The 115343-nt window shown below is 52.7% G+C and carries 92 protein-coding genes (1 of these 92 running past the window's edge); 50 read left to right on the forward strand and 42 right to left on the reverse strand.

What is annotated here, in order from left to right; genetic code table 11:
* The 5 genes from P8N76_24750 to P8N76_24770 form a co-directional block, all read left to right on the forward strand.
* Positions 1–730: hypothetical protein (locus P8N76_24750; protein ID MDG2384903.1), on the forward strand; the 730-nt coding region annotated here is incomplete at its 5' end.
* A gap of 70 nt (positions 731–800) precedes the next feature.
* Complete coding sequence (gene nadB / locus P8N76_24755) at positions 801–2423, forward strand: L-aspartate oxidase (protein MDG2384904.1); 1623 nt, start codon at positions 801–803, stop codon at positions 2421–2423.
* A gap of 286 nt (positions 2424–2709) precedes the next feature.
* Positions 2710–3453 carry an ATP-binding cassette domain-containing protein gene (locus P8N76_24760; protein MDG2384905.1) on the forward strand — a complete coding sequence of 248 codons (744 nt, stop codon included), beginning with the start codon at positions 2710–2712 and terminating at the stop codon, positions 3451–3453.
* 82 nt (positions 3454–3535) lie between these two features.
* Complete coding sequence (locus tag P8N76_24765; GenBank protein ID MDG2384906.1) at positions 3536–6424, forward strand: Gldg family protein; 2889 nt, start codon at positions 3536–3538, stop codon at positions 6422–6424.
* Between the two features lie 82 nt (positions 6425–6506).
* Complete coding sequence (locus P8N76_24770) at positions 6507–8306, forward strand: DUF4340 domain-containing protein (protein ID MDG2384907.1); 1800 nt, start codon at positions 6507–6509, stop codon at positions 8304–8306.
* 35 nt (positions 8307–8341) lie between these two features.
* Here the strand turns inward: P8N76_24770 and P8N76_24775 are convergent, their stop codons facing one another.
* Both P8N76_24775 and P8N76_24780 read right to left on the reverse strand, forming a co-directional pair.
* Complete coding sequence (locus P8N76_24775) at positions 8342–8665, reverse strand: DUF971 domain-containing protein (protein ID MDG2384908.1); 324 nt, start codon at positions 8663–8665, stop codon at positions 8342–8344.
* The gene (locus tag P8N76_24780) at positions 8662–9936 is read right to left on the reverse strand and encodes a phenylacetate--CoA ligase family protein (GenBank protein MDG2384909.1); all 1275 of its coding nucleotides are present in this window, start codon (positions 9934–9936) and stop codon (positions 8662–8664) included. The genes P8N76_24775 and P8N76_24780 overlap by 4 nt, the downstream gene beginning before the upstream one ends.
* An 85-nt stretch (positions 9937–10021) precedes the next feature.
* Here P8N76_24780 and P8N76_24785 point away from each other — a divergent pair, with 85 nt between their 5' ends.
* A complete protein-coding gene (locus P8N76_24785) occupies positions 10022–11254 on the forward strand; it encodes an MFS transporter (GenBank protein ID MDG2384910.1) in 1233 nt (410 codons plus the stop codon).
* 51 nt (positions 11255–11305) lie between these two features.
* Here the strand turns inward: P8N76_24785 and P8N76_24790 are convergent, their stop codons facing one another.
* The 4 genes from P8N76_24790 to P8N76_24805 all read right to left on the reverse strand — a co-directional run bounded on the left by P8N76_24790 (position 11306) and on the right by P8N76_24805 (position 20070).
* Positions 11306–15139 (reverse strand): hydantoinase B/oxoprolinase family protein, encoded by a 3834-nt coding sequence (locus tag P8N76_24790; GenBank protein ID MDG2384911.1) that lies wholly within the window; start codon positions 15137–15139, stop codon positions 11306–11308.
* Positions 15129–16403, reverse strand: coding sequence for a PQQ-binding-like beta-propeller repeat protein (locus tag P8N76_24795; protein MDG2384912.1), 1275 nt, complete (start codon positions 16401–16403; stop codon positions 15129–15131). Before P8N76_24795 ends, P8N76_24790 begins: the two co-directional genes overlap by 11 nt.
* A 681-nt stretch (positions 16404–17084) precedes the next feature.
* Positions 17085–18446: a sigma-54 dependent transcriptional regulator gene (locus P8N76_24800; GenBank protein ID MDG2384913.1), complete on the reverse strand. Its 1362-nt coding sequence runs from the start codon at positions 18444–18446 to the stop codon at positions 17085–17087.
* A 7-nt stretch (positions 18447–18453) separates the two neighbouring features.
* Positions 18454–20070 carry a HAMP domain-containing sensor histidine kinase gene (locus P8N76_24805; GenBank protein MDG2384914.1) on the reverse strand — a complete coding sequence of 539 codons (1617 nt, stop codon included), beginning with the start codon at positions 20068–20070 and terminating at the stop codon, positions 18454–18456.
* Positions 20071–20461: 391 nt separating this feature from the next.
* Between P8N76_24805 and P8N76_24810 the strand changes: the two genes are divergently transcribed.
* Positions 20462–22654: a carboxy terminal-processing peptidase gene (locus tag P8N76_24810; GenBank protein MDG2384915.1), complete on the forward strand. Its 2193-nt coding sequence runs from the start codon at positions 20462–20464 to the stop codon at positions 22652–22654.
* 111 nt (positions 22655–22765) lie between these two features.
* Here P8N76_24810 and P8N76_24815 read toward each other — a convergent pair whose 3' ends face one another.
* Positions 22766–23572 (reverse strand): MBL fold metallo-hydrolase, encoded by an 807-nt coding sequence (locus tag P8N76_24815; protein MDG2384916.1) that lies wholly within the window; start codon positions 23570–23572, stop codon positions 22766–22768.
* Positions 23573–23925: 353 nt separating this feature from the next.
* Here P8N76_24815 and P8N76_24820 point away from each other — a divergent pair, with 353 nt between their 5' ends.
* The 4 genes from P8N76_24820 to P8N76_24835 all read left to right on the forward strand — a co-directional run bounded on the left by P8N76_24820 (position 23926) and on the right by P8N76_24835 (position 31227).
* Positions 23926–27615, forward strand: coding sequence for an SEC-C metal-binding domain-containing protein (locus P8N76_24820; GenBank protein MDG2384917.1), 3690 nt, complete (start codon positions 23926–23928; stop codon positions 27613–27615).
* Between the two features lie 58 nt (positions 27616–27673).
* Positions 27674–29014: a 3-deoxy-D-manno-octulosonic acid transferase gene (locus P8N76_24825; protein ID MDG2384918.1), complete on the forward strand. Its 1341-nt coding sequence runs from the start codon at positions 27674–27676 to the stop codon at positions 29012–29014.
* A 130-nt stretch (positions 29015–29144) separates the two neighbouring features.
* On the forward strand, positions 29145–30362 hold the full coding sequence (gene metK / locus P8N76_24830) for a methionine adenosyltransferase (GenBank protein MDG2384919.1): 1218 nt from the start codon (positions 29145–29147) through the stop codon (positions 30360–30362).
* 94 nt (positions 30363–30456) lie between these two features.
* On the forward strand, positions 30457–31227 hold the full coding sequence (locus P8N76_24835; protein ID MDG2384920.1) for a hypothetical protein: 771 nt from the start codon (positions 30457–30459) through the stop codon (positions 31225–31227).
* Positions 31228–31236: 9 nt separating this feature from the next.
* Here the strand turns inward: P8N76_24835 and P8N76_24840 are convergent, their stop codons facing one another.
* Positions 31237–32259 (reverse strand): hypothetical protein, encoded by a 1023-nt coding sequence (locus P8N76_24840; GenBank protein MDG2384921.1) that lies wholly within the window; start codon positions 32257–32259, stop codon positions 31237–31239.
* A gap of 306 nt (positions 32260–32565) precedes the next feature.
* On the opposite strand from P8N76_24840, the gene P8N76_24845 reads away from it, so the two are divergent.
* From P8N76_24845 to ruvX, 3 genes are read left to right on the forward strand one after another with little or no spacing between them, the layout of a single operon-like run.
* A complete protein-coding gene (locus tag P8N76_24845; protein MDG2384922.1) occupies positions 32566–33960 on the forward strand; it encodes a UDPGP type 1 family protein in 1395 nt (464 codons plus the stop codon).
* A gap of 42 nt (positions 33961–34002) precedes the next feature.
* On the forward strand, positions 34003–35088 hold the full coding sequence (locus P8N76_24850) for a mannose-1-phosphate guanylyltransferase (protein ID MDG2384923.1): 1086 nt from the start codon (positions 34003–34005) through the stop codon (positions 35086–35088).
* A 40-nt stretch (positions 35089–35128) separates the two neighbouring features.
* Positions 35129–35590, forward strand: a complete 462-nt coding sequence (ruvX, locus tag P8N76_24855; protein ID MDG2384924.1) for a Holliday junction resolvase RuvX — start codon at positions 35129–35131, stop codon at positions 35588–35590.
* 40 nt (positions 35591–35630) lie between these two features.
* Here ruvX and P8N76_24860 read toward each other — a convergent pair whose 3' ends face one another.
* Both P8N76_24860 and P8N76_24865 read right to left on the reverse strand, forming a co-directional pair.
* Positions 35631–36752, reverse strand: a complete 1122-nt coding sequence (locus P8N76_24860; protein MDG2384925.1) for a PDZ domain-containing protein — start codon at positions 36750–36752, stop codon at positions 35631–35633.
* Positions 36753–36801: 49 nt separating this feature from the next.
* The gene (locus P8N76_24865; protein MDG2384926.1) at positions 36802–37818 is read right to left on the reverse strand and encodes a trypsin-like peptidase domain-containing protein; all 1017 of its coding nucleotides are present in this window, start codon (positions 37816–37818) and stop codon (positions 36802–36804) included.
* Between the two features lie 311 nt (positions 37819–38129).
* On the opposite strand from P8N76_24865, the gene P8N76_24870 reads away from it, so the two are divergent.
* The 3 genes from P8N76_24870 to P8N76_24880 all read left to right on the forward strand — a co-directional run bounded on the left by P8N76_24870 (position 38130) and on the right by P8N76_24880 (position 40553).
* The gene (locus P8N76_24870) at positions 38130–39029 is read left to right on the forward strand and encodes an SDR family oxidoreductase (protein ID MDG2384927.1); all 900 of its coding nucleotides are present in this window, start codon (positions 38130–38132) and stop codon (positions 39027–39029) included.
* Positions 39030–39188: 159 nt separating this feature from the next.
* Complete coding sequence (locus P8N76_24875; protein ID MDG2384928.1) at positions 39189–39971, forward strand: MBL fold metallo-hydrolase; 783 nt, start codon at positions 39189–39191, stop codon at positions 39969–39971.
* A gap of 258 nt (positions 39972–40229) precedes the next feature.
* On the forward strand, positions 40230–40553 hold the full coding sequence (locus P8N76_24880; GenBank protein ID MDG2384929.1) for a calmodulin-binding protein: 324 nt from the start codon (positions 40230–40232) through the stop codon (positions 40551–40553).
* 125 nt (positions 40554–40678) lie between these two features.
* Here P8N76_24880 and P8N76_24885 read toward each other — a convergent pair whose 3' ends face one another.
* Positions 40679–41872: a M20 family metallopeptidase gene (locus P8N76_24885; protein ID MDG2384930.1), complete on the reverse strand. Its 1194-nt coding sequence runs from the start codon at positions 41870–41872 to the stop codon at positions 40679–40681.
* Between the two features lie 175 nt (positions 41873–42047).
* Between P8N76_24885 and ndhC the strand changes: the two genes are divergently transcribed.
* The 17 genes from ndhC to P8N76_24970 are packed head-to-tail and all read left to right on the forward strand — an operon-like array spanning position 42048 to position 59804.
* Complete coding sequence (gene ndhC, locus P8N76_24890) at positions 42048–42440, forward strand: NADH-quinone oxidoreductase subunit A (protein ID MDG2384931.1); 393 nt, start codon at positions 42048–42050, stop codon at positions 42438–42440.
* Positions 42431–43003, forward strand: a complete 573-nt coding sequence (gene nuoB, locus P8N76_24895; GenBank protein MDG2384932.1) for an NADH-quinone oxidoreductase subunit NuoB — start codon at positions 42431–42433, stop codon at positions 43001–43003. The genes ndhC and nuoB overlap by 10 nt, the downstream gene beginning before the upstream one ends.
* Before the next feature lie 4 nt (positions 43004–43007).
* Entirely contained in the window at positions 43008–43502 is a 495-nt protein-coding gene (locus tag P8N76_24900) for an NADH-quinone oxidoreductase subunit C (GenBank protein ID MDG2384933.1), read from the forward strand.
* 27 nt (positions 43503–43529) lie between these two features.
* Positions 43530–44750 (forward strand): NADH dehydrogenase (quinone) subunit D, encoded by a 1221-nt coding sequence (gene nuoD, locus P8N76_24905; GenBank protein ID MDG2384934.1) that lies wholly within the window; start codon positions 43530–43532, stop codon positions 44748–44750.
* Positions 44747–45238: an NAD(P)H-dependent oxidoreductase subunit E gene (locus P8N76_24910; GenBank protein ID MDG2384935.1), complete on the forward strand. Its 492-nt coding sequence runs from the start codon at positions 44747–44749 to the stop codon at positions 45236–45238. Before nuoD ends, P8N76_24910 begins: the two co-directional genes overlap by 4 nt.
* 13 nt (positions 45239–45251) lie before the next feature.
* A complete protein-coding gene (nuoF, locus tag P8N76_24915; GenBank protein ID MDG2384936.1) occupies positions 45252–46604 on the forward strand; it encodes an NADH-quinone oxidoreductase subunit NuoF in 1353 nt (450 codons plus the stop codon).
* An 18-nt stretch (positions 46605–46622) separates the two neighbouring features.
* Positions 46623–48257 (forward strand): 2Fe-2S iron-sulfur cluster-binding protein, encoded by a 1635-nt coding sequence (locus tag P8N76_24920; GenBank protein MDG2384937.1) that lies wholly within the window; start codon positions 46623–46625, stop codon positions 48255–48257.
* A gap of 1 nt (position 48258) precedes the next feature.
* Positions 48259–49482 (forward strand): NADH-quinone oxidoreductase subunit NuoH, encoded by a 1224-nt coding sequence (gene nuoH, locus P8N76_24925; protein ID MDG2384938.1) that lies wholly within the window; start codon positions 48259–48261, stop codon positions 49480–49482.
* Positions 49483–49507: 25 nt separating this feature from the next.
* Positions 49508–50041, forward strand: coding sequence for an NADH-quinone oxidoreductase subunit I (locus tag P8N76_24930; GenBank protein ID MDG2384939.1), 534 nt, complete (start codon positions 49508–49510; stop codon positions 50039–50041).
* On the forward strand, positions 50038–51015 hold the full coding sequence (locus P8N76_24935; GenBank protein MDG2384940.1) for an NADH-quinone oxidoreductase subunit J: 978 nt from the start codon (positions 50038–50040) through the stop codon (positions 51013–51015). The genes P8N76_24930 and P8N76_24935 overlap by 4 nt, the downstream gene beginning before the upstream one ends.
* Positions 51012–51455: an NADH-quinone oxidoreductase subunit NuoK gene (gene nuoK, locus P8N76_24940; GenBank protein MDG2384941.1), complete on the forward strand. Its 444-nt coding sequence runs from the start codon at positions 51012–51014 to the stop codon at positions 51453–51455. The genes P8N76_24935 and nuoK overlap by 4 nt, the downstream gene beginning before the upstream one ends.
* Positions 51448–53571, forward strand: a complete 2124-nt coding sequence (gene nuoL / locus P8N76_24945; protein MDG2384942.1) for an NADH-quinone oxidoreductase subunit L — start codon at positions 51448–51450, stop codon at positions 53569–53571. The genes nuoK and nuoL overlap by 8 nt, the downstream gene beginning before the upstream one ends.
* Positions 53572–53578: 7 nt before the next feature.
* Positions 53579–55297: an NADH-quinone oxidoreductase subunit M gene (locus P8N76_24950; protein MDG2384943.1), complete on the forward strand. Its 1719-nt coding sequence runs from the start codon at positions 53579–53581 to the stop codon at positions 55295–55297.
* Positions 55287–56840, forward strand: coding sequence for an NADH-quinone oxidoreductase subunit N (locus P8N76_24955; protein MDG2384944.1), 1554 nt, complete (start codon positions 55287–55289; stop codon positions 56838–56840). Before P8N76_24950 ends, P8N76_24955 begins: the two co-directional genes overlap by 11 nt.
* An 18-nt stretch (positions 56841–56858) precedes the next feature.
* Positions 56859–58232, forward strand: a complete 1374-nt coding sequence (locus P8N76_24960; GenBank protein MDG2384945.1) for a helix-turn-helix domain-containing protein — start codon at positions 56859–56861, stop codon at positions 58230–58232.
* A gap of 13 nt (positions 58233–58245) precedes the next feature.
* On the forward strand, positions 58246–58668 hold the full coding sequence (locus P8N76_24965; GenBank protein ID MDG2384946.1) for a hypothetical protein: 423 nt from the start codon (positions 58246–58248) through the stop codon (positions 58666–58668).
* A gap of 56 nt (positions 58669–58724) precedes the next feature.
* Positions 58725–59804 (forward strand): Mrp/NBP35 family ATP-binding protein, encoded by a 1080-nt coding sequence (locus P8N76_24970; GenBank protein ID MDG2384947.1) that lies wholly within the window; start codon positions 58725–58727, stop codon positions 59802–59804.
* A 195-nt stretch (positions 59805–59999) separates the two neighbouring features.
* On the opposite strand, the gene P8N76_24975 is transcribed toward P8N76_24970, so the two are convergent.
* The 7 genes from P8N76_24975 to P8N76_25005 form a co-directional block, all read right to left on the reverse strand.
* Entirely contained in the window at positions 60000–60278 is a 279-nt protein-coding gene (locus P8N76_24975) for a hypothetical protein (GenBank protein ID MDG2384948.1), read from the reverse strand.
* Between the two features lie 494 nt (positions 60279–60772).
* Entirely contained in the window at positions 60773–61531 is a 759-nt protein-coding gene (locus tag P8N76_24980) for a peptidase (GenBank protein ID MDG2384949.1), read from the reverse strand.
* Positions 61532–61570: 39 nt separating this feature from the next.
* The gene (locus tag P8N76_24985; protein ID MDG2384950.1) at positions 61571–61786 is read right to left on the reverse strand and encodes a hypothetical protein; all 216 of its coding nucleotides are present in this window, start codon (positions 61784–61786) and stop codon (positions 61571–61573) included.
* An 86-nt stretch (positions 61787–61872) separates the two neighbouring features.
* Positions 61873–62331 carry a hypothetical protein gene (locus tag P8N76_24990; GenBank protein ID MDG2384951.1) on the reverse strand — a complete coding sequence of 153 codons (459 nt, stop codon included), beginning with the start codon at positions 62329–62331 and terminating at the stop codon, positions 61873–61875.
* Between the two features lie 182 nt (positions 62332–62513).
* Positions 62514–63086, reverse strand: coding sequence for a class IV adenylate cyclase (gene cyaB, locus P8N76_24995; protein ID MDG2384952.1), 573 nt, complete (start codon positions 63084–63086; stop codon positions 62514–62516).
* 21 nt (positions 63087–63107) lie between these two features.
* Positions 63108–64013: a hypothetical protein gene (locus tag P8N76_25000; protein MDG2384953.1), complete on the reverse strand. Its 906-nt coding sequence runs from the start codon at positions 64011–64013 to the stop codon at positions 63108–63110.
* Positions 64010–65395: a thiamine phosphate synthase gene (locus P8N76_25005; protein MDG2384954.1), complete on the reverse strand. Its 1386-nt coding sequence runs from the start codon at positions 65393–65395 to the stop codon at positions 64010–64012. The genes P8N76_25000 and P8N76_25005 overlap by 4 nt, the downstream gene beginning before the upstream one ends.
* A gap of 105 nt (positions 65396–65500) precedes the next feature.
* Between P8N76_25005 and P8N76_25010 the strand changes: the two genes are divergently transcribed.
* From P8N76_25010 to P8N76_25030, 5 genes are all read left to right on the forward strand, one after another.
* Entirely contained in the window at positions 65501–66109 is a 609-nt protein-coding gene (locus P8N76_25010; protein ID MDG2384955.1) for a tetratricopeptide repeat protein, read from the forward strand.
* 147 nt (positions 66110–66256) lie between these two features.
* Positions 66257–68806, forward strand: coding sequence for an ATP-dependent Clp protease ATP-binding subunit (locus P8N76_25015; GenBank protein ID MDG2384956.1), 2550 nt, complete (start codon positions 66257–66259; stop codon positions 68804–68806).
* Positions 68807–69069: 263 nt separating this feature from the next.
* Positions 69070–69936 carry an ABC transporter permease gene (locus P8N76_25020; protein ID MDG2384957.1) on the forward strand — a complete coding sequence of 289 codons (867 nt, stop codon included), beginning with the start codon at positions 69070–69072 and terminating at the stop codon, positions 69934–69936.
* A gap of 71 nt (positions 69937–70007) precedes the next feature.
* The gene (locus P8N76_25025; GenBank protein ID MDG2384958.1) at positions 70008–70832 is read left to right on the forward strand and encodes an ATP-binding cassette domain-containing protein; all 825 of its coding nucleotides are present in this window, start codon (positions 70008–70010) and stop codon (positions 70830–70832) included.
* Between the two features lie 46 nt (positions 70833–70878).
* Positions 70879–71973, forward strand: coding sequence for an MlaD family protein (locus P8N76_25030; protein ID MDG2384959.1), 1095 nt, complete (start codon positions 70879–70881; stop codon positions 71971–71973).
* Between the two features lie 53 nt (positions 71974–72026).
* On the opposite strand, the gene P8N76_25035 is transcribed toward P8N76_25030, so the two are convergent.
* Positions 72027–72557, reverse strand: a complete 531-nt coding sequence (locus tag P8N76_25035) for a PEGA domain-containing protein (protein ID MDG2384960.1) — start codon at positions 72555–72557, stop codon at positions 72027–72029.
* Positions 72558–72866: 309 nt separating this feature from the next.
* Between P8N76_25035 and P8N76_25040 the strand changes: the two genes are divergently transcribed.
* Positions 72867–74147: a protein phosphatase 2C domain-containing protein gene (locus P8N76_25040; protein ID MDG2384961.1), complete on the forward strand. Its 1281-nt coding sequence runs from the start codon at positions 72867–72869 to the stop codon at positions 74145–74147.
* A gap of 11 nt (positions 74148–74158) precedes the next feature.
* Here P8N76_25040 and P8N76_25045 read toward each other — a convergent pair whose 3' ends face one another.
* Positions 74159–75181 carry a class I SAM-dependent methyltransferase gene (locus tag P8N76_25045; protein MDG2384962.1) on the reverse strand — a complete coding sequence of 341 codons (1023 nt, stop codon included), beginning with the start codon at positions 75179–75181 and terminating at the stop codon, positions 74159–74161.
* A gap of 209 nt (positions 75182–75390) precedes the next feature.
* On the opposite strand from P8N76_25045, the gene P8N76_25050 reads away from it, so the two are divergent.
* Positions 75391–76581, forward strand: a complete 1191-nt coding sequence (locus tag P8N76_25050) for an LptF/LptG family permease (protein ID MDG2384963.1) — start codon at positions 75391–75393, stop codon at positions 76579–76581.
* Between the two features lie 114 nt (positions 76582–76695).
* Positions 76696–78543 carry a sigma 54-interacting transcriptional regulator gene (locus P8N76_25055; GenBank protein ID MDG2384964.1) on the forward strand — a complete coding sequence of 616 codons (1848 nt, stop codon included), beginning with the start codon at positions 76696–76698 and terminating at the stop codon, positions 78541–78543.
* Positions 78544–78588: 45 nt separating this feature from the next.
* Here the strand turns inward: P8N76_25055 and lexA are convergent, their stop codons facing one another.
* The gene (lexA, locus tag P8N76_25060; protein MDG2384965.1) at positions 78589–79191 is read right to left on the reverse strand and encodes a transcriptional repressor LexA; all 603 of its coding nucleotides are present in this window, start codon (positions 79189–79191) and stop codon (positions 78589–78591) included.
* Between the two features lie 227 nt (positions 79192–79418).
* Between lexA and sppA the strand changes: the two genes are divergently transcribed.
* Positions 79419–81245, forward strand: coding sequence for a signal peptide peptidase SppA (sppA, locus tag P8N76_25065; GenBank protein MDG2384966.1), 1827 nt, complete (start codon positions 79419–79421; stop codon positions 81243–81245).
* 7 nt (positions 81246–81252) lie between these two features.
* Here sppA and proB read toward each other — a convergent pair whose 3' ends face one another.
* Complete coding sequence (proB, locus tag P8N76_25070; protein MDG2384967.1) at positions 81253–82401, reverse strand: glutamate 5-kinase; 1149 nt, start codon at positions 82399–82401, stop codon at positions 81253–81255.
* A 385-nt stretch (positions 82402–82786) separates the two neighbouring features.
* On the opposite strand from proB, the gene P8N76_25075 reads away from it, so the two are divergent.
* Positions 82787–84382, forward strand: a complete 1596-nt coding sequence (locus tag P8N76_25075; protein ID MDG2384968.1) for an amidophosphoribosyltransferase — start codon at positions 82787–82789, stop codon at positions 84380–84382.
* Positions 84383–84400: 18 nt separating this feature from the next.
* On the opposite strand, the gene trmB is transcribed toward P8N76_25075, so the two are convergent.
* From trmB to trpD, 5 genes are all read right to left on the reverse strand, one after another.
* The gene (gene trmB / locus P8N76_25080; protein MDG2384969.1) at positions 84401–85057 is read right to left on the reverse strand and encodes a tRNA (guanosine(46)-N7)-methyltransferase TrmB; all 657 of its coding nucleotides are present in this window, start codon (positions 85055–85057) and stop codon (positions 84401–84403) included.
* Positions 85058–85121: 64 nt separating this feature from the next.
* Positions 85122–85646 (reverse strand): beta-hydroxyacyl-ACP dehydratase, encoded by a 525-nt coding sequence (locus tag P8N76_25085; protein ID MDG2384970.1) that lies wholly within the window; start codon positions 85644–85646, stop codon positions 85122–85124.
* 630 nt (positions 85647–86276) lie between these two features.
* A complete protein-coding gene (locus P8N76_25090; GenBank protein ID MDG2384971.1) occupies positions 86277–87086 on the reverse strand; it encodes a hypothetical protein in 810 nt (269 codons plus the stop codon).
* 308 nt (positions 87087–87394) lie between these two features.
* Positions 87395–88342: an MMPL family transporter gene (locus tag P8N76_25095; GenBank protein MDG2384972.1), complete on the reverse strand. Its 948-nt coding sequence runs from the start codon at positions 88340–88342 to the stop codon at positions 87395–87397.
* A gap of 131 nt (positions 88343–88473) precedes the next feature.
* The gene (gene trpD, locus P8N76_25100; GenBank protein ID MDG2384973.1) at positions 88474–89487 is read right to left on the reverse strand and encodes an anthranilate phosphoribosyltransferase; all 1014 of its coding nucleotides are present in this window, start codon (positions 89485–89487) and stop codon (positions 88474–88476) included.
* A gap of 231 nt (positions 89488–89718) precedes the next feature.
* Between trpD and P8N76_25105 the strand changes: the two genes are divergently transcribed.
* Positions 89719–90663: a nucleoside hydrolase gene (locus tag P8N76_25105; GenBank protein ID MDG2384974.1), complete on the forward strand. Its 945-nt coding sequence runs from the start codon at positions 89719–89721 to the stop codon at positions 90661–90663.
* Between the two features lie 42 nt (positions 90664–90705).
* Here P8N76_25105 and P8N76_25110 read toward each other — a convergent pair whose 3' ends face one another.
* Both P8N76_25110 and P8N76_25115 read right to left on the reverse strand, forming a co-directional pair.
* Positions 90706–91902 (reverse strand): trypsin-like peptidase domain-containing protein, encoded by a 1197-nt coding sequence (locus P8N76_25110; GenBank protein MDG2384975.1) that lies wholly within the window; start codon positions 91900–91902, stop codon positions 90706–90708.
* Between the two features lie 63 nt (positions 91903–91965).
* Complete coding sequence (locus P8N76_25115; protein MDG2384976.1) at positions 91966–92406, reverse strand: TraR/DksA family transcriptional regulator; 441 nt, start codon at positions 92404–92406, stop codon at positions 91966–91968.
* Positions 92407–93075: 669 nt separating this feature from the next.
* Here P8N76_25115 and P8N76_25120 point away from each other — a divergent pair.
* Complete coding sequence (locus P8N76_25120) at positions 93076–94137, forward strand: FHA domain-containing protein (GenBank protein MDG2384977.1); 1062 nt, start codon at positions 93076–93078, stop codon at positions 94135–94137.
* 197 nt (positions 94138–94334) lie between these two features.
* Here P8N76_25120 and P8N76_25125 read toward each other — a convergent pair whose 3' ends face one another.
* Together P8N76_25125 and queF are read right to left on the reverse strand one after the other, a co-directional pair.
* The gene (locus tag P8N76_25125) at positions 94335–95348 is read right to left on the reverse strand and encodes a sugar phosphate isomerase/epimerase (protein MDG2384978.1); all 1014 of its coding nucleotides are present in this window, start codon (positions 95346–95348) and stop codon (positions 94335–94337) included.
* Between the two features lie 187 nt (positions 95349–95535).
* Positions 95536–95895, reverse strand: a complete 360-nt coding sequence (gene queF, locus P8N76_25130) for a preQ(1) synthase (protein ID MDG2384979.1) — start codon at positions 95893–95895, stop codon at positions 95536–95538.
* A gap of 125 nt (positions 95896–96020) precedes the next feature.
* On the opposite strand from queF, the gene P8N76_25135 reads away from it, so the two are divergent.
* From P8N76_25135 to P8N76_25150, 4 genes are all read left to right on the forward strand, one after another.
* Positions 96021–96707 (forward strand): 7-carboxy-7-deazaguanine synthase QueE, encoded by a 687-nt coding sequence (locus P8N76_25135; protein ID MDG2384980.1) that lies wholly within the window; start codon positions 96021–96023, stop codon positions 96705–96707.
* 252 nt (positions 96708–96959) lie between these two features.
* A complete protein-coding gene (locus P8N76_25140) occupies positions 96960–98339 on the forward strand; it encodes a DUF1501 domain-containing protein (protein ID MDG2384981.1) in 1380 nt (459 codons plus the stop codon).
* Positions 98339–100831 (forward strand): DUF1549 and DUF1553 domain-containing protein, encoded by a 2493-nt coding sequence (locus P8N76_25145; GenBank protein MDG2384982.1) that lies wholly within the window; start codon positions 98339–98341, stop codon positions 100829–100831. The genes P8N76_25140 and P8N76_25145 overlap by 1 nt, the downstream gene beginning before the upstream one ends.
* A 61-nt stretch (positions 100832–100892) precedes the next feature.
* Positions 100893–103727: a hypothetical protein gene (locus P8N76_25150; GenBank protein ID MDG2384983.1), complete on the forward strand. Its 2835-nt coding sequence runs from the start codon at positions 100893–100895 to the stop codon at positions 103725–103727.
* On the opposite strand, the gene P8N76_25155 is transcribed toward P8N76_25150, so the two are convergent.
* The 11 genes from P8N76_25155 to P8N76_25205 form a co-directional block, all read right to left on the reverse strand.
* On the reverse strand, positions 103707–104054 hold the full coding sequence (locus P8N76_25155) for an amidohydrolase (protein ID MDG2384984.1): 348 nt from the start codon (positions 104052–104054) through the stop codon (positions 103707–103709). The genes P8N76_25150 and P8N76_25155 overlap by 21 nt on opposite strands.
* A 6-nt stretch (positions 104055–104060) precedes the next feature.
* Positions 104061–104711: a hypothetical protein gene (locus P8N76_25160; protein MDG2384985.1), complete on the reverse strand. Its 651-nt coding sequence runs from the start codon at positions 104709–104711 to the stop codon at positions 104061–104063.
* A gap of 92 nt (positions 104712–104803) precedes the next feature.
* Complete coding sequence (locus P8N76_25165) at positions 104804–108328, reverse strand: ABC transporter permease (GenBank protein MDG2384986.1); 3525 nt, start codon at positions 108326–108328, stop codon at positions 104804–104806.
* Between the two features lie 28 nt (positions 108329–108356).
* Positions 108357–109031, reverse strand: coding sequence for an ABC transporter ATP-binding protein (locus tag P8N76_25170; GenBank protein ID MDG2384987.1), 675 nt, complete (start codon positions 109029–109031; stop codon positions 108357–108359).
* Between the two features lie 96 nt (positions 109032–109127).
* Positions 109128–110060 (reverse strand): terpene cyclase/mutase family protein, encoded by a 933-nt coding sequence (locus tag P8N76_25175; protein ID MDG2384988.1) that lies wholly within the window; start codon positions 110058–110060, stop codon positions 109128–109130.
* Between the two features lie 12 nt (positions 110061–110072).
* On the reverse strand, positions 110073–110489 hold the full coding sequence (locus P8N76_25180; protein MDG2384989.1) for a thioesterase family protein: 417 nt from the start codon (positions 110487–110489) through the stop codon (positions 110073–110075).
* A 119-nt stretch (positions 110490–110608) separates the two neighbouring features.
* Positions 110609–110881 carry a 30S ribosomal protein S18 gene (gene rpsR / locus P8N76_25185; protein ID MDG2384990.1) on the reverse strand — a complete coding sequence of 91 codons (273 nt, stop codon included), beginning with the start codon at positions 110879–110881 and terminating at the stop codon, positions 110609–110611.
* 309 nt (positions 110882–111190) lie between these two features.
* Positions 111191–112771: a sodium:solute symporter family protein gene (locus tag P8N76_25190; protein ID MDG2384991.1), complete on the reverse strand. Its 1581-nt coding sequence runs from the start codon at positions 112769–112771 to the stop codon at positions 111191–111193.
* Complete coding sequence (locus tag P8N76_25195) at positions 112768–112995, reverse strand: DUF3311 domain-containing protein (protein ID MDG2384992.1); 228 nt, start codon at positions 112993–112995, stop codon at positions 112768–112770. The genes P8N76_25190 and P8N76_25195 overlap by 4 nt, the downstream gene beginning before the upstream one ends.
* A 149-nt stretch (positions 112996–113144) precedes the next feature.
* Positions 113145–113690, reverse strand: coding sequence for a hypothetical protein (locus P8N76_25200; protein MDG2384993.1), 546 nt, complete (start codon positions 113688–113690; stop codon positions 113145–113147).
* Between the two features lie 40 nt (positions 113691–113730).
* Positions 113731–115343, reverse strand: the 3' portion of a protein-coding gene (locus tag P8N76_25205; protein MDG2384994.1) for a polyprenyl synthetase family protein. The gene runs 163 nt beyond the window's last position; only the last 1613 of its 1776 coding nucleotides appear in the window; its start codon lies beyond the right edge, outside the window; it ends in the stop codon at positions 113731–113733.

The raw sequence follows: 115343 nt of genomic DNA on the forward strand, positions 1-115343 counted from the left end.
AGGTAAGCCCAGTGAAGGTAAGCCCAGTGAAGGTAAGCCCAGTGAAGGTAAGCCCAGTGAAGGTAAGCCCAGTGAAGGTAAGCCCAGTGAAGGTAAGCCCAGTGAAGGTAAGCCCAGTGAAGAGTCCGCCGATTCTTCCGAGAGCAATCCAGCGGAATCGGATGCCAGTGGCCGAAGTGATTCTCAGGATGGGGCGTCTTCGGCGGAAGCGACTGGAACGAATGAGGGCTCGAATCCGCAGGCAGAGAGTTCTCAGGACAATCCTCAATCGCGAACCGGCGGACGGCCGGGTGACGGAACAGGGACCGCGGATGGCACGGTTGAGGGCGAACCTGGCGAAGACGAGGCAAATCTGGATTACTCACGAAAAGCAACCGATCTGGCTTTGGATCATCTCAAGGATCAGCTGGATAACCGCGATTTACTGGATGAACTTGGCTGGACTTCCGATGATGCACGTCGCTTTCTTGACCGCTGGCAACAAATGAAGCGAGACGCGCGGCAGCAAGGGGCTCGAGGCCAGCAGGCCCAGCAAGCGTTGGAGGATCAGCTACGTGGCCTCGGACTGCGTCCTCAAGCGGCTCAGACGCGGTCGATCCGACGAAGCCAGGGTACGACTCAGTTGAGAGACGACGGAGCCCGTTCGGCACCCCCCTCGCAATATCGAGATCACTACCGAGCTTTCCTGCGGGGAATGAATCGGGATCGTAAGTCGGACTCGGAGCGTTAGTGGTCGGTATCTGACTTCGGTTCTAGCTGCCCGCTTGGTGATCTCTCGCCGGAAGGCTTACAATACGCGAATGTCTAGTCTACCTCGATATCTTGTGGCTTTTCACCCGAAGAGTGTGCCCCATTACTTTACCGATGTGTTGATCATTGGTGGAGGGTTGGCTGGCTTGCGGGCTTCGATCGAAATCCCATCAGATCAGTCGGTTGTGGTCGCGACCAAAGATAATCTGCATGAATCGAGTAGTAATTACGCCCAAGGCGGTATTGCCGGCGTTTGGGATCCCGATGATCGATTTGAGGATCACATTGCCGACACCCTCGATGCGGGAGGCAATCTTTGCAATCGACAAATCGTGGAAATGGTAATTCGTGAAGCGCCCGACCGAATTCAGGAACTCATTGATTGGGGTACCCAATTTGATCAGGATGCGGGTGAGTTGCTTTTGGGCCGAGAAGGTGGGCACAGTCGGCATCGGATCTTGCACGCTCTTGGCGATTCCACGGGAAAGGAAATTATGCGGGCCGTTGTGCATTGGACCCAGCGATTTCCGAATGTTCAGCTATGGAAAAACGCCTTTACCATCGATCTGCTTGTCGAGGAGGGCCGTTGTCGAGGTGCACTGATTTGGAATCCTCACCACGGAAAAATGATGGTTTGGGCGAAACAGACAATCCTGTGTACCGGTGGAGCGGGGCAGGTTTATCGAGAGTCGACCAACCCGGTCGTGGCCACTGGCGACGGAATTGCTGTCGCCTATCGCGCAGGGGCTGAAATTCGCGACATGGAATTCATGCAATTTCATCCAACGGTGCTTTACATCGCGGGCAGCAGTCGCAGTCTGATTACTGAGGCGATGCGTGGCGAGGGTGCTCACTTGGTTGATGCTACCGGTGATCGATTTATGGCGAATTATGACGCCAGGGGCGAGTTGGCTCCTCGCGATGTGGTATCGCAAGCTATTGTGTCGCAAATGGATAAGACGAAGCACCCGTGTGTCTACCTGGATGTGAGTCACCTGGAATCGGAACGAATTCGCGAGCGTTTTCCTGGCATTACGAAAAGCTGCACGAAGTTTGGTATCGACATCACGAAGGATCGCATTCCCGTGCGACCTGGAGCCCATTACATGATTGGTGGGGTCTCGGTTGACGGGTCGGGGCAGACGAGCGTCCCGGGGTTATGGGCCGCGGGTGAAGTCACATCGAGCGGACTGCATGGTGCCAATCGTCTCGCGTCCAATAGTTTACTTGAGGGGTTGGTTTATGGGGCCCATGCCGGACGGGGTGCCTCGTTGGCAGCCCGGGAGGTCGTTGACGACTTCCAAGCTCCACCCCTTTCCTCTCCCGCTGTCGTTCCTGCGGGGGAATCTTTGGATTTGGGCGACATTCGCAATTCGCTCAAGAGCATGATGTGGCGGTCCGCCGGGGTTCGAAGGGACCAAGCATCACTCGCCACTGCCGGCTCGATGATCGAAAATTGGTGCCAATATGTGCTTTCTCAGCAGTTTTTTGATCCGACTGGCTGGGAATTACAAAATATGTTGGAGGTGTCTCGGTTGATGATTCGGGCGGCTGCAAAGCGGGAAGAGTCTCGTGGTGTGCATCTTCGCACCGATTTTCCGAACGTTGACGATGATCGGTGGCGGCGACATTTGATTTGGCAACGCACCGATTGCGAGTCGAAGCCGGCTTGACGGCGACAAATGGTTAGGTATTTTTCCTTCATCGAACTTGTGCCACCGGTATCGCGTAACTTAGATTACGGCTTCGAAAGCGAAGGCACAGCGGCAGGCACCATTCGCATTTGCGATTCTGAGGTCAGTTTAGCCGGTGGGGTTGAAGCTTTTTTTTGCGGAACTTCATTCGGTCCCACCAGACTGACATTCACGGTGACGTGTTTGCCGCCAAAAACTCAGAGACGGGTCGGTCTCTGAGAAATCCATCACCTTGATCGAATTCTACCGACAATTGGGGTTATCGATGAGTGACAACAGCAACTCAGTTCCGATGATTGAGGCCCAAGGGCTCTCCAAGTTCTACGGCGATTTTGCCGCCTGTCGGGACGTAAGTTTTGAAGTGAAACAAGGAGAAATTGTTGCTTTTCTCGGGCCAAACGGCGCTGGGAAGAGCACCGCGATGAAGCTGCTGACGGGATATTTATCACCTTCGGCGGGCATTGCACGAATTGCCGGTCACGACATGGCAAATGATCGACTCGCCGGTTCGACCCGTTTAGGCTACCTGCCTGAAAATGGGCCACTGTATCCTGATATGACGCCTGCCGGCTTATTAGATTTTTTCGCCGATGCGCGGGGGCTCAGCCAGTCTGAGAAACGATCTCGGACTGAAGCGGTAGCTGATATTTGCGCTCTCTCGACCGTGTTTCACAAACCGATCAGTAAGTTATCGAAGGGCTATCGACAACGTGTTGGAATGGCTCAAGCTTTGTTGCACGAGCCAGAAGTCCTGATTATGGACGAACCGACTGCTGGGCTTGACCCCAACCAAATTCATGAAGTGCGTCGTACGATGCAGCGTTTGGGAGCCGCTCGGACCATCTTGCTCTCTACCCATATCCTCCAAGAAGTTGAGGCGATGGCCAGTCGCGTGATTGTGATCAATGAAGGTCGCATCGTGGCTGACGGGCCGATCAGCCAGTTTACGGAGGGTGGCAAGAGTTTGGGTGACGAGTTCCAGCGACTTACGGCGGGAACTGCGACCTAGCAACCTTACGTTTCCTCACTAGATCAGTTGGTTCATTCGTGAATCATAAAAACGCAGAAGAATAGACAAAGAGTAACGAGTCATGGGCATTACGCTTCCGATTTTATTGCTTTTGGTAATTGACCTGGTTTTTGTTCTGATCGGGTTCGGCTTATTAAAGTTGTTGTCGAAATACAAGCATGCGGCCCACGCCGTCATGAAACGTAATTTCGTCGGCTATTTCAGTAATCCAACGGGCTATTTGTTCATTCTGTTGTTTGTCGGATTGTGCTCGGCAAGTGCGTTTTATCCGCACGACTTTTTTAACGACAATCTGGCCACGCTACATCAATTGAATCTTTGGTTCCCCTGGATCATGCTTGTTTACATACCCACCATCACGATGGGAATCTGGTCGGAAGAACGTCGGCAAGGCACAGATGAACTTCTGTTGACGGTGCCAGCGGATGATTGGGATATCGTTCTCGGCAAATACTTGTCGGCAGCGGCAATCTTTACCGTTTCGCTGCTGTTTTCTCAGGTTGCCAATTTCATGGTGATGGCCAGCTTATCGCTTGGTGAGCTTGACCTGGGTCTATTTGTGACCACCTATTTGGGTTACTGGTTGATTGGCCTCGCGATGATTTCGATCGGGATGGTCGGGTCGTTCCTCACCAAGAATCAGACGATCGGTTTCATCCTTGGTGCTGTGTTCAACTTGCCGCTGGTCATTTCAGCTCACGCTGATGCAATTTTTTCCAGCGATTTCGCTCAACAGATTTCGCGTTTGAGTTACGCGGATCAATTCTTCGATTTTGGACGCGGCGTGGTCAGCCTACGAGCAATTGTTTTCTTTATTCTGGTCATCTCAATCGGCCTATATCTGAGCGTCGTGCTTGTCGGTCGAAGACATTGGCTGGGTGGCAAAGATGGCGATTCGATGTTGGGACATTACGTGGTGCGTGTTGTCGCTTTAATGATTTTCGCCTTCAGTCTGACTTTCTTCTTCTTCAACAACGATCGTGTACGGTTCGATGGATCGAGCCAGCAAGTCAGCTCGCTCTCATCCGACACCAAAACGCTGCTTGGCAGTCTGAATGAGAGTGGTGATCAGACGATTTTGATAGAGGCATTCATCAGTAAAAAGATTCCGGAAGACTACGCCAAAACAAAACTCGATTTGATTTCGAAGCTTAACGAGTTCAAGGCGCGAGCTGGCAACGGAGTTGTCGTGAAAATTTATGACAATTTGGAGCCCTCCAGTGATGAAGCGATTCGTGCAGAAGAACAATATGGAATTTTGCCAGCTACGGTCTTGATTCGCGAACGAGGTGCGATGCGTCAAGAGGATATTTATTTGGGGGCGGCTTTTTCACGCGGTTTGGAGAAGGTGGTTGTGCCTTTCTTTGATCAAGGTATTCCCGTCGAATATGAATTGATTCGTTCGATGGCGATTGTTGCCGATCCGGTTCGCAAGAAACTGGGAGTCGTCACCACAGGGGCACAACTGTTCGGAGGGTTTGACATGCAAAGCATGCGGCAGAATCCCAAACAGTTGATCATTGAAGAATTAGAGAAACAGTACGAAGTTGTGCAGATTGACCCCACAAATCCAATTCAAGAGAAGTTGGATGTGATGTTAGCCGTGCAACCGTCCTCGTTGAATCCGCAGCAGATGGACAATTTTGTGGCGGCGGTGGGCAGTGGAATCCCCACCGCGATTTTCGAAGATCCCATGCCGGTGATGATGTCGGCCGTCGGAACAAGCCAACCCAATCCACCCCGCGGTGGGATGATGGGAATGGGCGGGCAACCAGGTGCGCCCAAAGGAGAAATGAGCAAGTTATGGGATCTGCTGGGTATCGGAATCACCGGTAAGCCTGGTCCAGGTGGACAGTTACAAGCCGAAGTCGTTTGGCAAAAATATAATCCTTACAAGAAAACTCGGGGCATGCGGCAAATTACTGATGAATGGGTATTCGCAGCGAGTGACGCCCCCGGCGCTGAGGAGCCGCTCAACACCGAGAGTCCGGTAACTTCCGAACTGGAGCAAATCTTGATGCTTTATCCCGGAGGTATTCGGGAAACGTCGGTGGACGAGATCGAGTTTACACCGCTCGTTAAAACCGGTACCGATGTTGGTTCGATCGGTTTTCAGCAATATTCGATGATTCGTGATCCGCGACAACTGGAGTTCTTACGTTCCAGCAACCGTACGGATCAGCCCTTTGTGCTGGCAGCACAGATTCGCTCGAAGAATTTGAGCGAAGCATCAGACTCTGCGGACCAATCCGAGCAGGGTGAAACGGAAAAACCAGCGACGGTCAACGTGATTTATGTCAGTGACATTGACCTGATGCATTCTGAGTTCCTCCGAGTCCGAGCGCAGCCCAACATGGGTGACATCAGTTGGCAATTTGATAACGTGATCTTCGTCTTGAATATTGTTGATGCCTTAGCGAGTGATGAGCGTTTCATTGACATTCGTAAACGCCAGACGCGACACAGTACGCTGAAACTTGTCGAGCAAAAAACAGCTGAACGTCGACGAGAGGCGGACGATGAGATCGACAAATTCAGTGATGAATTTGAAGTGGCTGAGGAAAATGCTCGCGCCAACCAGGAACAGGCGTTGCGAGATTTGCAGTCAAAAGTTGCTGAACTGCAAAAGAAAGCTCAAACGGCCGGTGGCGAAGTGAACAGTCGTGAAATGCAGCGGGCATTGCAGGCGGCAGTTCAACGCGTTGCCATGACCGAGTCGGTCGAGCAGCGTCGATTGGAAACTCTTGTCGAACAGTTAACTCGCGATCGTGATAAAAAGTTGAGGACGATTGAGCGATCTATGGATATGGAGATACAACAGGTGCAGAATCGTTACAAGGCGATGGCGCTACTGTTGCCCATGTTGCCTCCACTGATTATCGGTCTAGTCGTTTACATGAGACGTCGGCGGCTGGAACGTGAAGGAATTACGTCGGAACGTCGGAAATAAGGTGGCTCATTCGACGTCTCTTGTAGAGAGAATACAAAAGATAAACGCCTTTGCGTTGAAATAAATAAGAGGAGTTTTCATCATGTCTCAAATGACTAAGACCTTGGTGTTCGCTGGACTGGCAATCGTTGCTGCCGGGTTGGCCTTTGCGACGCGCACTGGACCGGTTGGTATCGATCAGCCCGAGCAAATTGGGAAACCACTTTTCGACGACTTCGAAGACCCGTTGGCTGCAAACAGCATGAAGATCGTGCGCTTTGATGAAGATCTTTCCAAACTGAGCGAAATCGAAATCAAAGAAATTGATGGCATTTGGACGCTGCCCTCACACGCTGGATATCCGGCCGATGCCGAAAATAAGATTCGCGACGCAGCGACCCCCTTTGTCGATATGAAAATTATCGACGTTGTCACCGACAAAGATGGCGAGCACGCTACCTATGGTGTGCTGGAACCGGGTGCTGACAAATTGGCGGTCGGTGATCAAGGAGTGGGAACCCTGGTGAATATCAAAGACGAGTCCGGGAAAAACCTCGTTGATTTGGTGATCGGTAAAGAGTATCAGGAAGGCCAACATTACGTTCGGCCCGTGAAGCATTCGCGGGTCTATCTCGCCGCTGTTGATCCCTCGACATTACCGGTTCGGTTCGACGATTGGATCGAGAAAGATCTGCTGAATGTGAGTGCCTTTGATATCTCAGGCATGACCTTGAAAGATTACTCCTTTGACGTTGCACAAACCCTGAGAGGGCCAATCACGCAATTCGATCGAAGGTTTGAGATGCAAGTCTCTGACGAAAATGGTCAGTGGAAGCTCGATAGTCTACTCGAAGCGCGAAATGATAACTTGGTGCCAGTCGAACTGACCGAAGGACAGCAACTCAATCAAGAACGTCTCAACGCCATGAAGGATGCTCTCGATAATCTAGAAATTGTCGATGTGGCACGTAAGCCAGCTGGGTTAGGGGAAGATCTGAAAGCCGATAAGGGCTTCTTCAACAATCAGTCCGGTGTTGATTCACTCATTGAAAAAGGCGTTTACCCGGTGCAATTGGATGGTAGCGTCGAATTGTTGTCGACCGACGGTGAAGTTCTTGTCGATACGAAAGAAGGCGTCCAGTATGTTCTGCGTTTCGGCGGAGCGGCGGGAGTCGACACCGAATCAAATGATGCCGGATTAAATCGCTATTTGCTTGTGTCCGCGCGGGTTAACGAAAACCATTTTCCGGAACCCGATTTGGAAACTCTGCCGTCCGAGGTGCCAGCGCTGCCTGAAACACAGAGTGCGATTGAAGGTTCCGATGAAGTTGAGGTTGAATTGGAGATCGATGAGACCGAGGGGGATACGCCTCCGGAAACGCCCGAGGAGAACACGGTTCTCGACGATGAAGTTGAGGCGGTAACTACGAATCCCGAAGGCGAACTTGAAGCGGCTGATGACTCCGCAGTCGAATCAGAGGCGACCAACGACGAGGCGACCAACGACGAGGCGGGAGACACCTGTCAGGAGGAGCCCGATGAATCCGCTGACGCCACTTCAGAGGCAACAGCAGAAGGGGAGGAGGGTACTGCAGAAGAGCAGCTACAGGCCGAGCAGGAACGCATCGAAAAAGCGAATCAACGGATGATTGACGAGCGAAATGACCGCATCAAGGCGGCAGAGGGAAAAGTCCGTGAGCTGAATTATCGTTTTGCCGATTGGTATTACGTGATCTCTGAAGACGTTTATAAGAAGATCCATCTCAGCTTGTCGGAGATCGTTCAAGAATCTGATGCCGCAAATCAAGCTGGTGGTCCAGGCGCTGGTGGCATCGATGCGTTGCGGAGTCTACAGGGAGGCGGTTTGCAACTTCCACCTGGCTTGCAGCCTCCCGGTAACTAGATTGGTTTTCGTCTGGGATTCAACGTGTACCCAGCCTACGTCGGTTGAGTTCCGCTGCCCAACTCGCGGAGGAACTCGAGCGTAAAGATGCCCGTGTCGTGACCGTCGCTAAAGGCGATGGCATACGCATAGTTTCCGACGGGACGCATGCCTTGAATTCGTAAGGGCTGCGCCTCCTCGACGGTCAGCACCGGAAGCAATTCTGCCGGTGTGTCGATAGCTCGCTTTTCGCGACAAGACGCACAGGGGCACGCATCGCGGAGGCTTCGTACGCTAAAGATATGTTCGCAACCATCACTCCAGCTGATTTTGAGCGATTCTTGGTCAATAAGTGTTAGATCGGTTGGGTGGTAATTCATTTTCTTTGATCGAGGAAACGTTTGCCTTTCTGTTCAAAACGTGGCAGGCTGCCACAGGGTACGCAACGAACTTCTACCTTTAGCCCCAGCCTCGTATTGAGTAACTGAGCAATTCGCGTGGGCTCCTGCAGCCGATCTTCCACTTCGACCGACAAGGCATCTAGCTCGCCTTTCTTTTTTGCTGTGATCCGATATTCCGCCACTTCTGGAATCGATCGGAGTATCTGCTCGATGGCACTCGGATAGATGTTGACTCCTCGCACGATCAGCATTTGGTCCACCCGTCCCAAAACTCCACCGGCCAGACGTACAAAGTGATTCGGCGCACTTACATCTCGGTCTGGCTTGACAAGATCGCCCGTGCGATAGCGGATCAGGGGTGCGCCTTTTCGCCCCAACGTGGTCAGCACGAGTTCGGCTAATTCCCCGTCCTCAACCGGTTGTTGGCTATCGACCGAAACAAATTCTGGAATGAATTCACTTTCGATGATTCGCAACCCTTGCCCAGCATCATCATATCCCCAAGGGCCGATTTCCGTAGCGCCGGCATGGTCGACAAGCGTTGCCTGCCAGGCCGTCTCAATTCGTTCACGGATGGATGGGATCGACCCACCGGGTTCACCGGCGACGATAATCTTCCGAATCTTCGACTTGTCGATTTCGATTTGGTGCTCTGTTGCCACGCTGGCGAGGTGCAAAGCGTAGCTGGGAGTGCAGCAGAGTACGGTAGCATTGTGTTCGATAATCAATTTCAAACGGGCCAAACTACTCATTCCGCCGCACGGCAGCACCATCGTATTTCGGTGGATGAGCGCTTCATGGGCGCTCTGGAAGCCGATAAAAGGACCATAGGAAAAGGTCAAGGCCGCACGGTCCTGTTCTGTTACTTCAGCGGCATCTAAGACGTACTGCCAGGTTTCAAGCCACCATCGCCAATCCTCTTGAGTATCCAAGACGACGAGTGGATGGCCCAGAGTGCCGGAGGTACGGTGAAAGCGGACGTACTGCGAAATATCGAAGGTGCGGTTCAACGCGTAGGTTGGATTGGACTCGGGATCGAACAATTCTTGTTTGTTGGTAAAGGGGAAATCTTGCAGATTGGCCAGTGAATTCAGCGGCTGATCTAGTTTCCCCAGCTTTTCTGCGTAGAATCGGTTCGCAGGAAGTATGTCTGCGAGCAAGTGATTCAAACGTATGAGCTGATGAGCGGCGAGCGCTTTGCGATCTAGCTGTTCGTATCTGCGGCGAGATTCAAAAATTGTTCGATCCATAACAGCATGATAAGAGTTTGTGTCCCGGCGAGAAAGGACGATCCCTTGGTCGTCGCGGACCTTAAAATAAAGCGATAGATTGATTATGTCCAAGAGCCCAGGACGAGGTTCGCTCCTCGTTGTTTTTCTCACTGTTTTCATCGATTTACTTGGATTTGGCATCGTCCTGCCGCTGTTGCCAATTTACGCCGAAGAATTCACGCTGGACGAAAGTGGATTGCAGCTGGGTATGTTGATGGCCAGCTTTTCAATCATGCAATTCTTTTTCGCACCGGTTTGGGGTCGGATTTCCGACCAGATCGGCCGTCGTCCGGTGATCATGATTGGATTGGTCGGTTCGGCTGTTTTTTACGCGTTGTTCGGATACGCGACGATCCAACGGAGTCTGTTTTTGATGTTTGTTTCGCGAATTGGCGCCGGTTTGGCCGGAGCCACTATTTCGACAGCTCAAGCTTATATTGCCGACACGACTAGCTTGGAGCAACGTCCGAAAGGTATGGCGCTGATCGGCATGGCCTTCGGACTTGGATTTACCTTTGGTCCTTTATTGGGCTATCTGGCGATTCCAAGTGGAACGGGGGATCCCGGCCCCTGGCCTGGATTTGCCGCCGCCGCTCTTTCGCTGCTCGCCTTTTTCCTGGCGGTTTTTTGGCTGCCAGAATCATTGCATGACGATTCCGAATCGGCTTCTCACGGCCTGAATTTCTCCCAGCTTCGGGAGGCTCTTCGCGTGCCATCGATAGCCGCCATCTTGCTTGCGATTTTTGTTTGCGTTTTTTCCTTTGCTAATTTTGAAACAACCTTGGCGTTAATGATCAAAGGTCGTGATTCGGTCTTTCGTTTTTCGTTTCAACAGGTTTGCCTCACCTTTGCCTACATTGGTTTTGTGCTTGCGGTCGTACAAGGTGGCGTTGTTCGTCGCCTGGCTGGACGGATATCGGAAGGAGCCCTGGCGGGTGCAGGGGCGATCGCGGAGTTGTTAGGTTTCTTCTGCTTGGTCGTAGCTCTGCAGTATCGGGCGGAGTGGATGCTCTACCTGGGGCTAACCATTGTCGTACTCGGCTTTGCCTTTATCACACCGTCCCTCAATTCCCTCTTGTCACGACGCAGCGATCCGAATCGACAGGGCGGCATTCTTGGAATTGGTCAGAGCGTCAGTTCACTGGGGCGGATCGCCGGGGCTGGGTTGGGGATTCCGCTGCTGAAAATGCATCCTCAGCTGCCTGCCGGAGTTGCCATGTTATTGATGGCGTTTGGCTTTGTGATGATTGTGTGGGGAGCTCGATCTGGCAAAGACTTCGGCAAAGCCGTTGCTTGACCGATCATGGGGTAATGACTTTGTGAGTTTGCCCGCTGAAAGCTTGGGGGGTTACGAAGAAGTTTCCTGGGTGCCGAAACCTCCGCCACCCGGGGTTTCAATAATCAGCCGGTCGCCTGCTTTGACGGAGAATTGGGCGCGCCAGGGAAGCTCCTTCATCTGTTGACCGGACCGAATGATGCGATTGCGGCCAACTTGGCCAGCATCACCTCCGTCGCAACCATAAGGCGCATAAGGGCCGCGGCGTTGGGAGAGAATCGAGACCTGCAGCTTTTGGAGAAATTCGAGTTCGCGCGTTACACCGTCGCCGCCTGAGTGCTTTCCGGCACCGCCCGATGATTTGCGAATTTCAAATCGAACGACTCGAATTGGATAGTTACGTTCGATGACTTCCGGATCGGTGAGTCGCGTGTTCGTCATATGGGTATGAACCGCATCGGCCCCGTCGGACGTAGGCGTCGCACCGGCTCCCCCGCAAATCGTTTCGTAATATCCAAAGCTTTCGTTTCCGAACAGTAAGTTGTTCATCGTGCCTTGGCTGGCGGCAGCCAAACCGAAGGCACCCAATATCACATCGACAACTCGTTGAGAGGTTTCTACATTTCCTCCCGCGACAGCCGGAGAGTCCTCCGCGGTAGCTCCGACTAGCGGATTGAGGATGCCGGGTTCTACAATCAATTCAATGGGGTTCAAAACGCCTTGGTTCAGTGGAATGTCCTCATTGATCAAGCAGCGTAAACAATACATGGTTGCTGCGGAAACGATGGCGAGGTTCGCATTGAGATTGTCGCGGGTGGATGGAGCCGAGCCACGAAAGTCGATACAAGCCTGGTCGTTGTCGACGGTGATTTTTGCATGGATCAGAGCTCCATTATCCAGATGATCTTCGAATTTATACTCGCCGTCTGGAATCGTTTTGAGAGCATGCCGTAATTTGGTTTCTGCAGCGACTTGAATATGATTCATGTAGGCATTTACCACGGGCCAAGAGAAACGGTCGACCAGTTGCTGCAAGTCACGTACGCCTTGCTGGTTGGCGGCAATTTGGGCCCGAATATCGGCTAAATTGGTTTCGAGATCGCGTGTTGGATAGGTTGCGCCAGTAAGTTGTTCGGACAGCTCTTCGAGCCGCGACTGGCCAGCATCGATCAATTTGAAGCTGCGAATGCACACTCCTTCTTCCGCGAGTGAATGTGAGAACGGTGGCATCGATCCGGGCGTAATCCCACCGATCTCTGCGTGATGGGCGCGGCTGGCGACCAGAAATCGCAGCTGACCATCGGTCGGATCATGCACGGGAGTGACAACGGTCACATCGGGTAAGTGTGAGCCCCCGCGATAGGGGTCATTTGTGACGATCACATCGCCGGAAGCCAAATCGGCGTGATCTTCCAAAACGCACTTCACCGTTTCACTCATCGCCCCCAGATGCACCGGAATGTGGGGGGCGTTGACGACTAAGTCTCCGCGATCGGTGAAAATGGCACAGCTAAAATCCAGCCGTTCCTTCACGTTGACACTGCTGGATGTGTTACGGAGCGTGATGCCCATTTGCTCAGCGATCCCAGCGAAGTGACGATTGAAGATCTCTAGCAGGATGGGATCACAATCAGTCGAGTAGGAATCCGTTTCCGTTTGGGTTTGCTGGCGGATGAGTAATTCTCGCTGACTTAATACTTCTGCTTGCCAGCCGGGGTCGATGATCGTAGTTGACATTGTTTCGTGAATGACGGCAGGGCCTGTAATTTGGGCGCCCGCTTGCAGTGCTGTGCGATGGTAACAGGCGGCCGATACCAATTGACCGTGGAAGTACATTTGGCGAACTTCGGATGATCGAGTATGGGCAGGCGCGACGGAATGCGATTTGGGAAGTTTTGCCCGAATTCGACCCGTTGATTCGATTCTCGCAGCCACAATTTCGAGATTGCGTTCAGGTTGGGCGTATCCGTACCGTTTTTGATGCAGCGTGGTAAACGCTTCGAGATAGTCACCGTTAAGCGGGCGCGGAATCGTTAACGTTGAGTCGGTCCCCTCGTAACGCAAGTCCAGCGATTGAACCGTTTCAATGTTTTTTTCTGAAACACCTTGCTGCAACAACGACTGCTCGGTCTGTTGGGTCAATTCGGTCCAGGTATCGTTCAGCAGCTGACCGTTCAGCTGTTCGATGTCCAAGTAGACTCCCTTGGCCGCGTGCCGTGTGAGATCGGCGTGGCCGATTCCCAATGCACTAAGTATTCCTGCGTCAGGATGATTGATGATTTCTCGCATCCCTAGCTCTTCCGCCACCGCACAGGCATGTTGAGGTGCGGCGCCACCGAATGAGACCAACACATATTCGCGCGGATCGTATCCTTGGGCGATCGAGATCGATCGAATCGCCTGAGCCATATTGGCGTTGGCGATCCGTAGGAATCCGTCGGCCAATTCGGTCGTGGTCATCGCTTGTCCCAGTTCATCGCGGATCGTTTTCGCCAGTTCTTGCAGCCGTCTTTCAACGGCTTGAGCATCCAACGCGAAGGGAAACTGATTGGGTTGAACCTTGCCAAGATGAAGATTGACATCGGTGATCGTAAGTGGTCCGCCGCGGCCATAGCAGGCGGGCCCCGGTTCGGCTCCAGCGCTATCCGGACCGACCGCTAACTTGACTCCATCGAAATGACAAATCGAACCACCGCCTGCCGCAACGGTTTCGATGGCGAGCATCGGGGAAACAATGCGTACACCTGCTTTTTCGGTTTCATATTCGTGTTGGAATGAACCCTCGTAGCGAGCGACGTCAGTGCTGGTTCCGCCCATGTCAAAGCCGATTGCACGCGGAAATCCTGCCGCCTCTGCCACTCTCGCAAAGCCCACGACGCCGCCCGCCGGTCCGGATAGAATACTGTCTTTTCCTTCGAACTGATCGCCACGGACGAGCCCTCCGTTCGAGGTCATCATTTGCAAGGCAGTGCTCGTGTCGTCCAGATGTTTCGCAATCCCTTGAACGTAGTCTTTCAAGACTGTATTCAAGTAAGCGTTGACCACTGTTGTATCACCGCGCGAGACAAGTTTGATGAGAGGGGCCAGTTGGCTGGAGACGCTGATTTCCGAAAAGCCGAGTTTCCGAGCGATTACGGCGATTTGTTGCTCGTGGGTTGCATTGCTGTAGGCATTGAGTAGGCAGATCGCCACCGCGACTGTCCCGCGGTCTCGAAGCCGTTTGAGTTGTTGGCGAATTAGATCAGGTTGGACAGCGAGTAAAACTTCGCCCGTGCTGCTGAGACGCTCATGAACCTCCAGCACCTCTTCGTAAAGTGGAGCTGGTTTTTGAATCTCTAAATCGAATAGATTCGGCCGCGCTTGGTAGCCAATTTTGAGGATATCAGCGAAGCCTTTTGTGGTGATCAACGCCGTTCGTCCACCGCCTCGAGTCAGAAGTGCATTCGTTCCACGTGTCGTTCCTAAGCGAACGGAAACGGCGGGTAACTCTTTGCCGAGTGGAAGCTGGAGAATGTATCGAATAGCCAGCAGGGGAGCTTCGAGATGGCTACTCAATTCGTACTGATCGCCCACTTGCGGTAACAACGGAAGTTCGCGATTCAAATTAAGTTGCTGATTCGCCGCATCGAATCCCGTAACTTGGGAACTTGCCAGAGGCCGTCCGACAGAGTCGATGAGTGTGAGAGTCCAGTCGATCCAAAACTCTGCGGGATCCTTACCACGTGTGGAGTCGATGATCTGGGTTGCCGAAGAGCCAGCCCCCACCGTGCCTTTGACAACCCCTGAACTCAGCGTTTTGTGGCGAAGGAGTGTTTTGTCAGGCGAGCGGGCAAGGCAATCGGTGAACGTACCGCCCACATCGATCCAGAATTCCCAAGCGTTGTTTGGGGGTAGCTTATTTTTCACCGATGCAAACCAGATGAGAGTTTGTACGCAGGTACATTCGATGATCGGCAACGGCTGGCGTGCTGCGGCTACTTTCGCCGAGTGGATTTCGTCCCCAAACCTTAAATTCTTCGCCCGCAGCAAGGACCACTACCACCCCATCTTCATCAATACAATAAAGGCGATCTTCAACGATCACCGGCGATCCTGAATAGTTGCCGCCGACCCGCTGTTGCCAAACTTTTTTACCTGTCATCGTTCGAACGCACGACACGACGCCCTTGTCGGACCAGAGGAATAGCAGCCCATCCTTTGCCACCGGACAGGGCACGTAGGGTGCTTGCTTCTTAATCTCGTAGGCTAAGGCTGCCTCTCGACCCGGTTGAATGGCCACCACATAGTTTCCACCGCCCCCTGAACCGGTTGTCCCGAAAATCAAACCATCCGCCACGATCGGTGAGCTCACTGTTCGCATCGAAAAGGCATCGACGGACCAATTCTCTCGACCTGTTTCTGGATCCAAACTGAACACGCCATGGGCAGTGCTGAGGCCAATCAATTCCGGCGTGCCATCGTCCGGCTGGTAGATACAGGGCGCAGAATAAGAAACGACTTCACTCATTCTCGTTGTTCGCCAACGTGTCTTTCCCGTTTCCCGGTCGACAGCCAGAATGAAACTACTGGGGATGCGCGGACCATTGCGGTCGGGTTTTCGCATTTGCACGCAGAGAATAACGAGGTCGTTGTAGACGATAGGGGATGTGCCAAATCCATGTCGACTTGCGAACGGTCCCAAGTCCAGTTCCCAAACCGGATTGCCATCATGATCAAATGCTAGGAAGTTTGTCGCAGAGGGCGTGGACCAGGCAACGTAGACGTGGTCCTGGTCGACTGCCGGAGTTGTGGAAGCGAAGCTATTCCTCGTGTGGATCGAGTGGCTCTCGGAAATAAATTCTTTTCGCCAGATCTCCTTCCCCGTTCTTGCGTCCAGACAGATGACGTATCGCGTCGCATTATCGGGGTCGGCACTCAATAAAAACAGTCGTTCGCCCCAGACGACCGGTGATGAATGGCCGATGCCGGGAAGTTGCACGCGCCAGTTGAAATCGGCCGACGTCCATTCGGCTGGAATATTGCTTGTCTGACTGATACCACTTCCGTTAGGACCCCGGAAGCGAGTCCATTCCTGGGCCTGAAGAAGGTCGGTAAACAACGGACTCGGGATTCCGTGGCTAAGGGCCAATACGAAAAAGAGGGTCGTTGTGAAAGTCGAGTGGCGTTTCATTGCAGGGGCTTCCTGAAGTAAGAGACGGCAAATCGCTCCGGAGAAGTAAACGATAATGGAAGGTTGGCCGAAAGAGAAGTACCAGGAATTCGAGGGGTAAGCTGACGTTGACAGGGAGGCTGAATCCCAAAAATAGAGCCAATTTTCTTATTCCCGATAAACGGTTGGTCGTTTCATCAATTGGCCGTTGACCGGCCTCGTGCCTCAATGACCTTGTCGGTGAATTTTTTTCAGCGCAACTTTACGGCACAAGAAAACCGTTGCGTGTGGAAACGAGAATTGCTTAACTCGCCCGCTTTCCAAGTCGGCAGAGTCGTATGGCCAGATCGCCGAAGATTGCGACAGGAAGATCGAAAAACGCCGCGGCTATCGTCATGAGATGAATGCTGTTTGGGAGTTGCCTCGGATTATTCCGAGACTCGATTCGACTAACGTGAATCACAACGGGTTTCGTCACGATTTCGTATCGATAGAGGAGAACGAACCAATCCTTCCAGAATCTTTCGGAGCCATCAATCCAGTTCGCTAGCCGGTTGTCTGATCCGTTTCGCGTTGTAAAGCCGCATGTTGAGCCGTTTGCCGGCAGTTAGGGAAGGTTAGTGGCGCGAAATCTCGGCCGAAAAGTCGCTCGAATCGACGAGTTGGGATCGTGTGGATACGGCCGTGCCCATCGGCTCGGACTTAGGCTGCCCGGTTGGCCGATTCTGCTTGATTGAGTTTGTTGTAAAGCGTCTTCAAGCTCACGCCCAATTCCTCTGCGGCCTTCGGTTTGCTGCCGTCGTTTCGTTCTACGGCGGCATAAATGGCCTGCAGTTCCATTTCTCGCAGAGTCATTGGACCACTCATCTTTAACGTTGCCGTACCCCGTTGTATTTGTCCTCCATCAAATTTTCTTGGAAGATGATCGGGGGAAAGCGGGCCGCTGTCGCAGAGAATCGTCGCGTATTCGATCACGTTGGCCAGTTCGCGCACGTTGCCCGGCCAATTGTGTCCCTTCAGCAGGTCGAGCGTTTCTTCTGAAATAGCTTCCGCATGTTTCGTCATGGGGAATCGGAGGCGATGGAGCAGATGTTCGGCCAGGTCCCGGATGTCTTCGGTACGTTCACGTAACGAAGGGATGAGAATTTCAAAGGTGTTAATGCGGAACATTAAATCTTCTCGAAATCGATTTTCCCGAACCATTTCCTCGAGCGGTTGGTGCGTCGCGCAAATGACGCGAACGTCAACCGTGAATGATTCGTTGTCTCCGACACGACGCATTTCACCGCTTTCAAGTACACGGAGCAGCTTGGATTGCATCGACAGTGGCAGTTCACCGATTTCATCGAGAAACAGTGTGCCACCGTGAGCAACTTCGAAAAGTCCAACTCGCTGTTCGTCCGCACCGGTAAAGGCACCCTTGCGATGGCCGAATAATTCGCTCTCGATTAGGCTTTCCGGAAGTGCACCACAATTGATCGCAACATATGGCATGTTCGCACGCAGACTTTGGTCGTGCACTGCACGGGCTACGAGCTCTTTGCCTGTTCCGGTTTCACCGAGTACCATTACCGTGGAATTTGTTGGTGCTACTTTCGAAATCAGTTTGCGAACACGTTGAATCCCCTGACTTTCTCCGACCAGCTTCGATTTGCCTTCAATTTGCTCGAGCTGATGTTTTAAAGCCCGATATTTGTTCGTCAGCTCACGCTTCTCGGCAACGCGCTGCAACAAGTGATCTAGGTCGGCGAGCTTGCAAGGTTTTGTGATGTAATCGAAAACGCCATGCCGCAAGGCCGCAACGGCAGTGTCCAGCGACGATTTTCCCGTCATCACAATTGCATCGGTCTCGGGAGACATCTCTTTGGCTTTGCCAATGACTTCGATTCCGTTCATGCCGGGCATGTCCAAATCGACCAACAGACAATCGAAACTGTTTATTTCCATCGCTGCGACCGCGGTGGTGCCATCCGGGCATACCGTCACCTCATAGCCCAGGCGTTGCAATTCACGTCCCAGCAGTTGCTGTAACGACTTTTCATCGTCGGCAAATAGAATCTTCAACGATTTTCTATGCGGCTCGGTAGCGATGATGCTTCTCCTTGGTAGCAGCTTCGTTTAACGGTAATTTCACCGTCAGGCGCGATCCTCGTCCGAGACCATCGCTATGAACGTCAATCTGCCCGCCGTGTTCATTCACAATTCGGCAGGTGATCGACATGCCCAACCCAGTGCCATAACCCTCCTTGCCACTGGTGAAAAAAGGTTCGAACAGAAGCTTTTTGACCTCGTCTGTCATGCCACAGCCATCGTCGGTCACGATCAGCTGGGCTTCGTCACTCGTCCGAAGAAGTGAAATAGACACGACACCGCCTGCAGTAAGGCTGTCGAGTCCATTGGTGATTAAGTTCAGCGTGACTTGCTTTATTTCTTGAGGATTCACCGCTGCGATTACCGCTTGTGGTGCGTGAACTACGATTTCCTTTTCCTTGTACGTTCCGACGTGTCGAACCATATCAACTACGCCTTGCACCAGCTCACGCAAATCCACGTCTTGTCTTTCAACATCCCCGAGCCGAGAAAAATCTAAAAGTCGTTCGGTGATTTCCTTGCAGCGAAATGCTTCTTGCTGAATCATCTTGAGGTATTCTTGAATGATGGCTAGTTCATTCGATGCTGAATCCTCAGAGTCTGGTATGACTTGTTCTGTTCTGAAAACGTCTTGGAGGCGATCCATCAGAGAATCTGAGCAAAAAGCGATCGATGCAAGTGGATTGTTTATTTCATGCGCTACGCCCGCTGCCAAGAAGCCCACGCTCGCTAATTGCTCACCTCGAACTACTTCACGAGTTCGTTGTTGTACTTGTTGGTCCAAATCATCACGGACTTGTTGGAACCGTAAAGTCATGTTGTTCATCGCATGAGCGAGTTCGTCCATTTCATCACCGGAATCGAGGCGAATGCGATGATCGAAATTCCCCGCCGCGACGTGTCGTGAACCTTCGATGAGGATTCGGAGTGGGCGAAACACCCAACGATAGAACAGATGAGCCATCACGAGCAACAAGGCACCCGCCGAAATACTGGTGAACCAGGTCAACACAATCCAAGTTCGGTACTGCCCCTTTACGTCGCCTTGGAGGTCATTCATTTGTCCCTGCAAGAAGCTGGGGAGTCGGTCCGCTTGGATCTTTAAGTCGGCAACTGCATTCTGCAATTGCGTCATTTCTGCTTCATCCTGCAAAGGCCAATTCATACCGACCTTCAGGCCACGAATCGTTGCCAGATCCGCTTTCATACGCTCCACAATTTGAAGCTCTTGCTTGATTTCACCAAGATTGTTGTTGACGACTGCGTTCTGGATCAGCACCTGTTGGTAAGTTTGAAGCGTTTGAGATACGGATTCGAGATGGTTGTCAAATTCGATAGTTTGCCAGTGATCCACTGGCAAATGACCGTCCAACTCGTCCGTCGGCAAACGTGATGGATCTGTCACGCTCATGGCACTCACATGTTGTGCCAGTTGAATAGCGATTGGCAGCTCCGAAGCTCGTTGGCTTACATTTCGAGCGAGATCACGAAATGCGTAAACACCACGGAAGCCACTGAAAGACAGAATTGCGACCGCGACCAGTAGCAATCCGACGCCAATCATTAATTTTTTTCGAATCGGCCAGCTGGTCAGCACTTTGACAACCTCCTTGTTGTCGGGGGACGGAACCGGGGGTTGGAAATGCCAAGCCATGTTCAATTGCCGGATCGTCTCCGGTCCGCGAAACGAATGTTCGCAGTTAGGGCCGCGAAGTCTAGCAGCAGATTCGAAATCAACGCAAGATGCGAATATCTGTTAAAAGTCGACTGATTAACTGGCTGTTGGGAATTTGCGGAGTCCATGTACTTGCCAGCAGTTCTGGCGCAGCAATGATTACTTTCGGTGAACCTTGAAGCCGTAGAGACGTATCGAAATTGCCCAATCGGTCGGTCTTGTTCGAATTGGTATGGGTAGCTAATATGAATTAAGTCGTTTTAAATTGGTGAATTGCGCAAATAAAAGTCTATTTTGACCGCAAGGATTCGAAATGAGCACGTCTATTCGTACGATGCGGAAACCCAGTTTCTATGCTTTTGGCCTCGCATTTTTCTTGACGATTTCCGCAGTGCTTTTGCTGCGTCCTCGAGAAACGCCAGCGGAACTGGAAGGTCCCCGAGCGAGTGATCGCCAAGTGGCTCTGATTGTCACCGCGCTGTTAAACCAAGAGCATCTACTTAACCACCCCCTCGATGATGAGATTTCGGAACGTGCCCTTTCGACTTACTTAAAGGGGCTCGATCCGATGAAGGTCTACTTTTATCAATCCGACATCGATGAGTTCATGAAGGAGCGGAAATCACTCGACGACATGATCAAACGAGGCGATCTCTCGCTGGCCTATAGGATTTTCAATCGCTTTTTGGAGCGGGTGGACGAACGGGTCGAATTCGTCGACGTGTTGTTGAAGCAGCAGCACGACTTCGAAGTTGACGAAGTCTTGATTACCGATCGCGACGAAGCCAAGTACGCGACCACACCAGCCGAGGCGTTTGATCGCTGGCGGCGTCGTATCAAGTACGATCTGCTGGTTCTGAAGAGCGAGGATGCGAAGAAGAAAGAAGAGAAGAAAGAAGAGAAGAAAGAAGGAGACGCTGACAAAGAAAAGAATGACGAGGTTGATCAGGGTGAAGCCAAACAGGACAAGAGCGAAGATCCCACTGAGCGTCTGAAGCGTCGCTACCACAGCTATGCGAAGCGAATGCACCAGTTCAGCTCTGATGATTTACTCGAAATGTATTTGTCGGCGATCACAACCGCTTACGATCCTCATACAACTTACATGTCTCCCAGTTCGCTGGAAAACTTTCACATCAGTATGAAACTCAAGCTGGAGGGAATTGGTGCGGCCCTCATGATGAACGACGGTTACACTGTGGTGACCAAGGTAATTCCGGGTGGTGCCGCCGACAAGAACGGGAAATTGCAACCGGAGGATCGTATCGTCAGTGTTGGACAAGGCACCGACGGTGAGATGGTTGACGTCGTTGATATGAATCTGAACGATGTCGTGAAGATGATTCGCGGCAAAGCTGGTACAGTGGTCCGCCTCGGTGTCAAACCGGCGGGTGGCAATGAAGTTGAGATTGTTAAGATCACTCGTGCAAAGATCGAACTGAAGGACAGCGAAGCACGAAGCGAAGTCATACCGTTTGGCAAAAAGCCCGACGGCTCCAGCTACGAAATCGGCGTAATCGATCTGCCGAGCTTCTACATGGACATGAGTGCTGCTCGAAAGGGGCTGACCGATTTCAAAAGCACGACGCGAGATGTTCGGCGGATTCTGGAAGATTTCAAATCCAAGGGTGTCGATGCGGTTGTGCTTGATCTCACCCGCAACGGTGGAGGAAGCCTCACCGAAGCCATCAATTTGACTGGCTTGTTCATCGACCGAGGACCCGTTGTCCAAGTCAAGGATTCTGATGCGCGAGTGCAACACTACGATGACACTGAGTCAGGCATGGTCTGGGATGGTCCCCTGGTGGTGATGACCAGTAAGTTCAGTGCCAGCGCGAGTGAAATTTTGGCCGGAGCGATTCAAGATTACGGCCGCGGCATTATCATTGGAGACGTAGCGACACACGGAAAAGGCACGGTTCAGAGCCTGCTCGACTTGGGGAATCAAATCTTCAACGTTCCGAATCCTCCCAACCTGGGAGCTTTGAAGATCACAATGCAGCAGTTCTATCGTCCTAACGGAGACAGTACGCAGAAGCGGGGCGTTGTTGTCGACGTACCGATGCCGTCGCTGACGACACATATGGACGTTGGCGAAACGGATCTCGACTACCCCGTCAAATTCGACGAAGTCGAAGCGGCTCCATTCAAAAAGGTTGATGACGTTACGACTCCAGTCGTGAAGCAACTCAACAACCTATCGGCCAAGCGTCGGGAGGGGTCCGAAGATTTTGCGAAGCTCAATCGACGTGTTGAGCAATACAAAAAGCAAAAGGCCCGCAAATCAGTCACGCTGAATGAGAAAAAGTTTTTCGCAGAGCGTGCGGAGCTGGATGCTGACAAAGAGGAAGAAAAGAAGATCAAGGAGCAAGTTTCTGGGGAACGGCCCGTTTTTCGCCGGAACTATTACAACGACGAGGTTCTCGCCATTACGGTCGACTATTTGCAACTCTTGAAGGATCTCCAAGTTGCCGGTTCGCCGAAGAGCGCCGGAACGACTCCCTGACGAGCGGATCCGTGATGACCGAAGGGGAAAACTGATCACAAAAAACGGCGGATAAGAAATGCCCGCCGTTTTTTTATAGATAAATTTCTTGCCGATGGCATCAATTTGCCGTTAGTTCAAGTCGAGTTGCAGGCCGTCATAGGCCAGTTCCATGCCTGCGGGCAACTCGGCATTGGTCGATTCGTAGTCGAACTCATGCGAAGCGTGAGTGAAGTAGGTCCGTTTTGCTCCGATTTGTTGAGCGATTTCGACAGCCTCTTGGAGCGAGTAATGAGTCGGGTGAGGCTTGTAGCGCAAGGCATCGAGGATCAAAACATCCAGGCCTTGCAGTCGTTCGAGACTTGCGGCGGGAATTTCATTGGTGTCAGTGCAATAGGCCAGATCTCCAAAGCGAAAACCGAGCACTTGAAAGCGAGGCCCATGGTGCAGCCGAATCGGTCGTACCGTGGCTCCCAGGAGTTCGAAGGGATCCGTGGATACTCGATGAAATTCAAACTGAGGGACTGCCCCCGGGTGAGTCGGTTTCAGCTTCGAAAAGGCGTAGTCGTAAGCCATTCGGATGCGATTTTCGACAGTTTCCTCGCAATAAAGCGGAACTGGGTGTCCCAGGTAGAAAGGAAACAATCTTAGGTCATCGAGTCCGAATAGATGGTCGGCATGTTCATGCGTGAACAGGACTGCGTGGGCGACACCGATCTGTTCGCGAAGCAGTTGGGTCCGCAAATCGGGCGGGGTGTCAATTAGCAAAACGCCATCGGGCAACCCCACGATGGCCGAGCATCGCGTCCGGTTGTTACGTGGATTTTCGCTCTGGCAAACATCACACCCGCAGCCGAGCGCGGGCACTCCGACCGAGGTGCCGGTGCCGAGCAAAATAAATTTTCCTGTGATATCGGAGGTGACAAAGGATGCGGGCAATGGACCAGCCTTTTCCGGGGGGCACATTGAAGGTAATCTGCCAGCGAGCATACCTGGAGGATGCTAGGAGGGACAAGCCGCCTACTGCCGTGAAATGGGGTAGCCAGATCAAGTTAACGGGTGGCATTCTTGCTAAAACCATGCTGGCAGTCGGCTAAATGTCTCATCTCGCTTTATGTTTTAGAACCTTTGGCGTGCTGAGGCTTTGGATAAACGCAGTTGACCCTCAGTCGCAATCGATATAAATTACTTGCCGTAAATGGCTTACGCGCTTTACCAATGTCATTTTTGCCCAGCCGTGAAAGCGGTTTGTTGCTCTTTGGAGACGTCTTCCACTCTGGGGCGTTAACATCATGAATTTATTGGAACGTATTTGGGAATATCTTGGCCTCTTTTTTGGGGGGCTGATTGGCGGATTTGAACGGACGATGACTTCTGTCTTCGGTTCATCGAATGCGCGATATGTGAAACGACTCCAAGCGAAAGTCGATGCGATTGGAAGCTTGGAGAGCCAATACCAGGACATGTCGAATGATGAGCTCAAGGGGCAGACCGAGAAATTTCGGGCACGCCTCGACGCGGGTGAAATGCTTGAAGACATTTTGGTCGAAGCTTTTGCCGTCTGTCGGGAGGCCGGCAAGCGTTTTTTGAACATGCGTCATTACGATGTTCAGATGATTGGTGGCATGGTGCTGCACAGTGGTGCAATCGCGGAGATGGTGACCGGTGAGGGAAAGACGCTCGTCGCGACCCTGCCTGCCTACTTGAATGCGATTGAACGCAAGGGCGTGCATGTGGTGACCGTCAATGATTATTTGGCCCGTCGTGATATGGAATGGATGGCTCCGCTGTATCTCGGGTTGGGGCTGACCGTCGGCGCAATTCAGAGTGACATGCCCGCCGACGAGCGTCAAAAGGCCTACGAGTGTGACATTACCTACGGAACCAATAATGAATTTGGCTTTGATTACTTACGAGACAATATGCGTCCAGCGGCCAAAGGTGACGGCAATTACAAGCGGCAGATGCAGCAGTCGCAAGGACGCCTGAATTTTGCCATCGTTGATGAAGTCGACAACATTCTGATTGATGAGGCTCGTACGCCATTAATCATTTCTGGGCCCGCGCATGAAAATATCCGCAAATATGCGGAGGCCGATCGGGTTGCTCGGCAGCTGAAGAAAAATGAACACTTCGAAGTAAACGAAAAAGATCATTCGGTTAACCTGACGGATGTCGGTGTACGTGAAGCCGAACGATTGGCTGGGGTCGAAAGCTTTTACACGGCTGGCAACATGGAGTGGCCGCACCTGATTGACAACGCTTTGAAAGCTCACTTCCTTTACAAGCGGGATGTGAATTACGTCGTCAAAGAAGGTAGCGTCGTGATTGTCGACGAGTTCACCGGACGTTTAATGGAAGGACGGCAATGGAGCGATGGTTTGCATCAGGCAGCCGAAGCGAAAGAAGGCGTCAAGATCAAGGAGGAAACACAGACGTTGGCAACGATCACGTTGCAAAACTTCTTCAAACTCTATGGCAAGCTCTGTGGAATGACCGGTACGGCAATGACCGAAGCCAACGAGTTCTGGAAAATCTACGGACTCGACGTGGTCGCCATTCCTACCAATCGAGAGCTTGAGCGACTCGGGTATCCGGACGTTATTTACTGTACCGAAGAAGAAAAATACAACGCGATTGCCAAAGAGATCGAAGAACTCAATAAATGGGACGCGGTTACGGTCAACAAAGAACAGCAGGTTGGTACGCTGATTAAAGAAGCCGATGATCAGATTACGTTTCAACCCCGCGGTAGCAATCAACAGGAAGCGATTGCCCGTTCCAAGGTAACTGAGATCCGTCGTAAGGGACGGCCCGTGTTGGTCGGTACAACGTCGATCGAAAAAAGTGAATTACTGGCCGGAATGCTTGAGAGACGTGGGATCCGCCACGAAGTGCTCAACGCGAAACACCATAAACGGGAAGCCGAGATTGTTGCTCAAGCCGGAAGAATTGGTGCGGTGACGATCGCGACGAATATGGCTGGGCGTGGAACCGATATTATCCTGGGCGGAAACCCGGAGACGATGGCATGGGCCGTGTTGCAAGATAAGTATGAAACACGATTGGATGTCCCGCGGGAAGAATGGGATTCACTCATTAAGGAAATTGACGAACGCGAGTCGATGTCCGAGAGTGGTAAGGTTGTGAAATCGCTGGGGGGCTTGCATGTGATCGGAACTGAACGCCATGAAGCCCGTCGCATTGATCTTCAGCTGCGAGGACGTTGTGGACGCCAAGGCGATCCCGGAAGCAGTCGATTTTACCTCTCTCTCCGCGATGACCTCATGCGCATCTTTGCTGGCGAATGGGTTGAGAAAATTCTGAAGTCCTGGGGGGGATGGGAGGAAGGCGATGCGATCGAAAGCTCCATGGTCACTCGACGAATCGAAGCAGCTCAAAAGAAAGTTGAAGAACGTAACTTTGAGATTCGTAAGAATCTATTGGAGTATGACGAAGTCATGGACGAACAACGCAAGCGAGTCTATGGCTATCGACAAGCAATTCTGGAAGGAACCAACTGCAAAAATTTGATTGTCGAGATGGTCGAAGAGCAGGTGCAAGAGAATCTGGACACCATTTTGCAGCCCATGTATGGCGCGGAGGCTTTTTCGGCTTGGGCGAGTAACCAGCTTGCGACTCCTTTGGAGGCACGGGATTATCGCGGGCTCGATTTTCCGTCAGCCAATGAGCGAGCCAAAGAGGATGCGGAACGGGCTGCTGAAACTCAGGTACTGGATGCCATCGATGAAAATCTTCCCGATGAAGAAGGAGAAGATTCCCGGGACTGGAATTGGGCTGCCTTAGCAAAAATGGCCAATTCTCGTTGGGGACTCAATCTGCGTGATCGGGATCTTGTCAAGGTCGGGCGCGACCATGTTGGCGAGTTGCTAATTGAAAAAGCCCGTGAAGCGATTAACAAAGTCGATATGAGTGACGGAGCTGCCTTTTTGGATAGCGAATTCTCTCACCGTACCGCCTGTGCCTGGACACACCACAAATTCGGACTCGAGATTAAGCCTGAAGATATCAAGGAATTAGAACGAGCCCAGGTGATCGAACTGGTGCGGGACAGGGCGATTGAAACCTACCAAGAAAAAGAATCTGAGTACCCGGTGATGGCGGGCATGTATCGTTTCAGCACGCGCTCCTCCGGAGGCCAGCCTCGGGTCGATCGTCAAGCACTTGTCAGCTGGGTACAGCAACGTTTTGGGGTCGAGATTTCACTGGAGGATTTAAAGAGCAAGCAGCGAGAAGAGATTTATCAGTTGTTGCTCGAACTGAGTCATTCGCATCAGAAACAGGCCCAAGAGGTACTCAATGCAGCCGAAGCCCGGGTCGATGAGATCTTCGCTGGCAATCAGGATCTCAGTGATTCGGCCGGTGAAAACGGCACTCTCTCGTCGCTCTCGGATTGGTTGCAGCAAAATCTGGATGTCAAATTGACGCCCGATGAAATCTCGAAGCTGCAACGTGATGAGCTACAGGCAAAATTGTCGGCCGGGGTTGAGAGTCGTTTTCGTCCCGAAATTCGGCGCATGGAACGTCAACTCGTGCTGCAGCTCGTGGATTCCGCTTGGAAAGATCATCTGCTTGCCATGGATCATTTGCGCAGTGCGGTGGGCTTGGTGGGATATGCACAGGTCGATCCCAAGGTCGAATACAAACGCGAAGGCCGCAAGCTGTTCGATCAGATGTGGACTTCCATGGGACAGCGAGTGACGGACTTGATTTTCAAGATGGAGCAATTGGACGAGGGGTTCGTTGGTTCGACCTGGGTCGAGACCGCGGCTGTTCATGAATCCGCTCCTTCGACCAGCGAGATTGCGAAACAACAGGAAGAAGGCATTCAAAATAGCCAAGGTGACCAGCAGGTTGAAACAATTCGAAATCGTAACGATCGAGTTGGAAGGAATGATCCTTGTCCTTGTGGCAGCGGTAAAAAATATAAAAATTGCTGCCTGAAGGCACGCGCCAGTTAATCAAGCACGCGCCAGTTAATGCAGTAACTGACCTTTGACTGAGGGAAGGGAATCCCGCGTGAGTGTCCTTTTGGATCTCTGCTACCTCGCACTGCTCGGGCTTTTATCTCCCGCGCTTCTGTGGATTTCCGTCCGAACAGGAAAGTATCGCCAAGGCTTGCCGCAAAAACTGTGGGGGCAACTGCCGCTACGAATAGGGGCGGAGCCTTGCGTCTGGTTCCACGCAGTGAGTGTCGGCGAAGTGAATTTACTCGCCACGCTGATTCAGCAATTCGAACGGGAACGTCCTGATGTCCGATGTTTCATTACGACGACGACCAAAGCCGGTTTCGAACTCGCAAATCAAAAGTATCCTCTGCATGCTGTGGACTACTGCCCACTTGATTTTAGTTGGGCCGTTCGGCGCGCCATGTCACGGATTCGACCAAGTTTGCTCGTGTTGGTCGAACTAGAGATTTGGCCGAATTTGATTCAGGCTGCACGACGTGCTGATGTGCCTGTTGCCATGGTCAATGGGCGAATGAGCGAACGAAGCTTCCGTGGATATCACCGAATTCGTTGGGTAATGAAGTTCGTATTCGCGAAATTCTCCAAGTTGGCGGTCCAGAATTCAATCTATCGCGAACGCTTTGTTCGACTTGGCTCTCGACGGTCAGAGGTTTCCGTGACCGGATCGATCAAGTTTGATGGAGCAGAGACTGAGCGAGGTAATTTGCAAACAAGATGTCTTCGAGAACTGGCGGGACTCGGAGAACAGGATCGTGTCTTCCTGGCTGGCAGTACGCTGGATGGGGAAGAGCGATTGGCGCTGGACACCTATCAGACCTTGGTCGGCGATTACCCTGAGTTGCGTTTGATTATCGTGCCGCGACATCCAGAACGTTTTGACGAAGTGGCGGCGCTGCTCGATAATTCTGGCTTGGCTTGGATGCGTCGCAAAAATTTAGACCCGAATTCGAATTCTGATGTTCGAGTCCTGATGGTGGATACCGTCGGTGAATTGGGGGCCTGGTGGGGCGTCGCGGAGATGGCCTTTGTTGGCGGTAGCATGGCGGATCGCGGAGGGCAAAATATGATCGAGCCCGCGGCTTATGGCGCGGCTGTTTCCTTTGGACCTAACACGGCCAACTTTCGCGATGTGGTTCAACAATTGTTGTCCGCAGAGGCTGCTACCGTGGTTCACGATCAAGCCGAGTTGACCGAATTTGTGCGGGGATGTCTCAGGGATCCGCGGGAAGCCAAGCAAATGGGACAACGGGCTCAGGAGTTAGTAAGAGCAAATTTGGGAGCGACCGAGCGGACCTTTGAGCTACTGGATGACTTGCTGCCGGTGACCAAATCTTCCGGCCGGGCGTCGTCTCGGGGCGAGCCGCCTTTTTTGCCTCGGAAATCAGCCTGAACCGATCGATCCGCTTCGGTTAACTCATCAAGCTGGCTGGATGCCGCGGTTTTGTCATTCAGGGCTGCCGGTTGCGAGTTGGGAATGCAAAGGTTTATAGTACTCAATTAACGATTTGTGATTTTGGCAGATGCCAGCAGCCGTATCCAATGGGAGGAATGTTGTGGCGACAGGTAAATATCTCTTCACGAGTGAATCCGTGAGCATGGGGCATCCGGACAAGCTGGCCGATCAAATCTCTGACGGAATTCTTGACGCCCTGTTCAAGCAAGACAACATGAGCCGGGTCGCCTGCGAAACGATGGTAACGACGGGAATCGCTATTGTCGCGGGAGAAATCACCACCAACGCAGTTGTGGATTTTCAGGAAGTGATTCGCCGCGTCATTCGTGAGGTTGGGTACACGGATGACAAAATGGGCATCTGTGCTGATACGTGTGCGGTGATGGTTTCCATCGATAAGCAGAGTCCTGATATCGCCCAGGGAGTGGATGACAATCAGTCGTCGGGAAAGGATATCGGGGCTGGTGATCAGGGGTTGATGTTTGGCTACGCCTGTAACGACACCGAAGAGTTGATGCCGGTGCCAATCGCTCTTTCGCACCGTATTCTGAACCGGTTGACGGAGGCTCGTCAAAAGGCAGAAGTGGGTTGGCTACGGCCCGACAGTAAAAGTCAGGTCACGGTGGAGTACGATGGCAATCGACCTGTACGTATCGATACAGTCGTCGTTTCGACGCAACATGATGAGGATGTATCGAATGCCGAGATTCGTGAGTTCATCATCGAGAATGTTGTGAATCCACTGTTGCCGCAGGATCTGGTTTCGAGCGATATCAAGTATCACATCAATCCTACGGGTCGATTTGTCGTGGGGGGACCGCATGGTGATTGTGGGCTCACCGGACGAAAAATTATCGTCGATACCTATGGAGGATGGGGACGGCACGGTGGTGGGGCCTTCAGCGGAAAGGATCCAACCAAGGTCGATCGTAGCGCCGCTTATATGGCCCGTCATGTGGCCAAGAACATCGTTGCAGCTGGCTTAGCAGAACGCTGCGAAGTCCAGTTGGCTTACGCCATCGGCGTTTCGGAACCCGTGAGTGTGTTGGTTGATACAGAGGGAACGGGAACTGTTCCTGATGAAAGTATCTGCGCGGCTGTTCGCGAGTTCTTCCCGTTGTCGCCTCGAGGCATTATTGACTACCTCAAATTGCGACGGCCAATTTTCCAGCAAACGGCGCATGGAGGTCATTTTGGACGGACCGGTGATGCGTTTACTTGGGAAAACACGGATCGAGCGGCAGAGCTTGCAGGAGTCGTCGCTGCCGGTGCAGCTTCCAAGTAGGGAGAAATCTCTGGTAGTGTCGTGGATGCCATCAGTCGACTCGGTGACTGATGGCAGGGGCGTTGCACTTGTGGATTTCCCAGGAGTATGAGGCATGGAGGTTGGCTGGCAATCAAAGTCTCCCCACTGGATTCCGTCGGAGCGTCGTATCGCGGTCTTTGCGACGACATCCGCGCTCGGGTTATTGATGTTGATGGCGATTGTCTTATGGGGTCGCCGCTTGTTGGGGGCATTTGCCGATTCACCTTCAGCGACCGTCTTGCTTACCGCTCTCTTCGTACTCGTGGCGACTTCTTGGTTATTCCGGGTTCCTGTTTTTCGCGCTGCCAGCGTCGATCGGCCCACTCTTTATTTCCTCCTTTTCGGCACTTCAATCAGCTTGCTGTTATCTGGAACATTACTCACCGATGTATTTACTCAGCCTGCCTGGGCTTGGTTGACTTTCTGGGGCGTAATGATCAGCAGCGAGTCGTTTATTTATCGGCGAATTGCGAGGCGAATTCAGCGTCGTCCGCCACAACAACGCCCGCTTAAGGCCGAAGTTCACTTGCATGAAGAGTCTGAGTTGCCCGAGGAAGTTTGTCAGCAATTCGTCAGGTCGACGGATCCCGAACTTGGGGAGATTATTCATGGCAAATGGCGAGCTCGTTTTCAAACCGGGCAACGAACAGAGTCCATTCACTTGTCGTTCTGTCCGCCCTTGCCGAGTGCCCCTCAGCTAGAGGTTGAAACGGTTAGTGGCCCCGCGGCGTCAACGAAACCCGCGCTAGTCGTTCCACATGGTGCTCGGATCGACATACGTCTCGATCAACCCGCGGAGGAACAAACCGATGTGGTGCTTGAGGTTTTCGTGCATCAAGGCTAGGCTCGCAGGCTAGTTGTCGGGCTCTGTGAGCAAAATCGTTCGCATTCGTTCCACAATCTCTGGATTCGGTAAGTTCGACGATTTCATCAGCATGTGAACGAAGTTGTCGGCGAGTACTTCTTCAGGATGGATGATATATTCCGTGTTCCTACCAATCTGCTTGTGATAGGACGGCTCGCTGCGAGGATCAATCAGATTGGCTTGGCCATCGGTTAGCTGGGGACGCCAACTCCCTTCCGACTCTTCAACCTCCATCAAGCGAAACAATAATTCGCCAAATAGAGTGCGATTTTCAAATGTTTCGTAATCGGCTGCTTTCGTCAGCAAAACCGGTGTGACATCGACTTGTTGCCCCTTTCGGTCAAGCTGGATGACGCAATTCAGGAGAGGCGCATCGGGGTTAGTGATTTTGCGATTAATCAAGGCTCTTGGTAAGTCGATCGGCTTAACTTCGCGAAAACCAACAACGGCGTACAATTGACGTCGTAGCAGGGGAGAATGACGGCTGAGCACGTGGAATAATTCATGTAACACGAGCCTTTTCAAGGACGCTGAGTCTCGTTTCAAGACGGAACGCGGCAAGACAATCGCTGCTTCTCGGCAGTGGGGAGCGTTGGCCTCTTCACGGCCTGTTGTAAGCAGGAGTTGAATCTCTGGTGGCCAAACTTTCTTGAAACCAAGAAGCAGAGGTTGCAATTCTTTCAGGACCTGCCTCAACTGACTTTCCTCGGCCAGAGTCCAGTCCAAGGCCTGTGCTTGCACAAAATCGAGAAATTGGGCTTCCGAGATTGGATCGGAGGCCTGGAGACGTATTTGCCGATCAAAAGGACTGAGATTTCGAATGAATCGGTCCGTTTGGCCCAGTGACTGCTTTGCCGTTTGGCGGTCGGCAAATGATAAGTTGACTTGCGGATGGATCGAAATGGCCGCTTCTTCTGCCGCCGGCAAAGCCGATTGGCAGATCAAAGCGACAAAGAGGCGACCGGCGAACAACAGCTCGATTTTTTTGATGGCACTCATCGATCGTGACATTAGCTTTCGCGCGATGAAAGAGGATATTTGTGCTTGGTGAATTTGAGGCGTGGTGGAATAATAACGCCAATATCACTCAATCGATGCCATTCGTCGATTGGATTTCGTGAGAAAGATTCAAACCTGTTTTTGCGGGATTAAATTATGGCCAGATGGCCACGTCATGTTCGTACGACGCTTTTTACCTATTTGAGCGTCTTTCTCCTCTTTCCGGTCTTGTGCCTCGCCTGTTACGGCTTCGTGCAGGGTTGGTGGTTTTAACGTTCTGAGATCGTTTCGAGAGCTGCTTGCACAGGAGAATGAAACGTGGAGCCTACTGATAAGGATCGCTTAATCACTTTGCTTTCGGGCTACCGTCAAGAACATCTGCTCCAATTTTGGGACGATCTTGATCTGAATCAACAAGCAAATCTCAGGGAACAAATCGCTGCTATTGATTTTGATCTTATGAAGGAGCTTTCAGCAGGGGAGAAGATTAAGCAAGATTTTTCTCAATTGGCCGCTCGAGCTCGCCCTCCCAAGGCTTATCGATTCGACGATGTTTCACTGAACGCCGGTGAGATTCGCTCCGCTGCGGAGAATGCGATTTCCAGCGGAAAATTGGGAGTCGTATTGGTTGCCGGAGGGCAGGGGACACGACTCGGGTTTCCGCACCCCAAAGGGATGTTTCGACTCGGCCCTCTTTCCGACCGAACTCTGTTTCAAATCCACATCGATCAGTTGTTGGCGGTTTCAGCTCGTTACGGAGTGAGGATTCCGTTGTACTTAATGACCAGTCCCGTCACGCATGACGAGACGGTTGATTTTTTGCAAAAGCATGAAAACTTTGGCCTACCCCCAGAAGATTTGTACATTTTTTGTCAGGGGACGATGCCTGCTGTTGACTCAGAGGGAAAGCTGTTGCTGGAGCGTCCGGATCGGATTTCGCTTAGTCCTGATGGGCATGGTGGGATGCTGGCCGCTTTTCACTCAAGTGGCTGTTTGCGAGATGTAACGGAGCGGGGCTTGGAACAACTGTTCTATTTTCAGGTCGATAATCCGTTGGCTCGTATCTGTGACCTCGACCTTGTCGGTTATCATCTGCATGCCCGTTCTGAATTGACGACGCAGGTTGTTGCCAAATGTTCTGCTGATGAAAAGGTCGGCAATGTTGTCGAGGTCGATGGACAAATCATGGTCATCGAATATAGCGATCTTCCTGCGGCAGCTGGCGAGCGAGTGCGATCTGATGGGTCGCTTGAGTTGTGGGCTGGGAACATTGCGATACATATTTTCCAGGTCCAATTTCTCATTCAGGCTACTCAAGAAAAATCGGCGTTGTCGTTTCATCGTGCCTTGAAGAAAGTGCCCTATCTCAATGAAGGCGGTCGCGTGGTTGTGCCGGATGAGCCGAACGCCACTAAATTTGAAAAGTTCATTTTTGATCTGATGCCACAGGCAAAAAATGCAATCGTTGTGGAGGCGGCGGCTGAGGAAGTGTTCGCTCCTGTGAAGAATGCAGTGGGGGCGGCAAAGGACAGCCCCGAAACGGCAAGATCTGCCATGATTGCCCGTGATCAGCATCGATTGCGAGCTGCGGGTATTGTCGTTGGCAAGCAGGTCGACGTGGAAATCAATCCTCGCTTCGCACTGGGCCTGACTGAGATCAGGCAAAAACTCGATCACGTTAAATCGATCGACGAAGATACTTACTTTGAATGAATCAAGCAAACTGCGAGCGATCGACGCTCAAAGGAGATGAAGATGTTACACGCGGTGATCATGGCGGGCGGAGCCGGTACTAGATTTTGGCCAGCGAGTCGACGTCGACGTCCCAAGCAATTGTTGGATTTAGCTGGCGGACAGTCGATGATTCAGGCCACGGTTGCACGACTTGGGCGGCTCGTGCCATCGGAAAATGTGCTGGTTGTGACCAATCAGCAACTGGTTGATCCGATTCGACACCAACTGCCCCAGTTGCCGCCAGCTGCCGTTCTGGGTGAGCCGTGTAAACGCGATACGGCGCCTTGTGTGGGCGTTGCCGCCGTGTGGGTTCAGCAACACGATTCGGACGCGATTATGGTGGTGATGCCTGCGGACCACATCATCGAGCCAAATCAGGCATTTCAAGATGCGATCCGATACGCAGGAAACTTGGTAGAAGAACAACCTGATCGGATTGTTACTTTCGGAATCCGCCCCGCCTATGCTGCGGAATCCTTCGGTTACATTCACCGCGGTGATGCGATTGAAGCCAAGAAAGCGAACGCTCCGAAGCTCTTTCAGGTGAATGACTTTCGTGAAAAACCGACCGCCGAGGTCGCGCAAGAATACTTGGATGACGGTAACTACTACTGGAACTCCGGCATTTTTGTTTGGAATGCTCGCACCATCCTGGCCCAGTTGAAGCAACATGAACCGCAGATGTTCCAACGTATCGAAGCGATTGGCCAGGCGATTGGTTCGGCTCAGTTTGACGAAGTCTTTGAAGCCGAATTCTCCGCAATCGTAGGCAAGTCGATTGATTACGCCGTGATGGAACGTGCGGAAAATGTTGTTGTCATCGAGGCACCTTTTGACTGGGATGATGTCGGTAGCTGGCAGGCGCTGGCCCGCTTGCGGGGCACCGACCAGGATGGCAATACGATTGCCGCACGTCATCTGGGAATCGACACCCAAGGCTCGACAGTTCGTGGCGAGGATGAACATCTGGTGGTGACCGTTGGGTTGAAGGATTGTCTCATCGTGCACACGAAAGATGCCACACTGGTCGCGAATAAACATGATGAGGAGCGTGTGCGCGATGTGGTGAAGCAATTAGAAGCCAATGGCTGGACTGAATTCCTCTAAGTCAGTCGAATTTTTCCGGTACTGTATTTGGGTGATCATTTTGAATGCCAGCTCCGTTCCAGGTCGTATTGCGGCCATTGATTTTGGTACTGTCCGCATTGGAATTGCGATCTCCGATCCGCAGCAATCGATCGCCAGCCCCTATGAGAATTACAAGCGACGTGACTCGTTGCAGGATTCACGCAGGTTTCGACAATTGGTTGAGGAAGAGGGAGTTGTACAATTCATTGTTGGGCTTCCATTGCATCTCGATGGTCGTGAGAGTCCCAAGTCAAACGAAGCACGAAAGTTTGGTGCTTGGCTGGAAGCGGAAACGAGCGTGCCCGTGAATTATCATGATGAACGCTTCACGTCGGTCGAGGCGGAGCAGCAGATGCTGTCGGTCAACATGACACGCAGCAAACGTAAGCAACGTCGAGATATGTTGGCCGCTCAACTGTTGCTGTCGGCTTACTTAGAATCGGATCGTGAGGGGCATGATCCTGGTGCAATCGACGGATGACGTTCGGTTTTTTGTCCGCTGTCGTCCCGATCAGTCGGGCCTACTGCCGATGGGCGACTTTTTGCTGTTCCGAAAGGTACTGCTCAATCCAGGGGTAGATCTCCTCGGCCGGCAAGGCGTAGCTGGCAATCCGTTCGGCTCGAGCGATATTAATGCCGACGACGCGCCCCTCCAGGTCCACAACCGGTCCGCCGCAATGTTCCGGCAGTAAGAAGGTGTCGTGCTGAAGCACGCTCGGAAAACCTGTGCGACGATCGCTTAGCTCTCCGCCCAAAAAACTTTGGAAATCACTGTTTTCGAGATCGAGATCCGTTCGCCGTCCTAGTTGGGCCGTCAGTGATAGTTCGTCATCCTCGCGTTGCACGACCAGTTGAATGTCTGCGCCGGGGAGTTGTTTGTTGATGATTCGAACCAGTTCATCACTCGTTTGAATCGGTTGTTCATTCACTTCGATCACGACATCACCATCGCTTAGGCCGGCGGCGTCAGCAGCACTTTTGGCAACAACGTCGGTGATGATCGCGCCGAATCGACCTGTGCGAAGTCGAATACCGAGCACGCCATCGTTGGCAACGAGATGCGGAGCAAGGCTGACAACGCCAATTGCAATCGGCTCTTTCCCGAGGCTTGGAGTTGCCAGGAGGGTTCCCACCTCGGGCTCGTTTTCACGGCTCCATTTGACCGACCTTAGGTTGTTAGCACGGACTTGCAGTAGCGCCAGATCGTGACTCGGGCGAAGCTTGACAACTTCGGCCGTTCGACGAGCTCGATTCGCGAACTGGCATGTGAGTCGACCATCTTGAGTCACTTCGCTGGCTTTCGTCAAGATTAAGCCCGAGGGATCGACAATCGTTCCCATCGCGATGGGATGGCCGTCTCGGAATACGCGTACCGTAGAAGCACGAGCATCTGCGATGATTTCAGAGAAGGCCGACTTGACCTTTTGGTGGTTTTTTCCCACTTCCCATCCGTTGTCGACCTTGTCCAGCCAACCACTCAACAAGGCGGCGTCGTCACGCGTTTGTACGCTCGTGTGACGTTGAACTAAACGGAGGGGGTTAAAAGAAGATTCTTCTTGATACGAGCGATGAAGGCAGAATGTAGCCGCAGCTGTTGTTGTCAACGTCAGGGCAATCGCGAAAAATCTTCGGTAACCTAACATGATTAGCCTTCGTTACGCCTGTAGGTTGTGATGGGAACGGAGAAATAAATTAGTTTCGCCGACGGGGTCGGGTACCTAGCTTCAACTCGAAATCAAGCACCTGACCGTCGCGAACGACGCGGATTTGTACTTCGTCTTCGGGACTCAATTGTCCGACTTCATTTTGTAAATCTTGGAATGTCTCAATCCGCGCGGTGTTAACGCGAAGCACAATATCGCCTGTCTCTAAACCGCTCGAAGCCGCCGGAGAACCTTCGATGACTTGGGAAATGCGGGCTCGTTCTGTTTCGGTGTCCTCGGTAACGCCTAGCCAGCCCCGCTCCGGTGCGGTTAACAGTCCCCAGACTTCGCCTTTGGCAAGACGCGTCCATGAGTTGCGGAATGGGTCGACGGGAACGTGAACATTGATCGTTAGATTCTTACCGATCCGACTGTGAATTCCGATCACTTTACCTTCTAAGTCGAAGAGCGGGCCACCTGAATCGCCGCCCACAAGTGTGCAGTCGGTTAGGATTGCGGAGTTCTCGGTCTTTAAGATCCGCCCCCAACGTAAAACGGGCAAGCGATCACGGTCGTATCCGCCGGGATGACCGGTTGCCAGGCACCACTGTCCCGGCTTTACAGCGGCTGAATTGCCTAAGTCGGCGTGCGGCCACTGTCCCGATTCTGTGATTTTGATCATCCCTGCGTCGAGCTCCTGGTTGAGCCCTAACGTGATGCCTCGAACAATACGACCGTCGGATAAAAAGATCATCGCTGCCCGTCGCGGGGTTCCCGCTACATGGGCTGCGGTCAAGACATAGCCATCTTCGCTGACGATCACGCCGCTGCCGTTCGCTCGGCCGACCTGGACGGCGACCGTGGCAGACAGCATGCTTTCGGTGAGCTCGCGAATCTTGGTTTGAAGCGCTCGTAGCTCCGATACATCAGACGGAGCGTTTCCGTTTTTGACTCGCGCCAAAGTGGTATCGGTTTTTGCAGCTTCCTGTGCGAACACGTTCAACGGGAGCGATGCCAAAAGAACTAGCAATGCGACAGACCGAACTGTTTGCACTAGATGCTTCATATTACCTCCGCCAATACCAACCCTCTGTGAGAGTCGACGTCGGGCAATTCACGACGCCGCGTCCATGGCCCTTATCATAATCGAAAGCCGGCCTCTTTGCTCGCTTTCAACACCGCAGATCGAAGCTCTCTGGGAAATAACGAGAAATCCACGATGATTTTGAGGAGTAGCAGCTTTATTTTTTGCGTCTCGGGTTGCCTCGACGTTGGAGCCCGTGTCTTCTGCCGGTCGGATTGGTTAGAATCTTTTTCTCCTGACGGTTATAGCGATTTGATGGTTTTTTATTCGGTGCCTGTCAAACTGTTTTTACTATGCCTGAAAACCAGTGTCTGATCGTCGGTTGTGGTTATTTGGGAACGCGGGTCGCCGACCAGTGGCGAGAGCGAGGTTTCCAAGTTTTTACCACGACTCGATCTGCATCTCGCGCGGAAGAACTGAAACGAAAAGGTTTTCAACCGATCGTTCTCGATATTGCGGAATCGATTCGTGCGGGCAGTTTGCCTCAGGTGCGATTCGTTTTGTTCGCCGTGGGCTTTGATCGGTCCGCACTTCACTCGCAAAAACAGGTCTATGTGGAGGGGCTGAAAAATGTCTTGGCCGCGCTGCCTGGGGCGCCTGAGAGATTTATCTATGTGAGCTCGACCGGCGTCTATGGACAGTCGGACAACAGTTGGGTCGACGAGCAATCACCGACCGAACCGACGCGCGAAGGAGGCCGCTGCTGTTTAGAGGCGGAGCGGTTGTTGATGGAGCACCCGATGGGGAAATGCAGTCTGATCCTTCGAATGGCTGGAATCTATGGTCCCGATCGTTTGCCCTTCTTGCAAAAAATGCGGGACGGTCAGCCGTTACCTGTGGCCACAGATGGGTACTTGAATCTGATCCATGTCGAAGATGCGGCACGGATTGTTGATGCTTGTACGGCCGAAGCAATGCCTGTTGAGACTCAGTCTCCGCAGTTGCTGGTGGTGTCGGATGGTCATCCTGTGATCCGAAGAACTTATTACGATTACGTGGCGCGTCTCATCGGTGTGACTGCCCGGTACGACCCGCCTGATGGCGATGCACCTCGAACTCGACGGGCGATGGGGAGCAAGCGAGTTTGTAATCATTTAATGAGGGATAAGTTGCGCGTGCGACTCCGGTTTCCTCGCTTTGAACAGGGGCTGAAAGCGATCCTAACCGACGGAGAAACCCAGGCGGATAGCTAAGATCGACGGCTTAAACCTGGTTGATGGTTGGCGGTCTCGTTCCTACAATCAGTAATTAACTCTTTACTTTTCGGCTTGCTCTAGATGAGCGGGATCGTTCAAGTAAATAATCACCGCGGTTAACCCCGGGCACCCCACAAGTCGAGGCACTTAATTTCGATGATTGAACGGAAACCAATTTTTCCCAACGTACTCGAGATTAACCATCAAGCAGGCCAAGCCATTGGCTGCAATGTATACCTGGTTTTTGACGGTCCGAATTGGGTGATGATCGACATCGGCTACGAGGATACGGTAGATGAGATCGTGGATCTGATTCGCCAACTTGATTTTCCGTTGTCGAAATGCAAGACAGTAATCGCGACGCATGCTGATGCAGACCACATTCAGGGTTTGGCGAAAATCAAGCAGGCCTTCAAGGCACGAGTAACGGCTCATCCGATGGCTGCACCTGCCCTTGAGCAGGGTGACAAGTTGAAGACCTATGCCGAGATCGCGGCCCAAGGTATTCATTTGGAAATGCCACCGGTTAAAGTTGATGACCTCGTCAACGACGGCGACATCATTGAGATTGGCAAATTGCAACTCGAAGTCTGGCACACGCCAGGGCACACCGATGGTCAACTCTCCTTTCGCTTGGGAGATTTGCTATTCAGCGGTGACAATATCTATCGCGACGGATGTGTTGGTGCGATCGACGCACATCATGGGAGTAACTTACCGGACTTCATTAAATCGCTTCAGCGTATCCGAGACAGTGACGTCCAGTGGCTGTTACCCAGCCATGGTCCGATCTTTCGGAAGGACAACGCGTTGCTGGATGCGACCATTGCTCGCCTGGAAAACTATCAACACATGGCCGATTTTGGCACCTGCGCCATTGACTGGCCGTTGATGGACGAATGGGAAGAAGAGCTGGCAAGCGGTAAATTCCCCGAATAATGCGCTGGCCGGTTGTCGAGTCGTGGGGGTGAGAAATCGGGAGCGAGTCGGCCTTTTTGAGCTGTCGATCGCCGTTGCCAGGCAGCCCGATGTTGTGCCCTGCTATCAACGAATGCTGAAGAGTCCCACGCTTATGCGGATTCTGCCGAATGTTCGAGCAGCGATCTGCCGATCTATTCCATTGAGGGTGCTCGCATTCGCGGCCCAGGCGCCCGGTGCCGTTCGGCACAGGAAAAAAAACAGGGGGGACTGATCCAAATGATCCGTCGGATTGCATTACTGATCGTTTTATCGGCGATAGTTTTCGTCGCTGGTAGCGAGAGCTGCCAGGCCCAACAGGCCTATGGTCGTTCGTGGGGCGCTTCACGGCCTTCTCACGATTGGGACCGATTCTACCACTACCCGTACGTGTACTACCCGCAAAACTACTGGACGGACCAGTACTACCGCAGTAGTAACAGCTTGTACTACCGCTATCCGGCTGAAATGCGGATTCCGGTCTACAATAAGAAGTGGCACAACTATTATCCCAGCTGCCGCCTCTATCACAGCGGGCATCACTTTCAACTGGACGTTTTTTAAGCCGACGCTGCTCGGACTTGAAAGAATCACCGACCCACGGCAAAAAACTTCGGCTACGGTTTGCGCTTTTTTAGCCAAGCCGATCAGCGGGTTGGCGTTTGCCCTGTCGGATCCGTCATAGATTTTTAACCGTTTGTCGATCGGCAAAATTGGTAAAGGATTTCGGCGGCTTGTTCCAGTTGCACGGCCTCGACCCACTCGTCTTTCGTGTGGGCCTGAGCAATATCGCCAGGTCCAAAGACGACGGCGGGCAGGTCCGCCCCCGCGAGTGTACTCGCGTCGGTTCCGTAGGGAACTCCCAAGCATTCTGCCGCATGTCCACAGGTGCGAATCACTCGTAAGAGAGAGCGAGCCAGATCTCCATTGAGCCGATCAGACAAACCGGGCGCGGCTAAAAACGGAGTCTCATGGCTGAAGTCGGTGTCAGCCATTTGAGTCTCCAAGAAGTCAGTAACATGTTGAAGCGCGCTGTCGGTCTGTTCTTCCGGAAGCAAACGACGATCGATCTCCACGGTACAAATATCGGGAACCGTGTTCACGCTCAGGCCGCCTTCAATCATCCCCACGCTCAAGCTGGGCTGGCCGACCAACGGGTGAGAATCCAACTCCGGAACCACCTCGCGGGCATAAACTTCCAAATGGGCAAGCAAGCGAGCCATGGAATAAATCGCGTTCTTTCCCTTGTCTGGCATCGAACTGTGGGCCGCTTTCCCGCGTGTCTGGCATCGCCAACGTACGGTTCCCTTGTGGGCTGTCACAACGTTTAAGCCGGTTGGTTCTGCCACGATGATCAGATCGGGAGCTTTGGGGAGGAGGGGGGAATGCCCCGTTTCCCAGAGATGGCGCAAATGGCGCGCGCCATCGAAACCATTTTCTTCGTTGATTGTGCAGGCAAAAACCACGTTGGCCGCACCGGGGGGGCGTTCCCGTGCCAGTCGTGCCACGCTAGACAACATGGCAGCCATTCCTCCCTTGATGTCACATGCTCCTCGGCCATAAAGCCGCCCATTCTCTAGTTTGCCGCCAAATGGATCAATCGTCATGCCGTCGATGGGAACTGTATCTTGGTGCACTTCGAGCAGGATCGTGAGTTCAGCGTTCGCAGAATCCACGCGGGTGATCACATTCTCTCGACCCGGTAGAACTTCGTACCGTTCGCTCGGCAGCTCGAGACGACTGAATTGAGTCGACAGGAAGTCGGTCAGTCGGCCTTCGAGGTAGGGCGATTCGGTGAAGTCGCGTCCCATCGGGTTAACGCTGGGGATTCTCACAAGTTCTTGAGCGAGCTTGACTGCGTCAAATAACGGTTCTTTGCTCATGAATTAGCTCCTGAATGGCATGGTCATGTTTCCAGCTTGACCTTGGCAATGTCGACCACTACGATGCCTGTGCACTCGGCGTTTTAGCCGGGTTTTTATTGCGATTCGCTTGTGATATTATTCACAAAGTAGCGACTTTCATTTGTAAAGCCTTTATTTGCAACGGATTACAGCGATGGGGATGCTTCCCGTCTTTGTCTTCGCCGTCGCCTCCCTGTCCGTGGCAGCCGGCATGTTGATTGCTGGCTCCCTGTTGGGGCCCCGCCGCAGGGGTGACGTGAAGCGTATGCCGTACGAAAGCGGCATGGACCCGATCCACGACACACGGCGGCGATTCGATGTTCGATTTCATTTGGTGGCCATCGCCTTTTTAATTTTTGACGTGGAGTTATTGTTCCTTTACCCGTGGGCTGTTGCTAGTCGAAATTCGGAAGGAATCGATTTCGCGATCTCTGAGAATTTAATCTCTGGGCGAGGTCTCGTTTTCGGAGGTGTTCTGTTTTTCTTATTCCTGGTCATCGCTGGCCTTATCTACGAATGGCGAAAGGGCATTTTACGATGGCGATAGATCTCCCCGATAACGTGATGATCGGTCAATTGGATTCGTTAGCCAACTGGTGTCGGAAGAACAGCCTCTGGCCCATGCCTTTTGCCACCGCCTGTTGTGGCATTGAGCTGATGGCGACCGGGGCCAGTCGCCACGATCTGGCTCGGTTTGGAGCGGAAGTTTTTCGGTTCAGTCCTCGGCAGTGCGATCTGATGATTGTTGCCGGCCGTGTTGTGATGAAAATGCTTCCTGTGTTGCAGCGAATTTGGCAACAGATGCACGAACCGAAGTGGTGCATTTCGATGGGGGCTTGTGCTTCGACCGGCGGGGTGTTTGATACTTACTGTGTGGTTCAAGGCGTTGACCGATTCATTCCGGTCGATATGTACATCCCTGGATGTCCGCCCCGACCTGAGCAATTGATCCAGGGCATCATTGACTTGCAGGACAAGATTCAGCGAGAGGGGACGCTTCGCGGAGACGAGTTTGATTTACCCCAACGCCAGTTGCGAAAGCGCGCCCTGATGGAACTGCCTGTGGTTGGACAGACCCCCGTTTTCGCTCCCCACCTGCGAGAAGAATGATTTTATGAACGAATCCACCATTGGAGCGATCCAATCGCGATTCGAGCGTGTGATCCACAGCGAATTCCGCGATCAGAGTCGTGTTGTCGCCGCGGTAGCCGACTCTCCTCAGATCTTTCAGTTTCTGAAAGATGAGCTCGGTTTTGATCTGCTAGTGGACATCACATGTGTGGATTATTTGCATTTCCGCCAAGCGGAACACCGGTTCGGTCTCGTTTATCTGTTGGCAAAGTCGGATGTGGGGGAGCGTTTGACGATCCGCTTGATGTTGGATGAGCCTCATTTGAACGTCAGTTCGGTCGTCTCATTGTGGCAAGCAGCCAACTGGATGGAGCGCGAGATTTGGGACATGTTCGGGATCCGTTTTGACGGTCATCCGGATCTGCGTCGAATCCTGCTGCCCGACGAGTTTACCGCACATCCGTTGAGGAAAGACTATCCCCTGCAAGGGCGAGGTGAGCGGCATAATTTTCCTGTCATCACCCGACACGAAGCGTAGACCTTATCTGAAAGATTCAAGCCAACGATGCCCATCGTAGCCGCCGATCCCAGCAAGCATTCGGATACCAGCCAGGATTACCTGTGGACACTCAACTTTGGTCCTCAGCACCCTGCCACGCACACCACCTTGAGGATTGTGCTGAAACTGGATGGGGAACGTGTGGTGGAGGCTGTGCCTGACATTGGCTATCTGCACTCCGGTTTTGAGAAAATTGCGGAGGAGCTGGACTACAATCAATATGTGACCGTGACAGACCGGATGAATTACATCTCTCCGATGGCCAATAATGTGGCGTGGCATCATTCGGTCGAGCAGTTGTTGGGAATCGAGATCACGCCGCGGTGCAAATACATCCGCGTGATCATTGCCGAACTCGCTCGGATTAGTGACCACTTGTTGTCTGTGGGGGCGATGGGGCTCGACACGGGGGCGTTCACTTTCTTTTTGTATGCCTTCTATCAACGCGAACGCATCTACGACATTTTTGAATCGCTGTGCGGAGCCCGTTTTACCAACAGCTACACGCGTGTCGGTGGAGTCAGTCACGACATGACCCCGTTGGTGATTGAGAAAATTCGCAGTTTTCTGCAGGATTTTCCTCGTACCTTGGATGACATGGGACGCTTACTCAATCGCAACCGCATCTTTGTTGATCGGACCAAAGGCGTCGGCATGCTGACGAAAGCGGAGGCGACCAATCGCAGTGCGAGTGGTCCCGTGGCACGGGCGAGTGGAGTCACTCGTGATTTGAGAAAAGACGAACCCTATCTCTCCTACGGAGACTTCGATTTTCAAGTTTGTTGTGCGAAGGCCGGTGACTGCTTTGCTCGTTATTACGTGCGAATGGAAGAAATTCGGGAAAGTCTGAAGATCGTTTCGCAAGCCGTGGAGAATCTACCGGCCGGTCCCGTCAATATTGGCGTTGATGATCGGGCGGCTTTGCCGGAAAAACAGCAGGTCTATCAAACCATTGAGGGCACGATCACGCATTTCGAATTGGTGATGGCGAACCGGGGCATCGAGGTTCCGCAGGAGGAATCCTACGCAGCCACCGAGGCACCCAATGGCGAATTAGGTTTTTACATTGTCGGTGACGGAAGCAATGTGGCTTATCGGGCTCGTTGCCGTCCGCCGTCGTTCATGCATTTTGCGATGTTTCCTCATTTGATTCACGGTCACACACTGAGCGACGTGGTCGCTGTACTGGGAAGTCTAAACATTATTGCGGCTGAGTTGGATCGATGAACACATCAACAGAACGCGTTTTGACGGACGAAATGGTCGCGGAAATTAAGGCGTTTTTTCCTCGCTATCCGATTCGACAAGCGGTCACGTTACCGGCGTTGCACATCGTTAATCAGCACCTTCGTCATGTTCCTCTGCAGGCGGTGGTGGAAGTTGCTGAGCTGTTGGAGTTGGCGCCCGCCGAAGTGCAAGACACGCTTTCGTTCTACGGATTTTTTAAGCAAGATGCCCCCCACGGTGAGACGCGAGCCTGGGTGTGCCGGTCGATCAGCTGTGCGTTGCGTGGTGGCGAGGAAATTCTGCAGCACATGTGTGACCAGCTGGGCATTGAACCAGGCGAGACAACAGCGGATGGTAGGCTCACTCTCGAGTTCGGTGAATGTCTCGGAGCTTGCGACTTTGCACCCTGTATGCTGGCCGGTGCTGAACTCCACAAAAACTTAGATCGGCAGTCGGCTGAGAAGTTCATCAATTCTGTCGAGAAGTAACAAGGTTGCGATTGTGTCCGAATTTGAGCCCGTTTTGTTGGCAAATGTCGACAAAGAGAACAGCCACACCCGCGATGTTTATGAACAGTCGGGGGGCTATCAGACGCTGCGTAAAGCGTTCGACATGGGGCGTCCCGAGGTCGTGGAAGCCGTCAAGGATAGTTCGCTGCGTGGGCGGGGTGGGGCCGGTTTTCCCTGTGGATTGAAATGGACGTTCTTGCCGAAAGATCATCCGGGCCCAATTTACTTTTGTTTGAATGCGGATGAGAGCGAACCTGGCACGTTCAATAATCGCATTCTGATGGAAGAGGATCCCCATCAGGTTTTGGAAGGGCTGATCATCAGTTGCTTCGCGACTCGAGCAACGACTGCTTACATTTATCTCCGGTACGAGTACCCGCTCTGTTACGATCGTCTTCAGGCGGCGATCGATGAGTGTTACTCGGCTGGCTATCTTGGCCAAAATATTTTGGGCAGCGGCTACGATTTGGATGTGTTCTTGCATCGTGGTGCAGCGGCTTACATTTGTGGAGAAGAAACGGGGCTGATCGAGAGTTTAGAAGGCAAACGGGCTTGGCCGCGAATCAAACCGCCGTTCCCGGCTGTGGAGGGCGTTTTTCACAAGCCAACGGTGGTGAACAATGTCGAAACGGCAGCTTGTGTTCGACACATTATCGATCGGGGTGCCGATTGGTTTAAGTCGATCGGGATTCCCCCCGACCCCAGCAATCCGCGAGACCCCGGAAGTTTCGGCCCTAAGCTGTACTGCCTGAGTGGTCATGTGGAAAGACCTGGCTGTTACGAAGCGCCCCTTGGGATCACCGCTCAAGAGCTGATCGATCGCCACGGTGGCGGTGTTTGGAAGGGTCGGAAAGCGAAAGCGGTCATTCCCGGCGGAATCAGTATGGGTATTCTCGGGCCGGACGAGCTTGATTGTCCGTTGGATTTCGCTGGGCCGGGCAAATATGGATGTCTCGGTTTGGGAACTGCCGCCGTTGTCGTCATGGACGATTCCGTATCGATGGTTGACTTTCTGCACAACAGCGCTCGATTTTTCGCTCATGAAAGCTGCGGCCAATGTACTCCGTGCCGAGAGGGAACTTCCTGGGCGCTGAAAATGCTGGAACGCATTCGCGCTGGTCGAGGTCGCCTGAAGGATCTCGAACTGTTGCTGGAAATCGGCGATTCCATTGGGATCATGCCAGGAACCACCATCTGTGGTCTCGCCGATGGGGCTGCTTGGCCTCTGAAGAATGCAATTCGGAAATTTCGCGATGAATTCGAGGAGTACATCAAACGCACGAATCCAAGCGGATTCGCACGGACCGAACCGGTTCCTGCCTTAGATCTGGGTATCGCCCACTAGAGAGAAAGTGCCGTATCAATGGCAAAGGTTTACATCAACGGCGAAGAGCTGGAAATTGGTGCCGAAGAACGTCTCAACGGTATACAGGCTGCTGAGCGAATGGGGGTTGAGGTACCGCATTATTGTTGGCATCCGGGGTTGTCGGTCGTGGCCAGTTGCCGCATGTGTCTCGTTGAGACGGGCCGGCTCGATGCTGAATCGGGCGAAATATCGATGATGCCCAAACTCGTGCCTGCTTGCCAAACTCCGGCGACTGACGGAGCTGTCTTTGTCACCGACAGTGACAAAGTGACAGCCGCTCGTGAAATGGTCGAAGAAGATTTGTTGATTCGGCATCCGATCGATTGTCCGATCTGCGATAAGGCGGGCGAGTGTCACCTGCAGGATTATCACTTCCAACACGGTCGTCCCGAAAGACGGGCGGATATCAAGCCATTTACAAGTCGGCGTCGACCTATGGGGGACACGGTCACACTGTTCGTCGATCGGTGTGTGATGTGTAGTCGTTGTGTACGCTTTACACGTGAAATATCCGGTACCAAAGAGTTGATGATTGTGGATCGCGGTGCTCACGAGGAAATCGACGTGTTTCCTGGCTTTCCACTCGACAACAAGCTTTCTGGCAATGTGGTCGACCTGTGTCCCGTCGGTGCCTTGGGGGATCGCGACTTTCTATATTCTCAACGTGTTTGGTTTATGAAGCCGCATGATTCTGTTTGCGGCGGCTGTTCAACAGGCTGTTCCATTCACGTCGAAGAGAATCAGGATCAGGTTTATCGGCTCAAACCAAGAGAAAACCCCCACATCAACCAATGGTGGATGTGTGACGATGGCCGATATGGTTTTAAACACGTCCACAGCGAAAATCGGGTGACTCAGCCGCGTCGTAAAACGACGGCAGGCTATGTCGATGTTCAATGGAGTGATCTGCCCGAGGAGTTGGATAAGGTGTTACGAGACGCAGGTCGTTTGGCCGCCGTTGTTTCACCGCATTTGACCGTCGAAGAAGCCTATCTGCTCTGTTCCTATCTCAAGCAATTGGACCCCGAGGTCCTGCTTGCTGTCGGCCCGATTCCCCGCGTTGGCGAGGATGAATCTTTTCCGAATGGTTTTACCATTCGAGCAGAAAAATGTCCGAATCGTCGAGGTGTGGAGGCGATCGTCAGTCGGATGGCGGGAGGCCTGGTTTCATTTGAATCGCTTGCCGATAAACTAAATGAGCAATCGCCGGACGTGTTATGGGTGGCGGGAGCTTACCCCGCCGCCTGGATCGACGAGACGATGGCTGATCGGTTGACCGAGAATCGGCTAACCATCGTTCAGGATCTGTTTGAAACAGCTCTTTGGAGTCGGGCACACTATCAATTGCCAGCGGTGGCGTTTGCGGAGCGTCAAGGTTCCTACGTCAACGCGTGTGATCGTTTGCAGTCCTTTGACTGGGCGATTAGGCCCCCAGCGGGGGCGATGTCGGAAGGTCAATTGTTTTGGCGTTTACTAGGTCGGACCGGGCTGTTTAACGCGCGGAAGGTCATGGAAGAGATCGCTCGCGAAATCGCCTTTTTTGCTCCGGCGGCGGAGCCGGTCCCAGCCGTTGGTGTCGATCTGAAGGTCACTCAGCTGGCCGACGCGGAAAACTTAGGAGCCTCGGCATAGCGTGTTAGGCAATCCCCTGATCATGACGATCATCAAGACGTTTGTGGTACTCGGCGGTATCATGACCGCTGCGGCCTACTTCGTGCTGCTGGAGCGGCGCGTGGCAGCTTGGGTGCAGGACCGTCGCGGTCCGAATCGGGTGGGAATTCCGCTGACGAAAATTCGGCTGTTTGGACTCGGCCAACCGCTGGCAGACGGCCTCAAGATGATCTTAAAAGAAGAGTACTCGCCGGCGCAAGTCGATCGCCGACTCTTCATCTTGGCTCCGATTATCATCATGACGGCCGCACTCGCCGTCTACGCCGTCATTCCTTTTGGAAGTGTGCTACCGCCGATCCCAGCCCTGGGGATCGATCAACCGATTCAGTTGGTTGTTGCGCCGCAGTTGGATGTCGCGATCATTTATGTCTTCGCGCTGTCCAGCATTGCCGTTTACGGAGTTGTGTTGGGGGGATGGGCTAGCAATAGTAAATACAGCTTTCTGGGAGGCCTGCGGTCAAGTGCTCAAATGATCGCTTACGAGTTGCCCTTGGGTTTAGCGATTCTCGCCGTGGTCTTGTCGAGCAGTTCATTACGATTAGATGAGATCATCCGAGCCCAAACGGATGGAGTCTGGTTCGCGTTGGCACAACCGCTGGGATTTGTTGTGTTCGTCGTCGCGGCCTTTGCGGAAGCAGGCCGTTTACCGTTTGATCTGCCGGAAGCGGAACAAGAATTGGTCGGCGGCTACCACACCGAATATTCAGGGATGAAACTGGTGCTGTTTTTGACCGCCGAATTTATTCATATGATCACGGCTTCTTTTTTGATCACGATCCTTTTCCTGGGGGGCTGGCACTTGCCCTGGATCACCGGATCGGGTGACGAGATTGGTTGGGGCGTTGCGATCTTGCGAATTTTGGTTCTGATGGGCAAGACGTTTCTGCTGATCTTCTTTTTTATGCTGGTTCGTTGGTCGTGGCCCCGTTTTCGCTTTGATCAACTGATGACATTGGCTTGGAAGGTCATGTTACCGCTTGGGGTGGTGAACTTGGTCGCAGTTGCGATTCTCAGCGAGCTGAGTCATCCCAATCAGTTCGGTGAGCAATTGAACTGGTTTTATTGTTCGGCCGTGGGATGGCTTGTCGCTTTATCAGCTTGGGCGATTGTGGCGGCCATCGGACCTTTGGTAACGGACAACCGACCTCAAACGTATTTCCAATCGTACGATGCCGACAAACGATGAACACAAACAGTCTTGAGAAAAGCCGATGAAAGCTGAGGATAAAGACATACGTTGGGTTGACGAACCGAAATTGGGGCTGGCGGGCCGCATGTACTTGCCGCTTATCTTTGGTGGTTTGTCGACGACGTCAAAACATCTCGTGAGCCCCAAAGTGACCGTCAGTTACCCGGAGGAAGAGCCCGAAATCGGGGACCCGCTGATCTATCGCGGAGTACACCGATTGAACCGCGACGAACAGGGACGCGTGAAGTGTGTGGCTTGCTTTCTTTGCGCAACAGCCTGTCCTGCCCACTGCATTGACATCGTCGGCACGGAAAGTCCGTGGCCCGATCGAGAGAAATACCCTCAAAGTTTTTCGATCGATGAGTTGCGTTGCATTTACTGCGGCATGTGTGAAGAAGCTTGTCCCGTCGACGCCGTGGAATTGACGAGCCTCTACAACCTGACTGGACGCAGTCGTGAGGAAATGGTGTTCGACAAAGAAAAGTTGCTCAGCGTCTACGACGAGACAAAAGATCAGGAGCCGATGAAATCCGCCCAGTACGGAGGCACGGTATGAATTCGGTGCTTGCCCTATCCGCGAGCTTAGCGGGAAACGCGACCCTCTCGAAGCTGCAAATGATTTTGTTGCTCGGGGTGGTGCTGCTGATCTGCTCGCTGTGGATGTTGCTCCCGAACGGGCGATCGATGGGGCGCGGTCGTCGGGGACTGGCTGTATCGCTGGGGTTAGCCGGACTAACGGTCATCTGGTGGCGGATACCAAGAATGCAGTTTGAAGCACAAGCCGAGTTTTGTGCTCTTGCCACAGTCACGATTGGCTCGGCGGTGGCGACCATCACTTCACGAAGTCCCGTCTACAGCGCAATCTGGTTTGCAGCTTCACTGCTCGGGACATCCGGGCTGTTTTTATTTCAAGGCGCCCAGTTTGTCGGCGTAGCCACGGTTGCGGTTTACGCCGGTGCCATTGTGGTGACCTTTTTGTTCGTGCTCATGTTGGCACAGCCGGAAGGGCATGCTTTTTTCGATCGCATCAGCTGGGGAAGTGTGCCCCGACTGGTGGCCGCAACGACGTCCGTTTGCTTCGCGGTTTTAATCGCGGCTTCGCTGTTCGATATTCAGGAATCAGAAATTACCGCTCAAACTTCCTTGCGTGATGTGATCGGCAATCGAATTTCACAAACCGATGGTTGTCACCTGCGGGGATTGACCATTTTGGATCAAGCGAACACTCGAAATTTGACGCTGCGGGTTGCGGCCCCTTTGGAAATGCGAGAGTCGATCCTTGCCCAGCGTTCTGAATTCATTGAGTTGTCCGAGCAAACGGTTATTGGGGAACAGCCAACTGAGGTGAAGATAGAGTTTGTTGATGTATTGGCTCAACGCCACGTCGCAAACCTGGGTGGCCAGTTGTTCAGTCGACATCTCATTGCGATTCAGGTTGCGGCTACGCTGTTGCTGGTGGCTCTGGTCGGTGCCATCGCGATTGCGAGTCGAGACCAAACTGAAGTACCGACAGAAGGAACTTCTGCATGACGGAATTTGCTCTGCTGCAAAACTACTTGCTGGTTGGTGGAATTCTATTTGCTCTCGGGCTCACAGGCTTCCTCACACGCCGCAATCTGATCGTGATCTTTCTCAGTGTCGAAATGATGTTGCAAGGTGTGTCACTCAGCCTCATCGCTTTTGGCCGTTTTCACGGTGATTGGGGCGGGCAAATGCTCGTGATTTTCATTATCGCGGTCGCAGCCTGCGAGGCCGGGGTCGCACTGGCGCTGGTCCTTGCCCTCTGCCGAACTGCCGGGAACCTGGACGTTACGGCTTGGCAGCGGGTTCGAGAGGACGGCACCGAGTCGTTTGTCGATCGCGAAGTTCCCGAAGATGCGTTTGAGCAAGAATCGTGGCCTGTGTTGACTCCGGCAGGCGTGCGCCCCGAAAAGGATCCTCAGCAGGAACCCTACCGCAGCCATGTATGATCTCCGCATTCTGTTGATTCTTATCCCTGCGTGTCCGTTGTTGGCGGCGATCCTGATCGCTGTTCTCGGACCAAGAGTGTTGCGCGAAAAAAGTCATCTTCCGGTGATTTTTGCACTGTTGATTTCATTCGTCTGCAGCTTGGCCGTCGTGATGGAAATCCACCACCGTGCGGGCCTAGTGAGCGAAACCGGTGTGGCTGCCCATGTGGGAGTTGCGGAGGTTCAGTCGCTTTGGACCTGGGCCCAGGTCGACGATGCTTATCGCATGCCGGCGGGAGAATCCGTGCCCTTTTCGATTGATGTGTCGCTACGTGCGGATGGTCTCACCGCTTTAATGTTGCCGACCGTGACCTTCATCGCGATGCTCGTCGCGATTTATGGTGCCGGCTACATGCATGGCGACCGCGGGTACTGGCGATTTTTCGCGTACGTCTCGCTGTTTGTGTTTTCGATGACGATGCTGGTCCTGGTAAGCAATTTCTTGATGCTCTTCGTATTCTGGGAGGCGGTGGGGGTCTGCAGCTATTTACTCATCGGATTTTGGTACGAAAAGGAGGGTGCCGCGGCGGCGGGGATGAAGGCCTTCTTAGTGAATCGTGTCGGTGATTTTGGATTCGCCCTGGCGATCTTTCTGATTTGGGTGAACTACGGAACGCTCAACTTTCACGACGTGGGTGGTATCCCCGGTGTGATGGGAGATCAGCGACTGAGTGGGCAATTGGCATTTGTTGGAGGCGGTGTCGCAACCGCCATCTGCTTGCTTTTGATGCTGGGTGCATGTGGGAAAAGTGCTCAATTTCCCCTCCACGTGTGGTTGCCGGATGCGATGGAGGGTCCGACTCCAGTAAGTGCTTTGATCCATGCAGCGACAATGGTTACGGCGGGGGTTTACATGGTGACCCGATGCACTCCTTTGTTCCATGCATCGTCCGACGCTCAGCTGGTCGTGGCCTGTGTGGGAGGTTTTACCGCGTTGTTGGCCGGATTAATTGCGTTGACCCAATACGATTTGAAACGAGTACTGGCTTACTCCACAATCAGCCAGTTGGGCTATTTGTTCCTGGCCTTGGGGACCGGGACGATTGGCGGTATTTGCGCCGCAATGTTTCATCTGTTCACCCACGCGTTTTTCAAAGCACTCCTGTTTCTTGGAGCCGGGAGCGTGATGCATGCGATGGGCGACGTGATCGACATGAGGCGATTCGGGGGACTTCGGCACCTCATGCCTTGGACGCACCGCACTTTTCTGATTGGGGCGTTGGCCCTTGCAGGTGTCTTCCCCTTCGCAGGTTTTTGGAGCAAAGATCAAATTGTGGCCGCCGTTCATGACGAGAGCCACTCGCATGCCGAGGTTCACCATACACGGGCAAGCGATCCAAACACGACTCATACTGTACGGACGGCTGTGAGCGATGCTGCTGATGAGAATTCTGACCGTCGGGCCAAGATTTTTGACTGGCTCTATCGGATTTCCCTCGGCGTGGCATTTTTGACCTCCCTGTACACTTTTCGAGCCTACTACATGACTTTTTTTGGGCCGGAAGTGATTCCGTCCGAGGCCGGGCATCATGCCCACGAGTCGCCACCCTCGATGTTGATTCCATTGGGAATCTTGGCGATTCTTGCCTTTAGCATCGGCTGGATGCTCGATCATGCCACGCTAATCAATTTCTTGTCTAGCACCCCGTCACTTGCCTACGTAACGCCTGCCGGATACCAGCCTGTATTTCACCTGGACATTGCGGTGAAAAGCACATTAGTGGCGCTGGCGGGAGTCGGACTCGCATCTTATCTGTACCTGGGGCATCATCGTGAAGCCAACGCGCTCTCCAAGTTGTTTGGCTCCTTGCGCCGGCTTTCGTACCACAAGTTTTACTTTGACGAACTTTATCATTTCGGGATCATCTGGCCATTGCGATGGTTGGCCCAACTCAGTTATTTGTTCGATAAATGGATTGTTGACGGGATTGTTAATCTGATTGGTCAATTGCCGGTGCGATTGGGAAGCAGCATACGTGGTTGGCAGCATGGTTTGATTCCTGCCTACAGCTTGATGATGGCGTTGGGCACCCTGATCATTTTAATCCTCGGCAAGATTCTTTGGGGCGGAGGATGATGTCGAAATGAATTCCTCGATATTCTTGTTGATTTCGATCGTCTTGCCGATCTTGGGATCCATCCTGATTTGCTCGCTTGGTGCGGGCAGTGTGGTACTTGTTCGTCGTGTAGCGCTTTGTGTTTCGCTCGTGACTTGCTTCACCGCCTTTTTGGTGGTTAGCCGTTTCGAACCCACCGGCGACATTTACATGGCCGAACAGCTGGATGCGGCCGCGAAAGACCCATCCATTCTGAAAACCTTTGACCCGGCGACGACCGCGTTTGCCAGCACAGAATACGAATGGCTGCCCGCCTCGACCGGAATCGATGTTCGATTTTCCATCGGGTTGGATGGTTTGAGTGTTTGGCTCTACGCGCTCACGGCACTGCTGATGCTTAGTGCAGTGCTCGTGAGTTGGACGGCAATCACGGAACGGGTTGCTTTGTTCTACGGTATGCTGCTACTTCTCGAAGCGGGCTGCTTGGGTGTCTTTGCGGCGCGAGATTTAATCCTCTTTTACATCTTCTTCGAGTTTACCCTGATTCCATTGTTTTTCTTGATTGGGATTTGGGGGAGCGAGCAGCGGCGATTTGCAGCCCAAAAGTTTTTCTTGTTCACGTTGGCCGGCAGTCTGTTGACCTTTATCGGACTGTTGACCATCGTCATTTCAGTTCATCAGCAGATGATGAATCAGGGGATGGGGCACGGTGCGATCAGTTGTTCGATTCCGGAATTGGTCGTCCGATTGACTTGCTTTCCCCTAGCGAACAGTTTGCAATCTTGGGTGTTTTTGGCCTTATTTGTAGGTTTTGCCATCAAAGTCCCCCTTTTTCCCTTCCACACTTGGTTGCCACTTGCCCACGTTCAGGCGCCGGCCGCTGGAAGTGTTTTTCTGGCGGGAATCTTGTTGAAGATCGGGACGTTTGGCTTTTTGCGATTCAACATTCCGATGTTACCCGAGGCAACTGTTGCCTTTGCCCCCGTGCTGCTTTGGTTAGCGGTGATTGGAATTATTTATGGCGCGTTCGTGGCGTTGGCCCAGTCGGACATGAAACGCCTGGTTGCCTACTCGAGCGTGAGTCACCTTGGGTTTTGTATGCTTGGATTGTTTGTCCTAAATCCGTTAGGAGTCCAAGGTGCTACCTTGCAAATGATTAATCATGGTATTTCGACAGGTGCACTTTTCGCACTGATCGGCATGTTATATGAGCGATATCATACGCGTGAAATTTCGGACTTTGGCGGTCTTGCCAAGCGACTACCTATTTTTGCTTTCTTCATGCTGTTGTTCACATTTTCGAGTATCGGATTGCCTGGGCTGAACGGCTTTGCCGGTGAGATCCTGATTCTAGCGGGAGCTTTTCAACGGGGTTGGGCCCAGCAGGCTGGACCGTGGGGAGCTCAGCTAAAAATAATCTCTGTGATCGCAGTTTTCGGCGTGGTGCTGGGCGCTTGGTATATGCTGTCGCTGGTTAAACGCGTCTTTTTTGGCGAGCTGAAAGAGCCCTCCGGGCAGGACGCCGAAGGTGAGCTACCTGGCGACTTGACTGGCCGTGAGATTTGGGCGTTAGTGCCGCTTGCCATTTTGGTATTTTGGATCGGGTTGTATCCGAAATTCTTCCTGGATCGGATGCAGCCCACGATCGACTATTCGATTCAAGCCGCTCGCCAAGCCGCAGACCGTCCGCCTGCGGCGCTGGCTTCGACGCGGAACAGAGAGGAAAGTCAACCAAGTGCCCGTTAACGCCGAAACCATTGTCAATTTGTTGCCGGAAGTGACGCTCGTGTTGCTTGCGGTCGTCATTCTGATTGGTGGAACCTTCAATCGGTCAAAACTGAGTTGGACGATTGTTTCGCTGTTCATCTTCGGCGTTGTGGCTGTCATGCTTTCGCGGCAGCCCACCGCGGCGCAGGTTGTTGCCGCGGGACCGTTGCGATTCGATGGCTTCTCGCAATATTTTCGCTGGACGGCACTCGGTCTCGGCGGGCTTTTTACGCTGTTTGCCACTCAAAGTCGGCAGTTTAAGCTGTTTCCTGAACTCCTCGCTGCGCTTGTTCTGATTGTTACCGGGCTTATGGTTGTGAGTTCGGCCGCTGACCTCGTGATGATGTTTCTTGGATTTGAACTGATATCGATCCCGACCTATGTCTTGTTGTTCATCGGCAAGTCGGATCGTCAGTCTGATGAAGCAGCGGCAAAATACTTTTTCCTGAGCATTCTTTCGTCCGCTCTGATGTTGTACGGGTTTGCGTCACTCTATGGCGTGACCGGTGAAATTGAATTTCAGTTAATCCGGGCCAGTTTGCAGGCCGATTCGGCTCCGCTGCTTCGCTCGTTTCTTCCGATATCGCTGGTGGCGATCATTGCCGGGTTGGCCTTCAAGGTGGCTGCGGTTCCCTTCCACTTCTACGCACCAGATGTTTATCAGGCGACCACTAACTTGAATGCGGCCGTATTGGCGATTGTGCCCAAGATGGCCGGCGTTATTGGGTTGGTCCGCATTTTGATTGCGGTTTATCCTCGCGAGTCACTTTTCCCCTGGCAGCTTGCGATCGTTTTGGCGGTGTTGACGATGACGCTCGGCAATGTCGCCGCACTCTGGCAAAACAATCTGCGGCGTTTGCTGGGCTATTCTTCGATTGCCCACGCGGGATATCTGCTGATTGGATTGGCGGCGGCGTTGGGGGGGCAAATCGATGCGGCGACCACGCAAGACGCGATCACAGCGATGGTGTTCTATGTGGTTGTTTATTCGGTGGCAACGATTGGTGCTTTCTCGGTGCTCGCTTATCTAAGTGATGACGATTTCAGTTTTTCTCAGCTACGCGAGCTCGCTGGACTGGCTCGCACGCATCCTGTGATTGGTGCTTGTCTGGCGGTTTGTATGTTCTCACTGAGTGGCATCCCTCCCTTAGCGGGATTTTGGGGTAAGCTGACCTTGTTCAAGTCGGCCTTGGATGTCGGTCTTTCGAGCTCGGGTGGGACGCGGTACTGGTTTATTGTGCTTGCGGTCTTGGGGGCTTTGAACGCAGCGATTGCGGCCGCATATTATTTGAGAGTGATCGGCGTGATTTATTTCAATGCCGATGAGTCCTCCCCGAAAAAGCCACCGCTAGGAAATCCGGGAGCTGGCTTGGTGGCATTATTGAGTGTTTGGATTGTGATTGGCATCGGGCTGTTTACATCCGGTGCGATGCTCCGAGCAGAGGCAGCGGCTCGATCGGTCTCGGTGGTCAAATCGGTGGATCCCGAGTTGACGTTGGTGACCAAGCCACGTCGACCTTAACGCTTCGCGAAGAAAAAAATGGCCAGATCTGGCAAAAAGAACTCGCTTGGTTCGCTGTTCGACGAGGCGGACTGCCCCATTTATGTACTGGATGCGGATCGTCGACTGCAGTACTGCAATCAAGCATGTTGTCGCTGGACTGACTGTGCGTCTGATCAATTGTTGGGAGTCCGTTGGGATTACCATTCGCTTGAGAACGCCCCGCCTCTTGCCACGGAATCATCAAAAGATCGTGTGTCAGCTGGCCTGTGTCCGTCGCTTGATGCGTTTTCAGGCGTGAGATCCCGTGGAATCGTAGCTTTGCCGGGTTCTTGTCAACGGCGCGAGGCAGAATTCATTCCGCTTTCGCTCGGTGCTGACGTGACCAGCGTGTTGGTGCTCGTGGCTCCTCAGGATCTTACTTGCCAGCCGTTGTCGGAAGCGTCAGATGCGTTTGAACCGGCCAAGCTTCATGAGCAGCTGCAATATTGGCGCAATGTTCAGCGCGACGTCTACCGCCTCGACAACTTGGTTGGAAGTAGCGTGCAGATGCAGCGCGTGCGGGATCAGGTGCGTCTTGCTTGCGCCGGTCAGGGGGCGGTGCTCGCCGTGGGCTCACCAGGTTCCGGGCGAGAGCGGATGATGCGAACGATCCATTCGTCCAGATCCCAATCGGCTCAGATCGCTTTGATTCCTTTGGATTGCCGTCTTCTGGACAGCGAGTTGATGCGGTCGACGATGGACAACGTGATCCGCGAGTCCAGCGAGCTGGAGGGATCGGGCGGTGTCGATCTGCTCTTGTTGGATGTCGATCAGCTATCCCTTGATTGTCAGATTGTGTTATTGAATTTTCTGTGTTTGGAAGAATTGAACGTGACAGCGTTGGCGACCGCAGGTACGGATTTGGTGACGCTGGCGAAAAAAGCCGGATTCGTGGCCGACTTGGCTGAAAAACTCACGACGTTGGTGATTCGACTGCCGACTTTGTTGGAGCGTCCAGACGATCTACCGCTACTGATTCAGGTGGCCATCGAAAATCAAAACGCGGCAGGTGGTAAGCAGGTACTCGGTACCACCCAGCGCGCGATGGATCTATTGTTGGCCTATCGTTGGACTGGAAACGTGGATCAGTTGTTTGAGTTTGTTCGACAGGCCCATCGTTGCGCAGCAGGGGTGCTGATTACCGAACAGGATCTGCCAGACGCGATCAGTTTGTCAATTGATGCTGATCGCTATCCGCACCGGCAGGTCGAGACGATCGAGTTGGAGTCTTATCTGGCCAACATTGAAAGGGAATTGATCCAAAGGGCCCTCGTGACGTCTGGTGGCAACAAGGCTCAGGCGGCACGTCTGTTGGGTATCTCACGCGGTCGGCTACTCCGCCGACTGGAAACATTGAAAATTTCATCCTGACCGATCGGGATCAGTGGGCGTCGCTATGCGGGAATTGGTGATTTGTGAAAAGACGGGTGAATGGGCTGCGGTCTTTCGACGGCATTTCGAGCAAGTCTTTGAAACGCGGTTCTTGGCCGACTGTGGCCGTTTTGTCGAAGCCCATCCTCAGGCAGTGACTGTGTTGGAAACCGGATGTTGGGAGCCGGCCGAGGTGGCAGATTGGGTGACAAGCATCCGAGCGGGCTTCCCCGATCTGTTAATTCTGGCCATTGTTTCTCGGGAAAGCTCGGGCACGTGGCACTGTTGGCTGCGAGAAATGGGTGTGAGCGATCTGCTTGCTTCTTTTCAGGATGTTCCACGTGTTAAACACCAGGTTCAGCGACACTTTCAGCGGTTTCGCAGCGGGCCCCTGTCGCTCGAGCAGCGAATTTGGAACAATTTACCCTGGTCCTGAAGTCACCCGTGCGGGCGGTTACAGCGACCTGGAACCTTTAGCATATGAGGTGATTCATGGCCGGTGGTGCGTTAGATGCTGCGGTGGTTAAAGCAGCAATGCAAAACTTCAAGGATCCCGAAACGGGGCGTAGCGTCGTTGACATGTCGCAAGTCAAGGATCTGGCGATTGAGGATCGACGTGTTTGTGTGACTCTCGCACTGACCACGCATTCTGCTCCGCTTTGGGATGAGACATATCGAGAGGCAGAGCAGCATTTGAAGGCCGCTTTGCCACAGGCCAGCGAGATCAAGGTTGAACGTGCAGTCCTTGATCGGCGGCCCGAAAAGATTGGTGAAATTGGACTCGCTGCGAAGTCGGTAATCGCGGTCGGATCGGGCAAAGGTGGTGTCGGCAAAAGCACCGTCGCTTCGGCACTTGCCTACGGCTTGCAACGTTCAGGATCTGTCGTCGGACTTGTCGATGCAGACGTGTACGGGCCGAGTATTCCCCATCTGCTTGGCGTAAGTGGGCGACCGGAGATTCTCAACAATCGGATTCAGCCGATCGAGAAGGATGGCATCCGAGTGATGTCGATGGGCTTCCTGGTACCGCCCGGGGAAGCGGTTGTCTGGCGTGGGCCGATGCTGCACGGAGCCATCACACAATTCTTGCGTGATACTGAATGGGGTGAGCTTGATTATCTGATCATCGACATGCCTCCAGGAACCGGAGACATTGCGCTGACGCTCTCCCAGCTGTTGCCCCTTTCCGGTTCGGTCGTCGTCTGCACGCCCCAAGAGGTTGCCTTGTTGGATGCGGTCAAAGCGATCGCCATGTTGCGGAAGGTCAATATTCCAGTGCTTGGCATGGTGGAGAACATGAGTGGCTTCATCTGCTCGGATTGCAACAAGCGATATGACATATTTGGCAGTGGTGGTGCCAAGAAACGTGCTGAAGAGCTCGAGGTGCCCTTCTTAGGCGAGATTCCGATCAACGTGGGGATTCGTACCAGTGGCGACAAAGGGCAAATGAACGCCGTTTTTGAGGACGAGGCGACACGTCCCTATTTGGAGCAGCTGACGCATCAGTTGGTGAGGAATTTGGCCCAGCAGGTGATGGAAGAGCCACCGCTTCCGACCCTCAACGTCCTGTAGACGCTCTTTATGGCAGGAAAGGCCATCGCAGTCGGCGATGAGCCGAGGAGTGCATGTCAGTTTGGGGGAAGTGGGGCTGTGTTCGATTCTGGTTAGATCGATGCCCTCTTGGCGCAAAACTAGAGCCGCCTGAATGATCACAAGCGGCTCTGTCTCGTTGTATCGCGCCCAAACGCGGCAAATTGCCGCAATGGTCTAGCGTCGCTTCTTCTTGGCTGCCTTACGCTTAGCGGTCTTCTTCTTGGCGACCTTGCGCTTAACGGCCTTTTTCTTAGCGGTTTTCTTTTTGGCAGTCTTCTTTTTGGCAGTCTTCTTTTTGGCTACCTTTTTCTTGGCTACCTTCTTCTTGGCTGCCTTTTTCTTGGCTACCTTCTTCTTGGCTACCTTCTTCTTGGCAACCTTCTTTTTAGCGACCTTACGCTTGACGGCCTTCTTAGCGGCTTTCTTGCGAGTCGCCTTCTTCTTCTTGGCCACAGTTCGTCCTCCGTTGAAAAAGTACTGGCGAGTTCCGTCTCAAATGGCTTCCGTTATGCCTTGAGCCTTCGAGTCTTACTCACCTTCAATCGTAATCCCGATATCGGGTTTTCACATTACTGAAATCCGTTCCAAGTCTGATCAATGCCAACCTACTCTCTGGTGAACCTGAAACAACGAGTTGAAAACATGCGTGCAAAACGTCGCTTATTTTTCGTAATCTTTAGAATCCAAAACTGTTCGTCAACCCCAAGTTTAATCTTTTGTTGTAATTCTTTGTCTCTTCTTATGCATGAAAACGTCGTTGTCATTGTTGAAATGTGTTGATGAATCAACGTTCGTTGCTTCACGGTTAGCTTTTGCGTGACAGGCTGATTGATCTCTTTGAATTTACGTTAGAAGTGTGACGTGATTATGTCATACGACTATTGCGTTGCTTTGTGGAGATCGCGTTTTACGCTGTTTTTAAAGGGGTGTGACGTTGTTCGATTTTTTTACCAGCCGCGTCCGTATCCACTGCCACGACCGGTGTACGCTTGCAAAGTTTGGTAACTCGAGTACGCGAGCATGCCGAACATGATCATCAAATAGCTGTCTCGATTTGTCAGCGCAAAGAGGGCAACAGCACCCGCCGTAAAAACTGAAAGCAAAAGAGAATTTTTTATGCCGTCAGTACGACTAAAGATCACAAATAGCTCGCGAGAGATCTGTCCGCCGTCGAGTGGATAGATTGGTAGTAAGTTTAACAATGACCAGTAGACGCTGATGTAGAGGAAGTAAAGGACAAACCAAAATACACTCAGTGGTGGAGATGGCGCGTCGATAATTGGTAAGAGATTTCCAACAAAGCCACCGAGCGGAACCGAGTAGCCGAGGAGCAGCAGACTGATAACCATTAATAACGCGCCGCTGAGTTGCGCGACGGGACCGGCGAAGGAAATCGCGATTTGGCGATATGGGTCCCGAGCATTCATCGAATGGCTGTCAGGAACCGCCAAGCCACCAAAGTGATAAAGCACTATGTGACAATGACTTCCGAAGTATCGGAAGGCAAAAGCGTGCCCCAATTCATGGATCAGAATTGAGATTCCGACGGCCAAAATCCAGGCCAAGAGCAGGGGGGGATCGCCTTCGGTGCTCCCGTAGCCAAGCAGCACAGCAGCGATCCAAAAGAAAGGTGCAACGCGAACTGGAAAGCCGAATAGACTGAAATTAATGTCAAATTGCGTGCGGGGAGGTTCACCCAATATCAATCGTCTGACTCCAGAAAAATTTGTGTGTTGAAACGATCGCTAACGCACCGATTTTAGCAGGTCATTCAGATGGAAGTAGCCCGGCAGTTGTGAATGACGCGAGGCCAATTGAGATGCGACCATTACAACGCGATTCGATCCCAGTTCGCTGATCCCAGTTCGCTGATAGAGCTTTGCTTCCGGCCAGCGATCATCTTTTTGGATTTGGCTAATGACGAACTTTGACTCGATCTTCGGAGTGATTTGTCTTGCCAACTGACAATCAGTATGGGGGGAGCCACAAAAAAAGGCGTTCCCGATTTGGAAACGCCTTTTGATAGATCTGACGACAATCTCGTCGCCTATTTCTTTTTGGCGACTTCAAAGCCATTCTTGAACGATTTGTCGTTGAAGATCAGGTTGATTTGTTCGTCACCTTTCTTGCTGGCAGCAGCTTTTGTGCAGTTGCCACAGCAGAACGCGACGTCAACACCAGCGACCTTGACAACTTTGTCGGCCTTGGCCGGCTTGCCTGACATGGGGCAATTGGTTTGTACAAACTGGCCGGTCATCGCCAGTTGATGATTGGCTTTGGTGGCAAACTTCTTTGTGTTCTTAGCGAAGGCACCGGGGCAACCGGGGCAGCAAAAGTAAACCTTCCCCCCTTTGTAATCGGCGGTTGCTTCCGGGGTGATGGCTTTACCGGAAACGATGCATTTCACTTTGCTGAGGTCAGTTTTTTTCGCATCTTCCGCGACCAGAGTTCCAGCGATGAACATTGCGGTGATCGAAAACGCGGTTACTAATTGTCGCTTAAGCATGGGTTTCCCTCTCCCTCAGATATCGATGTGGATGGTGGATCGGCCTTTGCAGGTTTGTCTCCCCGCTTTTTCATTTCGGCCTACATTATACAGATACGTAATCCGGTTGTGATCCCGTAAATCAACGACTTCTTACCGTGTTTTTGCGGCATACGTGTCAATGAATCCTGGTCATGGGTGATCTATCCGACCTGCTGGGGCCCTAATTGGTTCAATAGAAGCTCGAGATAGCTGCGTTTCTCCGGTCGTGAAAGTTTCAGGTGCTCGGCGAGCGACAGGAGGGCCACCTTCGTGGCATCTAAGTGTTTCAGGTCGCTCGTAATCTCGAGCTCCACAAATTGTCCCAGTTGGTCGATTTCATCCAGGCAGATTTCCACCTGATAGCCTTGCCATTCGTATTCCGCTTTTCGGCGATACTTACGGACTGTCATGACGGGCTCGTATTCGAGCAGAGTGAGTAATTCGACAAACTGTTCCGAATACTCACGACCGTCTAACAAAGGGAGTTCTAGTTCCCTTCGAGTTTTTGTCGTGTCGTCAATTCTGGCGCCTTTGTAGGTGATGAAGTTCTCGGAGCCAATGGCTCGAAGTCGGAGCGCTTCGTCAGTCTTTCCAAAGTCTTTTTGAGGGTGCGCGAAATAGGTGTCGATCTGTTCGATCGGCGGTCCAATGACGGTGCCCAGCTTTTCTATTTTCTCGATGGCCTCATCGAGGCTGTTAATCCAAAACTTCTTTTCGACTTCAAATTGCATCATCGACCCAGTGGTTGTAAAAGTTTAACGATTTTGCGTGTTATTAGTTATCGGTACCATATAGAACGGACTTGGCTTTTTCTCGCTGGTTAGGAAAAGGGTTTTACCGTCGTTGCCGTAGCAAACGGCCTCTCCCTGCTTCCGTGGTGGTAACGCGATTGTTCTCAGAGGCCGTTGGAGGGCCGTCTGCCAGCTTTCGCCTGCTCGTCGTTGCAACTCTGCGCCATTACCCAAGTAGGTAATTGCGAAGCCTCGAGAGCCGTCGGGGGCCAAATCAAGGCCTGTAACGATTGGAAAGCGGATCTCACCGATCCGCTGGGCGATTTGGGTTTGAGTGCGTTGCGTGGGATCCCAGTTGAGTTGCCAGACAGGACTGGGGAACAGCACTTGGTGATGTTTTCTTTTTTCGATCAAGAGAAATTGGTTATCTCGTGGGTCGTAGGCGACCGCTTCGCAGTTGTGCGCCCGTTTGTCGGCGTAGCTGAAATCAATGCGATGAACAACCTGGGTGTCCTTTTTGGGCGTTTTCGGTTCCAGGGCCGTATAGAGCGTGTAATTTCGACGTTTGAGGTCATTGCAGCCCGTATCGGCGACAAAGAGGAAAGGTCGGTCTTGATAGCGAAACGTTCCCATGTCTTCCCAATCAATCGCCTGGGCTCCACGAAGTGCACTGGTGCCTGCGTGCTTCCCCGATCGATCGAAAGCAAAGAGGCGAGGTTTGTCGCCCGAATCATTGTGGGTCCAGAAAATGTTCGGATGGCGATTGGATGCGGCCAGCCCGCTGCTTTCCGTGATCTTGTCGTTTTTGAGCGTCCCGAGCAATTTCGGAGTACCATACTGAAGATTCGACGAAGGCTCGCTGCTGAGTGCGCTGTCGATCGAGGTCGCCACGAGAATTGCTATCATCATGGGGGCAAGTCGGAGCATCATGGCGTGTCTCCGTAGCTGGTTGAGGTGACTGCAGGGGTCAGTTGTTGTCGAAAGCGGGCCACTTGTTCGGCGGGTTGCGGACTGTTCCAGATCGCTGCACCAACGGCGACTCGATGGATGCCAGTATTGAGCACCGATTCGGTTTCGGGCCATCCGATGCCGCCGATGGCGAAGGCGGGCAAGGCAACCTGGTCGCTAATCTGCTTCAACAGTGCAAGTCCTGGAAAGTCCGCAAATTGTTTTGTTTGAGAGGGAAATGTAGGGCCGACGCCAATGTAATTTGCGCTGTCACTCACGGCTTGTTGGGCCTCGGTCAGCGAATGCGTGGAGACGCCGATCAACGGTTCTGTTCCCATGATCTGCCGCGCTTCGTGAACTTGCATGTCGTCTTGACCGAGATGCACACCATCCGCACCCGACAAGCAGGCGATGTCGGGTCGGTCGTTGACGATCATAAGGGTGGTCGAGTCGGCCGTGGCTTTCCGCAGGGCGTGTGCGCGTTGCAACAGTTGTCGATCATCAAGTTGCTTATCACGTAGTTGGAGCATGTCGACACGGGAGTCAACGAGTTGTCTCACCCTTTTCTCGAAGTTCAACGCCCCATCGGCCCCATCGATCAGAACGTACAATTTGGCATCTTTCAAGACTGACGTGCCGACTTGGAGAGCACGGATGGCACTCTCGAGTTCATAGCTTTGATAACGTAACCCTTCAAAGCTTGCCGCGACGATCGGGTTGGCGAGCTTGCCGTATTCCTCCAAACAGCGCATCGCCTGCTGGACTCGATTTAAACTGGCAATTGCCACATCGTGCAATGAACCGCGTTCGAACTCTTTTTCAGTCGTGAGAGCCCGGCCGACGTCTCGAGACGTATCACGTGCCGAAACACGTTGGGGGCCCAATTGGGCGATTTTTGCTGCCAAATCATGTCGGATCTGCTTGCAATGCTGCGCAAGCCCCGGATTTTGACTGACAAATCGCAGGTACTCCTCGACGACACGCAATCCTTCGGCGGCTCGATTTGCGTTGACATCGATGATTCGCATTGCATTTTGCGAAAAAGAGGCTGTCATAAAAACTGTCCAGTTGTCCCGGTGGGGCACATCCAAATTTGTCGGTCGAGCAAGGAAAGGGCTGGGTGCGAGGCTGATTCGGGGAGGCTTTCTCCAGTCGGCCCCTTTTGATGCTACGGATCGCAGTGTTGCAGAAGCGAGAGGGAATGGCAATTGAACGCCGCTGAGTCGTTTGGCCTCCTCCGTTGGCGGGAATTCTACGTAAGTGTCGCGTTTCTGTTGGACTGGGATGCTGAGATTGCCGATCGAGCGGTTGGTGGTCGATACGATTTCCGGTGGACGATTTGGATCTGGAAGCAGCAATGGCATCGCCTAACTCTTTGATAGCGAATACTTTGGCTTGATCGGGTGGCAACAGAAAGCTAGAATTCGGCTCAGGTTTCGAGGAATCGCAGGTGCGAGGTTGGTGAGGCCATGGACGGGATCTTCCAGCATGTTTGTCGTCTTTCCGTGTACGCGTGGCCGGGTCTTGGGCGGATCTGGCGCCATGGGGCGTTCCTAGGGCTGCTGTACGCATTCGGATTCACGGCATTATTGAGCGCGGCCTTGGTGAGTTCTCTGGTCTGGGACGAATTGCTCCCTGATGGGGTTCGAGTGCTTTTGTGGTTCTTGACGCTGCTCTATTGGGTCCTGGGTTGGGTTGATTCGAACCGTTTTTTGGCCAATCATCAGTTCGTTTCTGCCCGGGATGGACAGTTGGACTTGTTCTTGGCTGCTCGCGGGGAATACTTAAGATGTAAATGGAAGGGTGCAGAGGATCTGTTATGCAGCATCTTGCATGAGAATCCTCGTGATACAGAAGCTAGATTAATGCTGGCGACCTTGAGTCGGCACCAAGGTTTGCTAGAGGAGGCTCGGGAACATTTGCGACGACTTCAACGATTAGAACGAGCTTCTGAATGGAATATGGAGATTGAGCGAGAGTGGAGACTGCTCAGCCGATTAGAAACCTCCGGCAATTTGGACGAATCCATGCCGGAGGGTCGACCCGGACTGGTCAATGAACGCTCGATAGCGGCATGACCTATACGAGAGAGAAAACCATTTTAAACGGAACGAATGAAGCGAGAGTCTTGCCTTGCCGGAAGTGTGCCGGATCGTTGTGTTGTATCAACCGCGAATAGTTGACGCCTGACTTGTTTTCATCGTTTGCTCCGAAGGAGCTTTCAAATGTACGAACGATTTACGGACCGTGCCAGAAAAGTGATGCAACTGGCAAACCAAGAAGCGCAACGGTTCAACCACGAATACATCGGCACCGAGCATATTCTGCTCGGTCTGGTGAAAGAAGGTAGTGGTGTCGCTGCGAACGTGCTCAAAAACCTCGACGTGGACCTGAGAAAGATTCGCCTCGAAGTCGAGAAGCTCGTCCAGAGCGGACCAGAAATGGTCACGATGGGCAAGTTGCCGCAAACGCCTCGTGCCAAGAAAGTCATCGAGTACTCGATGGAAGAGGCGCGAAACCTGAACCACAACTATGTGGGTACTGAGCACATCTTGCTTGGACTCTTACGAGAACAAGAAGGGGTCGCTGCTCAGGTGTTGATGAACCTCGGCCTGAAACTCGAAGAAGTTCGCGAGGAAGTTCTCAACCTGTTGGGTCACGGTATGGAAGGGGGCGAAACGACTCGCGGAGGTCGCGAAGGTGGTGGATCCGAAGGCAATCCTTCCAAAAGTGGCAAATCCAAGACACCGGCGCTGGACAGCTTCGGTCGAGATTTAACCGAATTGGCCCGTCAAACTAAGCTTGACCCTGTCATCGGTCGCGAGCGAGAAATTGATCGTGCGATTCAGATCCTCTGTCGACGTACGAAAAACAACCCCGTTCTCCTAGGAGAAGCCGGCGTCGGTAAGACCGCGATCGTGGAAGGCTTCGCACAACGGGTCATTAGCGGTAATGTGCCCGAATTGCTTGCAGACAAGCGAATCGTTGTGTTGGACTTGGCGATGATGGTCGCTGGCACGAAATATCGCGGTCAATTCGAAGAACGAATCAAGGCCGTGATGAACGAAGTTCGTCGCGCCAAAAACACGATTCTGTTCATCGATGAATTACACACGCTGGTGGGAGCGGGCGGTGCGGAAGGCGCCATCGATGCGGCCAACGTGCTCAAGCCTGCTTTGGCTCGAGGTGAAATTCAGTGCATTGGTGCCACAACGCTTGATGAATATCGCAAGTACATCGAAAAAGATAGTGCTTTGGATCGTCGTTTTCAGATCATCATGGTCGATCCGGCGACCAAGGGTGAGACGGTTGAAATTCTGAAGGGATTGCGTGATCGGTACGAAGATCACCACCGTGTTCAGATCACGGACGATGCGATCGAGGCCGCCGTGGAAATGTCGAGCCGGTACATCACCGGACGCTGTCTTCCTGACAAGGCGATTGACGTGATCGACGAATCGGGAGCTCGTGTGCGGCTTCGAACAATGACTCGACCGCCGGACTTGAAAGAGATTGACGAAGAAGTTGAACGCCTGAATAAGGATAAAGAAGAAGCGGTTGCCAACCAAGATTTTGAGAAGGCGGCTTCCCTTCGGGATCAGGCTGACAAGCTTCGCAAGAAAAAAGATGCCATTACCAGAGACTGGCGAGAAAAGTCTCGGCAGACCGATGGCGTCGTCGACGAAGAAGTCATTGCGGAGGTCGTTTCCAAGATGACTGGCATTCCGCTTACACGTCTGTCTACCGAAGACAGCATGCGACTGATGCGGATGGAAAATGATCTGCACAATCGGGTCATCAGCCAAGATGAAGCCGTCAAAGCGATTGCCAGAGCGGTTCGTCGCAGTCGTAGCGGATTGAAAGATCCAAAACGGCCGACCGGCTCCTTCGTGTTCGCAGGACCTACGGGTGTTGGCAAAACCTTGCTCGCCAAGGCACTCGCCGAATTTATGTTTGGTGATGAAGACGCGCTCATTCAAATCGATATGAGCGAGTACATGGAGAAACACAATGTCAGTCGCTTGATCGGTGCTCCCCCTGGTTACGTTGGATACGAAGAAGGGGGCCAACTTACCGAGAAAATTCGACGTAGGCCGTACGCGGTGGTGCTTCTCGATGAGATCGAAAAGGCTCACCCCGATGTGTTCAACATGCTGCTGCAGGTAATGGAAGAGGGACGTCTCACCGATAGCTTCGGTCGAAACGTTGACTTCCGAAACTGTGTGCTCATCATGACCACGAATGCGGGTGCGGAAGCGATCAAGAACGAGCAGTCGTTCGGATTCCAAGCACCCGATGATGATGCCTCCTACGAAAGTATGAAGGCACGTGTGAACGAGCGGATCGAAAAGGTCTTCCGACCCGAATTCCTCAACCGGTTGGATGATACGATCATCTTCCGACACCTTACCAATGAAGATCTGAAAGAAGTGATCGACCTGGAATTGGGCAAGGTTCGCGAGCGATTGCTCGAACGAGGCCATGAGCTGCTCCTGACCGAGGAAGCAAAACAGTTCTTGATTCGAAAAGGCTCCAATCTCGATTACGGGGCTCGCCCGCTTCGTCGAGCGCTCGAGAGTTTCATCGAAGATCCGATGTCGGAAGAGCTGCTGAAGGGTGAATTCCAAGGCATGGAGCGAATTACGGTTGACGCTGTCAAGGATGATGAAGGTAAGATCCGTCATCTAACCTTCAAAGGCATCCCGACTGAGCCTGATGAACAACCGGCCGCTGCGGTGGCGGGTGATTCAACCGAGGAACCGGCTTCGGAATAGGCCCGCTTGCCTCGCTACTTCACGAGTTCAAAAGGTCCGTCAATTGACGGACCTTTGTTTTGCGCCTGGTTGTGAAAGCAGAGCAAATGATGACTCGATAGTGATTTAAAGATACCTATCTTGCCTGTCCTTTCTATCTGTAGTGATCGGTAATCTTTCCTCAAGCCTTAGGGATGACGATCCGAATAATAGTTACGGTCGATCAGACTGCGTCGTGCGCTCGCATGGCGCTCCTGTTTAACAACTGAGGTGGAACGCGAGTCATGTCTGAAGGATCGGTTGCTCCAGATCGCCCCTCCCAGGGGCTACTACATTCAATGACCGATTGGGTCGCTGACTGGGGCGCCGTCGTGATCAACGCATTCGTTGCTGTGGGGGACTTCGCTCAGTTTGCGGGAAAGACAATTTCCTGGATGTTTACTCGCTTGCCGCGTCGAGAGACATTGCTGCCGAACTTCTTCGAAGTGGGTGTGCTCAGCTTGCCGGTGGTTGCATTAACCGGAACCTTCATTGGGATGGTGTTGGCGGTCCAAAGCTACTTTCAGTTTCGACAATTGGGTTTGGAAACTCGCCTGGGTGCAGTCATCAACATGTCATTGGTTCGTGAATTGGGTCCGGTATTGGCTGCGACGATGTTGGCGGGACGAGTCGGAAGCCGACTTGCTGCACAGTTGGGAACGATGCGGGTGACGGAACAGATTGACGCTCTCGATAGCATGGGGGCCAACCCCATTCACTACTTGGTCGTTCCGAGATTTCTGGCTTGCTTCTTTGTAATTCCTTCGCTGACGGTAATGGCGGACTTTATGGGCGTCGTTGGTGGGTATTTTTATAGCATTGTGTTTTTGGGCATCGATAAACATCACTACCTTTACAACTCGCAGCAATATGTGGGCACTTGGGATTTCTTAAGCGGTGTTTCGAAAAGCTTTGTTTTCGGTGCGATCATCGCTTTGATTAGTTGTCATCGGGGATTCACCTGCCGGCCGGGTGCTGAGGGTGTTGGGCAAGCGGCCACATCGGCGTTTGTACAGTCTTTTGTTCTGATTCTCGCTTCTGATCTGTTCATGAATATTGCATTGGATGCGCTCTACTATGCCATTTGGCCAGAGGGTGCTTCCTTGCTCTAGTTGCGATGTTCGGTGGTATATCAATGGTTGTTGATGCGGCGACATTAATTCAAAATCAGCAGGATTCGAAGATGGCTGACGCGGCAGAATCTGCGGCGGATGAACGCTGCCTGGTGGAAGTTGACCACGTGGGTGTCAGCTTTGGCAATCAGGAAGTATTGCGAGATATCCACTTGCAGATTCCTCGTGGAGAAACGCTGGTTGTCATCGGTGAGAGCGGTTGCGGAAAAACGGTTCTGTTGAAGACCATCATCGGTCTCGTGCGTCCGACTCGAGGTGTGATCCGTTTTGAGGGTCGCGATTTGTCGACTCTGTCTGACCGAGAGCTTACCGCCATTCGTACAAGATTTGGTTTTGTCTTTCAGCAGGCAGCTCTGTTTGACAGTTTGACCATCGGGCAAAACGTTGCTTTCCCCTTGCGACAGCATCGTGAAATGGCGGATGTCGAAGTCGAGGAGACGGTGCGCCGGGCATTGTTTGATGTGGGGTTGCCCGAATCGGTTGTTTTCAAACGGCCTGCCGAAATTTCGGGAGGAATGAGGAAACGCGTCGGGTTGGCTCGAGCGCTCGTAATGGGCCCCGAATTAGTTCTGTATGACGAACCGACGACAGGCCTTGACCCAATTATGAGTGACGTCATCAACGAATTGATTATGAGAACACAACAACGTACTCACGTTACAAGTGTCGTCATTACCCATGATATGAATACCGCTCAGAAGGTTGCCGATCGAGTCGTGATGATTTACCCGCTTGCACGCCTCGGCGAGCAGGATCCACAAATTATTTTTGATGGCCCTCCGGAGCAGCTTGAATTGTCCGAAGATCAGCGTGTATTGCAATTTGTACGAGGCGAGGCTGGCGAACGTTTGATGGAACTGCGTCGCGATCATTGATCGGGATCAAAAACGCGAAGAACAACGGAATCAGAAAGACCGAGTCATGGAAGAACGAGTACTTCAATTTCGCGTTGGCGTGTTGGTCGCAGCCACAGTCATCATTGCCGTCATTTTGGTCGTTATCTTCGATGGTGGCCAAGGCGTGCTTGCGGGACGTAAGACGGTCTTTATCCATTTCCCTTCCGCGCCAGGAGTGACCGTCAATACCCCTGTGCGAAAGAGTGGCATTTTGGTGGGGCGTGTCACGGCTGTCGATCTGGAGGATGATGGTGGAGTCTTAATTACGGCACGCTTGGAGTCCAATCGGAAAATCAAGACGAATGAGATTTGTCGGATTGGAACAGGTAACTTTCTGGGGGACGCCATGCTGGAGTTTGTCCCGAGTGGCGAGAAAGGCTTGCCTAATGAAACCCTGGAGGACGGGGCGTATCTCGAAGGTATCGTTTCAAAAGATGCCATTTCGATGATGAGTGATGCGATGCAAGTGTTCACCACTCTCTCATCCGACTTGCGGATCGTGTTGGGCTCTGTCGAAGAGGCTGGCACAGAAATTGGGCAAGTCGCAAAAAATCTCAATGTCTTGGTGGTGAATAACCAGGATCAGTTCAGTCGTATCATGGGAAAGACAGAACAGGCGATTGGTCGATTCGATACCACGATGATTGCGGTGCAGGACGTGGTCACCGATGAAGAACTCATGTTGAAACTAAAGCAGGCACTCGACGAAGTTCCCCAAGTGTTAGCCGATACGAGCAACTTGATTGCTGGGTTGAGTCGAGTTGCTGACGAGGCGGAGCAAAATCTTGTATTCCTCCAGGGGCTGACGAAGCCTTTGGGCGAACGGGGAGATGAAATTGCCTCCTCATTGACAAAAAGCCTGCGAAGATTGGATGGCGTCATGCTCGAATTACAGCAGTTCACCAAAGCGATTAATGAAAGTGAAGGGACGTTGGGACAATTCGTTCACAATCCCGACCTCTATCAGCGGCTGAATAATGCCGCTGCGAATATTGAGGATATCACCTTCCAGTTGCAGCCCATCGTTGACGATGCTCGTGTGATCTCCGATAAGATGGCACGTAATCCCGGACGGATTTTGCGAGGAGCCATCGGTCGCCAGCAATCTGGCTTGAAGTAGTTCTCAGCAGGTCGAACTCTTGGAGACGCAAGATCTTCCCAGCCTGGTGATGTCTAGCCTGGTGGATAGAAAGGTTGAGGCGTGTTGACCGGTGTCGCCGGTGTCCCCGGCCGGAATGGGGGCGGTAATTCACCGCCTCGCGGAGGCATGGGGGCGGAGGATTCAATTGTTGGTGGGGTTGGTATCGAATAGCCTTCGATGGTTGACGTTCGCAACTGCTGGGCACGATCCAATAAAACGTTGGTTGGAATGACCTTCTGGGGCTCCATCTCGATTTGGATGATTCTTTCATCTCGAATCTCTCGAGGAAAAAGATTCTCGGAAAAAAAGTCCAACGGTGGAATCTGGTACCAGGGAGCTCGCATACGATTCATGACGGTCTCGGTTTCAAAACCGTCTTTCACAACCTGAATCTTACGGGTTCCGTAGTAGACAAAGGAGCTTGAAACCGGAGTGGTACCGATCTCTTGATCATCCACATAAACGGTCGCGCCCGGGGGATCTGTACGCACCGTCATACGGCGGCGAACGCAACCGGTCGAAACGAGGCCAATTATTAGCAGAGATAGTAACGTCGACTTCATTCGGTGAGATCAGCCGTGTTCCTGGATCGAGTCTATGGAAAATACAATTCCATGGGATTAAAAGGCGGCGAAGTATAGATTTCTCCCTGAGCTACCGCCAGACCGATCTGAGCATGGAGTTTTGCTTGATTGTGTTCAGTATGCTTGCATTCCGGGTGCTGTCGAACGCTGTCAGCTATCGCTACAATGGCGACATCCACACCCCATGTGCCCAAGAAGTGTTAGTGGCAGTTGCGGTTCGCTCTGAAACACTCCGTCGCGAGGCTAGCGTTTGAAGTTGGCGTGACTGTCGACGACGATCAAAATGGCATGTCTCAAATCTCAGAAACTATGAATCCGTCAATCGATTTTGCTTTCGTTTCCGACATCGGGATGCGGCGGTTAAACAACCAAGATTCGCACCTGGAGCTCGTGCAGGGAACGGCGGAAGTCTGGCGAAGTCGGGGGCACCTGTTTGTGGTGGCAGATGGGATGGGCGCCCATGCAGCCGGAGAGTTGGCCAGCAAAATGGCGGTGGAAGGCGTCTCGCACCACTATTGCCAGCATCGCCAGCTATCGCCGCCGGAAGCCATTTTAAAGGCTGTTCGCGAAGCCAATACAGAGATTCACCAGCGCGGCCAGGCGAATTCGGAATTTCACAATATGGGTACGACTTGCAGCTCACTGCTGCTTTTGCCGCAAGGCGCTTTGGTTGCTCATGTTGGCGACAGTCGCGTGTATCGCTTGCGAGGTACGAAGTTTCAGCAGTTGACGTTCGACCACAGTTTGGTGTGGGAGATGCAGGCGACGGGGCAAATCGACGACACGGATGCCTCGATCAACATACCGAAGAATGTCATTACTCGTTCACTCGGTCCGCAACCTCAAGTTCAGGTTGATCTGGAAGGTCCTTTTGCGATTCAACTCGGCGATACGTTCATGCTTTGTAGTGATGGGCTTACTGGCAAGATCCGAGATGACGAACTTGGACTAATACTCGGTCTTCTGCCTCCGAATGAGGTAACTGCGTTTTGTGCAGATTTGGCCAACCTTCGAGGTGGCCCCGACAACATAACGATGACGGTTGCAAAAGTGGTGGGTGATGATATGAGTGGACGCCGTCGTTGCGAGCCACTCACCGTTGGCGCAGAATTGACACCTGACCGCCAGGTTCATGTCGGTGTTTGGGTTGTGATGGCGGTAAGCTGGATTGTTGCGGCAGGATTAGTGGTCTCGACCCTTTACTGGCTCGCACTCGCAGCATTTCTTGTGGGTGCAGTTGCAATTCCGATTGCGATCTGGCAGAGTCGTGGTGGCTCGGGTGGAATTGCTTTGGTCGGTGGCCGACGATTGGGACGCGGGCCCTATGTGACGCTGGATTGTCCCGTCACCGCGGAACGAATGGAACTCCTCTATCGTGCGGTGCATGACAATTTTCGCCAGTATAGCGAAGCGCTGGTTGTCGATCGTTCTCGGGTCAAGGCGTGCTTGTCAGAAGCTCGTACACGATCTGCACAGGGTGAGCATCGCGAGGGCATGCGGATGTTGGCAGTGGCAGTGAACGTGTTTGCCAATTCACTCAGGTCTTCAAGAGATTCGAATTTCCGCTAAGCCTCGTCGCATCAATGGGACGCTGTCGCCGGCCGATTGCTTCGAAAGAGGGCGGCTTCTTTTTCGTTGGCCGATCCCTGTTGCATCTTGCCTAGCAGACGCTTTACACGTGCCTTTGCAAAGCAATGATTGGAAGCAAAGCGAATGTCTCGGCTGATTCGGTGCATCAGATATCGGGGTCGCGCGTGGTAGGTGAAATCCGAGAATCGCTTCAGGCGCGCGACGGTCTTGGCGTAACTGTCTGACTGCACTTTGAGTTCGCAGTCATCGGATTTTTGGAAAACGTAGCGAAGCGCACGCCCATGCTGTTCCGTCAAACAGGCGGTTACCTGAAAACCGCACGATTCTGCCAGAGCAACGAGTGTCTCTGGTGTGAAGTTGTAGATGTGAGCGAAGTGAAACAACTTGCTCGGTGCTGCGTGAGGCTCAGAAAGATTAGGGCACTCCACGTACAGACGACCCTCCGGTTCGAGCATGTTGTGAATATGTTGGAGAGCTTGCCGAGGTGAATTGAAATGCTCAATCACGTGCACAAGCAAGACAAAGTTGTAACGCGGCAACTTGGGTTGGTCACTCAATGAGTCACGGCTGATTTTTGCCCGTAAAGACTGACGCGAAAACTGTTGGAAGCCATGTCCTGGTTCGATGCCGCTCGCGGAGTAACCGTCTAATTCAAAAGCTTTTACGTTGAATCCGATCCCTGCCCCAACCTCAAATACTTTACTGCCTGATGGGACGTAGGGGCGAATCAGATTCAGCAGCCACTGAGCGCCTTCCCAGGCTCGGATGATGCGGTGTGCTGACGGCGCGTGCTCGCCGTGGTAGTCGTTTCGATATTCGGTTGCGTAATACGCATCCACCTCCTCGTCGCTTGGGATCGACTCATGAGATACGAGTCCACAGTTTCGACAGATGACCGTCTTCAAGGGATCCGAACGTCGATCCGTGCGGCTAATGAGTTCGAAATGGGGCTCGTTGCAGAGGTTGCATGGCGCCGTTCGCGAAGATCGTTCGATTGCGATCGGATCACTCATGTTCGTCACTCCCTTGATGAACAGGCGGGTGGTTTATCGACGATTGCGAGGCAACTGTAGTGAACTTTGTGGGTGACGTCAACGCAATCAGTGGCTGTCGCTGGCAGTGCTGTCGCTGGCATGACATCATGGAAGCTGTCGTTTGCGGATTCTTTCATTCCTGCTACATTCCGGATCTGTTTTTCCGACGATCGCGCCTTGAGAGACTTATGCGCCGAATCACCAGGTATGTTGTCTTCGAACTTCTGTCCGTTTTTCTCGTGACGCTGACGGCGATCACCTCCGTTTTGATCCTTGCAGGTGTTGCCAAGGAAGGCTTGCGTGAAGGGTTGGGCGTCGGGCCAATCATGCGCATGATTCCTTACGTCATTCCGGTCGCGCTACAAGTTTCTGTCCCAGCAACGATACTGATGGCTGCGTCCAGTGTCTTTGGTCGAATGTCAGCTGACAATGAAATCGTGGCGCTCAAATCGCTGGGGATTTCACCAATGTCAGTCATTTATCCTGCTCTGATCTTGGCTTTTTTTGTCAGCCTGGTTGCTGTTTGGATCAATGACATTGCCGTGTCGTGGGGGCGAATGGGCATCTATCAGGTGGTTGTCGAGTCGGTGGAGGAAGTCGCCTATAATATGTTGCGCACTCAACGGTCGTATAGTTCACGATTGTTTTCGATCAACGTCCAAGATGTGGATGGTAATCGATTGGTTCATCCCATGATCGAAATTCGTGGTACGAAGGACGCGCCGGCGATTAGCATCAATGCGACGGAAGCTCAACTGAAAAGCGATACTGACGAAAACACGCTAAGTATCCTGTTGACAAATGGCACTATCGATATGGGAGACGAATGGTCTGTTGCGTTTCCCGATACCTATGAACAGGTGATTCCGCTCAATGATGCGACTCGCAAAGGAAACAACGGGGATAGTCCGTCGGTGATTCAATTGCGATTGATCGCTCAAGAAACTGCCAATCAGGAGGCCATCACGGATCGTTCTGAGCGGCGGTTTGCGACGACGGCCGGATTCCAGATGATGACGGGAGACTTCATCGAACTCGCTAACGAACGACGGTGGGGGCTCCGCGAAAGTTCGATTGACGGAGCTCGAGACCGATTGCACCGGTTGCGTTTGGAACCTTGGCGTCGCTGGGCAAATGGATTTAGTTGTTTCTTTTTTGTCTTATTGGGAGCTCCTCTATCGATTCGAATGAGGACGACCAACTTCTTCACAACTTTCGCCGCTTGTTTTCTGCCGATTCTCCTGATTTACTATCCGCTGCTTGCTTTCGCCGTGGACCGTTGCAAGAACGGTTCGGTTCCACCCTACACCGTTTGGCTGGGAAATCTTGTTCTATTGGTTGCGGGCGTTTTGATGACGAGGAAGGTGATAAGATACTAGTGGTTGGGGATCCTTAGAATGGCATTTAAGTCGGATGTCAAGGTCGCCTTCCGAAAGTCGATTTTTCTCGTGGCGGAAGCGTCTTAAATAAGTCGTGTTTGGAACGAGTTACGTATGGCACCCAGAACCGATGACTACTCGTATCTCACCATGACATCAGGTCCCCGAATGGGGACGAACTTCTTATTATTAGTCGATCGCAAAAATAGGATTGGTCGTGGTACCGATTGCGAAATTGTCTTGACTGATCCCGTCTGCTCGCGGGTGCATGCCGAATTGGAGTTGCGCGACGATGGTTGGTGGCTCTTGGATTCAGGGAGTCGTAATGGATGTTATGTTAATGAAGAGCGGGCTGAGCAGGTTCGCCTTCAAGATGGTAGCCGACTCAAGTTCGGCGCCAGTGAATTCGTATTCCATCTCTCAGATGAACCACCCACGCGGACGGCCGTCCGGTCGCTTGATCGCTCGGAGACGGTTGTCAAGGAAGCACAGGTCAACACGGATGACTCCAGCAAAATTCTCTTGACCGCACTTGAAAACGCCGAATTTGCACATGACTTGCTCGTGATCTACCAATTAAGCGTGAAGCTTTTGGAGTATCACGAGCCAGATCCAGTGATTGCCACTTCCCTCGATTTATTACACGATCGAACGAAAGCCGCGGTTGTTGGATTTCTATGGGCGAGTGACGAGGGGGTGCTGCGTCCAAAGCTCGTCTTGCCGCGACGAGATGAAGATGTCTCGCTCAGTAGTGATCTTACTAATGTGGTCTGCGAACAGGGGAGGGCGGTTTGGATCTCCAACCAATCATCAGGTCCTAAGAGTTCGCTGCGAAAGTATTCTGACGCGATCTGCGTGCCACTGGTAAAAAATAAAGTGACTTTGGGTGTGCTCCATCTCTATCTCAAGAACGGTCGCTTTCGACAAGCTGATTTTGATTTTTCCATTTCCGTTGCCAACCTGATGTCGGTCGCTTTGGTGCGGGCTCGTCAGGATGCGTCGCTGGCAGCCGATCATGCCCGTCTGGTTGTGAACTCGGCAGCCTCCGACGAATTGATCGGGCTCAGCAGTGTTATGTTGGATCTCAAGTCGCAGATTGAACGCATCGCTCATGCCAGCGGTTGTGTCTTGATTCGTGGTGAGAGCGGCGCTGGCAAAGAGCTGGTCGCTCGGGCTTTGCATCGAGCGAGTGTTCGTTCTGACCGACCGTTACTTTCCGTCAATTGTGCCGCAATTCCTGCACCGCTTGTCGAAAGTCAATTATTCGGACACAAGAAAGGGGCCTTCACAAGTGCAGAAACCGATCGGGTCGGTTGGTTTCAGCAGGCCGACACGGGGACGCTGTTCTTGGACGAGATCGGTGAGTTGCCTTTGGAGGGCCAAGCCAAGTTGTTACGGATTCTTGAGGGACATCCCTTTCAGCCAGTCGGGGCAGTCGAAGATGTTACGGTCGATGTCCGGGTGCTCGCCGCCACGAATCGTGACTTGAAAGAGTTAGTGGCTCAAAAGCGATTCCGTGAAGACCTTTACTATCGATTGACCGTGTTTGAACTGATGATTCCACCGCTTCGTGACCGAGGTGAAGACATTGAACGGTTGATCAACCATTTCTTCGCACATTTTCGACGTCTACATGGGCGTCCCAAGTTGCAGTTGGAGCCCACTGCGCGGCAACGTCTCCTTGATTACGATTGGCCGGGAAACGTGCGGCAACTACGAAACGTCATCGACAGCGCTGTTGTGCTTGCCACCGGTGATCGGATTCAAGCGGAGGATTTGGGTATTCAGTCAGCAGAGATTTCGGACCAGCCAACATCGCTTCGAATCGCTGATTGGGAGAAGAAGCTCATCCAAGATGCTTTGCGTCGAACCCAAGGGAAGGTACCTGAAGCGGCCAAATTGCTTGGTATTGGCCGCGCGACGCTTTATCGCAAGATTGATGAGTATGACATTCCACGCTGAGGAACTGCTGGCATTTTTCGGCCGACGATCGATTCAAACGGCCCGCTATGCCATTTGGCGTACAACGCCGACAACGACGCCAAGCACTTGAGCTTCACGAACGTAAATGGGGGACATCGACGAATTGGCCGGTTGTAATCGGATCCGATTTCGTTCTGGAAACCAATATTTCAGCGTCGCTTCACCATCGTCGGTTTGAGCCACAACCATCTGGCCGGCAGTGGCCACCTTTTGTTTTTTGACCACGACGTAGTCGCCGTCGGCGATTTGGGCTTCGATCATTGAATCGCCGCTCACTTCCAGGACAAACTGGTTTTTGCGCGCGAACATTTCCCCGAAATCAATTCGTTCATCTTGTTCCACCGCTTCGTGTAACACGCCAGCGGCGACCCGTCCAGCGAGCGGAAGTCCAGTGGGATCTTCGTCGCAGGCGGCCAGTCGGATGGCGCGAGACATATTGGGTTCGCGCGTAATGAGTCCCTTCTTTTCCAGGGCTTTCAGGTGGCACATGACCCCATTGGGCGAGCTGATTTTGAATCGCTCACCAATCTCACGTACAGTTGGGCCGTATCCTCGATTTTGAATTTTGTCGCGGATAAATTCGTAGACAGCACGTTGCCGTTTGGTAAGTTGGTCCAACTGAGACATGAGAAAGGCTTCCCACCACGGGGTTTTGAGTGAACTTCATCGCTGAACCTACTATAATATACGCGTGTACAGAGTCAATAGCGTTTGTACACTATCGTTTTGGGCGTCGCTGAAACGTCAAAATCGTTGAATTGTCTTCCGCTTCACGATAATGTTCGGTAGCAAACTACAATTCACAATCGGTCAATCTTCTCGTCCTCTCTCCCTGCGATTCGGAGTTTTCAAAAATGCGTTATTTGAGCTTGTCGTTGATGACATGCTGCTTGTTTAGCCCCGTGTTCGCGAGCGAAGGCGAGAAAGCGAAGCCAACAACCGAATCGACGGCGACCGATGCGTCGGCCGAGGCACAGCAAACCAAATCGGCGAGTGTGGTGAGCTTGGCCCTTCGTGGGGCAATGTCGGAAACCGTTGCCTCGTCCGGCTTATTTGGTGAGTTACAGAGCAATCTGCGGGCGACGGTTGATCGGCTCAATCGAGCGGCGACGGATGAGCAAGTTTCTGCGATTATCTTGCGAATCAGGAATCCGACGATTGGCCGGGGCAAGTTGAATGAGTTGCGACAGGCCATTCGGCAAGTACGTCAGTCGGGTAAGCCGGTATATGCCTCGTTGGAATCCGCGCAAACTGCCGATTATTTGTTGGCTTGTGCTTGTGATCACATCGTGATGCCTGAGTCGGGCATGCTGTTAGTTCCAGGCGTTCGCGCCGAGATAACGTTCTACAAAAAGCTGTTGGACAAACTTGGGATTCGCGCTGACATGATGCAAGTCGGCGACTTCAAGGGTGCTGCAGAACCGATGACGCGCGATGGGATGAGCGAGTCATTTCGCCAGCAGTATGATCTGTTGGTGGATGATCTTTACGATCAGCTGATCGATATGATTGCCATTGATCGCAACTTCAAACGAGAGCAGGTCGAGCAACTGGTTGATCAAGGACTGTTTACTCCGGCCGAAGCACTCAAAGCGGGGCTCATCGATCAGGTTGCCTATCAGGATGAATACTTGCAGGATTTGCAGGATTCGCTCCAAGTGAAGGAGCTTGAAATTGTCAAAGATTACGGACGAAAGAAGGTGGATACCGACTTTTCGGGCATGCTTGGGATGGTCAAATTCATGGAGATGATGACTGGCTCCACGAAAAGTAATCGTGCAACGAAACAGCCAAAAATCGCAGTCGTTTATGCGGTTGGTGCGATTAACTCGGGCGGCAGCCAAGTGGATTTGCTCGGCGGGCAAACCATGGGGAGCGATACGATCGTCGCTGCGCTCCAGGAGGCCGAGGAGGATGATTCTGTGGTGTCGGTCGTTTTGCGGGTCGACAGTCCCGGTGGATCTGCGATGGCGAGTGATTTGATTTGGCGAAAGATCCAGACGATGAAGAAACCGGTCGTCGCCAGTATGGGGGACACAGCGGCCAGTGGGGGGTATTACATCTCGATGGGCTGCCAGCAGGTTTTCGCGGAACCAGGCACATTAACCGGTTCGATCGGCGTGGTCGGTGGGAAAATCGCGACGCAAAATGCTTTAGGTAGGCTCGGAGTCACAACCGACGTCATCAGCCGTGGAAAGAATAGCGGTATTTTTGCCGGTTCGATGCCGTTCTCGGCATCAGAACGACAAGCCTTTCAGCACATGATGGAGGATACTTACCGGCAGTTTACGGCGAAAGCGGCAGCCGGGCGTAAGATGGAGCTGGGGCGACTCACTTCTTTGGCGGGTGGACGCGTTTGGACTGGTCGGCAAGCACAGGCCAAAGGGTTGGTGGATCAAGTTGGAACTCTAGACGATGCGATTGCGGCTGCGAAGCAATTAGGTGGCCTCGCTGCAGATGCAAAATCTGAATTGCTCCTGCTGCCGAAAGCGAAGAGTTTTCTTGAACAGTTGATCCAAGGACCGAACGCGAGTCTGGCTGTGACGAGTCGTTCCGTCAGCGGGCTTTCGCCCGAGATGGTCAAGCTTGCGGGACCGTTCGTTTCGGACTTTTTACGGATTCAACGGTTATTCGAAGAGCCACTATTATTTTGGATGCCGTATCGGGTCGATATCCGCTGAAATAGCTCTAGCCGTTTTTCGGGGTTAAGACCATGTTGTCCCGATGGACGACCTCCTCGTAGGGACAATGTCCCAGAGTTTCAAAAATCTGATTGCTTCGCAGGCCTTTGATTTTCCGTAACTCCGAATCGGAATAGTTCGTGAGTCCCCGCGCCCACTCCTGCCCCTGGCGATCGCGCAAAGTAACGACGTCGCCTTTGGTGAAGTCACCATGAATTTCCAGGATGCCAATCGCAAGGAGGCTGCGTCCTTGATAGACGACCGCTTGCCGAGCACCGTCATCTAGCACAATTTTCCCACGTGGATGGGCTGAAAATCCGATCCAGCGTTTCCATGGGCTAACGCTCTTGCCTTCCGCAAGAAACACGGTGCCGATACATTCACCGGCGGCCACGCGTCTCAGAATATCCGGTTCGTGGCCGTTCGCCAGAATCACGTTTTCACCCGCCACAGTTGCTATTTTGGCGGCCTGTAACTTGCTCGCCATTCCCCCCTTACTTAGACCCGTGACAGCGTCTTGGGCAAACGACATGATTTTGTCATTAATGCAGGTAACGGTGCTGACGAGCGACGTTTGGTCGCTTTTCGGTGGGCCATCAAAAAGACCATCGATGTCCGATAAAATCACCAGCAAAGGAGCCTGTACAAGGTTCGTTACCAAGGCAGCCAGGCGATCGTTGTCGCCAAACGTTGTCATTAGTTCGTCGACGGCTACCGTGTCGTTTTCATTGACGATCGGGATTGCCTTCATTTCAAGCAAAGCCAGTAAAGTGTTTCGCACGTTCAAATAGCTGGTGCGATCGTGTAAATCACCCGCGGTTAGCAGCACTTGTGCCGCGTGATAGCCATGTCGATGAAAGGTCTGGTCGTAGGCTTCGATGAGTTTGGTTTGGCCGATGGCGGCCACGGCTTGCAGTTGCGATAGATCGGTGGGGCGCTGGGTGATTCCCAACTCCGACATGCCGGCTCCTACCGCACCACTGCTCACCAGCAAGACTTTGCGGCCACCCTCCACAATCCCATTAATCTGGTCTGCCAAACTTTCAATTCGTTCCACATTCAGCTGACCGTCTGCATGGGTGAGCACGCGAGTACCGACTTTAACGACAATTCGGGAAGCTGCGGCGGTGATTTCTTGACGAACTAAATCCGACATGTTTCAGCTCACTGATTTGACGTGCCGGTTCGGCTGTGGGGAAACGTTCCCGCATGGCTGACAGGGCGAACGGCTAACGCGACAAACTACCGGGAAAGTGTCGACTCGACAACACAGAGCGATGTGGTTTCTTCACCCGTTGGATCGCCTCTTCAGGTTGTTTCTTGTCGCCGCCCGTTGGAGGGGAGCCTTCTTGCTTAAAAAAGGTAGTTCAAAACGCTCGGTTGAGGAAAACCGCATGGCCGCCTAAAATGGGACCGAACCCCGTGGGGTTCCTACCTGAGATTCATCTCAGCATGGGGAATGATGGTGGCGAAATTCTCCGGAAAAACGCTGTCGCCAAGTTGGACGGGAATTTAAGTCTTAGGGGGCGCGATTTTCATCGATGAGTGAAATCTTCCATGAGTGCGGCGTGGTTGCGATTTATCACCTGAAGGACGGCCCGGTCAGTTCATTATGTCCTGAGGGCGGCCCATCTCAAGTGACTCGCCTCATGCCTCGAATGTTGTTGGATGTCCAAAACCGTGGGCAACTCGCGGCTGGGATGACGACCTACAACTCCGATCGCGATCAGTTGATCGATACTCACAAAGAAGTGGGAACCGTGAGCGAGGTTTTTCGGCTGTCGCATTCTGGGAAACGGGAAAGCCTGCTGGCCGAATACAGTGGCAATGCGGCGATTGGACACGTGCGATATGCGACCTGCGGACGAGACGATCGCAGTTACGCCCAGCCATTTGAACGCCATCATCTGCAGAAATACAAATGGTTTAGCTTTGCCTTCAACGGCCAGTTGGCAAACTACAGTGACTTACGCGATCAATTGCTCCGCGACGATGATCATCATTTAGCGAGAAACACCGACACCGAGATTATTATGCACGAGCTTAGTCGGGAACTAAGTGGAGATGCACGAGATGACTTGGTCCAAGTGATGCGAAATGTGGCGCAACGCTTTGATGGAGCTTACTGTCTTGCACTGCTCAACGCCTGTGGGCAAATGTTGGTTGCACGCGATCCGTTAGGGATCAAGCCAATGTGTTATGCGATCGACGGACCATTGTTTGCAGCCGCGAGTGAAAGTGTTGCCTTGTTGAATCTTGGGTTTGAACGCGACAGCATCAAATCGCTCGAGCCGGGTACGGCTGTCGTGATCTCGGATGGTGAAATAAAGATCGAGCGTTTTGCAGACAGCCCGGGCCGGGCCCACTGTTTCTTTGAATGGATCTATTTTGCCAACGTGGCGAGCACCCTGGATGATCGAAGTGTCTATCTTTCTCGGACCGCCCTCGGCGAAGAATTGGCCCGATTGGAACGCGAGGAAGGCAAAGTGCCTCTCGACGAAAATACCATTATCGTGCCTGTTCCCGACACGAGTAAGGCGGCAGCCGACTCCATGGCATTTCATCTGAAGATTCCTTGTCGCGAAGGTCTCATTCGTAATCGATACTCCGGCCGTACCTTCATCGAAGGTAGCAATGGTCGCCAGCAGGCCGCGAAAATCAAATACACGCCGTTGCGACAGGTGCTGGAGGGGAAACGGGTTTTACTGGTTGAGGATTCGATCGTTCGTTCAACAACGATGAAGGTGCTCCTGGACCGCATTCGCAGTGAAGGCGCTGCCGAGATTCACGTTCGAGTCGCTTGTCCGCCGATTGTGGCTCCCTGTTTTTACGGTATCGACATGTCGACTGTGGATGAGTTATTTGCGCCGCGTTTTCTTAATGGAGATTTACGGCTGTCGGATGAAGTCCATCAACAGATGGCGGATAGCCTGGGGGCCGATTCGCTGCGTTATCTACCTGTAAAGGCCATCGCCCAAGCCATTGAAAGACCCGATACTGAACTGTGCCAAGCTTGTATCACCGGTGAGTATCCGACGGCTTGCGGACAGACACTTTATCAAATTTCACTGCAGGAGTCAGGCGAAGAGTCGAGCGAAAGACGAACTTACGAGCTTGGCGAAGGAGTCCGCAGCTAAAGATCAGTTTGCTGCGAGTTAAAGCGTCTCGCGGACCGTCTTGGAGAATTCTGAGCGATAGACTGGCTCGTTGTGCAGTCGCATGCGGCGTTCAAAGTGGGTGCGATAATCGAGGTTGTGAGCGGAAGCCTTTTCTTCGACGTGCTGTGGGCCACTGAGCGGAATCTTTTCGCGCATGAGTTCCAAGGCTTCATCGAAATACTCTTTGACGTCCGTCCAGAAGTGCAGGCGTCCGTCCGCCTTTAGTACTCGATAAACATCCAAGAGGAATGCTTCATTCATGATTCGACGCTTGCGATGGCGTTTTTTCCACCAAGGGTCTGGAAAGTAGACATGCACCGCGTCCAAACTTTCCGAGGACAGGTGGTCGTGGAAGAACTTTTGCGCGTCGCCGTGAATCAAAAAAGCATTGTCACGGGCAGCTTTCGCGAGTCGAGCTGCGGCAAAACTCGCGTATTTGCGGGCGATTTCAATGCCGATAAAGTTGCGATCTGGTAAATCACCCGATGCGGTTGACATGAACAGCCCCTTGCCGCAGCCAACTTCCACTTCCAGAGGAGCGTCGTGTTGAAACATCTCGGCGGGCATGAAGGGGGCCGTTAACGAATCAAATTCGCGCAAGTGCCAGGAAAGATCCAGATCCGCATCAATCTTACGCAGTGCTCGACGTCCCATATGCTTGACCGAATGCGGTCCGCGTCGCGAACATTGAAGCCAAGCAAGGTGGCTTCGTCGTTACCTAACCTTGACGATCGCGGATGGCTCCTTCCAATGCGGCAATCGGAAGCGGAATCCCCTTGATCGTGCCATCGACCACGATGCGATCTTTGACCGCGCCCTGAAAGCGACAGACGATCATGCGGCCTCGTCGTACCTTGACGAGCATCGTCATAATCAACAGCCGATCTCCGGGAATGACGGGATCCCGAAATCGCACACCCTCTAAACCGCCAAAGCCGACCATCTCGCTTCCCAAGAGGTCATGCTTTTGCGTGTAGTACGAAGCCAGCTGGGCTGCCGCTTCACACATGATCACGCCAGGCATCAATGGCATGCCAGGCATATGGCCTCTTGCCCAAAATTCTTTTTCCGTCGTGTCACGGAATCCCAAGCAAGTGTGATTCTCAGTGTTTTCGTGAATGATCCCCGACAACTGCTCCATTTCAAAACGCTGGGGGTTGTAACGACGAATCACTTCGATATCGGCAGTCACATGGTTCAGATCAATCGCCGACAGATCGAATAGAAAATCCTTGGAGTTCAAATCTTTCCCCTTGCTGGCATCTGCGACAGTCGTGAAACGAATCCGATAACAAAACTAAGTCTTGGTGATCTTTCGCTTCGATTTGCGGGCCTTCGCATTCGCGGGACGCTTGCCGTGATTCGCTTTCTTGATCTTGCGCCGTGGTTTGCTCATCTTTGTCTCCTAAGCGTGTCGAGCGACAGAAATTCAATTCCGCAGGATAACATTTTGCTTTCGTATTGAGAAGCCCGAGCGATGGCTGGAGATTTCCCCTTGGTCTCAGAGGAATCGTCCTAACTCCTAGTGCTGTTAAGTGTTGCGGAAGAGATCGGTTCGCGAGGAGGCCCGCTGCGACAATCGATGCATCAGTGCTGGAAGCCAAACAAGGGAAGTCAGGAGGCAACAGCTTACTCCGAGCGTTACCACCCGTCCCAGCGAGCGAAGCCCTTCGTGTTGTGCGAGCATAAGACTCCCGAAACCAATCATTGACGTCAGTGATGTCATGATGATCCCGTGGGCCGTCGCCGGTCGTATCGAGAGCACGCCTTGCTGTTGTTGCCAGTCGTGAACCACGTGGACTCCATCGTCGATTCCGATGTCGACAAGTAGCGGCAACACGATAATGTTGGCCGGATTCAGCGGGATTTGCAGCTAGCCCATCAGACCGAACAGTTGCAGTAGGCCGAACAAAGTGAGGGGAGCCGCCAACAGAATCAGAGTCGGGCGGCGCAGATCCCACCATAACACCAGCAAGACAGCAAAACTCGAATAGGCTGCTGCTTGAATATAGCTACGCTTCATTTGGTGGGACCCATGGTGATTTTGCATCGGTTGTCCTGTTGCTGACGGGTCCACCGACTTAATTTGGGTGATAAATTCTTCTAAAGCCTCGGGGTCCCAGATGTTTCCTTTGGCGTAGACCCGCAGCAGACGTTCTCCTTGATGTCCAACGAAGCGAGCTCGCAGGCTTTCAGGCAGATCGGAAATGGTCGGGAGCTCGAACGATGAAACGGCTTGCAAGCTTGTCAGTTGCTGCCAGCGATCTTTGAGAACCGAATTGCTCGCTTGTTGGAGCCGTTGTTGCGATTGGGGTGTTTGCTGGAGATCGGGAAGCAAGTCGGCGTTGGGGACCCGCTCCAAGGGATCGGTCACGGGGTGAGGAAAGTCGATTGAGCTGAAAGGGGGCGATTGGTTGACTGCAGCAAGTCGGTGGGAGATTCTCTTGATGATCGTTTGCTTTTGATCGGTGGCATGGGGAATCAATTCGGACAAGTCTTCGACTCGTTCGACCGAATCAAGCTTGCTGAACGCATTTCGCCGACGCGCTAAGTCATCCCGATCTGTGGCGATTGAAATCGCATGCCAAACACTTTGCTTGGCGCTTGCAATCAGACGATGTTCCCAAGCAACACTTTCGAGGCCTGCTGCTTGCAGATTCAGCAAGTTGTGATCATATCGCAAGCGAGAAATCCCTAGGGTCAGCAGGATCGTCAAAATGATCCCCTACGCGACCGTTTGTTGAGAATTTTTCCAGCATGGTCGAAGCGTTCTCGATGCAATTCTTTGCAGATTGCATCGCGGCGGCTCGTAGGGGCGACGGTCAAGACGCAAGAGAGCTGGAAGCACGAGCAGCGTTGCTAACACGCAAAGCAGGATTTATCCGCCAGCGATGATGCTCAATTTGGCGACTCCCAAGAACTCGGTAAGACCGGTTGTGAAAAAGGCGAGGGCGGTTGTGACGCCCGCCGTCAGAATTGTGGGACCGATGGTCAGTGAGGTTTGCAGCAAGGTGGTTGATGAGTCTTTGTAAGTCCTCCGCAGCGCGAGGTAGCGAGTGACGTAATGAATCGCGAAGTCAACTCCAAGCCCGATAGAATTACACCGAAAGATACGCTCAGAATGCTGAGACGGCCCAGCGTAAGGGTGAGATAACCACAGGTCCACGTGATTCCGACCAGCAGGGCTGTGATTGCAAATGCCGGATATCGAAGTTTGCCAAATCCTGCCCAGAAAAGAAGGGACACCAAAACAAGCGAAACGATACTTGCTTTCGTCATGTCAGCTTCGCTTGTTGACATCTCGTCAAATTCGATCACGGGTAGACCTGTCACTCCGATTTCAATACCAGAGTGTTTTTTAGAGGTTGTCATCGCTATTTTTCGCAGTTTCGTAATGGATTGTTGTCCTGACGCGAACTGCTGGGCAGGGTTGACCAGATGAAACGCGATTAGTCCGCGTTTGTTGTCGTTGGAGAGCGTGTAAGTTAGCAAGCGAGCTTGCAGATCGTGAGCTATTTTTGCAAACGGCCAAGGCGACTCGTATTGATCCGGGGTGGTCGCCGCGACGGTGACAAGTTGCCAAAACAGTTGAGCATTGGCGGACTCGGCTTCGTGAGTGAGTAAGGGAATGGCCTGAATCAATGATTCTTCAAGTGAATTGCGCTCTGCCACCGAAAGGTAATACAACCCCTTTCGGCTGAATTGGGCTGTGGCAATTTTGTAGTGAACGTTGCGAAAGAGATCGGGTTGCTCAAGCAGTTGCTGCCCGATGTCATCCAGCGCATCGCAAATCATCGACGGATCAGAGCCTTCCACGACCACGAGCACGTTGTCAGTCGCATCGAATTGGTGCGTGAAGTCGAGCCAATCTTGTTGAGACTCGCTACCAGGTCCGAGCAAGGCGGTTCGCTTGGTGCTGAATTCAAGTCGCTGCATCATGAAGAATACGCAGCCGAGCGCCAGCAAAGTGTCACCACGACCGGACAAGAAATTGCCAGCCGCGTGAGGTTGCGAATCAAAACGGCTTGCAGCCGGTGACTGTGCTGCATGCGAAGGGACTCATAGCAGGGTTATGCGTGACTCAATTCAGCCAAATGACGAAGCTTCTCAAGGGCTGCACCACTCGTAATTGCGTCCATCGCAAGCTGCGTGCAGCTTGCCGGTGACTCGTTCATGTTCGCCGTCCAGAGTGCGGCCGCGGCGTTGATTGCAACGATATCTCGAGCCGGCCCCGCCGTGTTATTGAAGACCTTGCGGATGATTTCAGCGCTGTCAGCAGGGGAATTAACCAGCATTGACGATTTGTCCGTGCAGACTTCCAACCCGAATTGGTCGGGTGTCCAACGGAAGTCATGAACCGTGCTCTTGGTGATTTCTGTACAGTCAGTGGCCCCAGTCAGTGTGACTTCATCCAGACCATCCGAGCCACAAACGACCACGGATCGTTCTGTACCCAGTCGTTCGAGAGCGTTGGCGAGTAAGGGGCGAAGTTCGGGCTTGCCCACCCCTAGTAACTGAAACTGAGCGTTGGCCGGATTACAAAGCGGTCCCAAAAGATTGAAAATCGTACGAATTCCCAGTTTTTTCCGGACAGCGGCCACGTGACGCATCGACTGATGCATCAGCGGGGCGAAACAGAAACAGATTCCAGCCTCTTCCAAACATCGCTCAGATTGCGCGACGGTGGCCTCAATATTGACACCCAGCTCTGCGAGCACATCGGCTGAACCCGTCTTGCTGGTCATACCCCGATTGCCGTGTTTTGCAACAGCGACGTCAGCTGCCGCGGTGACAATCGCTGCCGCAGTACTAATGTTGAATGTGCCTGATGCGTCGCCGCCCGTTCCGCATGTATCTAGCAAACGTGGACGAGTTGAGCGAATCGGTGTCATGTTCCGCCGTAGAGCCTCGGCGGCTCCAGCGATTTCATCTACGGTTTCGCCCTTTTGATGAAGAGCGGTCAGCAGGAGTGCAATCTGTTCTTCTTGCCAGCTGCCCTGCATGATCGCATGAATAGCGGATGACATCTCTTCCATGGATAAATTTTCGCCGCCGGAAACGCGGCCAAGGATTTCACTTGTCATGAAGGGGGGGTCCTGTCCAGCGATAGGGTGTCAGGATTGAAAGCAGGGGATCATTGAATTACCTGAATTGCCCAGATTCTAGCAGCCGATCGCAGGTCAGACCACGCTGATCGTGTCGAAGCCGTTTTTTTACCGATTTCGATTAGCCTTGTTGCACGGTAGTCCCAAATCTACAATCGTGATTAACCGGTATAGTCTCTTAATTCTATTCATCTATTGAGTTTCAGCCCGATGCCTCGACGAGTTATTATCGATTGTGACCCGGGGATCGACGATGCGGTTGCCCTTTGCATGGCATTGTTCGATCCCAGATTCGAAGTCGTGGCCATCACGGCGACGGCGGGCAATGTCGACGCGCGTCAGTCCAGTCGGAATGTGCAGACCGTCATTGAAATGCTCGACCCGCCCCGCTGGCCGCGACTAGGAATGGGTCGCGAGTCGAGTGCAACATCATCGGTTGATACAACGGATCTGCATGGTGCTGATGGCTTAGGGAATCTAGACGTTTCGATATCGGAGTTGCATCATCAACACCCGTCCGACAAGGTGATTGCCGATGCGGTTCGCAATGAACCGGGAGAATTGACAATTGTTGCCTTAGGGCCGCTGACGAATATTGCTCGCGCGATCAGTCGCGATCCGGATTTGACGACGATGATCGATCAAATCATCATGACGGGAGGCAGTGTTGAGGGCATCGGCAATGTGACTCCTGCGGCCGAGCGCAATATCTATTCCGATCCAGAGGCAGCACGGGCCGTGTTTCACTCACCCATCACCAAAACGCTCGTCCCGTTGGACGTAACGCGTCGGCTGATGTTTCCCTTCGATCTGGTCGATCGACTGCCGCACGGTGAAACACGAGCTGGGAAATTGCTCCATCATGTGGTGCCTTACGCCTTTCGTGCTTATCGGCAACAACTAGGGCTCGAAGGTATTCATTTGCATGACGCCGTCTCCCTCGTCTTCGCACTCCAACCTGAGCTGTTTCGCACCGAAGAAATGGCGGGAGATGTCGAAACGCAAGGTGAACTGACTCGCGGGACAACAATCTTTGACCGACGTCCACGACCCGACTGGCGAATTAACATGGATGTCGTGGTGGATTTGGATCTCATCGAAGTTCAAGCTGCTATCGAGCGAGGCTTGAAGTACGCCGGCCAGCAAACCGCCTAGCTTCAAACGTACCAGCACGGTTACTTATTGATTGCCGGTGGCTCACCGGTTGACGGGTTCGAAATGCCGACGGTTGGCAACTTTGACATTTAATTTTACCAGTTTGGTGTTCCGCACAACATCGATGGAAACCGTTTGGTTGATCGGCGTCATACTAACCAAATTGACTAAATGGTCATCGTCTTCGATAAAGATTCCGTCGTAAGTGGTGATGAGGTCATCCACTTGAAGGTTGGAGAAAAAGGCGGGAGACCTTGGAGTCACCCCTTTGACTAAGGCTCCTCGAACTCGATCGAGGCCGAGTCGTTGAGCTTTTTCTAGCGAGTATTCGCCATCCAATTGGACGCCCAAATAAGCATGGCTGACCTCCCCGTAGACGATCAATTGCTCGGCAACGAACATCACCAGCCGGATTGGAATCGCAAAGCTGACACCTTCGTTTCCGCCAGAGTTACTGGCGATGGCCGTGTTGATGCCGATGACTTCACCCCTCAGGTTGAGAAGCGGACCGCCGCTGTTGCCTGGGTTGATTGCCGCATCGGTCTGTAGGAAATCCTGGAGACGAACATTTTCGGTCCCTAATTCGAGATCGCGCCGGCCCTTGGCACTGATGATTCCGTAAGTCACAGAATGACTTAAACCAAACGGGCTACCCACTGCGACAACGAAATCACCGATTTCTACTTGATCGCTATTACCGAGGCGGGCGGAAACAATATTTTCACCACGGACCCGGATCACTGCCACGTCCGTGTCTGCATCCGTCCAGGTCTTTAGGGGGCGGAGATGACGGCCGTCACTCAGTCGTACCTTGATGTTTTCGAGCGAAGTATCAGCAATCACGTGCCGATTGGTGATCACGAAAAACTCGCGATTCAACTTGATGATGATGCCAGAGCCAGCCTCTTCGATGGTTGGCTGGGAACCGAATTGCCCATCGCTGACTTCCGTCTTGTACGACTCGATGTGGACGACGGTTGGCTTGACGAGCTGAACCACCTTCTTGAGAAGGTTTCCCTGACTCTTGACAAGAGCGTACTCAGCAGCAACTTCTTCGTACAGTTTATCCCGACTGTTGTCGACGGTTGCTTGTTCCACAACTCGCGGAGCACTTCGCGGTTTGAGAGCCACCGTTTGAGCCGACGCGGGTGCGATGCTGCACACTGTTGCCATGCCGCACGCGGTGAAAGTCGTGGCGGCGAATAATAATTTGAACCATCTCAGACGCACAAAGAGCATGCCGTAAACCTCCGTGTCTCACGGCTGGATCCATTCTCAGCCGGCAGTGAACTCGAAATGCGGTCAGGAAATGTCGACTTCGACATCATTGATTACTGGGTCGTCACCCGAATTTAGAATGTTTCCCAGATTTGGGTTCGGCGTGGGTAACTCACCCGTCTTTTCCAATTCCTGTTGGCATTGGATGCAATAGGTCGCATACGGGAGAGCCTGAAGTCGGATGACGGGGATGTTCGTAGCACATCCATCACATTTGCCGTACGATCCGTCTCGCATCTTTTCGAGCGCGGTTTCGATGTTCGCGAGTTCGCGACTTTCGACCTCGGCCAGCTGCGAGTTGATTTCGTCCTGTGCCGAGTCGAGTGCGAAATCGACAACGTCACCTGATGTCTGTTCTCGCAGTTCTTTGAGGAGACTCAGATCACCAGCCAGTGCTCTGCGGAGCGCATCACGACGTACAATCAGCACCTCGCGAAGATTCGTCATTGCGTCTTTGCGTGCCATGTTTACTTCAACCTCTGTCTGTTCGAACAAGCTTGGCTGAAGGTTGAATGCCCCCCTTCAGTTTGTCGCTCGAACTGCCTGTAAAAGCCTCGTTCCGAAGTGTAATCCGTGTTCCGATTTTAGCTCGCTGAGCTCGTCGGCAACCAAACTATAGTACGCTTGCTTCGCGAGTGGGGTTGGAAAAACCGAACCCATCCTTAAACTCGGGTTTGACGCCCGGCTGCGTGGCGGTAACGTCTTGCCAAGACTCGTGTTACGGCGGTTGATCCGGCTTCAATTCGCTTCTTGTGGAAATGATTTGAAATGTTTGTCGACACTCTGTGGTTTTGAATTGCTACCATTTCGACGCGACAAAAGCCTTGAAAACTGCTCATTCGACCGTTCGACACAAAAGCGCCCCGAGGCCGCTATCGGATAATCGACAAAACCGGCAGTGACATCTAGCCTTTTTAGGCTGGCTATCAAAATTCCCGAGATCGATGCGAATTGTAGACCTAGCGATCGGAGCCGGTTGGATGCACTCAACATCAGGCTGTTAAAGAGTTTGACGCCATCGTTTTCATGACGTAAATCGTAGCTGTGAACTGAATGACTGAAGGGGGACGTTCGATTCAACGTCGGGTCGAGATTTGCAAAGCCTCCTTTTTATTCGCGAATTAAAGCAGCCGAGTGTTGTCAGCCTTGAACGTTTTGTCCGATTTTTCTACGAGCAAATTGCCCGCAATCATTTCCACCTCGCCCCAGCCTAGCTCTCGCGGGCTCTGCTTTCAAATTCATACCGGCCAGCATCATGGACGTGTTTTTCGGATTGGAAGCCAGCTTTGTTCAATCGGTTCAGCATCCGGTTGTACGCTTCGGCTACAGGCACCGAATGTCGAGCCGATGCACTGTGTGATTGTTCGAGGCAAGATGGGCACTGTTGTTCGTCGTTGGGCGTCTCCGGCTAAGTTGAATGGTCACGAGTTCACCGAGGCGTATTTGCATCCTGGAGATTATTTGTCCATTGGATCGGTGGAACTCGAATTGATCTCCGAACCTGCAGACGCCTTTGTCGAGCGAATTCCTCATCGCTCGAACCGAGTCAGTCTCCACTCTTTGTCTTCTTTGGCAAACTCAAAACAGCCAAATTATCACAGGGAGGAAAATTTCTCTCGGCCGCTGCAAGCGATTCAGGCTGAATCCAAACGTCTCGAACAAAGTCTGTTGCGACAGGAAGGTGAGTTAACTCGGTTGCTGAAAAGTAATCGGGTAACTCAACATGCGATCAATTTAGAGTCCCACAACGGTTCGCAAGATGGCGCCTTACTATCCGAGTTGGAACTCGTGAAGCAGCGGTTTGAATTGGCGCAGCAGGCAAGATTGTCTGCTGAGAGGGCGCTCGCAAGATTCGCTCGAATGATTTGCGAGGTACAGGATTCGGAACCGCGCGTGGGTGGAATTCCAGGCAAGTGCAGCGTTGACTTGGCGGCAGGTGACTTCACCGTGTTCCCCCACGATCCGTCGGTACGAGATCGTGGGATTCACCCCAGCGATTCATCACGTGAGGCTTTGTCGTCTTTGCCAGGCAGAAATGGATCGGAACATGGCCGGTCAAGCGTGGGTGAACACGCCGCAGAAAGCTCGTTGCCTGTTGAGCGGAAAGAGACAGAAGAGATGAGTGAATATCTTCACCGTCTTTTGAAGCGAGTCAACGAATTCTCGAAAAACACCGAAGAGCCATCCGAGGAATAGGATTCGTCCGTTTCCCCACCAACTTGTCAATCTGTCGCATCGCAACTGGCTGGCTTGTCACGCTCGACACGGTTCACGCTCTTGCAATGGGTTGGTTCTAACGATTCAACCGATGCGGCTAGCAAGATTTCCAGTCGACAGCGGCAGACGAGATCACGAACGGCCCCCAATACGACGACGATTTGCAGTGAGCGAACTTAGAAGCCGCGGGAGTCACGAATATCCTGGAAATCGCGCAGATGGTAGTCGATGGCCGTATAGTCGAGCACCTTGCAGAGGCCGCGCAAGGCGACTCCCATCCCATCTGGTCCGCTGAACCCGCCAAATTGACCACCGCCTTTTACGTGGGGTTCCAAATCGAGAAAGACGCCGGGAATTCCTCGGCGACGGAGTTTTCGTTCGAGTTTGGGAATGTGATCGCGGAAGTCGCGAAAGATCGCCTCGTGAGCGCTTTCACCCAGATCAGCCGGTACAAAATGTTTGAGCGTTTCTTCATCGACATGCGTTGTGCGATGAGTTGGCTTGGGATGTCGATAGTCTTTCACGTGGATCCAGCCGAGTCCTGGCTTCATCGCGAGATACTGGTCAAAGACTTCGGCGGGGGTGAAGCCTTGCGTGATAATGTTGCCTGCATCAAAGATTAACACCAGTGCGGGGTGGTTCACCTTGCGATGGATTTCAGCAAGAATCTGGCCGGTTTGTCCCACGAGATTTGCTTCGATTTCGAGACCAAACGTTAGGTCGCTACGATGGCAGGATTCGGCAATTTGTCCGAGTTGATCGACAACCTGTGGGATATGCTCTTCCGCAGGTGTGTCGCGTGGGTGGTAAAAGGAAAATCCACGGATCAATTTCGTTTCCAGCGCGTGCGCAATTTCACAGGCTTTCTTGACGTCCTTGCTTAGATAGCGTTTGAACGGGACGAATTTGTTTTTCGACCCATCGTCAACGTCATTAAGCTTTACCTTGCCGATGGGTGAACCGACCGACGAAACGTTGAGTCCGTACTCATCTTGCAGGTGTCGAACTTTACTGATTTCGGACTTGGTGAGTTCCATGACGTTTTTAATGCCATTGCCGACATCGATGAAGCGAATGCTGTAATACTGCAGTCCAATTGCCGCAAATGCTGCGAACTGCTGTTCCGCCGTCTTTTGATTTGCTGCTTCGTCCGCGAAGCCAGTCAACAGGACCTTAGGATTGTCGGGCATATCTGTTTTCTCATCGATGATGACGTTGACTAGTAACTGGATCCGACCATTGTCTCGCTGTGCGAACACCGTGACAAGGGCATTAGACGAGGGTGCAACGACGAGGTTTCGCCGTCGGCCACCTGCCCTCAGCGGGCAACTGACCATGAGACTCTTGTGAAGCCTCTTGCAAGCTGAAGCGGTTGGCCTAGTTTTCAGCCGAATATCGCGCCGTGATTGTTGCCGTAATCCCGCCTCGTGCATTGAAGTCTGCTGTGAGCGTCATTTGACGGGGTTGAATGACAGCAACAAGGTCATCGAGAATCCGGTTCGTAACGTTTTCATAGAAGATACCCTCATTGCGAAACTGTTGCAGGTACATCTTCAAACTTTTCAACTCGACGCACAACTGGTTAGGAATGTAGTTGAGCGTCAGCGTGCCGAAGTCAGGTTGGCCGGTTTTGGGGCATACGGATGTAAATTCGGGGCACACGATTTCAATTTGGTAGTCCCGTTGCGGGAATGTGTTGTTAAACGGTTCAAGCATCGATTTAAAATCGTCAGGCATTAGGTGCTCCAAGGGCTTTTTGTCGATCGGCGATTTGACGCGTGGAGTTGTTTGCTCCTTTGCGCCGCAAGTTCATTTTGTCATGATGGACAGGGTGGTGCCAAGGGGCCGGAAAAGCGAAACCAATGCGTGTAGCTGAGATTTACGAATCGATTCAAGGTGAGGGTGCTCTGACCGGCACTCGCAGTGTTTTTGTGCGCACCAGCGGTTGCAATTTACGCTGTGTTTATTGCGACACCCCTTATGCCTCCTGGAATCCCGAAGGGGAGGATCTTTCGGTCGACGAAATCGTGGAAGCGGTGGTTAAATGGGATGCGGTGCATGCGGTTCTGACGGGTGGTGAACCGATGCTCTTCGCGGAATTGGTGCCACTCTGTGAGCGACTTCGCGAGTTGGGGATGCACATTACCATCGAGACGGCCGGCACTCTCTATTTGCCGCTGGCTTGCGATTTGATGTCGATCAGTCCCAAGCTTTCAAATTCTACTCCTTCGGCAAAAGATTCGCCCCGTTGGCACCAACGCCACGAAGATTCCCGCCATGTTCCCAAGACCATTCGTCAATTAGTTGACGAATACTCCTATCAATTTAAGTTCGTTGTTGGGAGTCCCGCGGACCTCGATGAGGTGCTTACGTATCTTGGGTTGTTTCCCCATATTGATCGATCCCGTGTCATGCTGATGCCGGAGGGCTGCGATCAGCAGCGCCTGCTCGAATTGCAACGCTGGCTTGAGCCTGATTGTCGGCAACACGGATTTCGTTTCTGCCCTCGTCGACATATCGAATGGTTTGGGGCTTTGCGAGGGACCTAGATTGACCGGCGATCGCGGTGGGATCTCGCCTGAATTCATCGGGAAATGATCGTTTGGCGGCTTGGTTGACTTCGATCTTTGCGGGTTGACTTTCGGCAGGTTATGCTGATGGCTGAGAGTGCGGGCCGCGCTCTCCTATTCGCGATGTGGCCTTGTTTGTATCCGGCCACATTCGATTGACCTGTGTGGTTCGTGACCGGACCTTGTACAGAAACCTATTCGTTGACATCCATCAGCATTTGAGAGCCTACGATGTTGGAGTTTCACGCTCAAGGAAAAGCCTACACCTGTTCTGGAACGACTCGGAGAGATTTCTTGCGAGTCGGATCATTAAGTGCCATTGGCTTGTCACTTCCTCAATACTTGCAAGCTCGGGAGCAAGGAGCCGTCGATCCGAAGGGCGATGATCGATCATGTATCATGATCTTCAATCTGGGCGCTCCGAGCCAGCTCGATACGTTCGATATGAAGCCCGATGCGCCGGCTGAAATACGAGGGCCGTTCAAGCCAATTCGGACCGTGTCGCCGGAGATTGAGATTTCAGAAATCTTTCCGCAACATGCCAAAGTGGCTGATCATTTTTCATTGGTGCGCAGCTGCTATCACACTTCGGCTGCCGTGCACGACGCCGGTTGGCAAATGATGCAAACGGGTCGCCAGTTTAGTGGTGGAGTTGAAACGCCCCATCCCGGAGCAGTCGTCAGTTATTTGCGTGGACGCAAGACGGACCTACCTCCATTTGTTGTGTTACCCGAACTCATGGGACGCGGCGGAGGAAATCTTCCAAATGGCCAAGCCGGTGGCTTTCTGGGGAAATCCCATGATCCATTTGCGTTGATGGCAGATCCTTCCCAGCCCAAGTTCAAGGTGCCCGATCTCTTGCCGCCCTCAGAAATCGGAACGGTTCGACTGGAACGTCGCCGTCGCATGCGCGAGATCGTTGATCAAACGGTCGAGCACTTCGAGCAAAGTGAAGATGCTCGTTTACTGGACTCGAATTTTCAGGCCGCCTATCGTTTGATGACTAGCACGCAAGCTCGAGAAGCATTCGATCTCTCCAAAGAATCGAAAAAGGTGCGGGAACGTTACGGTCAAAATCGCTTTGGTCAATGTTGTTTGCTTGCTCGCAGACTGGTCGAGGCTGGGGTTCGTTTTGTGACCATCAATACGTTTCTGACCGTTTTCGATGAGATCACTTGGGATATCCATGGCTCGAAACCCTTCACATCGATCGAAGGGATGCGTGACATTGTCGCACCAATGTACGATCAAGCGTACAGTGCGTTGCTCGAAGATCTCGTTGATCGAGGTATGTTGGACAGCACGATGGTGGCTTGCTTAGCCGAGTTTGGGCGCACGCCGAAAGTTAATCCGGCTGGAGGTCGAGATCATTGGCCACAATGTTTTACGGTCAGTTTTGCAGGTGGAGGCGTTCAAGGAGGTCGTGTGGTCGGTGCCAGCGATCCGATTGGTGGAGTGCCTGCCGATCGTCCCACCCAACCTGCTGAAGTCGTTGCCACGATCTTTCGTGGGCTAGGTCTGAACACCGACGGACACCTTCCGGGACCTTCCGGGCGTCCGTTTCCTCTCGTTGATATTGGCAATGAGCCCATTAAGGAGCTGTTTTCGTGATGAACCCATGCGGAACCCGCTGTAATTTGACTCTCAGTCTGCTTGTGGTTCTTCTGCTGACGACTTGCCTTCGTGCTGAAATCAAAATCTTTCCCGACAACGCGATTGTCTTATCCGGACATGATTCGGTGCAGCGCGTGCTCGCCGAGCAAATTCAGGACGGGCAATCGGTCGGAGATGTGACAGAACAGGTCGTTTGGAAGGTGAGTGATTTAGGCATTGCGCGGATCGAAGGCGGACAGCTTTTTCCTGTGGCTGACGGCCTTACGACGCTTACCGCCACGGGGGAACTGGGGAAAGCGACTGTCGAGGTGAGCGTGATCGGTGCGACCCAGAAGACGGATTGGGAGTTTTCCCGTCATCTGCTGCCCGTTTTGTCCCGAGCTGGCTGCAATACGGGGGCCTGCCATGGGGCGCTTGCCGGCAAGGGAGGTTTCCGATTGTCGTTGCGAGGTTACCACCCAGACGGCGACTATCATGCCATCACGCAAGCGGCTCGTGGACGCCGGATCGAACTCTCGGACCCCGGACGAAGTTTGTTAGTGGCAAAACCTTCCGGAATGATTCGCCATCAGGGCGGAATGCGACTTCCCCCAGAATCTCGTGACTATCGTGTGCTGGTCGAATGGGTCACCAATGGTGCATCGGGGCCATCGAAGAATGATTCCAAACTCAGCACGATTCATATTCAGCCCGAGTTAATACGGCTGCAACCGGGGGACCGACAACGTTTGATTGTCACGGCAGAATATGAGGATGGTTTGCGGGAAGACGTGACGGATTGGGCCATGTTCTCCTCTTCTGATCAAACCGTGGCTCGAGTTGACTCCGAGGGCATCGTTGAAATTATTGGCAATGGCGATGGGGCAATTGTCGTTTGGTTTTCCAGCCAGCTTGCTTTGACGCGTCTTTCTTCGCCATTTCCCAACCAGATTTCCGATGATCGATATGCGGCAACGCCTCGCCGAAACTTTATTGATGACTTAGTGCTCGAAAAACTCAAGGAACTGAATCTGCTACCCTCGCCTCGATCAACGAATTCCGAGTTTCTCAGGCGGGTCTATCTTGACACGATTGGAACACTGCCAACAAGCGATGAGGTTCAGCTGTTTCTTGAAAATGAACGTGCTGATAAGCGAGATCGCGTGATTGATGACTTGTTAGCCCGTTCCGAATATGTTGACTATTGGAGTCATCGTTGGTCGGATCTGCTGTTGGTCAACGGTCGTCGATTGAGACCGAAAGCCGTCCGCGCGTATTACGCCTGGATTCGCGATCACGTCGCGAATAATTCTCCTTGGGATCAGATGGTTCGCGAGATTGTTACTGCCAAAGGGAGTAGCATTGAGAATGGGGCGACCAATTTTTATGCGTTGCATCAAGATCCGGAGAATATGACCGAAAACGTAAGCCAAGCGTTTTTGGGCCTCTCGATTGGATGTGCCAAGTGCCACAATCATCCGCTGGAAAAATGGACCAATGATCAATACTATGCGATGGCGAATTTTTTCTCGCGAGTCAAAGCGAAGGGGTGGGGAGGCGACGCTCGAAGCGGAGATGGGATTCGTACGCTGTTTGCTGCAAATCAGGGTGAGCTCATCCAGCCTTTGACCGGAATTGCCCAACGCCCGACTCCTTTGGACGGAAAGCCGTTGCCGCTGGCTGCGACTGGGGATCGACGGGACTTTTTAGCCGATTGGCTGACCTCCTCCAAAAACGACTATTTTCGTCGCGCGATCACTAATCGAGTTTGGGCCGCGCTGCTGGGGAAAGGACTCGTTGAGCCCGTCGACGATTTGCGTGTCTCCAATCCTGCTCGAAATGAACCACTGCTCGATCAGCTGAGTCAGTTCCTGGTCGAACGTGATTTCGATCTGAAAAGTTTGATTCGCGAGATCTTAATCTCCGAAACTTATCAACGATCCAGTCAGCCACTGCCCGGCAATCAGGACGATCGTCACTATTTCAGTCGCTATTATCCTAGACGACTTTCTGCCGAAGTATTGCTGGATGCGATTTCACAAGTCACTGAAGTGCCGACAAAGTTTACTCAGATCGGATACGACGGAAGTGATTTTCAAAATACTTCTGACTACCCTCTCGGCACCCGTGCCATCCAATTGCACGATTCGGCTGTCGTTTCTGAATTCCTGAAAAGTTTCGGTCGTAACGAACGAGATATTACCTGCGAGTGTGAACGGTCAGACACGCCCAGCTTGGTGCAGGTGTTGCACATCAGTAACGGTGTCACCATCAACGAACGTTTGCGGGAGCCAAACAGTTGCGTACAGAAATCGGTCGCTAATGAGTTGGACCTGGCGGAATTCATTCATCGTGCGTTTGTCAGTACCTTGTCTCGCCCGCCGACTCAACAAGAGGTCGAAGGGCTTTCGCAGATGATTCAAGAAACACCGGAAGATCAACGCATCACGGCATTCGAAGATCTGTATTGGAGCATCATGAGTACTCGAGAGTTTTTGTTCAATCACTAGGAAATGATTTGCAGATCGAACGTATCCCTCGCATCCATTCTTACATCAAAGGCATTCGCGCATGCGACTTCAAAATATTGTCAGGACCCTCGCATTGCTTTGGCTTTTGGCCTACGCTCGCTCGTTGATAGCAGCTGAGTCGCTCGAGTGGCACCAAGACATTATGCCGCTCATGAATCGGTATTGTACGGGGTGTCACAACGACGACGATCTAGAAGGTGACTTATCGCTCGAGTCCTACTCGACGTTGGTGCAACCCTCTGAAGAGGGTCCGCTAATACAACCCGGAAATGCTGCAGCCAGCCGATTGCTTGGGGTTGTTAACGGGACGATGGAACCGCGGATGCCGCCGGAGGATCAAACGCAACCGAGTCAACGTGAAATTGATTTGCTCAAACGGTGGATTGAGACAGGAGCGAAAATAGACGGATCCTTGGCGAATATAAGTCAACCGCCGCGGCGAGAATTGAATACACCTCAAATTGCTCCCAGCCTGACTCCGAAACCGATCACATCGATGGCTTTTTCGACTGACGGTCAGGTTTTGGCGGTTGCCCGGTTTCAAAATGTGGATTTGGTTACGGCCAACGATCATCGATTCATTCAGCAATTAAGTGATCATCCCGGCAAGGTCAACGATGTGCATTTTACCCGTGACGGTCGCTATTTGATCGCCGCTACGGGAATTGCCGGACTGTCCGGAGAAGCTCAAATCTGGGATGTTCGCACGGGGCAGAGGGTTCGTCGTTTGGCAGGGCATCGTGATGTGCTCTATGCGGCCGTTGCAACCAACGATGGCCAGCGGCTGGCGACAGCTGGCTACGATCGAACGGTGATCCTCTGGGATCTTCGTGATGGGGAAAAGCTGCGTGAGTTGAAAGGGCACAATGGTCCCGTCTATGACTTGGCCTTCTCACCCGATGGGCGTGTGTTAGCAACTGCCAGTGCCGACGCGACAGTCAAAATCTGGAATGTGGCTTCTGGCGAACGTTTGGATACGCTGAGCCAGCCACTCAAAGAGCAGAATTCGGTCGATATCAGTCCCGATGGTCGATTTGTGATCGCTGGGGGAGAAGATAATCGCATCCGACTCTGGCGGCTCCTTTCGGTCGAAAAGCCTCGAATCAATCCGTTGCTGATGGCGCGTTTTGCCCATGATAAAACGATTGAGCGAGTCCGTTTCACTGCCGATGGCAAGCAAGTGGTCAGTCTGGCGGGCGATCGGAAACTGAAGGTTTGGAATGCTACTGATTTGACTCAACAGCAGACAATTGATGCAGGCACCGGCTTTTCTCAGGCCTTTGCTCTGAGACAGGATCAACATCAAGTCGCCGTAGGAGGCATGGATGGCGGAATGCTCGTCAGCGATTTTCTAACTTCGAGACCAGCCGAAGATCGGCCCGGACAGAATGTGTCCACCGTTCTCTCGCAGGCAAACTCAAGCGAGGAAGTCAGAGAAGTTGCTGAGCAGGAAGCGAATGATCAGATTAGCAGCGCTCAGGCGGTGCAGGTTCCCTGCCGCATTCAGGGAACAATCTGGAGTCAAGCTGGGACTGCTGATGTTGATTTGTTTCGGTTTGTCGCGAAAAGTGGCGACCGATTGGTAATCGAAACGAAAGCTGCCCGCGATGACTCGCCGCTTGACACACGCATTGCGGTGTTGGATCAACGGGGAGAACCGATCCCCCGTGTCCAGATGCGAGCTGTTCGTGATTCCTATTTCACATTTCGTGGTAAAGATTCGACGCAAACGGGAGACTTTCGCTTACATAATTGGGAAGAAATGGAGCTCAATCAGTACCTCTATGCGTCTGGCGAAATCGTGAAGCTTTACCATTATCCACGGGGCCCTGACTCAGGCTTCAATGTCTACCCTAACTTTGGACGACGTCACACGTTCTTCGATACGACTTCAATTACCCATGCCTTGCATGAACCCTGTTACGTTGTCGAACCGTTTGCACCGAACGCCAAGCTGCCTCCCAACGGATTGCCGACCTTTATTATCAATTATGAAAATGATGACGAGAGCCGCGGACGCTTTGGGAAGGACTCGTATCTTCGTTTTGAGGCTCCCAGGAATGGCGAATACATCGTACGCGTCGAAGATGTACGGCGCCTACACGGCGCCGCATTTAAATATCAACTGTCCCTGCGACGCCCCATGCCCGACTTTACTGTTTCGGTTAGTGGTGCAAATCCAAGTGTTCCCAAGGGGGCCGGTCGTAAGTTTGGCGTGGAGTTGCAGAGGATCGATGGATTTGATGGTGAGGTTCATGTGGCTGTTGATCGTTTGCCGCCCGGTTTTTCGGTTGGTCAACCGATTGTGATTCAGGCGGGGCAACTCCGTGGTTGGGGTACGATCATGGCCTCGCCCGATGCGGAACTCAGTGATGTCGAGGTTGCCAAACAATCCCGTGTTACCGCGACTGCAATGATCAATGGAAAATCAGTAACCAAAGAAGTGGGCTCGCTTGGTGAGATCAAGCTTGAAGATTCACCGAAATTGTTTGTGCATTTTTCGGCGAAGGGTGAAGACGCTGAATTGCCGGTGATCGAGATTCAGGCAGGGACGACCACCACTGCTCACATTCGCATCGACCGAAAAGGGCATACCGGACGGGTTGGTTTTGGGGGGGAAGAGGCGGTGATGAACACGCCTCATGGTGTGTATGTCGATAATATTGGTTTGAATGGCGTACTCATTACCGAATCACAGTCAGAACGCACAATCTTCATTTCGGCCGAATCGTGGGTGGAAGATACGGAGCGGTTGGTATTTATCGAGGCGAATGCCGGGGGCCGACCCACCTCGCGACCCGTGCTGTTGCGCGTTCTTGCAAATCAAGATTCGCTCGCTACCGCAGCGAATAAATTAGGCGTCGTTCAAGAGTGAATCAATTTGTTGTACGGCAACGGTAAGGGAGTGAACCGCCATTTGGAAATTTGTGTGTTGCGAGATCTCAGGTTGTATTTCGCAGAATAATTCGGTTGCCGATTTTAGCTTTCGCAGCTTTTTTTTTGCCTGTCGCAGATAGGCCTCTGCGTCTCCACTGTTGAGTGGTCCCCCCAGGGCAAGCATGTAGTCATAGAGGGAACGATGAACCTCACAAAGCTCCTCGTCTTCCTCCGCCTCTTCGCTGTGTTTCAGGAACGCACGCACCATCCAGACATGGCTCAGGAGTGCATCGATCCGGTGCATCGTCTCTTCAGGGTTGTGCATTGGAATTCAAGACAGATTTTCTTCCGAGGAATTATCCACATGTTTCGAATCTGTTGAAGAACTTGTGGCCGAATGGGATCCTCCGGTCTCTTTCGTCGCAGGCGACTCTTTGGTTTTCGAGGCGGATGTTGATTCCTGGCTTGACTTGGCAGGAGGCGCATGATGCTTGTCTGCGGCCTGTCCTTTGGGAGCAAAAGCCAACACCATCGACGCGCCAATCGCGACCATAATGATCCCCGCTAAGAAGAATGGAAAACGGGCTCCCAGGTTCTTCCAAGAAGTTCCTTGAAAATACATCGACACCAAGACATTGATGATTGGGGCACCGCCAAAGACCAGTGGCATGACATAAATGGGTTTGCCGCCACTGGTTAATGCGAGGATGATGCCAAGAGCACCGAAGGCACCTGCTGTGCCAGCGAGCATGCTCATCGAAATGCCTGAGAAGCTCCAGTCACCGCCCAGTTTACCGCGGCTGCTGAGAATGATGACCGGAACGATGATGGCGACAATGAAGTAGGCTCCGCCGACGCAGATCAATGGCTTGAGCCGATCGTCGCCAAGCCCATGTCCGCCTTTGTGCAAGATGGGGCCATACGCACCCCAACAAAGGATCGTAAGAGCGATTCCAGGTAATGCGAAAACGATGTCTTTCATCGACAAATCTCCGTAAGCAAGGGGAAGTCGAGTAGTCTACCACGCAACTGCGATCCGCCCAACCGACCTAATTAGTGATCGAAATGGGACTTTTACTCGTCGCGAAGCGCTTCAAGTGTTGGTGTGGTGAGAACTCGGTAGATGGCCATGGCACCCGTGATCACTCCCACGATCAGCAACAAGCTTAAAATGCTGAATACCGTGAACCAAGGTGGTTTTGCCCCACCCGACCAAGCGTGTGGTACGACTGCGATGAGTGCTGCGACTAATCCCATTCCCAGACCGGCAAGCAGGAGCACTAGATGTTCGCCGAGGACAAGATGGGCCAGCTGATACTTGGAGAATCCGACTGCCTGCAATAGGGCCAGTTCGTGTCGGCGTTCAAAAACATTTCGTAACTGCACCGCGGCTAAGCCAAAAGTTCCCAGCAATAGCCCCAATCCTCCCAGGCTTTGAAAGGTAGAAAGATAGGTGTTTTGAACCGCAAGCAGCTCTTGTAGAAAATCAGTCGATTCGGTGGTTGTCCAACCTTGGTCGCTGAAAGTTTCTTCCAGTAAACGAGCCGATTCATCGGTTTGCGAAGGTAAGCAGTGGATGAGAAAGTAGCGATATCCGCTGATGTTGGGGAATACGTTGAGAAGATTGTCTTCGCTGACGATCAATGCTCCCTGCAGGATTGTGTTAGATAACAAGCCGACGACTTCGAAGGTTACAGTCCCCGCTGCGCCATAATCGATTTCAAATCGTTCACCGATGCCTCCGTAAAGATGCAGGCTGTACATCGCAGTGTTTTTGTCCAAGACAACGGGAATCGCGGATTCGAGATGCTGGTCAAGCAAAAGCCAGGGATTGGCCTTCGTTGTCGGATCGTTGCCAGCGCTGGCAGCCCATCCGAATGCGGTTTTTTCTGGATTGTTGAAATGCTCGATGAAATTTGGCGGGCAGCCGATGACGCGCGGACGCTGAGATTGATACAGATTGCGACAACTCGCATCGTCGCCTCCCTGAAGGCGGAAGGAAAAAAACGTGGAGTTGTTTAGTGGCCCGGCCGCTGAGCCCATTACATCAACCCGCACCGTTGGATCGTTGAGGTTTTCAAAGATCGGCAGATCCGTTTGCGCAAATAACTGAAATCCACCTGTTCCTTCCGTGGTGGGACTCAGCCGAAAAGCACTGATGGCCACGATCAGAAAGCATGCCGCAGCCATCAAGCCAATGGTGAGCGTGCTGCGGCGGGGGTTGCGAGCGAGGTTTTTTAGGGCAAGCCGCCAGATGTTGAGCTTCTCTGGTTGGTCCTTCCCCCCAACAGCGAGTTGTTTCAGACGTTGCGATGTCCAAGTGAAGGCTGCGATCAACGCAATCGCACCGCTACCGAAGAAAGCCCCCGCTTGCGCTTCGCCCGCGAGGCGGGTCGCCAGGATCGCCAGCACGAGGGCAAGTAACAACAGGACTGGAGGCAGGTAGAACCATTGACGGCGAACGGCAATCGTTACGTCTGCGGTGACTCGTCCGCTGAGCAGGCGCCGCACAGAAAGTTGCCGCAATCCCCGCAAGGTGGCAATTAACGTTAGGAGCGATGCTGCAACTCCCCCCAACAAACCCAGTATGAGGCTCCAGGGATTGATCACCAATTCCAAGAACGGCGTGACGATTGCCTCGACCCACCAGGTCTTGAGACCGATCAGCATCAGATTGGCATAAGCGATACCGAGGAGACTACCGATCAGGGCGCCCCCCACGCTAAGGCCAAATCCTTCATAGAGAAACAAGCGGGTCATTTGTTTGCGCGTTAAGCCTACGGCCAGCAGCAGGCCGGCATTTCGACCTCGTTGTTCAACGGCAAGGCGAGACAACAGCGCCACGAGCATGATGGCAGAGGCGATGATGAAAAAACTGAATCCAAGAAAAAGTAAACTAAAAGGAGTAGTTCCCGATGAAGCCTGAAGGCCATCTGATTTGACATGTAACAAATGAAAACCGAATTGCTCAAGTTGAGCGTTGATCACTTGGCTCACTCGCTGGCGAATTTGTTCTTCGTTGACCGTATTATCGATCGGTAATCGAAAAGAAGTGGTCTGCCCGAACCGACTACGCCACAAATCTTGGCCGGTAGCGAAGCTAATAAATGCTTTCGGGGTCGTTCGATAGTTGTCCCAGTAATCCTCGTCTTTGGGGTTTCGGATCCGACGGTAGTCGAATGGGAAAGGAGGGTCCCACTCATCGATTGATGCTTGATCCGTGATGCCGGGAACACTGGGAGTTAGGTCTGGGTCTGTGGCTGCTGACGGTGGACTTACGTATCGCGCGGAGGTATCGTCCGTATAGGGTAGCAAGGGGGGCGTGAGTGGCACGATCTCTCGCAAGCGAAACGCTCTCGTTGTCTCACGGGTTTCGCCATGTGTTGTTTCTGGATCGAAAAAAGAAATCTGAATTTCATCCCCAGGTTGGACATCAAGGTCATTAGCCGCCCAGGAGTTCAGTACAATTTCGTCATTTTGGAGAGGCGCGATTGGTTCGCCCTGTTTGTCGATCAGTGGGCCGAGTTGCGCGGTCGAATCGACGGCGGTGATGGTGGAGTAGGGAATCACCTGATCGGAGTCGGCTTGGCCAGTTTGGGCAATCGAATTGGCCAGATAAGTCATCACCGGCTGCACGTCGAACTCACCCAGCGCTTGTAGGATTGCATCGTGGACCTTATCCGAGAATACCATTCGGTCGGTCGAGAGGCTGTAATAGCGGTAGGCGATTTCCGGGGAGTTGCGTCCCTCATTCCAATATTGACGTTCGACACGTTTCAGAATCAGCCCCGCATCGTCTAGCGTTGGACGAATTGCCTCCTTCAGTCGGGCGACGCTGGCTGGATCAGGAGCAAGGTCAAGCCGTTTGCCCGCGAATAGAATCGCGTTGATCTTGTGCGGACGATCCAAGGCTGTCTGGAGCGTCTCCAGTGGCAAGAATGCGTTGAATGGGGTCGCTTGATTCGCTTGGAGTGAAAATCGCCCTAGTCCTTCTGCAGGAACAATCGCGACTACCTTGAGTTCTGCCAGACTCCGTGTTAAGTCAGAGGTGTCGGCCAGTGTGCTATCGGCCGCAATCGCTTTATCCTGGGCGAGTCGTAAGATGAGTGTGTCGCCAAGTTTGGCCTGAAGACGATCGGCGAGTGGCTGGTTTAAAACGATTTCTCGCCCACTGGGGATTCGGGTAGGCTTTGTCTGGATATCTCCCAAATTCCAAAACGTCTCTGTGCTGCCGATCACCGTGATGTTTGTGGCCCGAAAGCTTTGATCGGTTGTGGGATGTTCTGCACTCGCTTGGCTGAATAGTATGGCTCCCTGTGCCGACTCAAAACCCGCCAATGCCTGCGGATCGGACTGAATTCTTTGCACAAGTTCGGCGGCAAAGAAATGGTCTGCGATCAGGATTTCATCGATCTTGCCAAGACGTTCGATTGTCAATCGCTGGAGGCTTCCACGGACTGAGTCCCCAACAATCAATGCGCCGGTCAGGACCGCGGTGCCTGTAATGATCCCCAGCATTACTGCCAAGCTGACTTGCCAGTGATGTAGCAAGCTCTTGAGAGCGTACTGACGACCGTCGAATTTGTGGGGTGTATCCATGCGCTGATCGTTGCGGATGCAATTTTGTTTATTTGATTTGCCCGCAGTCCAACTCGTAGCACTTTTGTAGTCGTGCGGCGAGCGTTGAACTGTGCGTGACGACAATCATCATCGTGTTGTGTTGTTTGTCCTGTTGTAAATCCAACAGTAAGTCGCTTACGGCGTCAGCCGTTGAGCGGTCCAGATTGCCAGTTGGTTCATCGGCGAGAAGTAGCATGGGTTGGTGAATCAATGCTCGAGCAATGGCCACTCGTTGTCGTTCGCCGCCAGAAAGTTCGCTTGGGCGGTGACTTAAACGGTCAGATAAGCCCACTCGGTCGAGCAACTCTTTGGCTCGATTGATTTCTGTCGCGGTCGATTTGCCCTGCGCAAGCGTCGGCACTAGTACGTTTTCAAAAGCGGAAAGCTGTGGCAGCAAGTGGTGATCCTGGAAAATAAAGCCCACCCGCTGATTCCGGAAATCTGCCAGTTCTTGGTCGCCCAGCGTGAAGGCATTTTGCTCTTGAAGACGGACTTGGCCGGAGCTGGGACGTTCCAAGGCGCCGACGATATATAACAAAGTGCTTTTGCCCGAACCACTAGGGCCAACGATTGCGAGGTTCTCACCCAGAGACATTTCAAACGAAATATCATTGAGGATCCCTAGGGATTTGCCTCGAGTTTCGTACGACTTTGAAAGATGTTCAATGACGAGGTCAGGCATGGCGACAACAAGGGAAATTGGGGGAGTGATGAGAGCAACAACGCATGTGCTCATAGGTTATCAGGTCAGTTCTTGCTTTGGCTACCAGTTTGTGTCTTAACCGAGTTCGCTTTGCAGCAGCGCTAGACCAGCCAGCCCGTAAAACGTGTATTCAACATCGCAGGCTTCGTCCCATTCGGCGCCGTGGAAACCGCCCGCTGTCCGTTCCATTCCCGCGAAGTAATCCAAGGCCGCCTGGCAATCAATGGCGTCCTTGGCGGCTAAGTCGATCAAGGTCAATACACCCGTGAAAGTGCTGAGCGTATCTGCGATCGGAATGCGCGAATTAGCGCGAATTCCTCCCGTCTCGACCTGCATGTCACTGAGGAAATCGATCGTGTCTTCCGAGGTTTCAGCTTCCAATGCACCCAGCATTCGCAAGGTTCCTATTGCTGCGGCCGTCGGGTTCGTTCCCGCCCGCTTACTGACACGAATCTCGCGAAACCCACCTCCGTCGGCTGCTTGAGAGAGGATGAATTTCACAATTCGTTCGGGTTCAGCAGCTGGACGCGTAATCAGCTCGCGGCAAAGTAGCACGAGAAAGGTGTGGTAGGTACTACTGGCCTTGCCTTCCGCCCCTTTTGCATATCCGCCGTCGTCGCACCGTAATTTTTCTAGTTCTTCGGCGACTGCATCGGCCCAGTTCGGTGCAGCAGCGGCGAAGATGTCTTGGCCCGTGGCCGCGGCGATCAAATTCGCGCCGTAAATCAGCGAAAAAAAATCGACGATCGATTCCTGGCCAGACATCCTCGTTCGGAGGAAGTTCGCAGCTCGATCAGCAATTTCTCCGTCAAGCAGTCCAAGGATTGCCATGCTTCTGAGGCCAAAGCCCGTGTAGTACAGATCGCTATCACCTTCTCGCCCCGCGAATCCGCCGTCATCCCGCTGCGATTCGGTCAAGAAATGGGCATGCCTGGCTCGTACTTCTGTCGGCAATTGCGCCGTGGCGAGAGCAAGCCGAACAGTCAGGGATTCAAGGTAAGAAAGCATGATGACAAGCGGCTACGTAGCGAGCCCCTCGAGCTTGTCACGAACTTTCGTCGGAATCTCGGTAGAGGACCAATGGCCGTCCTCTTGACGACAGCAAACGGTTGTGATCTGGCCGCTCGCAATTTTACGGTCGTTACATAGAAATTGAAAATCGTAGGTGACACTGCGTTTACCGAGTTTCGTTACCGTCACCTCGATATCGATGAGCTCCTCAAACCGAACCGGATTGCGATAGTCGCATGACGCAGAAATACGTGGCCAGCTGACTGCATTCTCTTCGTGCTTTGGCATCACACTCATTTCAATGCTGCGGAGTGCAGCATGCTCGGCTTGTTCCATCCAAACAAAGAAGACGGAAAAGTGAGCAATTCCAGCCGCATCCGTGTCGCGAAATTCGACGCGTCGACTTGTTCTAAATGCATTGCCCATCGTGATCTCGGGGGAGTACCTGGCATCAATCGATCTGTTTGCACCCATACTCTGCGCAAGAATAATGGCTCACCCCGTGCAGGACGAGCCATTCTTTTGTGTCCGATTGGAGCTAGGAGTCAGTCGCCAACGTAAGGCAAGAGCCCCATGAAACGCGCCCGTTTGATGGCCCGCGTTACTGCTCGCTGACTTACTGCTGAGCAACCCGTTTTGCGCCGAACGACGATCCGACCGTGTCGATTGACCAATTTCTTGAGCAGATCAACGTCCTTATAGTCGACGAACATCGGACGGGGCCGTTTGCCATCGACGAAAATCGGATCCTTCTTCTTTGCTTTCGTTCGGGCGCGCGCCTTTCGTCGCGAGCGAACCGGTCGTTTCTTAAAGGCCATGTAGGTTTTGTCCTGACAATCTATCCGCGGGTTAATGAGCGATTAACTGCAATCCCGAAATTATATCCGTTTGGCAAGGGTACGCAAGTGCAGGCGGCAAACGGTTCTGGCGCTGGAAACTTCTAGGTGAAGCTGCGGTGAAGCTGCGGTGAAGCTCCACTGTCGTTAAGCAGGCCGGGTGCCAGCGAGGCCGGGTGCCAGCGAGGCCGGGTTCAGTTTTCGTATTTTAAGCCGCCTACGCCGCTCTCCTGGAGGGATCGGGCTCTGGCAGCAGGATCGGGTTCTGGCAGCAGAATCGGGTTCTCTGAATTAACCAAAGTGCCTGGCCAGAGTTTCTTTACTCGGCGGCGGGGTGATGAGCGAAACGACAATCATCGTGATCAACGAGCAAATGAAGATCAGCACAACTGGCATGACCTCATAAATCGCCCATTCCATTCCGGTTAAGTTGTTCATCCAAGTGAGGTCGAGTCGGAGGGCATAGGTGCGATCGGCGCCGAATTGGGCGTCTCGGAATAAATAGAGCCAGCAGCCAATCGCCGCCAGGATACTGGCGCAGGCGCCCCAAGCGGTCAGCCGTTTCCAGTACAAGGCGGCAACCACCAGCGGGAATAGGCTGGCGAATCCACTAAAGCACCAAACGCCCATAGCAAAGACACTCTTGTATCCCATCAGACTCAGCAGGTAAGTTACGATGACGACAAGTACGATGAAGGTTCTTGCTAGCCAAATCGATTGTCGGTCGCTGAACTTTTCGTGCCCAATGTAATGCCCGACGATGTCATTGCTGAAAATCGATCCCAAGCACAAGAATTGGCTGTCTAGCGATGACATGATGGCGGCTAGGATTCCTGCCGTCAAAAGTCCTGATAGAACGGGACCGGTTTGGGACTTCACGAGAAATGGCAAGACGGCATTGGCGGTAACGGTGGGAGGAAGTTTGATGGTGGTGGCCCAAATACCAATCAGCACGCAGGGTACCCAGACAATCATGATGAAAAGTGGATGGCAAATGACCGGCACTTTAAATGATTTCGCATTCTTGGCTGTCAACCAATGTTGAAATAGATGCGGAAACATGCCTACCGACAGGGGCACGAGTAGATAGGTGAAGAATTTTGTTTTCGACATGTGAATGCGCGTCACTTTATCAAGTTCGACGCGGGAGGTCACCGTTCGTAGGTTCTCCAGAAAGTCGTCTTGCTTTCCGAGTGTTTTGGCGATGATCACAAAAGTGACCAAGCCCAATACCATGAAGACCAGGGTCTGAAACGCATTGGCCCAAGCGGTGCCACGCATGCCGCCGAAGAAGACATAGCAGAGGACGACAGCACAGATCGCGAATGATCCGAGCCAGGGGGGAATGCCTCCGTGGCGGGCAGGGCTGGGATCGCCAAAAGCCTCGAAATTTGGAAAGGCACCGGCGGTCATGGTTTGGACAACGGTTCCGCCTGCCATGACGCCAATGAGTAAATAGGGAATGACAAGTCCGACCAAGATTGGAAACAATAAGATGCCGATAAAGTCGGAATCCAATCGGTCGCGGAAGTATTCAATCTGGGTGGTATAGCCATACTTACGTCCCAGGGACCAGAGCTTGATACCGATCAGAAAGAAGCAAAGCGAATGAATGATACCGCTGGAGGAGGCAAGCATTCCGTAGACGCCAATGCCTTCCTTGAAAGCTTCCCCGGATGAACCGACCAATGCGAAGGCGGTCATCGTTGTGCCAAACAAAGACATTAGCAATAAGAAAGGGCCGATCGAGTGGCTGGCTAGAAGGTAATCCTTCTTGGTGCCGCGAAACATTCGACTCGCCATCAAGCCCAACAGTAGCAGCGAGGCAAGGTAGATACAAATGATTACCAGTTGGGTCAGTCCGTCTTTCATTCCGCCTCTCCATCAGTTGAGGGTTCTTCGACGTACTCCAAGTGGGATGGCCACGCATAAATCGTGGCTAAATACCAGACCATCACGGCGCAGATTGAAATACCCGCGTGCCACAACAGCCCAATGGGAATGAAACCGAAAACCAAGGTGGCATCGGTCCAGAACCAATTGTCTTGGTGAACTAAAAGTAGGACGACAACAAGAGCCCAGATGATGTATTTCATCGCTTTACGACCCGTGAATTCATTTGAGTGTCCGTTGAGTGGGAATCCGTCGGCAAGGGGGGTAGTCTACTTGATCGCGTGTTCCCAGGCCAGTCAAGCAAAGCTTGCAAGTTGACATTGAGACATTTGACCCACTGCTTGGGTTCCCCTCAGCACGGTGATACGATTTCTAGTAGTTCGACGCCCGGTTCACCATTGCAGTAGATTAATGCCGTACGGCCGTAGGTCAACGTTGACGGAGTCACGTCAAACTGGTTGGCAAGGTCGGCTCCACATTGGATTTGATAGAGCTGGCAAAGTTCCACGACACGTAGCACATTGTTTTGAATCAACACGCGACCCAGCGGGATCGACTCCGATACAATTTCTTCGCGGACCTTGGTTTTCAGGCAACTGAGATGAAGTCGAACAATGCCGAATTGCACGATCTTCTGGTCGGATTGGCGTGAGAGAAGGATTTTGCGGCAGTAGGTTCTTTGCTCGCGTTTAACGGAGAGAACTTGGACATCTACTTCACTCTGATGATGAGCCTCAACCGTTACTGTCATGTGTTCGTTGTGGTCGAGCAGTCGGCGGTAAGGTTGAGGCAATTCATGGCCGGCAATTCGCGTGGACAAACCGAAATGATCGGGATTGTCATAGAAAAGCTGGACGAGTGATTGCAGGTCAGGAGGGGGCGGTGCGTGGGAGCTCAACGGTCAAACCAGATGCTGCGGTGGCGGAGCTGTCGGCGGGCTACGAAGCGGCCTGGGTGAGATTGGTGATGGTGGGGAGGATGGCTGCCGGCTGTTGGGCTTCCCGTTCCAGTACGGTATCGATCAAGTAATAGAGGAGCCGACGCATTTCTTCGGGCTTGATTTCGTCTGCAATTGCCTCGGCACGATCTTGGTGCTTGTCAACGAGTTTTTGAGCCTTTTCGAAAACCTTCGCTTCTTCATAAAGCTTGCGGACGCGAGCCAGCTTTTCAGAGGCTGGCATGTCGGCTGGCATGTCGGCTGGCATGTCACAGTCTTTTTCGGCAAGCGATAGCAGTTCTTGGCGACCCTCAGGCGACTGTCCCTCGAGCGCCAGGGCCCACAACAAGGTCGGTCGGCCGTGGAGTGTGTCGCCACCTGCCTCCAGCTTGTTGTTTTGGTCGCCTTCCCAGTCTTTTAGGTCGTTGAGAATCTGGAAGGCCACTCCCAGATTACGCGCGAATAGTTTCAGGGGTTGACGGTAATCGTCTAAGGAAACGGCCAGACGCACGCCTGTGAAAAAGGCAGCCTCAAAAGCAGGTGCCGTCTTTAACGCGTAAATTCGAAGTGCGTCCAGCGGTGTGAGTTCTTTATTCTTGGAGTCCCGCCAAGCCAGTTCGGCGCCTTGGCCTTCCGCCAGCTTGAGGTGGGCTTGAGCTAGGCAATCCAGGATTTCAACGGTGACATCTGGCCCTAGCTCGCCCGCTTCACGACTCACCAATCGATAGCCCATGCCAATCAGGTAGTCGCCTGCGTTAATTGCGGTGGGGATTCCGTATTGACGATGCATTGTTTCTTCGCCGTAGCGGAATTTGTCATCGTCTTCGATGTCATCGTGGACGAGTGAAGCTTTGTGAAATGTTTCGATCGACATTGCGGCACGCTTAACGGCGTCGAGCTTTTCTTTTGCCAAGTGCTGGGCTCCATCCGCCTGTGTGCCGTGGCCCCCGGTCAACGCATCATGAATTGCCAAGCTGATGAAGGGTCTGGCGTGCTTGCCGCCTTTCGAGAGAAAGTCGTAGGACAAAGCTTCAGTGGCAGCGATTGGGTCGAGTGCATCCAGGCCATCTACCTGGTTCAGTCGAGGCCCCGGCCGTAAACGGGGGGCTAATCGTTCCAGTTCGTCGTCGTTGAACATCGAGGTCGCAGCCCGCATCAAGTGAACATAGCTGCGAGTCGGTTGTAGCGACCGCTGAGGCTGGATGTTAATCATCTCCGTCACCCAATCCTCGTCCACCGACGTGTTTCTGCAGTCGCTGGAAAGGAGCGGAATCGCCATGCACGGGATGCCTGCAAGGAGTATTTTGTCAATTGCTTTTTCAAGAACGTTCAAGCATGCCACACCGACGATTGCGTCAACATAGCCACTGACAATAATCTTGAGTACGACGGGAGAGCCCTCCGCGACCAGTACTCGATAGCCCATTTCCTCGGCAAGTGTGCGGAAGTCGGCGATGCTGCAGGCACCACATGTTTTACAATCAAGGCCGAAATCGTCGTAGTCGGCCGGACAGCCTTCCGCGTGCTTCAGACAGTGTGGCAGCAGGAACAGGCGTCGCTCTGGAGGAATGTGGGCCACTTGCTCTTCCCAAAAAACGGACGAAAGTACAACCA

The organism is Pirellulaceae bacterium, assembly GCA_029243025.1.
GTDB lineage: Bacteria > Planctomycetota > Planctomycetia > Pirellulales > Pirellulaceae.

What these genes read in the sequence shown, in the direction of transcription:
- nadB (MDG2384904.1), top strand. Translation starts at nt 801, where the DNA reads ATGTCTAGTCTACCTCGATATCTTGTGGCTTTTCACCCGAAGAGTGTG.
- P8N76_24760 (MDG2384905.1), top strand. Translation starts at nt 2,710, where the DNA reads ATGAGTGACAACAGCAACTCAGTTCCGATGATTGAGGCCCAAGGGCTC.
- P8N76_24765 (MDG2384906.1), top strand. Translation starts at nt 3,536, where the DNA reads ATGGGCATTACGCTTCCGATTTTATTGCTTTTGGTAATTGACCTGGTT.
- P8N76_24770 (MDG2384907.1), top strand. Translation starts at nt 6,507, where the DNA reads ATGTCTCAAATGACTAAGACCTTGGTGTTCGCTGGACTGGCAATCGTT.
- P8N76_24775 (MDG2384908.1), bottom strand. Translation starts at nt 8,665, where the DNA reads ATGAATTACCACCCAACCGATCTAACACTTATTGACCAAGAATCGCTC.
- P8N76_24780 (MDG2384909.1), bottom strand. Translation starts at nt 9,936, where the DNA reads ATGGATCGAACAATTTTTGAATCTCGCCGCAGATACGAACAGCTAGAT.
- P8N76_24785 (MDG2384910.1), top strand. Translation starts at nt 10,022, where the DNA reads ATGTCCAAGAGCCCAGGACGAGGTTCGCTCCTCGTTGTTTTTCTCACT.
- P8N76_24795 (MDG2384912.1), bottom strand. Translation starts at nt 16,403, where the DNA reads ATGAAACGCCACTCGACTTTCACAACGACCCTCTTTTTCGTATTGGCC.
- P8N76_24810 (MDG2384915.1), top strand. Translation starts at nt 20,462, where the DNA reads ATGAGCACGTCTATTCGTACGATGCGGAAACCCAGTTTCTATGCTTTT.
- P8N76_24820 (MDG2384917.1), top strand. Translation starts at nt 23,926, where the DNA reads ATGAATTTATTGGAACGTATTTGGGAATATCTTGGCCTCTTTTTTGGG.
- metK (MDG2384919.1), top strand. Translation starts at nt 29,145, where the DNA reads ATGCCAGCAGCCGTATCCAATGGGAGGAATGTTGTGGCGACAGGTAAA.
- P8N76_24835 (MDG2384920.1), top strand. Translation starts at nt 30,457, where the DNA reads ATGGAGGTTGGCTGGCAATCAAAGTCTCCCCACTGGATTCCGTCGGAG.
- P8N76_24840 (MDG2384921.1), bottom strand. Translation starts at nt 32,259, where the DNA reads ATGTCACGATCGATGAGTGCCATCAAAAAAATCGAGCTGTTGTTCGCC.
- P8N76_24850 (MDG2384923.1), top strand. Translation starts at nt 34,003, where the DNA reads ATGTTACACGCGGTGATCATGGCGGGCGGAGCCGGTACTAGATTTTGG.
- P8N76_24860 (MDG2384925.1), bottom strand. Translation starts at nt 36,752, where the DNA reads ATGTTAGGTTACCGAAGATTTTTCGCGATTGCCCTGACGTTGACAACA.
- P8N76_24865 (MDG2384926.1), bottom strand. Translation starts at nt 37,818, where the DNA reads ATGAAGCATCTAGTGCAAACAGTTCGGTCTGTCGCATTGCTAGTTCTT.
- P8N76_24870 (MDG2384927.1), top strand. Translation starts at nt 38,130, where the DNA reads ATGCCTGAAAACCAGTGTCTGATCGTCGGTTGTGGTTATTTGGGAACG.
- P8N76_24875 (MDG2384928.1), top strand. Translation starts at nt 39,189, where the DNA reads ATGATTGAACGGAAACCAATTTTTCCCAACGTACTCGAGATTAACCAT.
- P8N76_24880 (MDG2384929.1), top strand. Translation starts at nt 40,230, where the DNA reads ATGATCCGTCGGATTGCATTACTGATCGTTTTATCGGCGATAGTTTTC.
- P8N76_24885 (MDG2384930.1), bottom strand. Translation starts at nt 41,872, where the DNA reads ATGAGCAAAGAACCGTTATTTGACGCAGTCAAGCTCGCTCAAGAACTT.
- ndhC (MDG2384931.1), top strand. Translation starts at nt 42,048, where the DNA reads ATGGGGATGCTTCCCGTCTTTGTCTTCGCCGTCGCCTCCCTGTCCGTG.
- nuoB (MDG2384932.1), top strand. Translation starts at nt 42,431, where the DNA reads ATGGCGATAGATCTCCCCGATAACGTGATGATCGGTCAATTGGATTCG.
- P8N76_24900 (MDG2384933.1), top strand. Translation starts at nt 43,008, where the DNA reads ATGAACGAATCCACCATTGGAGCGATCCAATCGCGATTCGAGCGTGTG.
- nuoD (MDG2384934.1), top strand. Translation starts at nt 43,530, where the DNA reads ATGCCCATCGTAGCCGCCGATCCCAGCAAGCATTCGGATACCAGCCAG.
- P8N76_24910 (MDG2384935.1), top strand. Translation starts at nt 44,747, where the DNA reads ATGAACACATCAACAGAACGCGTTTTGACGGACGAAATGGTCGCGGAA.
- P8N76_24920 (MDG2384937.1), top strand. Translation starts at nt 46,623, where the DNA reads ATGGCAAAGGTTTACATCAACGGCGAAGAGCTGGAAATTGGTGCCGAA.
- P8N76_24930 (MDG2384939.1), top strand. Translation starts at nt 49,508, where the DNA reads ATGAAAGCTGAGGATAAAGACATACGTTGGGTTGACGAACCGAAATTG.
- P8N76_24935 (MDG2384940.1), top strand. Translation starts at nt 50,038, where the DNA reads ATGAATTCGGTGCTTGCCCTATCCGCGAGCTTAGCGGGAAACGCGACC.
- nuoK (MDG2384941.1), top strand. Translation starts at nt 51,012, where the DNA reads ATGACGGAATTTGCTCTGCTGCAAAACTACTTGCTGGTTGGTGGAATT.
- nuoL (MDG2384942.1), top strand. Translation starts at nt 51,448, where the DNA reads ATGTATGATCTCCGCATTCTGTTGATTCTTATCCCTGCGTGTCCGTTG.
- P8N76_24950 (MDG2384943.1), top strand. Translation starts at nt 53,579, where the DNA reads ATGAATTCCTCGATATTCTTGTTGATTTCGATCGTCTTGCCGATCTTG.
- P8N76_24960 (MDG2384945.1), top strand. Translation starts at nt 56,859, where the DNA reads ATGGCCAGATCTGGCAAAAAGAACTCGCTTGGTTCGCTGTTCGACGAG.
- P8N76_24970 (MDG2384947.1), top strand. Translation starts at nt 58,725, where the DNA reads ATGGCCGGTGGTGCGTTAGATGCTGCGGTGGTTAAAGCAGCAATGCAA.
- P8N76_24990 (MDG2384951.1), bottom strand. Translation starts at nt 62,331, where the DNA reads ATGCTTAAGCGACAATTAGTAACCGCGTTTTCGATCACCGCAATGTTC.
- cyaB (MDG2384952.1), bottom strand. Translation starts at nt 63,086, where the DNA reads ATGATGCAATTTGAAGTCGAAAAGAAGTTTTGGATTAACAGCCTCGAT.
- P8N76_25000 (MDG2384953.1), bottom strand. Translation starts at nt 64,013, where the DNA reads ATGATGCTCCGACTTGCCCCCATGATGATAGCAATTCTCGTGGCGACC.
- P8N76_25005 (MDG2384954.1), bottom strand. Translation starts at nt 65,395, where the DNA reads ATGCCATTGCTGCTTCCAGATCCAAATCGTCCACCGGAAATCGTATCG.
- P8N76_25010 (MDG2384955.1), top strand. Translation starts at nt 65,501, where the DNA reads ATGGACGGGATCTTCCAGCATGTTTGTCGTCTTTCCGTGTACGCGTGG.
- P8N76_25015 (MDG2384956.1), top strand. Translation starts at nt 66,257, where the DNA reads ATGTACGAACGATTTACGGACCGTGCCAGAAAAGTGATGCAACTGGCA.
- P8N76_25020 (MDG2384957.1), top strand. Translation starts at nt 69,070, where the DNA reads ATGTCTGAAGGATCGGTTGCTCCAGATCGCCCCTCCCAGGGGCTACTA.
- P8N76_25025 (MDG2384958.1), top strand. Translation starts at nt 70,008, where the DNA reads ATGGCTGACGCGGCAGAATCTGCGGCGGATGAACGCTGCCTGGTGGAA.
- P8N76_25030 (MDG2384959.1), top strand. Translation starts at nt 70,879, where the DNA reads ATGGAAGAACGAGTACTTCAATTTCGCGTTGGCGTGTTGGTCGCAGCC.
- P8N76_25035 (MDG2384960.1), bottom strand. Translation starts at nt 72,557, where the DNA reads ATGAAGTCGACGTTACTATCTCTGCTAATAATTGGCCTCGTTTCGACC.
- P8N76_25040 (MDG2384961.1), top strand. Translation starts at nt 72,867, where the DNA reads ATGTCTCAAATCTCAGAAACTATGAATCCGTCAATCGATTTTGCTTTC.
- P8N76_25045 (MDG2384962.1), bottom strand. Translation starts at nt 75,181, where the DNA reads ATGAGTGATCCGATCGCAATCGAACGATCTTCGCGAACGGCGCCATGC.
- P8N76_25050 (MDG2384963.1), top strand. Translation starts at nt 75,391, where the DNA reads ATGCGCCGAATCACCAGGTATGTTGTCTTCGAACTTCTGTCCGTTTTT.
- P8N76_25055 (MDG2384964.1), top strand. Translation starts at nt 76,696, where the DNA reads ATGGCACCCAGAACCGATGACTACTCGTATCTCACCATGACATCAGGT.
- lexA (MDG2384965.1), bottom strand. Translation starts at nt 79,191, where the DNA reads ATGTCTCAGTTGGACCAACTTACCAAACGGCAACGTGCTGTCTACGAA.
- sppA (MDG2384966.1), top strand. Translation starts at nt 79,419, where the DNA reads ATGCGTTATTTGAGCTTGTCGTTGATGACATGCTGCTTGTTTAGCCCC.
- proB (MDG2384967.1), bottom strand. Translation starts at nt 82,401, where the DNA reads ATGTCGGATTTAGTTCGTCAAGAAATCACCGCCGCAGCTTCCCGAATT.
- P8N76_25075 (MDG2384968.1), top strand. Translation starts at nt 82,787, where the DNA reads ATGAGTGAAATCTTCCATGAGTGCGGCGTGGTTGCGATTTATCACCTG.
- trmB (MDG2384969.1), bottom strand. Translation starts at nt 85,057, where the DNA reads ATGGGACGTCGAGCACTGCGTAAGATTGATGCGGATCTGGATCTTTCC.
- P8N76_25095 (MDG2384972.1), bottom strand. Translation starts at nt 88,342, where the DNA reads ATGATGCAGCGACTTGAATTCAGCACCAAGCGAACCGCCTTGCTCGGA.
- trpD (MDG2384973.1), bottom strand. Translation starts at nt 89,487, where the DNA reads ATGACAAGTGAAATCCTTGGCCGCGTTTCCGGCGGCGAAAATTTATCC.
- P8N76_25105 (MDG2384974.1), top strand. Translation starts at nt 89,719, where the DNA reads ATGCCTCGACGAGTTATTATCGATTGTGACCCGGGGATCGACGATGCG.
- P8N76_25110 (MDG2384975.1), bottom strand. Translation starts at nt 91,902, where the DNA reads ATGCTCTTTGTGCGTCTGAGATGGTTCAAATTATTATTCGCCGCCACG.
- P8N76_25115 (MDG2384976.1), bottom strand. Translation starts at nt 92,406, where the DNA reads ATGGCACGCAAAGACGCAATGACGAATCTTCGCGAGGTGCTGATTGTA.
- P8N76_25125 (MDG2384978.1), bottom strand. Translation starts at nt 95,348, where the DNA reads ATGCCCGACAATCCTAAGGTCCTGTTGACTGGCTTCGCGGACGAAGCA.
- queF (MDG2384979.1), bottom strand. Translation starts at nt 95,895, where the DNA reads ATGCCTGACGATTTTAAATCGATGCTTGAACCGTTTAACAACACATTC.
- P8N76_25135 (MDG2384980.1), top strand. Translation starts at nt 96,021, where the DNA reads ATGCGTGTAGCTGAGATTTACGAATCGATTCAAGGTGAGGGTGCTCTG.
- P8N76_25140 (MDG2384981.1), top strand. Translation starts at nt 96,960, where the DNA reads ATGTTGGAGTTTCACGCTCAAGGAAAAGCCTACACCTGTTCTGGAACG.
- P8N76_25145 (MDG2384982.1), top strand. Translation starts at nt 98,339, where the DNA reads ATGAACCCATGCGGAACCCGCTGTAATTTGACTCTCAGTCTGCTTGTG.
- P8N76_25150 (MDG2384983.1), top strand. Translation starts at nt 100,893, where the DNA reads ATGCGACTTCAAAATATTGTCAGGACCCTCGCATTGCTTTGGCTTTTG.
- P8N76_25155 (MDG2384984.1), bottom strand. Translation starts at nt 104,054, where the DNA reads ATGCACAACCCTGAAGAGACGATGCACCGGATCGATGCACTCCTGAGC.
- P8N76_25160 (MDG2384985.1), bottom strand. Translation starts at nt 104,711, where the DNA reads ATGAAAGACATCGTTTTCGCATTACCTGGAATCGCTCTTACGATCCTT.
- P8N76_25165 (MDG2384986.1), bottom strand. Translation starts at nt 108,328, where the DNA reads ATGGATACACCCCACAAATTCGACGGTCGTCAGTACGCTCTCAAGAGC.
- P8N76_25170 (MDG2384987.1), bottom strand. Translation starts at nt 109,031, where the DNA reads ATGCCTGACCTCGTCATTGAACATCTTTCAAAGTCGTACGAAACTCGA.
- P8N76_25175 (MDG2384988.1), bottom strand. Translation starts at nt 110,060, where the DNA reads ATGCTTTCTTACCTTGAATCCCTGACTGTTCGGCTTGCTCTCGCCACG.
- P8N76_25180 (MDG2384989.1), bottom strand. Translation starts at nt 110,489, where the DNA reads ATGGGCAATGCATTTAGAACAAGTCGACGCGTCGAATTTCGCGACACG.
- rpsR (MDG2384990.1), bottom strand. Translation starts at nt 110,881, where the DNA reads ATGGCCTTTAAGAAACGACCGGTTCGCTCGCGACGAAAGGCGCGCGCC.
- P8N76_25190 (MDG2384991.1), bottom strand. Translation starts at nt 112,771, where the DNA reads ATGAAAGACGGACTGACCCAACTGGTAATCATTTGTATCTACCTTGCC.
- P8N76_25195 (MDG2384992.1), bottom strand. Translation starts at nt 112,995, where the DNA reads ATGAAATACATCATCTGGGCTCTTGTTGTCGTCCTACTTTTAGTTCAC.